Annotated in this window: 116 protein-coding genes, 2 tRNA genes and 1 pseudogene (2 of these 119 running past the window's edge); 85 read left to right on the top strand and 34 right to left on the bottom strand. The window is 53.9% G+C overall.

Going from position 1 to position 113,162, the window contains the following annotated elements; genetic code table 11:
- The 13 genes from AAE045_RS09125 to AAE045_RS09185 form a co-directional block, all read left to right on the top strand.
- Nucleotides 1-164, top strand: partial view of a DUF421 domain-containing protein gene (locus AAE045_RS09125; protein WP_455547436.1) — the 3' portion only. The gene continues 529 nt to the left of window position 1, outside the view; the window shows 164 of its 693 coding nt (coding positions 530-693); the start codon falls outside the window, past its left edge; the stop codon is at nt 162-164.
- A 160-nt stretch (nt 165-324) separates the two neighbouring features.
- On the top strand, nt 325-1,410 hold the full coding sequence (serC, locus tag AAE045_RS09130; protein WP_455547437.1) for a 3-phosphoserine/phosphohydroxythreonine transaminase: 1,086 nt from the start codon (nt 325-327) through the stop codon (nt 1,408-1,410).
- A 78-nt stretch (nt 1,411-1,488) separates the two neighbouring features.
- Nucleotides 1,489-2,772 (top strand): 3-phosphoshikimate 1-carboxyvinyltransferase, encoded by a 1,284-nt coding sequence (gene aroA, locus AAE045_RS09135; protein ID WP_455547667.1) that lies wholly within the window; start codon nt 1,489-1,491, stop codon nt 2,770-2,772.
- Nucleotides 2,773-2,965: 193 nt separating this feature from the next.
- Nucleotides 2,966-3,646, top strand: a complete 681-nt coding sequence (cmk, locus tag AAE045_RS09140) for a (d)CMP kinase (protein ID WP_455427597.1) — start codon at nt 2,966-2,968, stop codon at nt 3,644-3,646.
- Nucleotides 3,647-3,837: 191 nt separating this feature from the next.
- A complete protein-coding gene (rpsA, locus tag AAE045_RS09145) occupies nt 3,838-5,511 on the top strand; it encodes a 30S ribosomal protein S1 (protein ID WP_455547438.1) in 1,674 nt (557 codons plus the stop codon).
- A 90-nt stretch (nt 5,512-5,601) separates the two neighbouring features.
- Nucleotides 5,602-5,889 (top strand): integration host factor subunit beta, encoded by a 288-nt coding sequence (ihfB, locus tag AAE045_RS09150; RefSeq protein ID WP_121267284.1) that lies wholly within the window; start codon nt 5,602-5,604, stop codon nt 5,887-5,889.
- A 198-nt stretch (nt 5,890-6,087) separates the two neighbouring features.
- Nucleotides 6,088-8,370: a ComEC family protein gene (locus tag AAE045_RS09155; RefSeq protein ID WP_455547668.1), complete on the top strand. Its 2,283-nt coding sequence runs from the start codon at nt 6,088-6,090 to the stop codon at nt 8,368-8,370.
- Nucleotides 8,371-8,407: 37 nt separating this feature from the next.
- The gene (gene msbA, locus AAE045_RS09160; RefSeq protein ID WP_455547439.1) at nt 8,408-10,156 is read left to right on the top strand and encodes a lipid A ABC transporter ATP-binding protein/permease MsbA; all 1,749 of its coding nucleotides are present in this window, start codon (nt 8,408-8,410) and stop codon (nt 10,154-10,156) included.
- Complete coding sequence (lpxK, locus tag AAE045_RS09165; protein WP_455547440.1) at nt 10,153-11,136, top strand: tetraacyldisaccharide 4'-kinase; 984 nt, start codon at nt 10,153-10,155, stop codon at nt 11,134-11,136. The genes msbA and lpxK overlap by 4 nt, the downstream gene beginning before the upstream one ends.
- Nucleotides 11,137-11,182: 46 nt before the next feature.
- Nucleotides 11,183-12,433 carry a winged helix-turn-helix domain-containing protein gene (locus AAE045_RS09170; protein WP_455547441.1) on the top strand — a complete coding sequence of 417 codons (1,251 nt, stop codon included), beginning with the start codon at nt 11,183-11,185 and terminating at the stop codon, nt 12,431-12,433.
- A gap of 31 nt (nt 12,434-12,464) precedes the next feature.
- Entirely contained in the window at nt 12,465-12,647 is a 183-nt protein-coding gene (gene ycaR / locus AAE045_RS09175) for a protein YcaR (protein WP_202302655.1), read from the top strand.
- Nucleotides 12,644-13,390, top strand: a complete 747-nt coding sequence (gene kdsB / locus AAE045_RS09180; protein ID WP_455547442.1) for a 3-deoxy-manno-octulosonate cytidylyltransferase — start codon at nt 12,644-12,646, stop codon at nt 13,388-13,390. The genes ycaR and kdsB overlap by 4 nt, the downstream gene beginning before the upstream one ends.
- 136 nt (nt 13,391-13,526) lie before the next feature.
- Nucleotides 13,527-14,420 (top strand): YcbJ family phosphotransferase, encoded by an 894-nt coding sequence (locus AAE045_RS09185; protein WP_455547443.1) that lies wholly within the window; start codon nt 13,527-13,529, stop codon nt 14,418-14,420.
- Here AAE045_RS09185 and elyC read toward each other — a convergent pair.
- Nucleotides 14,400-15,176 (bottom strand): envelope biogenesis factor ElyC, encoded by a 777-nt coding sequence (gene elyC / locus AAE045_RS09190; protein WP_455547444.1) that lies wholly within the window; start codon nt 15,174-15,176, stop codon nt 14,400-14,402. The genes AAE045_RS09185 and elyC overlap by 21 nt on opposite strands.
- A 135-nt stretch (nt 15,177-15,311) precedes the next feature.
- On the opposite strand from elyC, the gene cmoM reads away from it, so the two are divergent.
- From cmoM to AAE045_RS09225, 7 genes are all read left to right on the top strand, one after another.
- Nucleotides 15,312-16,100: a tRNA uridine 5-oxyacetic acid(34) methyltransferase CmoM gene (cmoM, locus tag AAE045_RS09195; protein WP_455547445.1), complete on the top strand. Its 789-nt coding sequence runs from the start codon at nt 15,312-15,314 to the stop codon at nt 16,098-16,100.
- On the top strand, nt 16,093-17,415 hold the full coding sequence (gene mukF / locus AAE045_RS09200) for a chromosome partition protein MukF (RefSeq protein WP_455547446.1): 1,323 nt from the start codon (nt 16,093-16,095) through the stop codon (nt 17,413-17,415). The genes cmoM and mukF overlap by 8 nt, the downstream gene beginning before the upstream one ends.
- The gene (mukE, locus tag AAE045_RS09205; RefSeq protein ID WP_455547447.1) at nt 17,396-18,112 is read left to right on the top strand and encodes a chromosome partition protein MukE; all 717 of its coding nucleotides are present in this window, start codon (nt 17,396-17,398) and stop codon (nt 18,110-18,112) included. Before mukF ends, mukE begins: the two co-directional genes overlap by 20 nt.
- Nucleotides 18,109-22,557 carry a chromosome partition protein MukB gene (gene mukB / locus AAE045_RS09210; protein ID WP_455547448.1) on the top strand — a complete coding sequence of 1,483 codons (4,449 nt, stop codon included), beginning with the start codon at nt 18,109-18,111 and terminating at the stop codon, nt 22,555-22,557. The genes mukE and mukB overlap by 4 nt, the downstream gene beginning before the upstream one ends.
- A 180-nt stretch (nt 22,558-22,737) precedes the next feature.
- Nucleotides 22,738-24,627 (top strand): L,D-transpeptidase, encoded by a 1,890-nt coding sequence (gene ldtD, locus AAE045_RS09215; RefSeq protein ID WP_455547449.1) that lies wholly within the window; start codon nt 22,738-22,740, stop codon nt 24,625-24,627.
- 183 nt (nt 24,628-24,810) lie between these two features.
- On the top strand, nt 24,811-25,359 hold the full coding sequence (locus tag AAE045_RS09220) for a YcbK family protein (RefSeq protein WP_202302637.1): 549 nt from the start codon (nt 24,811-24,813) through the stop codon (nt 25,357-25,359).
- Nucleotides 25,360-25,399: 40 nt separating this feature from the next.
- Nucleotides 25,400-26,047 carry an MBL fold metallo-hydrolase gene (locus AAE045_RS09225; protein WP_455547450.1) on the top strand — a complete coding sequence of 216 codons (648 nt, stop codon included), beginning with the start codon at nt 25,400-25,402 and terminating at the stop codon, nt 26,045-26,047.
- 132 nt (nt 26,048-26,179) lie between these two features.
- Here AAE045_RS09225 and AAE045_RS09230 read toward each other — a convergent pair whose 3' ends face one another.
- From AAE045_RS09230 to AAE045_RS09250, 5 genes are all read right to left on the bottom strand, one after another.
- Complete coding sequence (locus AAE045_RS09230; protein ID WP_455547451.1) at nt 26,180-27,370, bottom strand: amino acid aminotransferase; 1,191 nt, start codon at nt 27,368-27,370, stop codon at nt 26,180-26,182.
- Nucleotides 27,371-27,558: 188 nt separating this feature from the next.
- The gene (ompF, locus tag AAE045_RS09235; protein WP_455547452.1) at nt 27,559-28,632 is read right to left on the bottom strand and encodes a porin OmpF; all 1,074 of its coding nucleotides are present in this window, start codon (nt 28,630-28,632) and stop codon (nt 27,559-27,561) included.
- Nucleotides 28,633-29,231: 599 nt separating this feature from the next.
- Nucleotides 29,232-30,632, bottom strand: a complete 1,401-nt coding sequence (gene asnS / locus AAE045_RS09240) for an asparagine--tRNA ligase (protein WP_455547453.1) — start codon at nt 30,630-30,632, stop codon at nt 29,232-29,234.
- Nucleotides 30,633-30,807: 175 nt separating this feature from the next.
- A complete protein-coding gene (gene pncB, locus AAE045_RS09245; protein WP_455547454.1) occupies nt 30,808-32,010 on the bottom strand; it encodes a nicotinate phosphoribosyltransferase in 1,203 nt (400 codons plus the stop codon).
- Nucleotides 32,011-32,375: 365 nt separating this feature from the next.
- Complete coding sequence (locus AAE045_RS09250; RefSeq protein ID WP_455547455.1) at nt 32,376-32,768, bottom strand: anti-adapter protein IraM; 393 nt, start codon at nt 32,766-32,768, stop codon at nt 32,376-32,378.
- Between the two features lie 489 nt (nt 32,769-33,257).
- Here AAE045_RS09250 and pepN point away from each other — a divergent pair, with 489 nt between their 5' ends.
- Nucleotides 33,258-35,870, top strand: a complete 2,613-nt coding sequence (pepN, locus tag AAE045_RS09255) for an aminopeptidase N (protein WP_455547456.1) — start codon at nt 33,258-33,260, stop codon at nt 35,868-35,870.
- Between the two features lie 85 nt (nt 35,871-35,955).
- Here the strand turns inward: pepN and ssuB are convergent, their stop codons facing one another.
- From ssuB to ssuE, 5 genes are read right to left on the bottom strand one after another with little or no spacing between them, the layout of a single operon-like run.
- Nucleotides 35,956-36,726 (bottom strand): aliphatic sulfonates ABC transporter ATP-binding protein, encoded by a 771-nt coding sequence (gene ssuB / locus AAE045_RS09260; RefSeq protein WP_455547457.1) that lies wholly within the window; start codon nt 36,724-36,726, stop codon nt 35,956-35,958.
- The gene (ssuC, locus tag AAE045_RS09265; RefSeq protein WP_455547458.1) at nt 36,723-37,514 is read right to left on the bottom strand and encodes an aliphatic sulfonate ABC transporter permease SsuC; all 792 of its coding nucleotides are present in this window, start codon (nt 37,512-37,514) and stop codon (nt 36,723-36,725) included. The genes ssuB and ssuC overlap by 4 nt, the downstream gene beginning before the upstream one ends.
- A 9-nt stretch (nt 37,515-37,523) precedes the next feature.
- A complete protein-coding gene (gene ssuD / locus AAE045_RS09270) occupies nt 37,524-38,669 on the bottom strand; it encodes an FMNH2-dependent alkanesulfonate monooxygenase (RefSeq protein WP_455547459.1) in 1,146 nt (381 codons plus the stop codon).
- Nucleotides 38,666-39,643, bottom strand: a complete 978-nt coding sequence (locus AAE045_RS09275; RefSeq protein ID WP_455547460.1) for an aliphatic sulfonate ABC transporter substrate-binding protein — start codon at nt 39,641-39,643, stop codon at nt 38,666-38,668. The genes ssuD and AAE045_RS09275 overlap by 4 nt, the downstream gene beginning before the upstream one ends.
- Entirely contained in the window at nt 39,636-40,211 is a 576-nt protein-coding gene (ssuE, locus tag AAE045_RS09280) for an NAD(P)H-dependent FMN reductase (RefSeq protein WP_455427621.1), read from the bottom strand. Before ssuE ends, AAE045_RS09275 begins: the two co-directional genes overlap by 8 nt.
- Before the next feature lie 247 nt (nt 40,212-40,458).
- On the opposite strand from ssuE, the gene pyrD reads away from it, so the two are divergent.
- Nucleotides 40,459-41,469: a quinone-dependent dihydroorotate dehydrogenase gene (pyrD, locus tag AAE045_RS09285; protein ID WP_455547461.1), complete on the top strand. Its 1,011-nt coding sequence runs from the start codon at nt 40,459-40,461 to the stop codon at nt 41,467-41,469.
- A 159-nt stretch (nt 41,470-41,628) separates the two neighbouring features.
- Complete coding sequence (locus AAE045_RS09290; protein WP_455547462.1) at nt 41,629-42,171, top strand: cell division protein ZapC; 543 nt, start codon at nt 41,629-41,631, stop codon at nt 42,169-42,171.
- Here AAE045_RS09290 and AAE045_RS09295 read toward each other — a convergent pair.
- On the bottom strand, nt 42,168-43,238 hold the full coding sequence (locus AAE045_RS09295; protein ID WP_455547669.1) for a YcbX family protein: 1,071 nt from the start codon (nt 43,236-43,238) through the stop codon (nt 42,168-42,170). The two genes, AAE045_RS09290 and AAE045_RS09295, sit on opposite strands and share 4 nt — an antisense overlap.
- A 151-nt stretch (nt 43,239-43,389) precedes the next feature.
- Between AAE045_RS09295 and rlmKL the strand changes: the two genes are divergently transcribed.
- The 6 genes from rlmKL to rmf all read left to right on the top strand — a co-directional run bounded on the left by rlmKL (nt 43,390) and on the right by rmf (nt 51,323).
- Nucleotides 43,390-45,507: a bifunctional 23S rRNA (guanine(2069)-N(7))-methyltransferase RlmK/23S rRNA (guanine(2445)-N(2))-methyltransferase RlmL gene (gene rlmKL, locus AAE045_RS09300; RefSeq protein WP_455547463.1), complete on the top strand. Its 2,118-nt coding sequence runs from the start codon at nt 43,390-43,392 to the stop codon at nt 45,505-45,507.
- Nucleotides 45,508-45,512: 5 nt separating this feature from the next.
- On the top strand, nt 45,513-47,420 hold the full coding sequence (locus tag AAE045_RS09305) for an ABC transporter ATP-binding protein (RefSeq protein ID WP_455547464.1): 1,908 nt from the start codon (nt 45,513-45,515) through the stop codon (nt 47,418-47,420).
- Nucleotides 47,421-47,436: 16 nt separating this feature from the next.
- On the top strand, nt 47,437-48,705 hold the full coding sequence (gene pqiA, locus AAE045_RS09310) for a membrane integrity-associated transporter subunit PqiA (RefSeq protein WP_455547465.1): 1,269 nt from the start codon (nt 47,437-47,439) through the stop codon (nt 48,703-48,705).
- A complete protein-coding gene (gene pqiB / locus AAE045_RS09315) occupies nt 48,695-50,335 on the top strand; it encodes an intermembrane transport protein PqiB (RefSeq protein WP_455547466.1) in 1,641 nt (546 codons plus the stop codon). Before pqiA ends, pqiB begins: the two co-directional genes overlap by 11 nt.
- Nucleotides 50,332-50,898: a membrane integrity-associated transporter subunit PqiC gene (gene pqiC / locus AAE045_RS09320; protein ID WP_455547467.1), complete on the top strand. Its 567-nt coding sequence runs from the start codon at nt 50,332-50,334 to the stop codon at nt 50,896-50,898. The genes pqiB and pqiC overlap by 4 nt, the downstream gene beginning before the upstream one ends.
- Nucleotides 50,899-51,155: 257 nt before the next feature.
- Nucleotides 51,156-51,323 (top strand): ribosome modulation factor, encoded by a 168-nt coding sequence (gene rmf / locus AAE045_RS09325; RefSeq protein ID WP_455427629.1) that lies wholly within the window; start codon nt 51,156-51,158, stop codon nt 51,321-51,323.
- Nucleotides 51,324-51,392: 69 nt separating this feature from the next.
- On the opposite strand, the gene fabA is transcribed toward rmf, so the two are convergent.
- On the bottom strand, nt 51,393-51,911 hold the full coding sequence (gene fabA, locus AAE045_RS09330) for a bifunctional 3-hydroxydecanoyl-ACP dehydratase/trans-2-decenoyl-ACP isomerase (protein WP_455547468.1): 519 nt from the start codon (nt 51,909-51,911) through the stop codon (nt 51,393-51,395).
- 68 nt (nt 51,912-51,979) lie between these two features.
- A complete protein-coding gene (locus tag AAE045_RS09335; RefSeq protein ID WP_455547469.1) occupies nt 51,980-53,734 on the bottom strand; it encodes an AAA family ATPase in 1,755 nt (584 codons plus the stop codon).
- Nucleotides 53,735-53,907: 173 nt separating this feature from the next.
- Here AAE045_RS09335 and matP point away from each other — a divergent pair, with 173 nt between their 5' ends.
- On the top strand, nt 53,908-54,360 hold the full coding sequence (matP, locus tag AAE045_RS09340) for a macrodomain Ter protein MatP (RefSeq protein ID WP_455547470.1): 453 nt from the start codon (nt 53,908-53,910) through the stop codon (nt 54,358-54,360).
- Nucleotides 54,361-54,449: 89 nt separating this feature from the next.
- On the opposite strand, the gene ompA is transcribed toward matP, so the two are convergent.
- Nucleotides 54,450-55,529, bottom strand: coding sequence for a porin OmpA (ompA, locus tag AAE045_RS09345; RefSeq protein ID WP_455547471.1), 1,080 nt, complete (start codon nt 55,527-55,529; stop codon nt 54,450-54,452).
- A gap of 355 nt (nt 55,530-55,884) precedes the next feature.
- Nucleotides 55,885-56,394 (bottom strand): SOS-induced cell division inhibitor SulA, encoded by a 510-nt coding sequence (gene sulA / locus AAE045_RS09350; RefSeq protein WP_455547472.1) that lies wholly within the window; start codon nt 56,392-56,394, stop codon nt 55,885-55,887.
- 219 nt (nt 56,395-56,613) lie between these two features.
- Between sulA and AAE045_RS09355 the strand changes: the two genes are divergently transcribed.
- Nucleotides 56,614-57,228 carry a TfoX/Sxy family DNA transformation protein gene (locus tag AAE045_RS09355; protein WP_455547670.1) on the top strand — a complete coding sequence of 205 codons (615 nt, stop codon included), beginning with the start codon at nt 56,614-56,616 and terminating at the stop codon, nt 57,226-57,228.
- Here AAE045_RS09355 and yccS read toward each other — a convergent pair.
- Together yccS and AAE045_RS09365 are read right to left on the bottom strand one after the other, a co-directional pair.
- A complete protein-coding gene (gene yccS / locus AAE045_RS09360) occupies nt 57,225-59,360 on the bottom strand; it encodes a YccS family putative transporter (protein ID WP_455547473.1) in 2,136 nt (711 codons plus the stop codon). The two genes, AAE045_RS09355 and yccS, sit on opposite strands and share 4 nt — an antisense overlap.
- Before the next feature lie 21 nt (nt 59,361-59,381).
- The gene (locus AAE045_RS09365; RefSeq protein ID WP_455547474.1) at nt 59,382-59,828 is read right to left on the bottom strand and encodes a YccF domain-containing protein; all 447 of its coding nucleotides are present in this window, start codon (nt 59,826-59,828) and stop codon (nt 59,382-59,384) included.
- Between the two features lie 129 nt (nt 59,829-59,957).
- Between AAE045_RS09365 and helD the strand changes: the two genes are divergently transcribed.
- A complete protein-coding gene (helD, locus tag AAE045_RS09370; protein ID WP_455547475.1) occupies nt 59,958-62,012 on the top strand; it encodes a DNA helicase IV in 2,055 nt (684 codons plus the stop codon).
- Here the strand turns inward: helD and mgsA are convergent, their stop codons facing one another.
- A complete protein-coding gene (gene mgsA / locus AAE045_RS09375) occupies nt 62,013-62,471 on the bottom strand; it encodes a methylglyoxal synthase (protein ID WP_455547476.1) in 459 nt (152 codons plus the stop codon).
- An 84-nt stretch (nt 62,472-62,555) separates the two neighbouring features.
- A complete protein-coding gene (csgI, locus tag AAE045_RS09380; RefSeq protein WP_455547477.1) occupies nt 62,556-63,221 on the bottom strand; it encodes a curli synthesis inhibitor in 666 nt (221 codons plus the stop codon).
- 187 nt (nt 63,222-63,408) lie between these two features.
- On the opposite strand from csgI, the gene AAE045_RS09385 reads away from it, so the two are divergent.
- On the top strand, nt 63,409-63,822 hold the full coding sequence (locus AAE045_RS09385; protein ID WP_455547478.1) for a CoA-binding protein: 414 nt from the start codon (nt 63,409-63,411) through the stop codon (nt 63,820-63,822).
- 26 nt (nt 63,823-63,848) lie between these two features.
- On the opposite strand, the gene hspQ is transcribed toward AAE045_RS09385, so the two are convergent.
- Together hspQ and rlmI are read right to left on the bottom strand one after the other, a co-directional pair.
- Entirely contained in the window at nt 63,849-64,166 is a 318-nt protein-coding gene (gene hspQ, locus AAE045_RS09390; protein ID WP_455547479.1) for a heat shock protein HspQ, read from the bottom strand.
- A 61-nt stretch (nt 64,167-64,227) separates the two neighbouring features.
- Nucleotides 64,228-65,418: a 23S rRNA (cytosine(1962)-C(5))-methyltransferase RlmI gene (gene rlmI, locus AAE045_RS09395; RefSeq protein WP_455547480.1), complete on the bottom strand. Its 1,191-nt coding sequence runs from the start codon at nt 65,416-65,418 to the stop codon at nt 64,228-64,230.
- Nucleotides 65,419-65,508: 90 nt separating this feature from the next.
- Between rlmI and yccX the strand changes: the two genes are divergently transcribed.
- Nucleotides 65,509-65,790, top strand: a complete 282-nt coding sequence (gene yccX / locus AAE045_RS09400) for an acylphosphatase (protein ID WP_455547481.1) — start codon at nt 65,509-65,511, stop codon at nt 65,788-65,790.
- Here yccX and tusE read toward each other — a convergent pair.
- Nucleotides 65,787-66,116, bottom strand: a complete 330-nt coding sequence (tusE, locus tag AAE045_RS09405; protein WP_455547482.1) for a sulfurtransferase TusE — start codon at nt 66,114-66,116, stop codon at nt 65,787-65,789. The genes yccX and tusE overlap by 4 nt on opposite strands.
- Before the next feature lie 107 nt (nt 66,117-66,223).
- Nucleotides 66,224-66,883 (bottom strand): FtsH protease modulator YccA, encoded by a 660-nt coding sequence (gene yccA, locus AAE045_RS09410; protein ID WP_455547483.1) that lies wholly within the window; start codon nt 66,881-66,883, stop codon nt 66,224-66,226.
- Nucleotides 66,884-67,411: 528 nt separating this feature from the next.
- Between yccA and AAE045_RS09415 the strand changes: the two genes are divergently transcribed.
- Nucleotides 67,412-67,499: transfer RNA gene (locus tag AAE045_RS09415), tRNA-Ser, on the top strand.
- A gap of 99 nt (nt 67,500-67,598) precedes the next feature.
- Here the strand turns inward: AAE045_RS09415 and AAE045_RS09420 are convergent.
- The 6 genes and pseudogenes from AAE045_RS09420 to AAE045_RS09445 form a co-directional block, all read right to left on the bottom strand.
- Nucleotides 67,599-68,630 carry a tyrosine-type recombinase/integrase gene (locus AAE045_RS09420; protein ID WP_455547671.1) on the bottom strand — a complete coding sequence of 344 codons (1,032 nt, stop codon included), beginning with the start codon at nt 68,628-68,630 and terminating at the stop codon, nt 67,599-67,601.
- Nucleotides 68,569-68,847 carry a DUF4224 domain-containing protein gene (locus tag AAE045_RS09425; protein ID WP_455547484.1) on the bottom strand — a complete coding sequence of 93 codons (279 nt, stop codon included), beginning with the start codon at nt 68,845-68,847 and terminating at the stop codon, nt 68,569-68,571. Before AAE045_RS09425 ends, AAE045_RS09420 begins: the two co-directional genes overlap by 62 nt.
- A 69-nt stretch (nt 68,848-68,916) precedes the next feature.
- Nucleotides 68,917-71,040 (bottom strand): 3'-5' exoribonuclease domain-containing protein, encoded by a 2,124-nt coding sequence (locus tag AAE045_RS09430; protein ID WP_455547485.1) that lies wholly within the window; start codon nt 71,038-71,040, stop codon nt 68,917-68,919.
- Nucleotides 71,041-71,182: 142 nt separating this feature from the next.
- Nucleotides 71,183-71,527: an RrF2 family transcriptional regulator gene (locus AAE045_RS09435; protein WP_455547486.1), complete on the bottom strand. Its 345-nt coding sequence runs from the start codon at nt 71,525-71,527 to the stop codon at nt 71,183-71,185.
- Nucleotides 71,528-71,571: 44 nt separating this feature from the next.
- Nucleotides 71,572-71,712 (bottom strand): annotated as a pseudogene (locus tag AAE045_RS09440) (hypothetical protein); the annotation flags it as partial.
- Nucleotides 71,713-72,225: 513 nt separating this feature from the next.
- On the bottom strand, nt 72,226-72,612 hold the full coding sequence (locus tag AAE045_RS09445; RefSeq protein WP_455547487.1) for a helix-turn-helix domain-containing protein: 387 nt from the start codon (nt 72,610-72,612) through the stop codon (nt 72,226-72,228).
- Nucleotides 72,613-72,713: 101 nt separating this feature from the next.
- Here AAE045_RS09445 and AAE045_RS09450 point away from each other — a divergent pair, with 101 nt between their 5' ends.
- Nucleotides 72,714-72,941 (top strand): Cro/CI family transcriptional regulator, encoded by a 228-nt coding sequence (locus AAE045_RS09450; protein WP_455547488.1) that lies wholly within the window; start codon nt 72,714-72,716, stop codon nt 72,939-72,941.
- A 2-nt stretch (nt 72,942-72,943) separates the two neighbouring features.
- On the top strand, nt 72,944-73,498 hold the full coding sequence (locus AAE045_RS09455) for a toxin YdaT family protein (RefSeq protein ID WP_455547489.1): 555 nt from the start codon (nt 72,944-72,946) through the stop codon (nt 73,496-73,498).
- Between the two features lie 53 nt (nt 73,499-73,551).
- Here AAE045_RS09455 and AAE045_RS09460 read toward each other — a convergent pair whose 3' ends face one another.
- Nucleotides 73,552-73,743: a hypothetical protein gene (locus AAE045_RS09460; RefSeq protein ID WP_455547490.1), complete on the bottom strand. Its 192-nt coding sequence runs from the start codon at nt 73,741-73,743 to the stop codon at nt 73,552-73,554.
- A 287-nt stretch (nt 73,744-74,030) separates the two neighbouring features.
- Here AAE045_RS09460 and AAE045_RS09465 point away from each other — a divergent pair, with 287 nt between their 5' ends.
- The 5 genes from AAE045_RS09465 to AAE045_RS09485 all read left to right on the top strand — a co-directional run bounded on the left by AAE045_RS09465 (nt 74,031) and on the right by AAE045_RS09485 (nt 76,602).
- The gene (locus AAE045_RS09465) at nt 74,031-74,942 is read left to right on the top strand and encodes a DnaT-like ssDNA-binding domain-containing protein (RefSeq protein ID WP_455547672.1); all 912 of its coding nucleotides are present in this window, start codon (nt 74,031-74,033) and stop codon (nt 74,940-74,942) included.
- Nucleotides 74,920-75,381 carry a replication protein P gene (locus AAE045_RS09470; protein WP_455547491.1) on the top strand — a complete coding sequence of 154 codons (462 nt, stop codon included), beginning with the start codon at nt 74,920-74,922 and terminating at the stop codon, nt 75,379-75,381. Before AAE045_RS09465 ends, AAE045_RS09470 begins: the two co-directional genes overlap by 23 nt.
- Before the next feature lie 36 nt (nt 75,382-75,417).
- A complete protein-coding gene (locus tag AAE045_RS09475) occupies nt 75,418-75,720 on the top strand; it encodes a hypothetical protein (protein ID WP_455547492.1) in 303 nt (100 codons plus the stop codon).
- Between the two features lie 68 nt (nt 75,721-75,788).
- Nucleotides 75,789-76,274 (top strand): class I SAM-dependent methyltransferase, encoded by a 486-nt coding sequence (locus AAE045_RS09480; RefSeq protein ID WP_455547673.1) that lies wholly within the window; start codon nt 75,789-75,791, stop codon nt 76,272-76,274.
- Nucleotides 76,267-76,602 carry a hypothetical protein gene (locus tag AAE045_RS09485; RefSeq protein ID WP_455547493.1) on the top strand — a complete coding sequence of 112 codons (336 nt, stop codon included), beginning with the start codon at nt 76,267-76,269 and terminating at the stop codon, nt 76,600-76,602. Before AAE045_RS09480 ends, AAE045_RS09485 begins: the two co-directional genes overlap by 8 nt.
- 176 nt (nt 76,603-76,778) lie before the next feature.
- On the opposite strand, the gene AAE045_RS09490 is transcribed toward AAE045_RS09485, so the two are convergent.
- Entirely contained in the window at nt 76,779-77,756 is a 978-nt protein-coding gene (locus AAE045_RS09490) for a hypothetical protein (protein ID WP_455547494.1), read from the bottom strand.
- A 506-nt stretch (nt 77,757-78,262) separates the two neighbouring features.
- On the opposite strand from AAE045_RS09490, the gene AAE045_RS09495 reads away from it, so the two are divergent.
- The 13 genes from AAE045_RS09495 (at nt 78,263) to AAE045_RS09555 (ending at nt 85,489) form a co-directional block, all read left to right on the top strand.
- Complete coding sequence (locus tag AAE045_RS09495; protein WP_455547495.1) at nt 78,263-78,502, top strand: DinI-like family protein; 240 nt, start codon at nt 78,263-78,265, stop codon at nt 78,500-78,502.
- A 52-nt stretch (nt 78,503-78,554) separates the two neighbouring features.
- Nucleotides 78,555-78,800, top strand: coding sequence for a hypothetical protein (locus tag AAE045_RS09500; RefSeq protein ID WP_455547496.1), 246 nt, complete (start codon nt 78,555-78,557; stop codon nt 78,798-78,800).
- Nucleotides 78,801-78,957: 157 nt separating this feature from the next.
- Nucleotides 78,958-79,158, top strand: coding sequence for a hypothetical protein (locus tag AAE045_RS09505; RefSeq protein WP_455547497.1), 201 nt, complete (start codon nt 78,958-78,960; stop codon nt 79,156-79,158).
- 2 nt (nt 79,159-79,160) lie between these two features.
- The gene (locus tag AAE045_RS09510) at nt 79,161-79,532 is read left to right on the top strand and encodes a RusA family crossover junction endodeoxyribonuclease (RefSeq protein ID WP_455547498.1); all 372 of its coding nucleotides are present in this window, start codon (nt 79,161-79,163) and stop codon (nt 79,530-79,532) included.
- The gene (locus tag AAE045_RS09515) at nt 79,517-80,557 is read left to right on the top strand and encodes a DUF968 domain-containing protein (RefSeq protein WP_455547499.1); all 1,041 of its coding nucleotides are present in this window, start codon (nt 79,517-79,519) and stop codon (nt 80,555-80,557) included. The genes AAE045_RS09510 and AAE045_RS09515 overlap by 16 nt, the downstream gene beginning before the upstream one ends.
- A gap of 11 nt (nt 80,558-80,568) precedes the next feature.
- Nucleotides 80,569-81,177, top strand: a complete 609-nt coding sequence (locus AAE045_RS09520; protein WP_455547500.1) for a hypothetical protein — start codon at nt 80,569-80,571, stop codon at nt 81,175-81,177.
- A gap of 205 nt (nt 81,178-81,382) precedes the next feature.
- Complete coding sequence (locus AAE045_RS09525) at nt 81,383-81,784, top strand: putative holin (protein ID WP_455547501.1); 402 nt, start codon at nt 81,383-81,385, stop codon at nt 81,782-81,784.
- Entirely contained in the window at nt 81,781-82,062 is a 282-nt protein-coding gene (locus AAE045_RS09530; RefSeq protein ID WP_455547502.1) for a phage holin family protein, read from the top strand. The genes AAE045_RS09525 and AAE045_RS09530 overlap by 4 nt, the downstream gene beginning before the upstream one ends.
- Nucleotides 82,059-82,601 carry a glycoside hydrolase family 108 protein gene (locus AAE045_RS09535; RefSeq protein ID WP_455547503.1) on the top strand — a complete coding sequence of 181 codons (543 nt, stop codon included), beginning with the start codon at nt 82,059-82,061 and terminating at the stop codon, nt 82,599-82,601. The genes AAE045_RS09530 and AAE045_RS09535 overlap by 4 nt, the downstream gene beginning before the upstream one ends.
- On the top strand, nt 82,598-82,876 hold the full coding sequence (locus AAE045_RS09540) for a hypothetical protein (protein ID WP_455547504.1): 279 nt from the start codon (nt 82,598-82,600) through the stop codon (nt 82,874-82,876). Before AAE045_RS09535 ends, AAE045_RS09540 begins: the two co-directional genes overlap by 4 nt.
- Nucleotides 82,877-83,048: 172 nt before the next feature.
- Entirely contained in the window at nt 83,049-83,336 is a 288-nt protein-coding gene (locus AAE045_RS09545) for a hypothetical protein (protein WP_455547505.1), read from the top strand.
- A gap of 67 nt (nt 83,337-83,403) precedes the next feature.
- Nucleotides 83,404-83,934 (top strand): hypothetical protein, encoded by a 531-nt coding sequence (locus tag AAE045_RS09550; protein WP_455547506.1) that lies wholly within the window; start codon nt 83,404-83,406, stop codon nt 83,932-83,934.
- Between the two features lie 97 nt (nt 83,935-84,031).
- Complete coding sequence (locus AAE045_RS09555; RefSeq protein WP_455547507.1) at nt 84,032-85,489, top strand: glycosyltransferase family 2 protein; 1,458 nt, start codon at nt 84,032-84,034, stop codon at nt 85,487-85,489.
- Nucleotides 85,490-85,637: 148 nt separating this feature from the next.
- Here AAE045_RS09555 and AAE045_RS09560 read toward each other — a convergent pair whose 3' ends face one another.
- Complete coding sequence (locus AAE045_RS09560; RefSeq protein ID WP_455547508.1) at nt 85,638-86,159, bottom strand: hypothetical protein; 522 nt, start codon at nt 86,157-86,159, stop codon at nt 85,638-85,640.
- A gap of 111 nt (nt 86,160-86,270) precedes the next feature.
- Between AAE045_RS09560 and AAE045_RS09565 the strand changes: the two genes are divergently transcribed.
- The 26 genes from AAE045_RS09565 to AAE045_RS09690 all read left to right on the top strand — a co-directional run bounded on the left by AAE045_RS09565 (nt 86,271) and on the right by AAE045_RS09690 (nt 109,412).
- Nucleotides 86,271-86,861 carry a hypothetical protein gene (locus AAE045_RS09565; protein WP_455547509.1) on the top strand — a complete coding sequence of 197 codons (591 nt, stop codon included), beginning with the start codon at nt 86,271-86,273 and terminating at the stop codon, nt 86,859-86,861.
- On the top strand, nt 86,858-87,196 hold the full coding sequence (locus tag AAE045_RS09570; protein ID WP_455547510.1) for an HNH endonuclease signature motif containing protein: 339 nt from the start codon (nt 86,858-86,860) through the stop codon (nt 87,194-87,196). Before AAE045_RS09565 ends, AAE045_RS09570 begins: the two co-directional genes overlap by 4 nt.
- 139 nt (nt 87,197-87,335) lie before the next feature.
- Entirely contained in the window at nt 87,336-87,821 is a 486-nt protein-coding gene (locus tag AAE045_RS09575; RefSeq protein ID WP_455547511.1) for a terminase, read from the top strand.
- Nucleotides 87,822-87,825: 4 nt separating this feature from the next.
- Entirely contained in the window at nt 87,826-89,343 is a 1,518-nt protein-coding gene (locus tag AAE045_RS09580) for a terminase large subunit (protein ID WP_455547512.1), read from the top strand.
- On the top strand, nt 89,343-90,617 hold the full coding sequence (locus AAE045_RS09585) for a phage portal protein (protein WP_455547513.1): 1,275 nt from the start codon (nt 89,343-89,345) through the stop codon (nt 90,615-90,617). The genes AAE045_RS09580 and AAE045_RS09585 overlap by 1 nt, the downstream gene beginning before the upstream one ends.
- Before the next feature lie 18 nt (nt 90,618-90,635).
- Complete coding sequence (locus tag AAE045_RS09590) at nt 90,636-91,319, top strand: HK97 family phage prohead protease (RefSeq protein WP_455547514.1); 684 nt, start codon at nt 90,636-90,638, stop codon at nt 91,317-91,319.
- Between the two features lies 1 nt (nt 91,320).
- Nucleotides 91,321-92,481 carry a phage major capsid protein gene (locus AAE045_RS09595; protein WP_455547515.1) on the top strand — a complete coding sequence of 387 codons (1,161 nt, stop codon included), beginning with the start codon at nt 91,321-91,323 and terminating at the stop codon, nt 92,479-92,481.
- A gap of 33 nt (nt 92,482-92,514) precedes the next feature.
- On the top strand, nt 92,515-92,838 hold the full coding sequence (locus AAE045_RS09600; RefSeq protein ID WP_455547516.1) for a head-tail connector protein: 324 nt from the start codon (nt 92,515-92,517) through the stop codon (nt 92,836-92,838).
- Complete coding sequence (locus AAE045_RS09605; RefSeq protein ID WP_455547517.1) at nt 92,838-93,179, top strand: phage head closure protein; 342 nt, start codon at nt 92,838-92,840, stop codon at nt 93,177-93,179. Before AAE045_RS09600 ends, AAE045_RS09605 begins: the two co-directional genes overlap by 1 nt.
- On the top strand, nt 93,169-93,546 hold the full coding sequence (locus AAE045_RS09610; protein WP_455547518.1) for a hypothetical protein: 378 nt from the start codon (nt 93,169-93,171) through the stop codon (nt 93,544-93,546). Before AAE045_RS09605 ends, AAE045_RS09610 begins: the two co-directional genes overlap by 11 nt.
- The gene (locus AAE045_RS09615) at nt 93,543-93,947 is read left to right on the top strand and encodes an HK97-gp10 family putative phage morphogenesis protein (protein WP_455547519.1); all 405 of its coding nucleotides are present in this window, start codon (nt 93,543-93,545) and stop codon (nt 93,945-93,947) included. Before AAE045_RS09610 ends, AAE045_RS09615 begins: the two co-directional genes overlap by 4 nt.
- Before the next feature lie 33 nt (nt 93,948-93,980).
- Nucleotides 93,981-94,433, top strand: a complete 453-nt coding sequence (locus AAE045_RS09620; protein ID WP_455547520.1) for a phage tail protein — start codon at nt 93,981-93,983, stop codon at nt 94,431-94,433.
- A 64-nt stretch (nt 94,434-94,497) separates the two neighbouring features.
- Entirely contained in the window at nt 94,498-94,860 is a 363-nt protein-coding gene (locus tag AAE045_RS09625) for a phage tail protein (RefSeq protein ID WP_455547521.1), read from the top strand.
- 238 nt (nt 94,861-95,098) lie between these two features.
- Nucleotides 95,099-98,416 (top strand): phage tail tape measure protein, encoded by a 3,318-nt coding sequence (locus tag AAE045_RS09630; RefSeq protein ID WP_455547522.1) that lies wholly within the window; start codon nt 95,099-95,101, stop codon nt 98,414-98,416.
- Nucleotides 98,416-98,754 (top strand): phage tail protein, encoded by a 339-nt coding sequence (locus AAE045_RS09635; protein WP_455547523.1) that lies wholly within the window; start codon nt 98,416-98,418, stop codon nt 98,752-98,754. The genes AAE045_RS09630 and AAE045_RS09635 overlap by 1 nt, the downstream gene beginning before the upstream one ends.
- Complete coding sequence (locus AAE045_RS09640) at nt 98,751-99,503, top strand: phage minor tail protein L (RefSeq protein ID WP_455547524.1); 753 nt, start codon at nt 98,751-98,753, stop codon at nt 99,501-99,503. The genes AAE045_RS09635 and AAE045_RS09640 overlap by 4 nt, the downstream gene beginning before the upstream one ends.
- 2 nt (nt 99,504-99,505) lie before the next feature.
- Entirely contained in the window at nt 99,506-100,216 is a 711-nt protein-coding gene (locus AAE045_RS09645) for a C40 family peptidase (RefSeq protein ID WP_455547525.1), read from the top strand.
- A gap of 32 nt (nt 100,217-100,248) precedes the next feature.
- Nucleotides 100,249-100,671: a hypothetical protein gene (locus AAE045_RS09650; RefSeq protein WP_455547526.1), complete on the top strand. Its 423-nt coding sequence runs from the start codon at nt 100,249-100,251 to the stop codon at nt 100,669-100,671.
- A gap of 67 nt (nt 100,672-100,738) precedes the next feature.
- Nucleotides 100,739-101,344, top strand: a complete 606-nt coding sequence (locus AAE045_RS09655; protein WP_455547527.1) for a tail assembly protein — start codon at nt 100,739-100,741, stop codon at nt 101,342-101,344.
- A gap of 51 nt (nt 101,345-101,395) precedes the next feature.
- Nucleotides 101,396-104,845 (top strand): host specificity protein J, encoded by a 3,450-nt coding sequence (locus tag AAE045_RS09660; RefSeq protein ID WP_455547528.1) that lies wholly within the window; start codon nt 101,396-101,398, stop codon nt 104,843-104,845.
- Nucleotides 104,845-105,156, top strand: a complete 312-nt coding sequence (locus AAE045_RS09665; RefSeq protein ID WP_455547529.1) for a hypothetical protein — start codon at nt 104,845-104,847, stop codon at nt 105,154-105,156. The genes AAE045_RS09660 and AAE045_RS09665 overlap by 1 nt, the downstream gene beginning before the upstream one ends.
- Nucleotides 105,156-105,827, top strand: a complete 672-nt coding sequence (locus AAE045_RS09670) for a hypothetical protein (protein ID WP_455547530.1) — start codon at nt 105,156-105,158, stop codon at nt 105,825-105,827. Before AAE045_RS09665 ends, AAE045_RS09670 begins: the two co-directional genes overlap by 1 nt.
- A gap of 115 nt (nt 105,828-105,942) precedes the next feature.
- Nucleotides 105,943-106,176 (top strand): phage exclusion lipoprotein Cor, encoded by a 234-nt coding sequence (cor, locus tag AAE045_RS09675; protein ID WP_455547531.1) that lies wholly within the window; start codon nt 105,943-105,945, stop codon nt 106,174-106,176.
- 56 nt (nt 106,177-106,232) lie between these two features.
- On the top strand, nt 106,233-107,441 hold the full coding sequence (locus AAE045_RS09680; protein ID WP_455547532.1) for a tail fiber domain-containing protein: 1,209 nt from the start codon (nt 106,233-106,235) through the stop codon (nt 107,439-107,441).
- 280 nt (nt 107,442-107,721) lie between these two features.
- Entirely contained in the window at nt 107,722-108,141 is a 420-nt protein-coding gene (locus AAE045_RS09685; protein WP_455547533.1) for a translesion error-prone DNA polymerase V autoproteolytic subunit, read from the top strand.
- Between the two features lie 2 nt (nt 108,142-108,143).
- Nucleotides 108,144-109,412, top strand: a complete 1,269-nt coding sequence (locus AAE045_RS09690) for a Y-family DNA polymerase (RefSeq protein ID WP_455547534.1) — start codon at nt 108,144-108,146, stop codon at nt 109,410-109,412.
- On the opposite strand, the gene AAE045_RS09695 is transcribed toward AAE045_RS09690, so the two are convergent.
- The gene (locus tag AAE045_RS09695) at nt 109,405-110,076 is read right to left on the bottom strand and encodes an SOS response-associated peptidase (RefSeq protein ID WP_455547535.1); all 672 of its coding nucleotides are present in this window, start codon (nt 110,074-110,076) and stop codon (nt 109,405-109,407) included. The genes AAE045_RS09690 and AAE045_RS09695 overlap by 8 nt on opposite strands.
- Nucleotides 110,077-110,212: 136 nt before the next feature.
- Here AAE045_RS09695 and AAE045_RS09700 point away from each other — a divergent pair.
- The 4 genes from AAE045_RS09700 to tssC all read left to right on the top strand — a co-directional run.
- Nucleotides 110,213-110,302: transfer RNA gene (locus AAE045_RS09700), tRNA-Ser, on the top strand.
- A gap of 175 nt (nt 110,303-110,477) precedes the next feature.
- On the top strand, nt 110,478-110,879 hold the full coding sequence (uraH, locus tag AAE045_RS09705; protein WP_455547536.1) for a hydroxyisourate hydrolase: 402 nt from the start codon (nt 110,478-110,480) through the stop codon (nt 110,877-110,879).
- Nucleotides 110,880-111,510: 631 nt separating this feature from the next.
- Nucleotides 111,511-112,008, top strand: coding sequence for a type VI secretion system contractile sheath small subunit (gene tssB / locus AAE045_RS09710; protein WP_455547537.1), 498 nt, complete (start codon nt 111,511-111,513; stop codon nt 112,006-112,008).
- Nucleotides 112,009-112,038: 30 nt separating this feature from the next.
- On the top strand, nt 112,039-113,162 hold the 5' portion of the coding sequence (tssC, locus tag AAE045_RS09715; protein WP_455547538.1) for a type VI secretion system contractile sheath large subunit. 424 nt of this gene lie beyond the right edge of the window; the window shows 1,124 of its 1,548 coding nt (coding positions 1-1,124); it begins with the start codon at nt 112,039-112,041; its stop codon lies beyond the right edge, outside the window.

Genomic DNA, 113,162 nt, shown 5'->3' on the forward strand with positions numbered 1-113,162 from the left:
CAGAACCCTGCAATGAACGGTTTAAACAGGTTCCAGAAGATGGCGATTACGCCTGTATCCGCTGTAGTGAAGTGGTGACATTTAATGCCGGAGAAGATTTACCGTGCCCGCGCTGTGAACATCAGCAGTGGGTAAAAGCCTCTACCGCTAAGCGTGTGACCTGACGGGGAAAATAGGGCTTTTTGTAGCCGGGATGGTGAATTGTTTTGTGTGATGTGGCGCACATTACCCCCGGCTGTCTGATTAACCGTTGCAGCCTCTGCGAGTGAATGATAAAACCGATGACGTAATAAAAACTTATTGCTAAAAGGTTGGTGAGGGGAAATGGCTCAGGTATACAATTTTAGTTCTGGCCCGGCAATGCTGCCGGTCGAAGTGCTTCGTCGTGCACAGCACGACCTCTGTGACTGGAATGGTTTAGGCACCTCCGTTATGGAGATTAGCCACCGCAGTAAAGAGTTCATTCAGGTCGCGGAAGAGGCCGAACAGGATTTTCGCGATCTGCTGCAAATCCCCTCGAACTATAAAGTATTGTTCTGCCACGGCGGCGGACGCGGCCAGTTTTCAGCCTTACCGTTAAACCTGCTGGGCGACAAAACAACGGCCGACTATATTGACGTCGGCTACTGGGCCCACAGCGCAATTAACGAAGCGCAAAAATACTGCTCGCCGGTCGTATTCGATGCCAAAACCACCGTTGATGGCCTGCGCGCTATCAAGCCGATGAGCGAATGGCAGGTTTCCGACAACAGCGCCTATCTGCACTACTGCCCGAATGAAACCATTGACGGCATAGCCATCCACGAAACGCCTGACTTTGGCGATACCGTGGTCACCGCCGACTTCTCCTCCACTATTCTGTCTCAGCCTCTGGATATCAGCCGTTTTGGCGTCATCTATTCCGGCGCGCAGAAAAATATCGGGCCTGCTGGCCTGACTATCGTTATCGTCCGCGAAGATCTGCTGGGTAAAGCCCATCAGGCCTGTCCTTCTATTATTGATTACACCGTGCTTAATGAAAACGACTCGATGTTCAATACGCCACCGACCTTCGCCTGGTATCTCTCCGGCCTGGTGTTCAAGTGGCTGAAAGAGCAGGGCGGCGTGAGCGCGATGGACAACATCAACCAGGCGAAGTCGGACCTGCTGTATGGCGTTATCGATAAGAGCGACTTCTACCGAAACGATGTGGCTCCCGCTAACCGTTCACGCATGAACGTGCCGTTCCAGCTGGCGGACAGCGCGCTGGATAAACTCTTCCTGGAAGAGTCGTTCGCAGCAGGCTTGCATGCTCTGAAAGGCCACCGGGTTGTTGGCGGCATGCGTGCGTCAATCTATAACGCAATGCCGCTGGAAGGCGTGCAGGCGCTGACTGATTTTATGGTTAACTTCGAACGTCGCCACGGTTAAGCCGGGCGCGTTGTATTTCTCCCCGCGGGCGATGCTCGCGGGGTTTATTTTGTTTGATTTGAGAGTACATTCCCCATGCTGGAATCCCTGACGTTACAACCCATCGCGCTGGTTGACGGCACCATCAATCTTCCTGGTTCAAAAAGCGTCTCTAACCGGGCTCTGCTGCTGGCAGCCCTTGCCCGTGGCACGACGGAACTGACTAACCTGCTTGATAGCGATGATGTTCGTCATATGCTTAACGCGCTTAGCGCGCTGGGCGTCAGCTATACGCTTTCTGCCGATCGCACCCGCTGTGAAGTTACCGGCATGGGTGGCGCTTTACAGGCGCCGGGCGAACTGGAACTGTTCCTGGGCAATGCCGGAACGGCGATGCGCCCGCTGGCGGCGGCGCTGTGCCTCGGCAGCAATAACATCGTCCTGACGGGCGAGCCGCGGATGAAAGAGCGCCCGATTGGTCATCTTGTGGATGCCCTGCGCCAGGGCGGCGCGCAGATTGACTATCTTGAGCAGGAAAATTATCCGCCGCTGCGCCTGCGCGGTGGTTTTGCTGGTGGGCAAGTTTCCGTTGACGGTAGCGTTTCAAGCCAGTTCCTCACCGCGCTGCTGATGACCGCGCCGCTGGCGGCTGCTGACACCGAAATCACCATTAAAGGTGAGCTGGTATCAAAACCTTATATCGACATCACGCTGCACCTGATGAAAACCTTCGGTGTGGAAGTCGAAAACCGTGATTACCGCAGCTTTGTAATTCGCGGCGGCCAGCATTACCAGTCGCCTGGTGCGTATCTGGTCGAGGGCGATGCTTCCTCTGCCTCCTACTTCCTGGCAGCTGGCGCCATCAAAGGCGGCACCGTAAAAGTGACCGGTATTGGGCGTAACAGCGTGCAGGGTGATATTCGCTTTGCGGACGTGCTGGAAAAAATGGGCGCGAAGGTAACCTGGGGTGAAGACTTCATCGCCTGCGAGCGGGGTGAGCTGAACGCCATCGATATGGACATGAACCATATCCCTGACGCGGCCATGACTATCGCGACGGCGGCGCTGTTCGCCAAAGGCACCACGACGCTGCGCAACATTTACAACTGGCGCGTCAAAGAGACCGACCGTCTGGCAGCGATGGCTACCGAGCTGCGTAAGGTTGGCGCAGAGGTGGAAGAGGGTGAAGACTACATCACCGTCACGCCTCCGGCGCAGCTGAAGTTCGCCGACATTGCCACCTATGACGATCATCGTATGGCTATGTGTTTCTCTCTGGTGGCGCTGTCTGATACTCCGGTAACCATCCTCGATCCGAAGTGCACCGCGAAAACCTTCCCGGACTATTTTGACCGGCTCGCCAGCATCAGCACTCCGGCGTAACGCTCCAGGACCGCATCATTCGATGCGGTTTTTTTATCCCTCTACGTTTCCTTACAACGTTGTTGCGCAAATCTTCTACACTCAGCGTGGATCCCGTGGATATTTCGCAGGAAAGATAACAGTCCTGGCAGGGCTGACGTATAATGCGCGGCGTTTACGACTAAGCCCGCATTTCTGCGAGAAGGAGAAATAGATGACGGCACCCGCTCCAGTAATAACCATTGATGGCCCTAGCGGTGCAGGTAAAGGCACGCTGTGTAAGGCTATGGCGGAAGCGCTGCAATGGCATCTGCTTGACTCCGGCGCAATTTATCGTGTGCTTGCTCTGGCCGCGTTACATCATCAGGTTGATGTCGCTTCCGAGGAGGCGCTGGTCCCCCTGGCCGCCCACCTTGACGTGCGCTTTGTTGCCAGCAACGGCGAACTTGAAGTGATACTTGAAGGCGAAGATGTCAGCGGTGAAATTCGTACTCAGGAAGTGGCGAATGCTGCCTCTCAGGTTGCGGCATTCCCTCGCGTTCGTGAAGCGCTGCTGCGCCGCCAGCGGGCTTTCCGCGAAGCGCCGGGCCTGATCGCTGACGGACGAGACATGGGCACCGTGGTTTTCCCGGATGCACCAGTAAAAATTTTCCTCGATGCTTCCTCCGAGGAACGCGCGCACAGACGTATGCTACAGTTGCAGGAAAAGGGCTTTAGTGTTAACTTTGAGCGACTTTTGGCCGAAATAAAAGAACGCGACGATCGCGATCGTAACCGGTCCGTAGCGCCGTTGGTGCCCGCAGCAGATGCCTTAGTGCTGGATTCAACCAGCATGTCGATTGACGAAGTCATCGAACGCGCACTGGCCTACGCACGAGAAGTGCTGGCCGCGTAAGCGGCTATTAAAGAAGAATTTTGTCAATATTGTCATGACATTGCCATGGCGATATCCCTACAGATCGGGTAAAATTTGCCCCCTGTAATCTAACCCTGTCGGCAAGGAGCCAATGGCGGGGTATGTCAAACAACCCCATTCGGCGGGACGCTAAATGGACGTTAAACTAAAGAACCTTGAAGATTAACAACATGACTGAATCTTTCGCTCAACTCTTTGAAGAATCCCTGTTAACAATCGAAACCCGTCCGGGTTCCATCGTTCGTGGCGTTGTAGTTGCTATCGACAAAGACGTAGTACTGGTTGACGCCGGTCTGAAATCTGAGTCTGCGATCCCTGCTGAGCAATTCAAAAACGCTGCTGGCGAACTGGAAATCCAGGTAGGCGACGAAGTTGATGTTGCTCTGGACGCAGTTGAAGATGGCTTCGGCGAAACTCTGCTGTCCCGTGAGAAAGCTAAGCGTCACGAAGCCTGGATCACGCTGGAAAAAGCTTACGAAGAAGCTGAAACTGTGGTCGGTGTTATCAACGGTAAAGTTAAAGGTGGCTTCACTGTTGAGCTGAACGGTATTCGCGCGTTCCTGCCAGGTTCCCTGGTTGACGTTCGTCCGGTTCGCGACACTCTGCACCTCGAAGGCAAAGAGCTTGAGTTCAAAGTAATCAAGCTTGACCAGAAACGTAACAACGTTGTTGTTTCTCGCCGTGCTGTTATTGAATCTGAAAACAGCGCAGAACGCGATCAGCTGCTGGAAAACCTGCAGGAAGGCATGGAAGTTAAAGGTATCGTTAAGAACCTTACTGACTACGGTGCATTCGTTGATCTGGGCGGCGTTGATGGCCTGCTGCACATCACTGACATGGCATGGAAACGCGTTAAGCATCCAAGCGAAATCGTGAACGTTGGCGACGAAATCACTGTTAAAGTGCTGAAGTTCGACCGCGAGCGTACTCGTGTTTCTCTGGGCCTGAAGCAGCTGGGCGAAGATCCATGGGTAGCTATCGCTAAGCGTTACCCAGAAGGTACTCGTCTGACTGGCCGCGTGACCAACCTGACCGACTACGGCTGCTTCGTTGAAATCGAAGAAGGCGTTGAAGGCCTGGTGCACGTTTCAGAAATGGACTGGACCAACAAAAACATCCACCCATCCAAAGTTGTTAACGTTGGTGACGTAGTGGAAGTTATGGTTCTGGATATCGACGAAGAACGTCGTCGTATCTCCCTGGGCCTGAAGCAGTGCAAAAACAACCCATGGCAGCAGTTTGCTGAGACCCACAACAAGGGCGACCGCGTTGAAGGTAAAATCAAGTCTATCACTGACTTCGGTATCTTCATCGGCCTGGACGGCGGCATCGACGGCCTGGTTCACCTGTCTGACATCTCCTGGAACGTTGCAGGCGAAGAAGCAGTACGTGAATACAAGAAAGGCGACGAAATCGCAGCTGTGGTTCTGCAGGTTGACGCAGAGCGCGAACGTATCTCCCTGGGCGTTAAACAGCTCGCAGAAGATCCGTTCAACAACTACGTTGCGCTGAACAAGAAAGGTACTATCGTTACTGGTAAAGTAACGGCAGTTGACGCGAAAGGTGCTACAGTTGAATTAGCAGATGGCGTAGAAGGCTACCTGCGTGCTTCTGAAGCGTCCCGTGACCGCGTTGAAGATGCAACTCTGGTTCTGAACGTAGGCGACGACGTTGAAGCTAAATTCACCGGCGTTGACCGTAAAAACCGTGTTGTAAGCCTGTCTGTTCGTGCGAAAGACGAAGCTGACGAGAAAGATGCAATTGCGACTGTTAACAACAAACAGGAAGAAGGCAACTTCTCTAACGCAATGGCTGAAGCATTCAAAGCAGCTAAAGGCGAGTAATCGTCCGAGCGCTAAATCAGGGCGGCTACGGCCGCCCTTGTTCGATTGATAGCTGTAAGCTAATTTTCCTGAAAGGAAACCGGAGGAATCATGACCAAGTCAGAATTGATCGAAAGACTTGCTACCCAGCAATCTCATATTCCCGCTAAAGCCGTGGAAGATGCAGTTAAAGAGATGTTGGAACATATGGCCTCTACTCTTGCCCTTGGCGAGCGTATTGAAATCCGGGGTTTCGGCAGTTTCTCCTTACACTATCGCGCGCCACGCACCGGACGTAACCCGAAAACTGGCGATAAAGTGGATCTGGAAGGTAAATACGTTCCGCACTTTAAACCAGGTAAAGAGCTACGTGACCGCGCCAATATTTATGGCAACTGAGTCTCTGGACTGAGCTGTTAAAAACGGTACCTTCGGGTGCCGTTTTTTTATGTCCGCAATTCGGGTTATTCGGCACGGCTCGCAAATCTCTTTGTGACGAATGTTCCCCCCTCATTTTTCTCTGAAAGCCCTGCGCAAATTCCACTTTCACCATTCGACTCTGCATATCAGTCGCTCCAGACTCCCGTTAACAGGGAGGTGAGGGAGATAAATCTGTCCGGTATATGCATAAGCATTATCGCGGGAATCGTGCCGTTGCTATGGCTACCGGCTATTCCCGGGATTAACGCTATAGCTGTGCTGCTGGCTGTAGCTTTGTGTCTGCTCGTTCCGAGGCATCCGGCGTGTCGTTACCCCGGTATTTTTGCCCTGTCATTATGCTGGGGACTGCTTGCCGGGCGAGAAAGCCTCGAGCCCTATGAAAAGCTGATCCAGAAGCCGGTTGCCGCGCAGGTCGTCATTACGCGCACGGACGGCGCTCAAAACCATGAGCTGCAAGTAATCCGCGTTGATAATCATCTTCTTTTCCCACCGGTGGGCGTGGCATTAAAAGGCGTGTACCTTCCGGCATCGGTTTGCCCGGGCCAGAAGTGGCTGATGAAACTTCGGCTGCGCCCGGTTCATGGCCAGCTCAACGAAGGAGGATTTGATAGCCAGCGCTACGCTCTGGCGCAGCATCTACCCCTGCGTGGCCGAATGACAGAAGCAACAAGGCTTAGCGAAACCTGCTCGCTCCGGGCGCAATGGATGAGGCGCGTTACGGCGGCAACACAGCAGCTGGAGTGGCAAGGGATTATTCTGGCGCTCGCGTTTGGTGAGCGGGCTGGAATCAGTGCAGAAGTAAAAGATCTCCTGCGGCAGACCGGGACGGCGCACCTGATGGCGATTTCTGGCCTGCACATATCGCTGGCTGCAGGAGCAGGGTGGCTGCTGGCCCGCGGTGCCCAGTTTAGCTTCCCTGCCTGGCGTATTGGTTTCCGTTTACCGTTACTGGCAAGCATGGTGACCGCCGGGGTCTATGCCTGGCTTGCAGGAGGTAACCCTCCGACCATGAGGGTGCTGACGGGGCTGGCAATCTGGCTGCTTCTGCGCCTGAACGGACGGCAGTGGACAGCATGGGAGGTCTGGTTGTGCTGCTTCTGCGGGATCTTGCTCGTTGACCCGCTAGCGGTGCTGTCAGACAGTTTCTGGCTGTCGGTGCTGGCGGTTGGCTGCCTGATTTTCTGGTATCAGTGGATGCCGCTGCCGCCGCGCATGGCGGGCAGGAAGTGGTACTTCCGTTATCCCGCAGGCGTCCTCCATCTGCAAACTGGCATCACGCTGTTACTGATGCCCGTGCAGCTGTTCATGTTTCATGGCGTCAGCGTCAATGCGCTGCTGGCAAATTTAATCGCCGTTCCTTATGTTTCGCTGCTGGTTGTGCCTCTTCTGCTGGCAGGTCTGGTATTGACGGGCACTCCCTGGATTGATGAAGCGCTGTGGAGAAGCGTAGAGACTTTGCTGGCGTGGCTATTTTCCATTCTGGCGCGATTACCGGGTCAATGGCTGGAGCTGGATTCCCGTTTTCTGATACTGAGCCTTGCGGGGTGGTTAGCCATTGTCGTTTATCGCCTGGCAATCCTAAAAACGTCACCGCTGTCGCTCGTGGTTCTTGGAGGTTATCTGGCTGTACTGACCTCGGGCGTCCTTAGCAAAAAAGATCGCACCTCGTGGGAAGTTACTATGCCCGACGTCGGCCACGGGCTTGCTTTAGCGGTCGTGCGCCACGGAAAAGTGATGCTCTACGATACCGGAGGTGCCTGGCCCGGAGGAGACAGCGCGCAGCAGGTAATTATTCCCTGGCTGCGCTGGAAAAACTTGTCGCCCGAGGGCGTGATACTCAGTCACGAGCATCTTGATCATCGGGGTGGGCTTAACAGTCTGCTAAAGACGTGGCCAAAGCTGGAAGTTCGAAGTTCGCTCGGGTGGGCTAATCACCGCCCCTGTTTTCGCGGGCAGCGCTGGCGCTGGCAGGGTCTGAACTTTACCGTGCACTGGCCGCCGCCCGGAAACGGAAATAAGGGGAATAACGGCTCCTGTGTGGTGATGGTCAGCGACGGGCGCTTTCGCATGTTATTCACGGGCGATGTGGAAGCTCCGGCAGAATTGGCTATGCTCAAGGAGCGGTGGCAGGCTTTAGAGGCTGATATTATTCAGGTTCCTCATCACGGGAGCCGGACATCATCAGGCGGTCCGCTGCTGCGGGCGGTATCGGGTCAGGCTGCGCTGGCCTCCGCTTCTCGTTATAACGCCTGGCGTTTACCGTCAGTAAAAGTTATCGCAAGGTACCAAAAGCAGGGCTACCGATGGTACGACACCGCCCATTCCGGGCAGATCACTATTCGTATAAACAGTGATAAATGGCAAATCAATGGCTTCAGAGAGCAATTATTGCCCCGTTGGTACCATCAGTGGTTTGGCGTAACCCGAGATAGTAGGTAGAATATGCGGCTATTTCATCACAAGCTGGTTCGACTTAATGCAGAACGATAAAGATCTCTCCACATTGCAGACCTTCCGCCGTTTGTGGCCGATGATTTCGCCTTTTAAAGCAGGTCTGATCGTGGCTGGGATTGCGTTAATCCTCAACGCAGCCAGCGATACCTTTATGCTATCGCTGCTCAAACCGCTGCTGGATGAGGGGTTTGGGAAAGCGGACAAGTCCGTATTGTTATGGATGCCGCTGGTGGTTATTGGGCTTATGGTCATGCGTGGCATTACCAGCTACATCTCAAGCTACTGTATTTCATGGGTTTCTGGTCAGGTGGTTATGAATATGCGTCGTCGCCTGTTCAGCCATATGATGGGCATGCCCGTCGCGTTCTTTGACCAACAGTCAACGGGCACGCTGCTGTCCCGCATCACCTATGATTCAGAGCAGGTTGCTTCCTCCTCCTCCAGCGCGCTCATCACCGTTGTCCGCGAAGGCGCCTCCATCATCGGCCTGTTTGCGCTGATGTTCTGGTACAGCTGGCAGCTGTCGCTGATTCTGATTGTGCTGGCGCCGGTCGTCTCCTTTGCGATTCGTTTCGTCTCCAAACGCTTCCGTAACATCAGCAAAAACATGCAGAACACCATGGGGCAGGTGACAACCAGCGCCGAGCAGATGCTGAAAGGGCATAAAGAAGTTCTGATTTTTGGTGGTCAGGAAGTTGAAACCGAACGTTTCAATAAGGTCAGTAACCGCATGCGTCACCAGGGCATGAAACTGGTGTCCGCATCGTCTATTTCTGACCCTATCATTCAGCTGATTGCCTCCCTGGCGCTGGCCTTTGTGCTGTATGCCGCAAGCTTCCCGAGCGTAATGGAAACGCTGACCGCCGGTACCATCACCGTCGTCTTCTCCTCCATGATCGCCCTGATGCGTCCGCTGAAATCACTGACCAACGTCAACGCGCAGTTCCAGCGCGGTATGGCGGCATGCCAGACGCTGTTCTCTATTCTGGATTCAGAGCAGGAGAAAGACGAAGGCACGCGTACCATTGAGCGTGCGAAAGGCGATGTAGCGTTCCGCGACGTGACCTTTACTTATCCAGGCCGTGAGATCCCGGCGCTGCATAATATCAACCTCGAGATCCCTGCCGGTAAAATGGTGGCACTGGTTGGTCGTTCCGGTTCCGGTAAATCTACTATCGCCAGCCTGATCACTCGCTTCTACGATATTCAGCAGGGCAGCATTCAGATTGATGGCGTCGACATTCGCGAGTATACGCTTTCGTCCCTGCGTAATCAGGTGGCGCTGGTTTCTCAGAATGTGCACCTGTTTAACGACACCATTGCCAACAACATCGCTTACGCCCGCACCGAGCAGTACAGCCGTGAAGATATCGAAAAAGCGGCACGTATGGCTTTTGCGATGGACTTTATCGAGAAGATGGATAACGGTCTGGATACGGTGATAGGCGAGAACGGCGTGCTGCTTTCAGGCGGCCAGCGTCAGCGTATCGCGATTGCCCGTGCGCTGCTGCGCGACAGCCCGATTCTGATTCTGGATGAAGCGACCTCTGCGCTGGATACGGAATCAGAGCGCGCCATTCAGGCGGCGTTAGATGAGCTGCAGAAGAACCGTACTTCGCTGGTTATTGCCCACCGCCTGTCAACCATTGAACAGGCCGACGAAATCGTCGTAGTGGAAGATGGTCGTATCGTCGAGCGTGGTCCTCACGCGGAGCTGATTGCCCATCGCGGCGTGTACGCCCAGCTGCACAAAATGCAGTTCGGCGAATGATCGAACGCATCTGGTCGGGAAAATCTCCCCTCTATCTGCTGCTATTACCGCTCGCCTGGCTATATGGCCTGGTGAGCGGTGCCATTCGCCTTAGCTATAAACTAGGATTACGGAAGGTGTGGCGCTCGCCGGTGCCCGTTGTGGTAGTGGGCAACCTTACCGCAGGCGGCAACGGCAAAACGCCCGTCGTTATCTGGCTCGTGGAGCAGCTGCAGGCCCGTGGTGTTCGGGTGGGCGTTGTCTCTCGTGGATACGGCGGCAAAGCAGAGAGTTATCCGCTGCTGCTTACTCAGCAGAGCACAACGGATCAGGCCGGTGACGAACCCGTTCTGATTTATCAGCGGACCGGCGCGCCGGTCGCCGTTGCGCCCGACCGCAGCGCAGCGGTTAAAGCGCTGATCCAGCATGCCCACCCGCAGATAATTATCACTGATGACGGCCTTCAGCATTACGCTTTAGCCCGCGATAAAGAGATTGTCGTTGTGGATGGCGTTCGTCGGTTTGGCAACGGCTGGTGGCTACCCGCAGGCCCGATGCGTGAAAGAGCCGGACGTTTGCAGTCCGTTGATGCCGTTATCGTCAATGGTGGGGAAGCTCGCGGCGGTGAGATAGCCATGCATTTGCAACCCGGCGAGGCGGTTAACCTCGAAACGGGTGAGCGCCGGGCCGTGCAGAGCTTTAATAACGTTGTGGCTATGGCGGGCATCGGCCATCCGCCTCGTTTCTTTGCTACCCTGCGGCACTGTGGTTTAGAGCCTGTCCGCACCGTAAGCCTGGCGGATCATCAGGCGCTGAACGAAGCCGACGTCGCGAAGCTGGTTCAGAATGGGCAAACGCTGCTGATGACCGAAAAGGACGCGGTGAAATGCCGGGCTTTTGCAGCCGGACACCAAAACTGGTGGTACCTGCCGGTTGATGCCCATCTGTCGGAACCCCAGGCAGAACAGCTGCTGCAATCGGTGAGCGCGCTGATTAAGTAAGTTTCAGCGCGGTCATGAACAGCTATGTTGATGACAGGAAGACGCTATGTCCGTACCGTACCTGACCTTACGCTCCGCCCGCAATCTTCATCTGGCAGCCCAGGGGCTGCTGCTGAAACCCCATCGCCGCGCCCGCCCGACCGATATCCTCCCGGCCATCTCCGGTATGTCCCTGCTGCAAATCGATACCATCAATATTGTCGCCCGCAGCCCTTATCTCGTCCTCTTTAGCCGTCTTGGGCACTATGCTCCGGCATGGCTCGATGAGGCATTAATGCGCGGTGAGCTTATAGAATACTGGGCGCATGAGGCCTGCTTCCTCCCAAAAGAAGATTTCGCGCTGGTGCGCCACAGAATGCTCAACCCCGAAAAAATGGGCTGGAAATACCGCGCTGAATGGATGCGGGAGAACGCCGAAGAAATAGAAAAGCTGCTTGCCTATATTCAGGACAACGGGCCCGTACGTTCAGTGGATTTTGAACATCCGCGTAAAGGCGCTGGCGGCTGGTGGGAGTGGAAGCCGCACAAAAAACATCTTGAAGGCCTGTTTACTTCGGGAAAGGTGATGGTCAGAGAGCGGCGTAACTTTCAGCGCGTGTACGACCTTACTTCCCGCGTGATGCCCGACTGGGATGACGAATTGCATTTGGTTCAGCAGCAGGACGCCGAGCGGCTGATGCTGGAAAAAAGCGCCCGCAGCCTTGGTATCTTCCGCCCGGAATGGCTGGCCGATTACTACCGGCTGAAAAATATCCCGATTAAGTCGCTCGTTGCCGGGTGGGTCGAACAAGGCAAAGCCCTTCCGGTTCAGGTTGAAAAGCTGGGCGAGATGTATGTTGACCATTCACTGTCCGGGCTGCTGCCCCGCGCAGAACAAAACAAGCTTAAAGCGACCCGCAGCGCCGTGCTGTCGCCTTTCGATCCCGTCGTCTGGGATCGCCGACGTGCAGAAGCGTTATTCGATTTCTCCTATCGGCTGGAATGCTATACCCCGGCGGAAAAGCGCAGGTACGGCTATTTCGTGCTGCCCCTGCTGCATCAGGGTGCGCTGGTGGGCCGAATGGACGCAAAAATGCATCGTAAAGAGGCAACGCTTGAGGTGATCGGTCTGTATCTTGAGGAAGGCGTTAAACCGCACCTCAACACAATTGCTGGTCTGCACGATGCCCTGAGCGAGTTTGCCTGCTGGCAAAGTGCCGAACGAATTACGCTCGGGAACATCCCGGCCCCGCTTGCTGCCGTATGGGGCAGCGGCTGGGAAATTACCCCGAAAAATTCATCAGATATGCTATCCTGACGCCACTGATGGCGCCCATTCTGGAGTAACTATGGATCACCGTTTACTTGAAATCATTGCCTGCCCGGTTTGCAACGGCAAGCTCTATTATAATCAGGAAAAGCAGGAGCTTATCTGTAAGCCTGATGGCCTGGCCTTCCCGTTCCGCGACGGTATTCCGGTGCTGCTGGAAACCGAGGCGCGTACCCTGACCCTCGACGAGACTAATCCATGAGTTTTGTGGCTATTATTCCCGCCCGCTATGCGTCCACACGCCTGCCGGGCAAGCCGTTGAAAGACATTAACGGCAAACCGATGGTGGTACACGTGCTTGAACGCGCCCGTGAGTCCGGCGCGGAACGTATTATCGTTGCCACGGATAACGAAGAGGTCGCCCGCGCAGTCGAGGCTGCGGGTGGTGAAGTCTGCATGACAAGGGCAGATCATCAGTCCGGTACCGAGCGCCTGGCCGAAGTTATCGAAAAATGTGCCTTCAGCGACGACACCATTATCGTCAACGTGCAGGGCGATGAGCCGATGATCCCGCCGGTCATTATTCGCCAGGTTGCGCAAAACGTGGCCAGCAGCCAGGCCGGCATGGCAACGCTTGCGGTGCCAATCGACTCTGCTGAAGAAGCCTTTAACCCGAATGCCGTCAAAGTGGTGATGGACGCGCAGGGTTACGCGCTCTACTTCTCCCGTGCGACCATCCCATGGGATCGCGACCGTTTCGCCAAGTCCCGCGAAAAGATTGGCGACACCTTCCTGCGGCACATTGGTATCTATGGCTACCGCGCGGGCTTTATTCGTCGCTATATCAGCTGGGAGCCAAGCCAGCTCGAGCAAATCGAAATGCTCGAGCAGCTTCGCGTGCTGTGGAACGGCGAAAAAATTCACGTGGCCGTCGCCAAAGAGATCCCGAGCATTGGCGTTGATACCCCGGAAGATCTGGAGCGCGTGCGCGTCGCAATGCGCTAGTTCCGCCTTCAGCTGCAAACAAACCGGCCACCGCGCCGGTTTTTTTTTATCTGTCGACATATTGATCTCAGAGGATGACATCTCGCAAAAGCGCGCTCAGAATGAAAAGTACCAGTGTTCATAGGGGTAACGGGTTATGGAGTTGCTGCGTAGGGAGTTAAGTCATCTGCTCGGTGAAAAGCTAAGCCGCATTGAGTGTATCAGCGAACGAACGGATACCGCGGTCTGGTCGCTGTATGACAGCGACGGGCACGCCATGCCTTTGCTGGCCAAGAGCTTTACTACGCCGGGAGTGGCCTCGCAGCAGGCCTGGAAAATGTCGATGCTCGCCCGCTCGGGCACCCTTCGTCTGCCGGTGGTGTATGGCATCGTCACCCATGATGACCATCCGGGCCCGGATGTGATCCTGATGGAGCGCCTGCGGGGCGTCTCCGTTGAGGCACCGGCCAGAACACCAGAGCGCTGGGAGCAGCTGAAGGACCAGATTGTGGAAGGCCTGCTTGCATGGCATCGAGTGGACAGCAGAGGCTGTGTCGGCTGCGTGGACAGCACCCAGGAAAATATCTGGCCCTCCTGGTACCGTCAGCGCGTTGAAGTGCTGTGGACTACCCTCAATCAGTTCAAAAATACCGGTCTGACGATGCAGGACCGGCGCATTCTGTTCCGTTCCCGGGAGTGTCTGCCCCGTATGTTCGACGGATTTAACGACAACTGCGTGCTGGTGCACGGTAATTTCACCCTGCGAAGCATGCTTAAGGACGGGCGCAGCGATCAGCTTCTGGCGATGGTTAACCCCGGCGTGGTGCTGTGGGCACCCCGTGAATACGAAATATTCCGTTTGTATGAGGAAGGGCAGGCGGAAAGCCTCTTCTGGCACTATTTGCAGCGCGCGCCGGTGGCGGAATCTTTCCTGTGGCGGCGCTGGCTGTACGTCCTGTGGGACGCGGTAGATCAGCTGATACAGACGGGCCGCGTAAACCGACCCGCCTTTGACGCCGCTTCTAAGGGATTACTGCCCTGGATCGCCTGACGAGCCCTTAAGCCACTGCCAGATGCGGCCCATGGTCTCATAGGCCACGCGATCGCTGTGCATCAGCCATAAAGGCGAGGGCGTGATTTTTTCCCAGGGATTCAGCGGGGAGTCTATCGCCGTCTGGTTAGCCGGTGCAGGTAAGGGGTTGAGTCCCGCATGCCGGAAGAAAATCACCGCCCGCGGCAAATGTGAGGCGGAGGTCACCAGCAGGAAAGGCTGTTTGCCAATCTCCTTAGCCACAGCCGCCGCTTCTTCTTCAGTATCCTTTGGCGTATCGAGCGTGATTATCGCCGAACGAGGCACGCCGAGGCTTTCCGCAACGCGAGCGCCTGCTTCTGCGGTGCTCACCGGGTTGGTCATCGCCGGAGCGCCTGTAAAGATCATTTTTGCGCCGGGGTTGGCCTGCCAGAGGCGAACGCCCTCGGTTACGCGCGGCAGGCTGTTGTTGATCAGATTAGAGCTGGGCGCCCATTCCGGGTTCCAGGTATATCCCCCTCCCAGCACCACGATGTAATTCACCCGTTCACCGCCGCGCCAGGTCGGATAAGTATCTTCTATGGGCTTAAGCATGCGGTCGGCAACCGGCTGAAGACTAATTAAGAATAAAACCAGCCAGCCCGCAGTGAGCAGCGCTTTTCCGGTTTTTTGCCAGCGGGTAAACCACAGCAATAAAATCGCCACGCCAATCACCATCAGGAGTAGAGGCAGGGGCAGCAGCAGGCCACCGATATATTTTTTCAGTACGAAAAGCATGAATTCTGGCTCCTTTTTTAACCATCCGGGCGGCAAACGCTGCTGATATTACACCAGCCAGGTTCATTCTCGTGCAAGCTGTGCCAAAATAGCGGTTTTCTCAGACTGACCCCTAAAGGCCGTGGAGTAGTACCCGTGCGTGACCGCAATTTTGATGACATTGCCGAGAAGTTCTCACGCAACATCTATGGTACGACCAAAGGCCTGCTGCGGCAGGCGATCCTCTGGCAGGATCTCGATGCTTTGCTCAGCAACATGCCTGAGAAACTGCGCGTACTGGACGCAGGCGGCGGGGAAGGGCAAACGGCCTGCCGTATGGCCGAGCTGGGTCATAGCGTTACCCACTGCGACGTTTCCGCCGGGATGATCGCCCGCGCCCAGGCTCTTGCCTGCGAAAAAGGTGTGAGCGACAACATGCATTTCGTACATTCCGCAGCCCAGGACATCGGACAACATTTGGAAAGCCCGGTTGATCTGATATTGTTTCACGCGGTGCTGGAATGGGTCGTGGATCCACAAGCCGTGCTTAAGTCTTTGTGGGACTGCCTTGCGCCCGGCGGCGCATTGTCACTGATGTTCTACAATGCTAACGGCCTGTTGATGCGCAATATGTTCGTGGGCAACTTCGAATACGTGATGCAGGGCATGAAAAAGAATAAAAGGAAAACCCTGTCGCCTGACAATCCGCTGCAGCCAGAACAGGTTTATCACTGGCTGGAGCAAATTGGCTGGCAGATTACCGGCAAAACCGGGGTGCGGGTGTTCCATGATTACCTGCGCGACAAGCACAAACAACGCGATGGTTTTGACGATTTGCTTGAACTTGAAACGCGATATTGCCGCCAGGAGCCGTTTATCAGCCTCGGTCGCTATATCCACGTGACGGCACTCAAGCCGCTTGAGCCAAGGAAAAATTATGAGTGATGTTTCCCAGACAGTGCCTGAACTGGTTGCCTGGGCCAGGAAAAATGATTTCGCCATCTCGCTGCCGACGGAACGCCTGACGTTTCTGCTGGCGGTTGCCACGCTTAACGGCGAAAGGCTTGACGGCGAGCTGAGTGAAGGGGAGCTGGTGGATGCGTTCCGCCATGTGAGCGACGGTTTCGAGCAGACCACCGAGACCATTAACGTTCGCGCCAACAACGCCATTAACGACATGGTGCGCCAGCGTCTGCTCAACCGCTTTACCAGTGAAATCCACGAAGGGAATTCAATCTACCGCCTCACGCCGCTGGGGATCGGTATCACCGACTACTACATTCGTCAGCGTGAGTTCTCTACGCTGCGTCTCTCTATGCAGCTTTCAATCGTCGCCGGTGAACTCAAGCGCGCCGCCGATGCCGCCGATGAAAACGGTGATGAGTTCCACTGGCACCGTAACGTGTTTGCGCCGCTGAAATACTCCGTGGCGGAGATCTTCGACAGTATCGATCTCACCCAGCGCATCATGGATGAGCAGCAGCAGCAGGTAAAAGACGATATCGCCCAGCTGCTGAATAAAGACTGGCGCGCGGCTATCTCCAGCTGTGAGCTGCTGCTTTCTGAAACGTCCGGAACCCTGCGTGAACTCCAGGATACGCTGGAGGCGGCAGGGGACAAACTGCAGGCGAACTTACTGCGCATTCAGGACTCTACTATGGGGCGCGACGACCTGCACTTTGTCGATCGCCTGGTCTTCGACCTGCAAAGCAAGCTCGACCGTATCACCAGCTGGGGCCAGCAGGCCATCGACCTGTGGATCGGCTACGACCGGCACGTGCACAAGTTTATTCGTACCGCTATCGACATGGATAAAAACCGCGTCTTCGCCCAGCGTCTGCGCGTTTCGGTGCAAAACTACTTCGATGCTCCGTGGGCGCTCACCTACTCCAGCGCGGATCGTCTGCTGGATATGCGTGACGAAGAGATGACGCTGCGCGACGAAGAGGTGACCGGCGAACTGCCAACCGATCTGGAATTCGAAGAGTTCAACGAGATCCGCGAACAGCTGGCGGCCATGATTGAAGCGGCGCTTCAGGTTTACAAAACCAGACAGGTGCCGCTGGATTTAGGCGTAGTGATGCGTGACTATCTCACCCAATACCCGCGCGCGCGCCATTTTGATGTGGCACGAATCGTGGTCGACCAGGCGGTACGCCTCGGTGTGGCTGAAGCAGACTTTACCGGCCTGCCGCCGCAGTGGCAGGCAATTAACGATTACGGAGCCAAGGTACAGGCGCATGTCATCAACAAATATTGAAAAAGTGATGCCGGTTAAACTGGCACAGGCGTTGGCAAATCCGTTATTCCCGGCCCTCGACAGCCAGCTGCGTGCCGGACGGCACGTCGGCCTCGACGAGCTGGATAATCATGCCTTTTTAATGGACTTCCAGGACTATCTGGAAGAGTTCTACGCCCGCTACAACGTGGAGCTTATCCGCGCGCCGGAAGGTTTCTTCTATTTGCGCCCGCGTTCCACAACGCTTATTCCGCGCTCGGTGTTGTCGGAGCTGGACATGATGGTCGGCAAAATTCTTTGCTACCTCTATCTCAGCCCGGAACGCCTGGCCAACGAAGGGATTTTTACCCAGCAGGAGCTGTACGACGAGCTGCTGACCCTGGCCGACGAAAGCAAGCTGCTGAAGCTGGTGAACAACCGCTCAACCGGCTCCGATCTCGATCGCCAGAAGCTACAGGAGAAGGTCCGCGCGTCGCTTACGCGTCTGCGCCGCCTCGGCATGATCTGGTTTATGGGCCATGACAGCAGCAAGTTCCGCATTACAGAATCGGTATTCCGCTTTGGTGCTGACGTACGCACCGGCGACGACCCGCGCGAAGCGCAGCTGCGCATGATTCGTGACGGTGAAGCAATGCCTGTTGAAAGCCGCTTACAGCTCAACGACGAAGCCGAAGAGCCACAGACAATCCAGGACAACGCGGAGGATGAACAGGAATGATCGATCGCGGAAAGTTTCGCTCACTAACGCTGATAAACTGGAACGGTTTCTTCGCGCGTACGTTTGATTTAGATGAGCTGGTCACCACGCTTTCGGGCGGTAACGGTGCCGGTAAATCCACGACCATGGCGGCGTTTGTTACCGCGCTAATCCCGGACCTGACGCTGCTTCACTTCCGTAATACCACCGAAGCTGGTGCGACTTCCGGTTCGCGTGATAAAGGCCTGCACGGTAAGCTGAAAGCGGGCGTCTGCTACTCGACGCTGGACGTGATCAACTCCCGTGGTGAGCGCGTTCTGGTTGGCGTCCGTCTGCAGCAGGTTGCCGGGCGCGACCGTAAAGTTGATATCAAACCGTTTGCTATTCAGGGGCTGCCGGAGTCACTGCAACCAACTGAACTGCTGACGGAGACCATCAACGAGCGTCAGGCCCGCGTGCTGAGCCTGCCGGAGCTGAAAGATAAAGTGGAGGCCATCGAAGGCGTCCAGTTTAAACAGTTCAACTCCATCACCGATTACCACTCGCTGATGTTCGATTTGGGCATTGTTGCGCGTCGTCTGCGCAGCGCCTCGGACCGCAGCAAGTTCTACCGCCTGATTGAAGCCTCGCTGTACGGCGGGATCTCCAGCGCCATTACCCGCTCCCTGCGCGACTATCTGTTGCCGGAGAACAGCGGCGTACGTAAGGCCTTCCAGGATATGGAAGCCGCGCTGCGTGAAAACCGCATGACGCTGGAAGCCATTCGCGTCACCCAGTCCGATCGCGATCTCTTTAAGCATCTGATCTCCGAAGCCACAAACTACGTGGCTGCGGACTATATGCGCCACGCCAACGAACGCCGTATCCATCTGGATAAAGCGCTCGAATACCGTCGTGATCTGCTGGTCAGCCGTCAGCAGCTAAGCGCTGAACAGTATAAGCACGTAGATATGGCGCGCGAGCTGGGCGAACACAGCGGTGCGGAAGGGGATCTGGAAACGGATTACCAGGCCGCCAGCGACCACCTGAACCTGGTGCAGACCGCTATCCGCCAGCAGGAAAAAATTGAACGCTACGAGACCGACCTCGAAGAGCTGCAGATGCGCCTCGAAGAGCAGAACGAAATCGTCGCGGAAGCCCACGACCAGCAGGAAGAGAACGAAGCCCGCGCCGAAGCCGCCGAGCTGGAAGTGGATGAGCTGAAAAGCCAGCTTGCGGACTACCAGCAGGCGCTGGACGTGCAGCAGACCCGTGCGATTCAGTATCAGCAGGCGTTGCAGGCGCTGGAACGTGCCCGTGCCGTTTGTCATCTGCCCGATCTTACCGCCGACAGCGCCGACGAGTGGCTGGACACCTTCCAGGCAAAAGAACAGGAAGCAACTGAAAAACTGCTGACCCTGGAACAAAAAATGAGCGTGGCACAAACGGCACACAGCCAGTTTGAGCATGCTTATCAGCTTGTTACCGCAATCAGTGGTCCGGTCAGCCGCAGCGACGCCTGGGCTGCCGCGCGCGATTTGCTTCGCGACAGCAACAGCCAGCGCCATCTGACCGAACAGGTTCAGCCGCTGCGCATGCGTCTGAACGAGCTTGAACAGCGCCTGCGTGAACAGCAGGAGGCCGAGCGTCTGCTGGCTGATTTCTGCAAGCGCCAGGGCAAGCAGTTCGACCCTGAAGATCTCGAAGCTTTCCATGAAGAGCTGGAAGAGCGCATCGCTACGCTGCAGCAGAGCGTCTCTGACGCCAGCGAAGAGCGCGTTTCTCTGCGCCAGGAGCAGGAGCAGATTCAGGCGCGCATCAAACGTCTGAGCCTGCGGGCCCCTATCTGGCTTGCCGCTCAGACCAGCCTTAACCAGCTGTGCGAGCAGAGCAACGAAGAGTTTGAAAGCAGCCAGCACGTTACCGAATACATGCAGCAGCTGCTTGAGCGCGAGCGCGACGTAACCGTTGAACGCGATGAAGTCGGTGCCCGCAAACGCGCTATCGATGAAGAGATAGAACGCCTCAGCCAGCCGGGCGGTGCAGAAGATCCGCGTCTGAATGCCCTGGCCGAGCGCTTTGGCGGCGTCCTGCTGTCGGAAATTTATGACGATATCAGCCTGGACGATGCGCCTTACTTCTCTGCGCTTTACGGCCCGTCCCGCCACGCCATCGTGGTACCGGATTTGTCGCTGGTTCGAGAGCAGCTCGAAAGCCTCGAAGATTGCCCGGAAGACCTGTATCTGATCGAAGGGGACCCGTCGTCCTTCGATGACAGCGTCTTTACCGTCGAAGAGATGGACGCCGCGGTGCTGGTGAAAACCGCCGAGCGCCAGTGGCGCTATTCCCGCCTGCCGGAGCTGCCTCTGTTTGGCCGCGCAGCGCGTGAAAATCGTCTTGAGAAGCTTCATGCCGAACGTGAAACGCTGGCAGAACGCTTCGCCACGCTGTCGTTTGACGTGCAGAAATCCCAGCGTTTACACCAGTCGTTCAGCCGCTTTATCGGGCAGCATCTGGGCGTGGCATTTGACGAAGATCCGGAAGAGGAAATCCGTCAGCTTAATACTCGCCGCGGCGAAATTGAGCGCGCCATCAGCAGCCATGAGAACGACAACCAGCAGCAGCGTCAGCAGTTCGACCAGGCAAAAGAGGGCGTAGCCCAGCTTAACCGCCTGCTGCCGCGTATCAGCCTGCTGAGCGATGAAACCCTGGCAGACCGCTGCGATGAAATTCGCGAACGCCTGATGGAGGCCGAAGAAGCTGCACGCTTTATCCATCAGCACGGCAATCAGCTGGCCAAGCTGGAAGCGGTTGCCTCCGTTCTGCAAAGTGACCCCGAGCAGTTTGAACAGTTAAAAGAAGATTACCAGTACGCCCAGCAGATCCAGCGCGATGCACGTCAGCAGGCATTTGCCTTAACGGAAGTGGTGCAGCGTCGCGCCCACTTCGGCTATTCGGATTCTGCAGCCATGCTGGACGGCAACAGCGATCTGAACGAAAAGCTGCGCGCCCGCCTGGCGCAGGCAGAAACGGAGCGTACCCGTTCTCGCGAAGCGCTGCGTAGCCACGCCCAGCAGCTCAGCCAGTTCAGCCAGCTGATGGCGTCGCTGAAAAGCTCCTTCGATACCAAGAAAGAGCTGCTTAATGACCTGCATAAAGAGCTACAGGATATCGGCGTGCGGGCGGATATCGGCGCGGAAGAACGTGCTCGCGCACGTCGTGACGAACTGCATACCGCACTGAGCAACAACCGTTCCCGCCGCAACCAGCTTGAAAAAGCGCTGACCTACTGTGAAGCGGAAATGGACAACCTGACCCGCAAACTCAAACGTCAGGAACGTGACTACGTTGAGATGCGTGAACAGGTCGTCACGGCGAAGGCTGGCTGGTGCGCGGTGATGCGGATGGTGAAAGACAACGGCGTTGAGCGTCGTCTGCACCGCCGCGAGCTTGCCTACCAGTCCGGCGACGAATTACGCTCTATGTCGGATAAGGCGCTGGGTGCGCTGCGTCTGGCCGTGGCGGACAACGAACATCTGCGCGACGTACTGCGCATGTCCGAAGATCCAAAACGCCCCGAGCGTAAAATCCAGTTCTTTGTGGCGGTTTACCAGCATCTGCGCGAGCGTATCCGTCAGGATATCATCCGCACCGACGACCCGGTCGAAGCCATCGAGCAGATGGAAATCGAGCTGGGCCGCCTGACCGAAGAGCTGACCTCCCGCGAGCAGAAGTTGGCTATCAGCACGAAGAGCGTGGCGAACATTATTCGCAAAACCATCCAGCGCGAGCAGAACCGTATCCGCATGCTGAACCAGGGGCTGCAAAGCGTCTCCTTCGGCCAGGTGAACAGCGTACGTCTGAACGTGAACGTGCGGGAAACCCACGCCACGCTGCTTAACGTGCTGTCCGAGCAGCATGAGGCGCATCAGGATCTGTTTAACAGCAACCGTCTGAGCTTCTCTGAAGCGCTGGCTAAGCTTTACCAGCGTCTGAACCCGCAGATCGACATGGGCCAGCGCACGCCGCAGACCATCGGTGAAGAGCTGCTGGACTACCGCAACTATCTTGAGATGGAAGTGGAGGTCAACCGTGGTACGGACGGCTGGCTGCGTGCGGAAAGTGGCGCGCTGTCAACGGGTGAAGCGATCGGTACCGGCATGTCGATTCTGGTGATGGTTGTGCAGAGCTGGGAAGAGGAGTCGCGGCGCCTGCGCGGTAAAGACATCTCTCCTTGCCGCCTGCTGTTCCTTGATGAAGCGGCTCGTCTGGATGCCAAGTCAATCGCCACGCTCTTTGAGCTGTGCGAGCGCCTTGAAATGCAGTTGATTATTGCCGCACCGGAGAACATTAGCCCGGAAAAAGGGACTACCTACAAGCTGGTTCGTAAAGTGTTTAACAACCATGAGCATGTTCATGTTGTTGGCCTGCGAGGTTTTGCGCCTCCGCTACCTGAGCCGGTGGCGGGAGAAGCGGAAGCTTCATAACGAGCACTCAGTAGTAAATTTGTTTAAGCGGACTGCGGTCCGCTTTTTTGTTCCCCGCAATATCTTAATCTTTAATTTTCTTTACATTTATGCGGGCAATTGAGTTTTACTGTTTATATACTGAGAAGAGAACCAGGCGAAACGCCGGTGACGATAAATCAGTAAAACAGGGGGCAAGGGATGTTGCTTAATAAATTGCACGGTTTCAGAGCGTCGGCCATTGGCTATTGCCTGGCGCTCAGTATGGCTCCGCTGTTTACAGGGCAGGCGCAGGCGGAAGAACCCGCCGTTGTGCCATCAGACAGCTCCGCTGTCACAGCAGAGCAGCCAACCGCGCTTGACGAGCCGTTAGCGCAGTCGACCGCGACCGCGACGATGGCAGGCACCATGCCGCTTAATTCCGCCTCAATGTCAGCGGCGCAAAGCCGTTCACAGCTGATCGCTCAGCTACCTTCCGGCTATACGCCCGTTTATCTCAACGCACTTTCCGCGTTCTATGCCGCTCGCGACATGAAGCCGATGTGGGAGAACCGCGACGCCGTGCATGCTTTTCAGCAGCAGCTGGCTGAGCTCGCTATCGCGGGTATTCAGCCACAGTTCACGACGTGGGTTGAGCTGCTCACCGACCCGTCTGTGACCGGTATGGCTCGCGATGTTGTGCTGTCTGACGCCATGATGGGCTACCTGCAGTTCGTGTCGGGCATTCCGACCGAAGGTAACCGTTGGTTATACAGTGCGACCCCGTACAAGATGCAGACGGCACCGCTGTCCGTCATAAACCAGTGGCAGGTCGCTATCGATCAGGGCACGCTGGTGAGCTTTATTGCTACCCTGGCCCCTCAGCATCCGCAGTATGCCCATATGCACGACTCGCTGGTTCATCTGCTTGGTGATACGCGTCCGTGGCCGCAGCTGAACGGGAAAGAGACCCTGCGTCCGGGGCAGTGGAGCAATGACGTTCCCGCTCTGCGTGAAATCCTCGCCCGTAGCGGCATGATGCAGGCCGAGCCCGCTATTCCACTGCCGGGCGACGACAGCACCAATACCCAGACATCTGCTGCGGTAAGCCCTTCCGCCATTGCGGTTGAAGGTGATGGTAATGCGCAGGGTGTACCTGCCGTCTCTGCCGGACCGAAAAAGAAATCAGCTACTGCCGTGCGCAGCGCCTACAGCCGTGAACTGGTAGAGGGCGTGAAGCGCTTCCAGAAATGGCAGGGATTAGGCGCGGATGGAGCTATCGGCCAGCTCACCCGCGACTGGCTCAACGTGACGCCGCAGCAGCGTGCGTCTCTGGTTGCTCTCAATATTCAGCGTCTGCGCCTGCTGCCGAATAAGCTTGATACCGGCATCATGGTAAACATTCCTAACTACTCGCTTGTCTACTACCTGAACGGCAGCGAAGTGCTGGCTTCCCGTGTGATTGTCGGGCGTCCGGATCGTAAAACGCCGATGATGAGCAGCGCGTTAAACAACGTGGTGGTCAACCCACCATGGAACGTGCCGAATACGCTTGCCCGCAATGACATTCTGCCGAAGGTTCGCCAGGACCCAGGCTATCTCGACCGCCACGGTTACAGCGTGCTGCGCGGCTGGAGCAATAACGCGGAGGCCATTGACCCGTACCGCGTTGACTGGCAGACCATCACACCGGGCAATCTGCCGTTCCGCTTCCAGCAGAAGCCGGGCGCCCATAACTCGTTAGGGCTTTATAAGTTCAATATGCCGAGTTCCGACGCCATCTACCTGCACGATACGCCGAACCATACGCTGTTCCAGAAAGATGCCCGCGCGCTTAGCTCCGGCTGTGTCCGCGTCAATAAGGCATCGGAACTGGCTAACATGCTGCTGCAGGATGCGGGCTGGAATGACGCAAGGATTTCCAGCCAGCTGAAAGAGGGAAATACGCGCTACGTGAACATTCGTCAGAAGATCCCGGTCAACCTCTACTATTTAACCGCTTTTGTGGGTGAAGACGGTCGTACACAGTATCGAACAGATATTTACAATTACGATCTCACCGCGCGATCTGGTGCACAAATCCTCACAAAAGCCGGTCAGCTCATCAGGTAAATGCAGTAATACTAATGAATTAGTTGTCGGAAGAGTGGTAATACTCAGTCGGGCCCTCTGCAGGGCCCGGTTTTCCTGGGTTTTGCTGTGCCTTGACTCCCCGTTCTTTGGCAGTTAAGGTGCGTGGCAGTGCGCCCAAAGTGCATATTATTCGACCGTTATTGACCTGTAGACCTGGATATCATGGACAAATTTGACGCTAATCGCCGCAAGCTGCTGGCGTTAGGCAGCGTAGCCCTCGGCGCCGCGCTGTTACCAACGCAGGCGTTTGCAACCCTCTCGACACCGCGCCCGCGCATTTTAACACTCAACAATCTCCATACCGGTGAGTCGCTAAAAGCCGAGTTCTTCGATGGCAGAGGCTATATTCAGGATGAATTAGCTCGACTTAATCACTTCTTCCGCGACTATCGCGCGAATAAAATTAAGTCCATCGATCCCAAATTATTCGACCAGCTCTATCGCCTGCAGGGCCTGCTGGGCACCAATAAGCCCGTTCAGCTTGTCTCCGGCTACCGCTCCTTAGATACCAACAATGAGCTGCGCGCCCACAGCCGCGGTGTGGCAAAAAAAAGCTATCACACCAAAGGCCAGGCCATGGATTTCCATATTGAAGGGATTTCGTTAAGCAATGTACGCAAAGCAGCATTATCTATGCGCGCAGGTGGTGTAGGATACTACCCGCGAAGCAACTTTGTGCATATTGATACCGGGCCGCTAAGGCACTGGTAAAACTACGGAATCCGGCGGTAGTAGCCGGTAATGGAGCAGCATGAATTATCACATTATTCCGGTCACCGCTTTTGCTCAGAACTGTTCTTTGCTGTGGTGTGAAGAAACCCTTCAGGCGGCGCTGGTGGATCCGGGCGGCCAGGCAGACAAAATTAAGCAGGAAGTTGCGGATAAAGGTGTGACCGTCAGCCAGATCCTGCTAACCCACGGACATCTGGATCATGTGGGCGCTGCGGCCGAACTGGCTGAGCATTATGGCGTGCCGATTGTCGGGCCGGAAAAAACCGACGAATTCTGGCTGCAGGGATTGCCCGCACAGAGCCGGATGTTTGGCCTGGACGAATGCCTGCCGCTGACGCCGGACCGCTGGCTGAACGAAGGGAATACCGTATCGGTTGGTAATATTACTCTTCAGGTATTGCATTGCCCTGGCCACACGCCGGGCCACATCGTCTTCTTTGATGATAAAGCGAGCCTGCTGATTTCAGGTGATGTGATTTTCAAAGGTGGAGTAGGGCGTAGCGACTTCCCGCAGGGGGATCATGCGGCGCTGATCGACTCGATCAAACGCAAGCTCCTGCCGCTGGGGGATGACGTAACCTTTATCCCCGGCCACGGCCCGCTTTCAACGCTCGGCTATGAGCGCCTGCATAACCCTTTTTTGCAGGATGAATTACCGGTCTGGTAAAACAAAAAGAAGTACGGTGGATAAGCGCAGGCGCCATCCACCGTTGACTATCGATGTGCCGGATGACGCTACGCTTATCCGACCTACGAGGAAATATGAGAGCCGCAAAAGCGGCTCTTTTTTATGCCCTGCTTACAGTACGGCAACGATGGCTTCGCACAGCGGCGCCATGTTGTCCGGGGTCATCCCCGCCACGTTAACGCGACCGGAAGCCACGGCGTAAACGCCAAACTCTTCACGCAGACGCAGCACCTGCTCTTTCGTCAGACCGCTGAACGAGAACATGCCGTTCTGGTTGATGATAAAGCTGAAGTCGCGGTTCGCGCCTTTCTCCTGCAGGGTATTCACAAACAGCTGGCGCATGCGGTGAATACGCTGACGCATATCGGTCAGCTCTTGTTCCCAGATGGCGCGCAGCGCGTCATTACTCAGGATTGTTGCTACTACAGAAGCACCGTGCGCCGGTGGGTTAGAGTAGTTTGCGCGAATAACAGACTTCATCTGGCTGAACGCACGGTCTACGGTGTCCGCATCAGCGGCAACCAGAGTACAGGCGCCGACGCGCTCGTTGTAGAGGCCGAAGTTCTTGGAGTAGGAGCTGGCGACAATCAGTTCTTGATGCGTTGCCGCGAAAACGCGCAGGCCTTCAGCATCTTCTTCCAGACCACGGGCAAAGCCCTGGTAGGCGAAGTCAAACAGCGGCAGCCAGCCTTTTTCCTGTGACATATTAGCGAGCGTCTGCCACTGCTCAAGCGTAGGATCGATACCGGTTGGGTTATGGCAGCAGCCATGGAACAGCACCACGTCACCTGCCTGCGCAGCTTGCAGACTGTTCACCAGTCCGTCAAAGTCCAGCGAGTGATTTTCTGCATCATAGTAAGCGTATTCGACAACTTCCAGACCGGCGGAATTAAACACGCTTTTGTGGTTTGGCCAGCTTGGGTTGCTTACCCAGACGCGTTTTGCTGAGGTGTTCTTCGCAAGGAAATCAGCCGCCACGCGCAGTGCGCCAGTGCCGCCGGGGGTTTGCGCCGTGCGGGCACGCTTAGCTTCGCTGATTGCATTACCTTTGCCAAACAGCAGTTCCTGGGTGCAGCGGCCAAACTCCGGGATACCGTCAATACCAAGGTAGTTTTTGGTATTTTCATTTTCCAGCAGATAGGCTTCGGCTTTTTTAACGCTGGTCAACACCGGCGTTTTGCCGGTTTCATCCTTATAAACCCCAATGCCGAGGTTAATTTTGGTTGGGCGGTCGTCGGCACGAAACAGGTCGGCCAAACCAAGAATTGGATCGGCTGGGGCAGCGGTAATGTTCTCAAACATGACGAGGTTCCATTGTGATTTCGAAGGGACAAACGTACTCAGGTTAACTGCTGTTTTCACAATTGCCAACCGTTTGCTACAAAAAGAAACTACCCACTTCACAACTTGGTTCTTTTCACTTAGCAGGCATAAAAAAACAGGGCCTAAGCCCTGTTTTTCTTATATTCAGCAAACAAGTTGTCGAATAATTAGAACTGGTAAACGATACCCACTGCGGTGGTGTCATCAGAACCCACGCCCAGTTTGTTGTCGCCATCGATCTGGTTGATGATGTAATCAGCATAGACCGACATGTTCTTGTTGAAGTAGTAAGTCGCGCCAACTTCAACGTAGTTGATGAAGTCTTCGCTGCCTACGCCTTCAACATCTTTCGCTTTAGATTTGTAATAAGCGATAGATGGACGCAGACCGAAATCGAACTGGTACTGCGCAACCATGGAGAAATCTTGAGTTTTGTTAGCATAGCCGCCGTCGATAACGGTAGCGTTACGGGTTTCGCCGTACAGGGCTGCCAGGTAGATGTTGTTAGCATCATATTTCAGGCCGGTTGCCCACTGCTCAGCTTTATCACCGGTACCACGAGCCAGAGCCTGCTGTGCGTTGGTACGGTCTGCTGCGCCGTAACCACCAACGATGCCGAAGCCTTCGAAGTCATAGCTTAAAGAAGTCGCCCAGCCGTCGCCGTTTGAACGAGTTGGGATACCAGCACGCTCGTTTTTACCCAGGTACTGAACGCCGAAGTTCAGGCCGTCAACCAGACCGAAGAAGTCGGTGTTACGGTAAGTCGCCAGACCGCCGGTACGGCCAGAGAAGAAGTTGTCGCTGCCGCTGGTGTCGCCACCGAATTCTGGCAGCATATCGGTTACGCCGATTGCATCGTATACCAGACCGTAGTTACGACCGTAGTCGAATGAGCCAGCGTCACCAAACTTCAGACCAGCAAATGCCAGACGAGTTTTGTTACCAGCCTGCGCGTCGGCGCCTTCAGAGTTGTTACCCTGGAAGTTGTATTCCCACTGACCGTAACCAGTCAGCTGATCGTTGATCTGAGTTTCGCCTTTAAAACCAAGACGAGCGTAAGTTTTGTCGCCGTTACCCGCGTATGCGTTATCGCCGTTATCTTTGGAGAAATAGTGCAGACCTACTGCTTTCCCGTATAAATCAACTTTGTTGCCGTCTTTGTTATAGATTTCTGCAGCGTTTGCTGCACCGGCTACCAGCAGAGCAGGGATAACCACTGCCAGAATGTTGCGCTTCATCATTATTTATTACCCTCATTGGTTTTTTTGTGACACCTGCCACTGCCGTCAATAATTCTTTACGGAACCATTGATGAGAGTTTGGTGTCTTTCTGTATCTGTCAGGCATCTTTCCATTCATGAAACCGTTTCGCTAGCCTGAAAGTGCTACAAATATCGTAACTGAGTTACAAAAAGAAAATATGTGTAACTAAATGTTTATTTTACGGAACTTTGTGAACTAACTCATATTTCCGCTTCGTTTGCTGAGTTAAATCGCTTTCCTTTGCATATATATATGAATTACTTATGTTTAATTTGCATAATCCAGAAAAAGAACGCTATTTCACATTTTTTTAGCATTTCTGAGCATGAATTTTGGATGTCCAGACATCTGTGCATCTTTTGCACAATTATGCTAAGCAAGTGGTTTCGGCGAAAATCATCACCTTTGTTACGGTTATTTTGTGAGCGAGTGTGTCATAGACACAGTTGGTAACGTTGAAGATCGCGGAGGGGGTTGAAATTGACATTTGTTTAACTTCTGTTGAAGAAAAACAAGTTTCGGGCGGCGGTTAAAAAAAAAGGCCAGCAAAGCTGGCCTTAGAAATAGAAGAAAAAAATCAGAACTGGGCGTTACGCGGCGTGCGTGGGAATGGAATAACATCGCGAACGTTTTGTACGCCGGTGACATAGGCAATCAGGCGTTCGAAACCAAGCCCGAAACCGGAGTGTGGCACGGTGCCGTAACGACGCAGATCGCGGTACCACCAGTAGTCTTCTTTATTCAGACCCATCTCAGCCATGCGGGCGTCAAGCACGTCCAGACGCTCTTCACGCTGGGAACCACCGATGATTTCACCGATGCCCGGCGCAAGCACGTCCATGGCCGCAACGGTTTTACCGTCTTCATTAAGGCGCATATAGAACGCCTTGATATCTTTTGGATAGTTTTTCACGACCACCGGAGCCTTAAAGTGCTGCTCTGCCAGGTAGCGCTCATGCTCGGAGGAGAGATCTACGCCCCAGTAAACCGGGTTTTCGAACTTCTGGCCGCACTTCTCAAGGATGGCAACTGCGTCGGTGTAATCCACCTGCGCGAAGTCGGCGCTGATGAAGCGTTGCAGACGATCGACGGCATCTTTATCCACGCGCTCGGCGAAGAATTCCATGTCGTCCATGCGCTCGTCCAGCACCGCCTTGAAGACATACTTCAGCATGGCTTCAGCCAGGCCGGCCACATCGTCAAGATTTGCGAACGCCACTTCCGGCTCCAGCATCCAGAACTCGGCCAGATGGCGGCTGGTGTTGGAGTTTTCAGCACGGAAGGTTGGGCCGAAGGTGTAAACCTTAGAAAGCGCACAGGCGTAAGTTTCGCCGTTCAGCTGACCGGACACGGTCAGGAAGGCTTCTTTGCCGAAGAAGTCTTTATCGAAATCAACTTTGCCCGCATCGGTACGCGGCAGGTTTTCCATATCGAGCGTGGAAACGCGGAACATCTCACCGGCGCCTTCGGTATCAGAAGCGGTGATCAGCGGGGTGGAAACCCAGAAATAACCGTTTTCGTGGAAGAAGCGGTGCAGCGCCTGCGCAAGAGTATGACGAACGCGGGCAACAGCGCCAATCATGTTGGTGCGCGGGCGCAGGTGGGCTACTTCACGCAGGTATTCAATGCTGTGGCGTTTGGCCGCCATTGGGTAGGTGTCCGGATCGTCAACCCAGCCGGTCACTTCAACCTGAGTAGCCTGAATTTCAAAGCTCTGGCCCTGACCAAGAGATTCAACTACTTTACCGGTGACCACTACGGAACAGCCGGTCGTCAGGCGCAGAACGTCTTCATTGTAATTAGGCAGAGAATTATTGATGACGGCCTGTACAGGAGAGAAGCAGGAACCGTCGTAGACGGCGAGGAAGGAAATACCAGCTTTTGAATCTCTTCGGGTACGCACCCACCCGCGCACGGTGACTTCACTGTCAACGGCAACGCGGCCCTGGAGTACGTCGGCTACAGGCACAACGCTCATAGTTTTCTCTCTATTAAATGGTCAATGACAAAAATAAGTTACCCACAATTGGGGGATATCTATGTTACCTGTCACGCGCCATCAGACAAGCAGAAATCGCACTGCGCATGAAGAAATAAAGGAAAGCGGGGCAACTCACGGGCCGTAATGATATGGCCCATGAGTATTATTTGAATCAGCTGGCTTTTTTGACCAGCGGTAAATCGAAGGCTTTGCGCAGGGCGCGGACGAAGGCTTTATCGTGACAGATGGTTTTTCCCGGGCTGTCAGACAGCTTGGCAACGGGTTTGCCATTGCACTCCACCAGCTTGATAACAATATTCAGCGGTTTGACCTGCGGGATATCGCAGGTCAGGCGCGTGCCAATGCCGAAGCTCAGATTCACGCGGGCGGCGAAATGCTTATAAAGTTCGACCGCTTTCGTTAAGTCCAGATTATCTGAGAAGACCAGCACTTTACTCATCGGGTCAATGCCCAGCTTTTCATAGTGGGCGATGGCTTTTTCACCCCACTCAACCGGATCCCCGGAATCGTGGCGCAGGCCCTGGTAGCGGGTGGCGAAGGCCAGGTCAAAGTCGCGCAGGAAAGCATCCATCGTGATGCAGTCGGTTAGGGCGATGCCTAATCGATCGGGATATTCTTCCAGCCAGGCCTCAAGCGCCGCGCGCTGGCTGTTTGCCAGAACCGGGCTGATCTGCTGGTGGGCCTGGAACCATTCATGCGCCTGGGTACCCATCGGGGTCAGGTTCAGGCGGCGAGCCAGATCGTAGTTGCTGGTGCCGATAAACCATGGCTCCTGCTGCAGCCGACCTGCAATCGCCTCCTGCACTTCTCGCGAGAAGCGGCGACGCGTGCCGAAATCCATCAGGCGGAATGCAGACATATCGATGTCCGCTGTCAGCTCGTTGAACTGTGCCAGTTTGTTTTCAAGATGATCGAGGGCCATCTGCGTCGTGACAACAGGAGAGCGATGCTGATGCACCACTTCGCTGATGACGGCCAGCAGGGGCACTTCCCACATGATGACCTCACGCCAGGGTCCGCTCAGACGAATGTCGAGATGACCACCGTTATTGGTGATGACAACCTGGGAAGGGTCATAGCGGAAATCACGTAGCCAGGCGAGGTAGTCTGCTTTAAAGAAGGGCAGCCCCTCAAGCCAGGTAAACTCCTCGTCGCTGAGCGCGAGGTGTTGCATGTGGTCAACCTGTTGACGGATAGCGTCTGCATAGATACCCAGCAGATCGTCACCGCGGCAGCGAAACTCGGCCGCCACGCTCACGTCATGATATCGGTGAAACACCGCCTGCTGCATATGAAGCTTGTAGGCGTCAGTATCCAGAAGCGTTTGCAAAATCGGGGAAGCGTATCGTGTCATGGCGCGTTGCAGCATCCTCTCACAGGAGCGTTTCCATCATGGGGTAAATGCAGATAAAGACGCAGGAGTATACCCTGATTATCTGTTTATTAAAGCCAGATCACAACACAAGGCTCGTTTCGGGTCGAGGGCATTTCGTGCCGCATGTTATAAAGTTGTAGCATAAAAGCTCATAACCCCTTGAAATAAAAAAGCACATATCACGCAATCAAACCTTTTGAGGCTTTGATGAAGCCCATAAAGAGAGCCGTATGTTTATGCGGCAATTACACCTTAGCCCGTATCCGGAGGGTACCTTATAGCCCTTCGGGTCCGTCCAGTAGGGCTTGTTAATGGACATGGGATAAAGGAAAAGGGAATCCGGGTTAGTTTTTAGCCGTTACTCCGTAAGGGCAGTTTTGCAATAAACAGTGCGGCCTTTTACTGCACTTCGTGATTAATGGGTCCTGATTGCCGGGACAATCCGTATTTGTTTTAAATGACTCCCAGAGTTGCATTGTGAAAGGGAAAGCGTGGATGAATTCAATTTCGGTTATCCTGTCGTTGACAATAACTCCGAAGGGGCTGGTGGCAACAATATTTCCTTCCCGCAAAAAGTAATCGCCCCGATACCATAAAATGAGCCTGAGATTACTGCTTGATATCTGAGCAAATGAAGTCCCTGTTTTTGGGCATGCAAGAGTATGATTAATCTTCCATTCCATCAAATTAACTTCTCCAAAATAATTAATAATATCAATCCCTTTACCCCATGCCATTGACAGTAACACCTGACATATATGTTTCCATGGTTATTTAAAAATATTTCTATTGCTTACTAAACTTTTGTTTTCTGAAGAAAGCTTACAAACCAGGGGCATTATTTATGCAGCGTTTTCTTGTGCCTTAAATTAAATCTAAACAGAAATTATAATAATTAAAAATTAGCGACAAAGTTGGGTGGTTTACACGCTGATTAAATATTGGGCATCAATAACGATTTATTTCATGAGCGAGAATGGATCATGGGGTTAAATATTGACTGGCGCAGCCGTTAAGATTTACCAGCGGCAATCAAAATCGGTCGCATTCGTTAACCGCTACTTTTTTGCGCTGGTTAAAACCTGGGCTGGCTGCCCATCGCGAAGATTATTGTGAAGTAAATGGGCACATCCGGAGCGAGCGTCCTGTTCAACGTTAGTCTTAGGGCTTATTCTAAGGATCTTCCCTGATAACGTATTTGCCACAGACGATGTATAAGGTTTTTTATGACACAACAGCCACAAGCCAAATACCGCCACGACTACCGTGCGCCGGATTACACGATTAGCGACATCGATTTGACCTTTGACCTGGATGCCACAAAAACCCTGGTCACCGCCATCAGCAAAGTCAGCCGCCAGGGCGCTGCGGACGCTGCCTTACGCCTCGACGGCGGCGATCTGACGCTGGTCAGTATTCACGTCAACGGCCAGGCCTGGGAAAATTATCGTCTGGAAGAGAGCACGCTGGTGCTTGAACAGCTGCCAGAGACCTTCACGCTGACTATCGTCAATGAAATCAGCCCGGCGACGAATACCGCGCTGGAAGGGCTGTATCAGTCCGGCGAAGCGCTTTGCACCCAGTGTGAGGCAGAAGGCTTCCGCCATATTACCTGGTATCTGGACCGCCCGGACGTGCTCGCGCGCTTCACTACCAAACTGATTGCAGATAAAACCAAATATCCTTTCCTGCTTTCCAACGGTAACCGCGTTGCCGAAGGCGAGCTGGAAAATGGCCGTCACTGGGTACAGTGGCAGGATCCGTTCCCGAAACCTTGCTACCTGTTCGCGCTGGTAGCCGGCGACTTCGACGTGCTGCGCGACAGCTTCAAAACCCGGTCCGGCCGTGACGTTGCGCTGGAGCTGTTTGTCGACCGTGGCAACCTGGAACGCGCCAGCTGGGCAATGACCTCGCTGAAAGCCTCCATGAAGTGGGACGAAACCCGCTTTGGCCTCGAGTATGACCTCGACATCTATATGATTGTCGCCGTCGACTTCTTCAACATGGGCGCCATGGAGAACAAAGGCCTCAACGTCTTTAACTCCAAATACGTGCTGGCCCGCGCTGAAACCGCAACGGATAAAGACTATCTCGATATCGAACGCGTTATCGGTCACGAATATTTCCACAACTGGACCGGCAACCGCGTAACCTGCCGCGACTGGTTCCAGCTGAGCCTGAAAGAGGGCCTGACCGTGTTCCGCGATCAGGAGTTCAGCTCCGATCTGGGTTCACGCGCGGTTAACCGCATCCAGAACGTCCGCACCATGCGCGCGCTGCAGTTTGCCGAAGACGCAAGCCCGATGGCGCACCCGATTCGTCCGGACAAAGTCATTGAAATGAACAACTTCTACACCCTGACGGTGTATGAGAAAGGTTCAGAAGTGATCCGTATGCTGCACACGCTGCTGGGTGAAGAAAACTTCCAGAAAGGCATGCAGCTGTACTTTGAGCGCCACGACGGCAGCGCTGCGACCTGCGATGATTTCGTACAGGCGATGGAAGATGCTTCCAACGTTGACCTGTCCCACTTCCGCCGCTGGTACAGCCAGGCGGGCACGCCGGTTGTTTCCGTGCGTGACGACTACAATCCGGAAACCGAGCAGTACACCCTGACCATCAGCCAGATGACGCCGCCAACGGCTGAGCAGCAGGAAAAACAGCCGCTGCACATTCCGTTCGACATCGAACTGTATGACAACGAAGGCAAAGTCATTCCGCTACAGAAGGGCGGGCACCCCGTTCACCACGTGCTGAACGTGACGCAGGCTGAACAAACGTTTGTCTTTGATAACGTTTACTTCCAGCCGGTACCTTCGCTGCTGCGTGAATTTTCAGCGCCGGTTAAGCTGGAATATAAATGGAGCGACCAGCAGCTGACGTTCCTGATGCGCCACGCGCGCAATGATTTCTCCCGCTGGGACGCGGCGCAAAGCCTGCTGGCAACCTATATCAAGATCAACGTCAACCGCAGCCAGCAGAAACAGCCGCTGTCGCTGCCGCTGCACGTAGCGGATGCGTTCCGCGCCATTCTGCTTGATGAGAAGATCGATCCGGCGCTGGCGGCAGAAATTCTGACGCTGCCGTCCCAGAACGAAATCGCCGAGCTGTTCCAGAAAATCGACCCAATTGCCATCGCGGAAGTGTACGAAGCCCTGACCCGCACGCTGGCGAGCGAGCTGGCGGACGAGTTCCTGGCGATTTATAACGCCAACAGGCTGGATGCGTATCGCGTTGAGCATGCTGATATTGGCAAACGCGCCCTGCGCAACACCTGCCTGCGCTTCCTGGCCTACGGTGAGACAGAGCTGGCCGAGCAGCTGGTACGCGCCCACTATGAAACGGCTGATAACATGACTGACGCCATCGCGGCGCTTTCCGCAGCGTCGGCCGCCCAGCTACCATGTCGTGAAGAGCTGATGGCGCAGTATGACGAGAAGTGGCACCAGGACGGACTGGTGATGGACAAGTGGTTCGTGCTGCAGGCGACCAGCCCGGCGGCAAATACGCTGGCGAAAGTGCGCGAGCTGCTTAATCACCGTTCATTCAGCCTCGGCAACCCGAACCGCATCCGTTCCCTGATTGGCGCGTTTGCGGCGGGCAACCCGGCGGCGTTCCATGCGGTCGATGGCAGCGGCTATCAGTTTATGGTGGAGATGCTCAGCGAGCTGAACCGCCGTAACCCACAGGTGGCTTCTCGCCTGATCGAACCGCTGATCCGTCTGAACCGTTACGATGCAAAACGTCAGGAGATGATGCGTGCGGCGCTTGAGCAGCTGAAAGGCCTGGATAATTTGTCCGGCGATCTGTTCGAGAAAATCAGCAAGGCGCTGGCGTAATAGCCACTGGAAGGGAGATGACGCTTATCCACCCTACGTTCCGAATTACGTAGGTCGGGTAAGCGTAGCGTCACCCGACAATAAGCTAACCGGTGCGCACCGCGCGCGCCGGTTCTTCTGTTTTTCGCTGCATGACCCGGTCCAGCACCTGCGACTCCAGCTCCGCCAGCCTCACCGATCCCAGACGGCGCGGCCTCGGCAAATCCACCGTTAAATCCAGGCCAATCCTGCCATCCTCAATCAACAGCACCCGGTCGGCCATTGCCACGGCTTCGCTGACGTCGTGCGTTACCAGCAGCACGGTAAAGCCGTGTTCCTGCCACAGCGAAACGATCAGCTCCTGCATCTCAATGCGCGTCAGGGCATCAAGCGCGCCAAGCGGCTCGTCCAGCAGCAGCAGGCCGGGGCGATGGATTAACGCTCGCGCCAGAGCAACCCGCTGCTTTTGACCTCCTGAAAGTGCGGCCGGCCACTCTTCAGCCCGGCTTTCCAGCCCGACAGCTTCAAGCGCGCGAAACGCCGCATCTCGCCAGTTTCCCTTCAGGCCCAGGCCGACGTTATCGATCACTGATTTCCACGGCAGCAGGCGGGCGTCCTGGAACATCATGCGAGTATCGTCCTGGCTTTCACGCAGGGGGGCGTTGCCCGCCAGCAGCGATCCGGCATTCGGGTTTTCAAGCCCCGCCAGCAGCCGCAGCAGCGTGCTTTTGCCGCCGCCGCTGCGTCCGACGACCGCAACAAACTGCCCGGCAGGAATATGCAATGCCAGCTCGTTCAGGATTGTTTTATCGCCGTAGCGTTTGGTCACGCCGTCGAGCAGCAAAGGCGTACCCTGATTAATGCGTGCGGTATTCATATGCTTTCCTCTTTGATCTGGTAGGCCGGATGCCAGCGCAGCCAGACGCGTTCCAGCAGCTGTGCGCTGACGTCAGCCAGTTTGCCGAGCAGGGCGTAAAGAATAATGGCAACCACCACCACGTCGGTTTGCAGGAATTCACGGGCGTTCATCGCCAGGTAGCCAATGCCGGAGTTCGCAGAGATCGTTTCCGCCACTATCAGCGTCAGCCACATCAGGCCGAGGGCGAAGCGCACCCCAACCATGATCGAGGGCAGGGCGCCGGGCAGGATCACCTGGGCGAACAGGCTAAACCCGGAAAGACCGTAGCTGCGGGCCATCTCCAGCAGTCCTTGATCAATATTTCTGATGCCGTGCCAGGTGTTGATGTAAATCGGGAACAGCGTGCCGAGCGCCACGAGGAAGATCTTCGCGCTTTCGTCGATCCCGAACCACAGGATCACCAGCGGGATCAGCGCCAGGTGCGGCACGTTACGCAGCATCTGAATTAACGTATCCAGCAGGCGTTCGCCCCAGCGGGACAGGCCGCTGATGAGGCCCAGGATCAGGCCTAAGGATCCGCCGATGCTGAAGCCGATGGCGGCGCGCCACGAACTTATCGCCAGGTGCTGCCACAGCTCGCCGCTCGAAGACAGGCTCCAGAACGCAATCACCACGCCCTCCGGTGAGGGCAGGATGCGTGTAGACAGCCAGCCGGTCACGGACGCCAGCTGCCAGACAGCCACAATCACCACCGGCAGCGCCCATGGGGCAAGCCGATGCAAGAGTTTACGGGTGCTGTTGGTCATGGGAGCTCCTTAGCTCTGCGCCACTTTGCGGGGAATAAAGTCGTTGGCGACGACTTCACCTTTCTCGCGGTGCTGGCGCGGCTGCGGGATCTCGGGAATAGCGACATCCAGGTGGGGGAAAAGCAGTTCGCCCACGCGATACGCCTCCTCAAGATGCGGATAGCCGGAGAAGATAAAGCTATCGATGCCCAGCGCGGCGTACTCGTTGATACGGGCGGCAACGGTGGGCCCATCGCCTACCAGCGCCGTTCCGGCACCGCCACGAACCAGGCCAACCCCCGCCCACAGATTAGGGCTGATTTCAAGTTTGTCGCGCTTGCCGCCGTGAAGGGCTGCCATACGATGCTGGCCGACCGAGTCGGTACGCGCAAACGCAGCCTGGGCTTTGGCGATGGTGGCATCATCGAGCTGGGAGATCAGGCGGTCTGCGGCCTGCCAGGCTTCTTCATTGGTTTCACGCACAATCACGTGCAGGCGGATCCCGAACCGCACCGTGCGGCCAAGCGCGGCGGCTTTGGCGCGCACCTGCTCGATTTTCTCTTTCACCAGATGCGGCGGCTCGCCCCATGTCAGGTAAAGATCAACCTGTTCTGCCGCCAGATCCTGTGCCACATCCGACGAACCGCCGAAGTAAAGCGGCGGGCGCGGCTGCTGCACCGGCGGGAAGAGCAGCTTCGCTCCTTTGACCTGAATGTGTTTACCTTCGTAATCGACCGTTTCGCCTTCCAGCACGCGACGCCAGACGTGGGTAAACTCCGCCGAGGCCTCGTAACGTTCGGTATGGTCAAGGAACACACCGTCGCCAGCAAGCTCCTCCGGATCGCTTCCCGTGACCAGGTTAAACAGCGCGCGGCCGTTGGAAAGCCTGTCCAGGGTCGCTGCCTGGCGGGCTGCAACCGTAGGGGAAACTACGCTCGGGCGCAGCGCCACAAGGAACTTCAGCCGCTGGGTGACGGGGATCATGGAGGCGGCCACGAGCCAGGCATCTTCACACGAGCGGCCCGTCGGGATCAGCACGCCGGTAAAACCAATTCTGTCCGCCGCCTGGGCTATCTGCTGTAAGTAGCCGTGGTCGGTGGCGCGGGCGGCATCGTTGCTGCCTAAATAGTGCCCGTCGCCGTGGGTAGGTAAGAACCAGAAGAGGTTGAGGCTCATGATTTATCTCCTTTTGCGGTGCCGGTCGGCTGCCAGATGCGGGTGCGAATATCGACTTTTTTCGGCACTAAGTGGTTGTCGTAGAAAAGATCGGCGGTCTTCTGCTGCTTTTCTGCGGTCTCTGCGCTGACCGGCGTGATGTCGGTCGGCGGACGATGGTCAAAATAGGTGGCGATCACCGGCTCCGGCAGGCCCATGGTTCTGGCAAGTAAGGTCACGCTTTCGGCGCGCTGCGTTCGGGTCAGATCGTCGGCGTCGCTGAACGTTTTCAGCACGCCCTGCAGAAACTCTCCGTTCTTTTCGGCGTAAGGACGCGAAGCAAGATAGAACGATCCTGTCTGATTAAGTTCGCTGCCGTCCGTCAGAACCCGCACGCCGCCGTTCAGCAGCGCAGCAGAGTAGTAGGGGTCCCAGATAGCCCAGGCATCAACATTACCCTGCTGGAACGCGGCGCGGGCGTCGGCAGGAGACAGATAAGCAGGCTGGATATCGGTAAATTTAAGCCCGGCTTTCTGCAGGGCGCGCAGGACCAGGTTGTGCGAACTGGAACCTTTCTGGAAGGCAACTTTATGCCCTTTAAGATCGCCAACGGTTTTCAGCGGGCTGTTCTCCGGAACCAGAATCACTTCGGCTTTCGGCTTGGCGGGTTCGGAACCTACGTACACTAAATCCGCCCCGGCGGCCTGGGCAAAGATCGGCGGAATATCCCCGGTGCTGCCCAAATCGACGCTGCCCACGTTCAGGGCCTCCAGCAGCTGCGGTCCCGCCGGAAACTCGATCCACGAAAATTTCGTTTGCGGGTAACGCTGCTCCAGAAACTGATGGCTTTTCGCCAGTACCATGCTGACCGACCCTTTCTGATAGCCGATACGCAGCTGGTCGGGCGCTGACGGCGCGGCGCTGACCGTTCCGCTCAGGCTGAGCAAGCCAGCGAAGGCTAACCAGGGGGCATTTCGTTTGAGCAGGTTAAACATAGGCGGCTCCTTGCTGAATAAAAGGTGAGGCGACAGAGAAGTCCCTGCGGTGCAGGGCCTGCCAGAAGGTTTCCAGCGCCGTATCCAGCCGCTGTTGCAGATTCGGGGTAAAAGCGGGCTTGTGCTGGTAGTCGGCGATCTGGCTGTCGTCGGCAAAGACGCCGTGCAGGATCTCCTGAGCCTTCAGCGCGTTGAGCACGGGTTTCAGAGCGTAATCCACCGCCAGCATATGGGCGACGGTGCCGCCGGTAGCCAGCGGCAGGACTATTTTCTTCTCCAGCGCACGTTCAGGCAGCAGGTCGAGCAGCGTTTTTAACGCTCCGGCAAAGGAAGCCTTATAGACGGGGGTAGCAATGATCAGGCCGTCCGCGCCCTCCAGCTGTTCAACCAGCGTTTTCAGGGCCGGGCTGTCAAAGCGGGCATAGAGAAGATCTTCCGGCGCAAAATTTTGCAGATGCCAGTGGCACACCTCTATATCAAGCGCGCTGAGTTTTTCACGAGCGTATTCCAGCAGCGCGCTGGAGCGGGACGGAAAGCGAGGGCTTCCGGCGAGAGTAATCACACGCATCTTAGCTCCTTATAACCTTTTGTTTGCTTACTGTTAACTTTGATAACAATTGGAAGGATAGTGGCAGAGGCGCGTTATTCATTTAAATGATTAATCTGGTTAACAATTGCTAAAAAACGCATAAGAAGAGGAGGGAAGAGAAAACGATTGCGTGGATTCGGGCTTTTTTGTTGCAGGTCAATTCCATTCACCGCCGTAATCGATAATAATACGGCCCCGGTTTGCACACCGGAATCCAGGAGAGTTCATGTACTACCCCTTCGTTCGTAAAGCCCTATTCACGCTCGACCCAGAGCGCGCTCATGAAGTGACATTTCAGCAATTACGTCGTGTAACAGGTACGCCGCTTGAATGGCTGGTGCGTCAAAACGTGCCGTCTAAGCCGGTAACCTGCATGGGGCTGACTTTCAAGAACCCGCTTGGTTTAGCCGCGGGTCTGGATAAAAACGGGGAGTGCATTGACGCCTTTGGCGCGATGGGCTTTGGTTCCATTGAGATTGGTACCGTTACGCCTCGTCCGCAGCCCGGCAATGACAAGCCGCGCATCTTTCGTCTGGTAGAAGCCGAGGGGCTTATTAACCGCATGGGCTTTAATAACCTGGGCGTTGATAACCTGGTCGAGAACGTTAAAAAGGCCCACTTCGACGGCGTGCTCGGGATCAATATCGGTAAGAATAAAGACACTCCGGTGGAGCAGGGGAAAGATGATTATTTGATCTGCATGGATAAAATTTATCCGTATGCCGGTTATATTGCGATCAATATCTCTTCTCCGAATACTCCGGGATTACGTTCGCTGCAATACGGCGAAGCGTTAGACGATCTTCTTGGCGCGATCAAAATTAAGCAGCAGGCGCTCCAGGAATTGCATCATAAATATGTTCCGATCGCCGTTAAGATCGCTCCGGATCTTTCTGAGGAAGAATTGATCCAGGTAGCCGACAGTCTGGTTCGCCATAATATCGATGGGGTCATTGCGACCAACACAACTTTAGACCGCAGCCTTGTGCTGGGCATGAAGCATTGTGACGAAACGGGAGGCCTGAGCGGTCGTCCGGTGCAGCTTAAAAGTACAGAAATTATTCGACGTCTGTCGCAAGAATTAAATGGTCGTTTACCCATTATTGGCGTCGGCGGTATTGATTCGGTGATTGCCGCGCGTGAAAAAATGGCGGCAGGTGCCTCACTTATTCAGATTTATTCCGGTTTCATATTTAAAGGCCCACCGCTGATTAAAGAAATCCTTAAGCACCTGTAAGGCATTTACGGACAACCAGGGCTTTATTTTCAGCCCTGGTTGTTTTATATTCCGTGGGTGTTGCTTAATTATACATATTAGTCTTTTATTATAGGGCTGTTAATCAGGCGGCGATAAGGATGTTTTAAGTTTGCGGAAAAGACAAAAGGGTAAGTCATTATGCGGATAAAACCGGACGATAACTGGCGTTGGTATTTCGATGAAGAGCACGATCGTATGATGCTCGATTTGGCCAATGGTATGATTTTCCGCTCTCGTTTCCCGCGCAAGATGTTAACCCCGGATGCATTTGAAAATGCAGGCTTTTGCGTTGATGACGCGGCGCTGTTTTTCTCCTTTGATGAGAAATGTCGCGACCTGGATGTCAGCAAAGAGCAGCGCGCCGAACTGGTCTTAAATGCGCTGGTGGCGATTCGCTACCTTAAACCACAGATGCCAAAAAGCTGGCACTTTGTCTCCCATGGAGAGTGCTGGCAGCCGTTACCCGGCGATGCAGCCTGCGTCTGGATGAGCGAAGATATGCAGCAGGTGAATCTGTTGGTCGTGGAAACTGGCGATAACGCCGCGCTGTGTCTGCTGGCCCAGCCAGGTCTACAGCTTGCCGGGCGTACCATGCAGCTTGGCGATGCTATAAAAGTAATGAATGACAGACTAAGACCGCTGCCGTCCGGCAACAGCCTCAGTCTCGATCAGGCCGTTTAAATCTTTTCCAGCTTCACGTCTCCAGCCGGTACGCAGCTACAGCATAGAATAGTGCCGTCTTCCCCGGTGGCCGTTTTCTTCAGCGCCTGAACTTCCCCTTCGACTAAGCGAATCCGACAGCTCCCGCAGATGCCTGCCCGGCAGGAATAGGGAATGCGAATGCCCTGTTTTTCGAGCTGCTCGAGCAAAATCTGCTGGTTATTGCCGCTGAAGCTTTGCCCCTGCCAGCCAATTGTCACCCTGCTTTCCTGCTGCTCGACCGGTTCACTCTCTTCGTCTACCGCGCCTGGCCCATAAACCCTGGCCGGCTTGCTTGCCAGCACTTCCAGCTCATCGCCGACGCGAATAACTCCGCTGCTGCGGGCGATGAGATTCAGGCCGAAATCAACGTCGCCATTGTCCTGGGCGGTGCGGAAACTTTGCAGCGTCCTGAGCGGTTCGCCGCTCGGATGCCTGCGGCCGCGCTCCGGGCTTACGGTGGTAAAAATGCAGCGGCTGCACGGCTTTGCAACGTCGAAGGTTACGCCACCGATGCGCACGATCTGCCAGCTATCTTCGGCCCACGCCTCGGCACCGGTGACGACTAAATTTGGTCGGAACTGGATCATTTTGACGCTGGCCGGGCAGCGATTCTGCAGGTCGCGCAGCGAAGCTTCACTGGTTAACAGGAAGGGGAAGCCATCGGCAAAAGAGAGCGGGACCTCTTCGAAACGTTTTACACGGCGCGTTGGCTCTTCGCCCACCCAACGCAGCTGTACCGGGCGTGAGAAAAAGCCGCTGAGCCAGCTGTTAATTTCTTCCGGGGCGATAAGCGCGGTGAAATGATTGCCCCACACTTCCGTTGCGGCAGGAGTAGGCAGGAAGTCAGCAAAGCGGATCGCCGCCGAGCTGCCGTCCGGCGCGCTGATGTACAGCCCGTCATGCTGAATTGCCGGCGTAAACAGCACCATTTGCGGATACTGACGCGCCGTAATAAAGGTGCCATCCGGTTCGGTGATCATAAAGATACGGTCAAAGGCCAGGCCGCTGGTGGCCAGCTGCGCGTGGGATAAAGCCAGCCCACGCATGGATTTAACCGGATGAATATAGAGTTGGGATAAGCTAATCACGAAAGCCTCCATGCGGGGATCTACAATAAAGAAGGGCAACTTTATGACATGCGGTGCGGATTAGCTATAATGCGCCACTATTTTCTTTTTCTGACCAATAAGTGACGATATGAATTCTCTGTTTGCCAGTACGGCGCGTGGGCTCGAAGAGCTGTTAAAAACTGAACTGGAAGGCCTCGGCGCGCAGGGCTGCCAGGTAGTTCAGGGCGGCGTACATTACCAGGGTGACGATCGTCTGGTCTACCAGAGCCTGATGTGGAGCCGCCTGGCGTCCCGCATCCTGCTGCCGCTGAGCGAATGTAAGGTCTACAGCGACCTGGATTTATACCTGGGCGTGCAGGTGATCGACTGGCCAGCTATTTTTGGCCCGGACGCGACTTTTGCCGTCCACTTCAGCGGCCTGAACGAAACTATTCGTAACAGCCAGTACGGCGCGCTAAAGGTAAAAGATGCGATCGTTGACTCCTTTACCCGTAAAAATTTGCCGCGCCCGAACGTCGACCGCGAGCAGCCGGATCTGCGAATCAACGTCTGGCTGAATAAAGACACTGCCAGCATCGCGCTGGATTTAAGCGGCGAAGGCCTGCACCAGCGCGGCTACCGTGACGCCACCGGTGCGGCGCCTATAAAAGAAACGCTGGCTTCGGCCATCGTGATGCGTTCTGGCTGGGTGCAGGGCACCCCGCTGCTGGACCCTATGTGCGGTTCCGGCACGCTGCTGATTGAAGCAGCGATGATAGCCACCGACCGTGCGCCGGGCCTGCACCGTAAACACTGGGGCTTCCTGGGCTGGGCAAAACACGACGTTGAGCTGTGGAAAGAGGTGACTACCGAAGCCCAGGTCCGCGCTCGCAAAGGTCTTGGCGACTACGCCTCTCGCTTCTTTGGATCTGATAATGATTCCCGCGTCATTGAGCGCGCTCGCGCAAACGCCCGCCGTGCCGGGCTTGCCGATCTCATTAGTTTTGAAGTCAAAGACGTTGCCAAACTGACTAATCCGCTGCCGGAAGGCCCTACGGGAACCGTAGTCAGCAACCCGCCGTACGGCGAGCGCCTGGACAGCGAACCTGCGCTGATTGCGCTGCATAGCCTGCTGGGCCGCAACATGAAGGCACACTTTGGCGGCTGGAACCTCTCTTTGTTCAGCGCATCCCCGGAGCTGCTGAGCTGCCTCCAGCTGCGAGCTGACCGCCAGTTCAAGGCGAAAAATGGCCCGCTGGACTGCGTGCAGAAAAACTATCAGCTGGCCGAGAACACCTCCGGCGCGGTTAGCAGCGGTCTGGCAGAAGACTACGCCAACCGCCTGCGCAAAAACATTAAGAAGCTCGATAAGTGGGCGCGCCAGGAAGGCATAGAATGCTATCGCGTTTATGATGCGGATTTGCCAGACTACAACGTCGCCGTAGACCGCTATGGCGACTGGGTTGTGGTTCAGGAATATGCGCCGCCTAAAACTGTAGATGCCAATAAAGCTCGCCAGCGTCTGTTTGACGTTATTGCGGCTACTCTGTCCGTGCTGGAACTGCCCTCTAACCGTCTGATCCTCAAAACTCGCGAACGCCAGAAAGGCAAGAGCCAGTATCAGAAAATGGGCGAGAAGGGCGACTTCATGGAAGTCGGTGAATACAACGCGCGTCTGTGGGTCAACCTCACGGATTACCTGGATACCGGTCTGTTCCTGGATCACCGTATTGCCCGCCATATGCTGGGCAAAATGAGCAAGGGCAAAGACTTCCTCAATCTGTTTGCCTATACCGGCAGCGCCACGGTGCATGCGGGTCTGGGCGGGGCGAAAACCACAACCACGGTGGATATGTCGCGTACGTATCTCGAGTGGGCTGAACGCAACCTGCGCCTTAACGGGCTGACCGGTCGCGATCACCGCCTGATTCAGGCCGACTGCCTGGGCTGGCTTGCTGAAACCGACGAACAGTTCGACCTGATCTTTATCGATCCGCCGACGTTCTCTAACTCAAAACGCATGGAAGAGTCTTTTGACGTGCAGCGCGATCACATCGACCTGATGCGCGATCTCAAGCGCCTGCTGCGTCGCGGGGGCACTGTCATGTTCTCCAACAATAAACGTGGCTTCAAAATGGACTTTGACGGGCTTGCAAAACTGGGTCTGGAAGCGCAGGAAATTACACAGAAAACCCTGTCGCAGGACTTCGCCCGTAATCGCCAGATTCATAACTGCTGGCTTGTTACCCATCAGGCCAAGGATTAATTTTAATGTCATTAATTAGTATGCACGGTGCCTGGCTGTCGTTCAGCGACGCGCCGCTGTTAGATAACACAGAACTGCACATCGAAGAAAACGAACGCGTTTGTCTGGTAGGCCGTAACGGCGCCGGTAAGTCGACGCTGATGAAAATTCTTAACCGTGAGGTACCGCTGGACGACGGCCGCATGGTGTACGAACAGGATCTGATTGTTGCACGTCTGCAGCAGGATCCGCCGCGTAACGTTGCGGGCACCGTTTATGACTTCGTTGCTGAAGGGGTAGAGGAGCAGGCTGAATATCTGAAGGCCTATCACGATATCTCGCACAAGGTCATGACCGATCCCAGCGACAGGAACCTTAACGAAATGGCCCGCATCCAGGAGATTCTGGATCACCAGAACCTCTGGCAGCTGGACAGCCGTATTAACGAAGTGCTCGAACAGCTTGGCCTGGATGCGGACACCGAGCTGTCTGCGCTTTCCGGCGGCTGGCTGCGTAAAGCGGCGCTGGGCCGTGCGCTGGTCAGTTCGCCTCGCGTTCTGCTGCTTGATGAGCCAACGAACCACCTGGACATCGAAACCATCGACTGGCTGGAAGGCTTCCTGAAAGAGTTCCAGGGCAGCATTATCTTCATCTCCCACGACCGTTCGTTTATCCGCAATATGGCAACGCGTATTGTCGATCTGGATCGCGGCAAGCTGGTTTCTTATCCTGGCGACTACGACCAGTACCTGCTGGCGAAGGAAGAAGCGCTGCGCGTGGAAGATCTGCAAAACGCAGAGTTCGACCGCAAGCTTGCTCAGGAAGAAGTGTGGATCCGTCAGGGCATCAAAGCGCGCCGCACGCGTAACGAAGGCCGTGTTCGCGCGCTGAAAGCCATGCGCCGTGAGCGTGGCGAGCGCCGTGAAGTGCTGGGCAGCGCCAAAATGCAGGTCGAAGAAGCGGCCCGTTCAGGCAAGATCGTCTTTGAGATGGAAGATGTCTGCTACCAGGTGGCCGGTAAGGTGCTGGTTAAAGATTTCTCCGCCCAGGTACAGCGCAGCGATAAAATCGCGCTGGTTGGCCCGAACGGCTGCGGCAAAACCACCCTGCTGAAGCTGATGCTCAGCCAGCTGGAAGCCGACAGCGGCCGCGTGCACTGCGGAACGAAGCTGGAAGTCGCGTACTTTGACCAGCACCGCGCCGAGCTTGACCCGGATCGCACCGTAATGGATAACCTGGCCGAAGGTAAACAGGAAGTGATGGTGAACGGCAAGCCGCGCCACGTTCTTGGCTATCTGCAGGACTTCCTGTTCCACCCTAAGCGCGCCATGACGCCGGTGCGTGCTTTGTCCGGCGGGGAGCGTAACCGCCTGTTATTAGCGAGATTATTCCTAAAGCCAAGCAATCTGCTGATTCTCGATGAACCGACGAACGACCTGGATGTCGAAACGCTCGAATTGCTTGAGGAGCTGATCGACGGCTACCAGGGCACCGTGATGCTGGTCAGCCACGACCGTCAGTTCGTGGATAACACCGTCACCGAATGCTGGATCTTCGAAGGGGAAGGACGCATCGGCCGCTACGTCGGTGGCTATCACGATGCGAAAGGCCAGCAGGGCTCGGCCCGTTCGTTGCGTGAGCCCGCTCAGGATAAGCAACAAAAGAGCGAGCCTGCAAAGCCAGATGCTGTAAAACGCGGCAATAGCAAACTAAGCTATAACCTGCAGCGTGAACTGGAGCAGCTACCTCAACGTCTTGAACAACTTGAGGCGGAGCTGGGCGAGCTGCAGGCGAAAGTCGGCGATCCCGAGTTCTTTAACCAACCGCATGACGCAACGCAAAAAGTTTTGAGCGAACTGGCCACGGCTGAGAAAGCACTGGAAGACGCTTTCGAACGCTGGGAGTACCTCGAGTCTCTGAAAAACGGCGCGTAAATTAAGGAGACCCAATATGTGTGCCACGCATCATCCGAGTTCGCACATATTGTGTCCACAATGTGACTTACTGGTAGCACTGCCAGCATTGCAGGATGGCCACAAGGCCGCCTGCCCACGTTGTGGCACAACGCTTGTCACCCAATGGGAATCTCCGCGTCAGCGGCCTACGGCCTATGCCATCGCCGCGCTCTTTATGCTGCTGCTGGCTAATCTGTTCCCTTTCATCAATATGAAAGTCGCGGGCATTACCAGCGAAGTCACGCTGCTGGAAATCCCCGGCGTGATGTTCTCCGAAGATTATTCCAGCCTCGGCGCCTTCTTTATGCTGTTTGTGCAGGCTGTTCCAGCCCTCTGCCTGCTCTCTATTCTGCTGCTGGTAAACCAGGTTAATTTGCCTGACCGCCTCAAGCGTGGTCTGGCTCGTCTGCTGTTCCAGCTGAAATCCTGGGGAATGGCGGAGATCTTCCTGGCCGGCGTGCTGGTCAGCTTCGTAAAGCTGATGGCCTATGGTGACATAGGCGTCGGCAGCAGCTTCCTCCCGTGGTGCCTGTTCTGCCTGCTGCAGCTACGTGCTTTTCAGTGCGTCGACAGACGCTGGCTATGGGACGATATCGCTCCAATGCCGGTCATTGACCAGACGCTGAAACCAGGCGTTGCAGGCATTAATCAGGGCCTGCGCTCGTGCCCCTGCTGTACCGCCATCGTGCCAGCAGATCAGCTGATCTGCCCCCGTTGCGAAACCAAAGGCTACATCAGAAAGCGTCATAGTCTGCAGTGGACCATCGCGCTGCTGCTCACTTCGATTATGCTGTATCTCCCGGCGAACCTGCTGCCGATTATGGTCACTGAACTGCTGGGAAGTAAGTATCCCTCGACGATCCTGGCGGGCGTTATCCTGCTGTGGAATGAAGGCTCGTTTCCGGTGGCAATGGTCATTTTTATCGCCAGCATCATGGTGCCAACCCTGAAAATGCTGGCCATTGCCTGGCTATGCTGGGACGCCAAAGGCCACGGCGACCGTGACAGCGAACGCATGCACCTGATTTATGAAGTTGTGGAATTTGTAGGCCGCTGGTCGATGATCGATGTCTTTGTCATTGCGGTGCTCTCAGCCCTCGTCAGGATGGGCGCACTGATGAATATCTATCCGGCTATCGGCGCCATTATGTTTGCGTTTGTGGTTATTTTGACAATGTTTGCTGCGATGACCTTTGACCCTCGCTTGTCCTGGGATCGCGCATCAGATTCAACCCATGAGGAGTCGTCTGAGCATGGAAAATAAAAGCGGGGAAGCAAAAGTACAAAAGGTGAAAAACTGGTCGCCGGTGTGGATCTTCCCCATTGTGACCGCGCTGATTGGCGCATGGATCCTGTTTTATCACTACAGCCATCAGGGACCGGAAGTGACGCTGATTACTACCAGCGCGGAAGGCATTGAGGCGGGTAAAACCACCATTAAAAGCCGCAGCGTGGATGTCGGCGTCGTGGAAAGCGCCGTGCTTTCTGATGACCTGCTGCACGTTCAGATCACCGCTCGTCTCAATTCCGGAATGGAAAAACTGCTGCACAAAGACTCGGTGTTCTGGGTCGTCAAGCCGCAGGTAGGGCGCGGCGGCGTATCCGGCCTGAGCACTCTGTTGTCTGGTGCGTATATAGAGCTGCAGCCTGGCACAAAAGGACCGCAGCCGGAGCGCTACGATCTGCTTGATTCGCCACCTCTGGCCTCGCCTGATGCCAAAGGCATTCGGGTTATTCTCGACAGCAACAAGGCGGGCCAGCTTTCTCCGGGCGATCCGGTGCTGTTCCGCGGCTATCGCGTGGGATCCGTTGAAACGAGCACCTTCGATCCGACCAAGCGCAGCATCCGTTATCAGCTGTTTATCAGCGCGCCGAACGACCGTCTGGTCACCAATAACGTCCGCTTCTGGAAAGACAGCGGCGTGGCGGTCGATCTCTCTTCCCAGGGGATGCGCGTTGAGATGGGCTCCCTGACCACGCTGTTCAGCGGTGGGGTGAGCTTTGACGTGCCGGACTCGCTGGAAACGGGCGAGCCGGTGCAGACGGGCAGCGAATTCAAACTCTTTGACGATCAGAAAAGCATTCAGGATTCGCTCTATACCGAGCACATCGACTATCTGATGTTCTTCAAAGATTCCGTGCGTGGCCTGCAGCCTGGCGCACCGGTTGAGTTCCGCGGTATTCGTCTGGGGACTGTCGCTCGCGTGCCGTTCTTCACGCCGGGCATGCGCCAGAAGCTTAACGATGACTTCCGTATCCCGATACTGATCCGCATCGAGCCGGAGCGCCTGCAGAACATCGTCGGCTCTGAAATGGATGTTAAAAATAGCCTGGCAAGCCTGCTGCAGCGCGGATTACGAGCCTCGCTGAAAACCGGCAACCTGCTTACGGGCGCGCTTTATGTCGATCTGGACTTCTATCCGAAAGCGGATCCGATCAAAGACATGAAGAGCTTCGGCGGCTATCCAATCATTCCTACGATGAGCGGTGGCCTTGCGCAAATTCAGCAGAGCCTGCTGCAGACGCTGGATAAGATTAACAATCTGCCGCTGAACCCGATGATCGAACAGTCCACCAAATCGCTTGCTGAAACCCAGCGGACGATGCAGCGCCTGCAGGTGACCATCGACAGCATGAACAAGCTGATGGCCAACAAGGCAACGCAGTCCCTGCCGGAAAACATGCAGGCCACGCTCCGCGAGCTGAACCGCAGCATGCAGGGCTTCCAGCCTGGCTCCGCCGCTTACAACAAGATGGTAGGGGATATGCAGCGCCTCGATCAGGTTCTGCGCGAGCTCCAGCCGGTGCTGCGAACCCTGAACGATAAGAGCAATTCGCTGATCTTTGAAGCGAAGGATAAAAAAGATCCCCAGCCGAAGAGGGCTAAAGAATGAAAAAGTGGCTAACGCTATGTGCGGTAATGGCGCTGAGCGCCTGCAGCAGCAGCGATGATGGCAAAACGTACTATCAGCTTCCTCAAAGCTCTAAGCCTGCTATGCAGGCTGTGAGCCAGCCTGGCACCCACCTGTTATGGGTGGAGCAGGTTTCCGTTCCTGATTACCTCGCCGGCAACGGCGTGGTTTATCAGACCAGCGAGGTGAAATACGTTATCGCTACCAGCAATCTGTGGGCCAGCCCGTTGGATCAGCAGCTGCGCACCACGCTGGTCAGCAATCTGGGCAGCGCGCTGCCGGGCTGGGTAGTGGCTTCGCAGCCGCTGGGTTACGATCAGGATACTCTGAATATTAACGTCACCGGCTTCCACGGGCGCTACGACGGCAAGGTGGTGGTTAGCGGCGAGTGGCTGCTCAATCATCAGGGACAGCTCATCAAAAAGCCGTTCCACATTGAGATGAAACAGCAGGATGATGGCTATGACGCGATGGTGAAAACGCTCGCTCAGGCCTGGCAGCAGGAGGCTCAGAGCATCGCCAGCGAGCTTTCACGCCTGAATTAATTCATTCGTACCGCACAAAAAAGCTGCGTACTTTATCCTTTGGGTAAAGCGCAGCTTTTCTTTTGCCTTGAATTCGTTACCTGTGCGAACTCACATTTTTTGTACAAATGATATTCCGCGTAGCTCACAAATATGACGTTGGCGTGAATTTTGCGCATTGACGGAAGAGAAGTTTGCGGGTATTCGTTAGATGTGATTGCACGTTTCGTAATCACTGTTTTCTTTCCACCAGACTAAAGTAATGAGGGAAACGAGGCATGAAGAGACAAAAACGAGATCGCCTGGAACGGGCTCATCAACGTGGTTATCAAGCAGGTATCGCAGGACGTTCCAAAGAGTTATGTCCTTACCAGACACTAAATCAGAGGTCGTACTGGATGGGAGGCTGGCGAGAAGCCATGGAAGACAGGGCGGTTACCGCGTAATCACTGTCTCTTTAGAAAAGAAACCTCCGCCATGCGGAGGTTTCACGTTTTCGGGGATGTACAGCGGGATTAGAAAGCAGTGGTGTCTTTGAACAGGCCTACTTTCATGTCGGTGGCGGTATAAATCACGCGGCCATCAACCAGCACTTCACCATCCGCCATGCCCATGATCAGGCGACGGTTAATAACGCGTTTGAAGTGAATACGGTAGGTCACTTTCTTAGCGGTCGGCAGGATCTGACCCTGAAGTTTAACTTCACCCACGCCCAGCGCACGGCCTTTACCTTCGCCGCCCAGCCAGCCGAGGTAGAATCCTACCAGCTGCCACATTGCGTCGAGGCCAAGACAGCCCGGCATGACCGGATCGCCAATAAAGTGGCAAGCAAAGAACCACAGGTCAGGGGTGATATCCAGTTCTGCTTCAACGTAACCTTTATCGAAGTTACCGCCGTCTTCGGTCATCTTGACCACGCGGTCCATCATCAGCATAGGTGGCGCAGGTAACCGTGGGCCTTCAGCACCAAACAGTTCGCCGCGACCAGAGGCAAGAAGGTCTTCTTTCGTATAGGATTCGCGTTTATCTACCATGTCTACAGTAAGCCTTTTTATAAAGAAGCACGCAGGTTAGCTAACACGTGTACGCTCAACAAGTCCGATCAGTTGTGGTTGAACCAGTTGAGCCAACGCAGTGGCCAGGGATAGCGGTGCCGAATGTCCTGAGCGGAGGCCTGAGCGATGCGCTCCTGGACCGCACGCATCAGCGTATTTTGTCCTTCACCATCCCATGGCAAATTCGTTAATAAGGGTAGCGCATCAGCGACTTCATCGATGGCCCAAATAGTGAATTGTCCTTTTTCTACCGCATCCAGAACGTCCTGATGCAGGCAGAGATGGCGCACGTTAGAGACAGGGATAATCACACCCTGCTGCCCGGTCAGCTCTCGTTGCTGGCAGATGCGGAAGAAGCCTTCAATCTTTTCGTTTAGCCCGCCAACAGGCTGCACGCGGCCAAACTGATCGACTGAACCCGTCACGGCGATATGCTGATAAATCGGCACGTTAGACAGGGCGCTGATTAGCGCGCACAGTTCCGCCATAGACGCGCTGTCACCGTCGACCTCGCTGTAGGACTGCTCGAAGGTAATAGAGGCAGAGAAGGGGATCTGCTGTTCGAGCTGAAGTTCAGACATCAGAAACGCCTGCATGATCATCATGCCCTTGGCGTGAATGTTGCCGCCTAATTCAGCTTTACGTTCTACGTCCGTAAACTCACCGTCGCCAACATGCACAACGCAGCTAATGCGCGAAGGTTCGCCGAAAGCTCGTGGATGGCCCGGGAACTCAATCACCGACAGCGCGTTGATTTGGCCGACCATTTCCCCTTCGGTTTCGATGAGGATCTGTTCAAGCAGGATTTCATCCTGCATGCGTTCCGCCAGGAAGCCTTCCCGCCACTCACGCTGAAGCAGCATCTGGGTGAGCTGCTCGCCGCTGAAGGTTTCCCCCTCGGTAAACGCTGCAACTTCACGCAGCTGGCGAGTCAGCCAAAGAGGACTTAACGGGAGCGTTTCCTGATCGCCGCTGTAGCGCACAGCTTCACGAATCAGGACTGTCCAGGCATCTTCGCCAGGGGAGGGAAGCTGCTTAGCCTGCGCGGTCGCATGGATCCACTGACGCCATAACAGGATTTCTTCCGCAGAGGTAACCTGCAGATTCTCTTCAAATTCGCTGTATATTGCCTGCTCCGCCAGCTCCGGCTCCATATCCTGGAAATCAGCCAGCGATTCTCGCTCGCCTACGAGGATAAGTTTAAGTTCCAGAGGCAGAGAAGGAATGCTCACCGGCAGCGGGCGCGTTTCGTCCGGAGAAATCCAGTCAAAACGCTTCTGGGTCACCATTTGCTTCAGGCGTAGCCAAAGCAGGGGCTGCGCCAGCACGCTACGTAAGGACAGCACCAGCACACCGCCATTGGCACGGTGGATAAGTCCTGGCGTCAGGCTGATTTCGCCGCCGAACTGGCGCACGCAGCCAAACAGCTGCTCGGCTTCAATCCAGTCGGCAACGACTACGTCGCTTCTGCCGGCGAAACTATCTTCATCCGTCTGCGCCGGGCGCAGCGTGATGCGGCTACCTTCAATCACATAGTGACCGCCGGTGAGCGTCTCAGCCGTCTGCCAGACTTCGCGGGTCGCCGCGGCAATAAGGTTAAGGTACTCGGACTCTTCAGCGGCTTTTACCAGCATCAGATCAGCCGAGGCTACCGGTTGGCTCAGCTGTTGCAGGCCGTAAAACAGGCGTGGCTGGACAGCGGAGAAGGGAGCAGAGTCGGTGTCATAAGGCTGCGCAAACAGTTCCTGATAACTCTCGGTATCGGGAACAAGGGCACGCCATTCAAGTCGATTAGTCGTCAAAGTCGCTATTTATTAATTAGATGTAAAGGCGCGATTATACAAGAATAGGGAGGGCAGCACACGGTTAATGCAGAGAACAAGTTTATACGGCTCACAGCTTTCATTTTTCAGGTGAGCGAAAGCCGAAAAAACTGTTATCCTGAAGTAAGTTACACGGTCACACTGAGATCGCGATGAAATATCAACAGTTAGAAAATCTCGAGAGCGGCTGGAAGTGGAAGTATCTGGTTAAGAAGCACCGGGAGGGGGAACTCATCACCCGCTATATCGAAGCCAGTGCGGCAAAAGAAGCCGTAGACGCGTTGCTCAGCCTGGAAAATGAACCTGTTCAGGTGCTGGGCTGGATAGAGCAGCACATGAATCCTGTGCTTCATAATCGCATGAAGCAGACGATTCGTGCCCGCCGTAAGCGTCACTTCAACGCGGAACACCAGCATACACGCAAGAAATCTATCGATCTGGAATATCTGGTCTGGCAGCGATTAGCGGGGCTTGCGCATCGGCGCGGCTGTACGCTTTCAGAAACTATTGTGCAGTTGATTGAAGATGCCGAGCGTAAAGAGAAGTACGCAAGCCAAATGTCGAATCTGAAACAGGATCTGCAGGCCTTGCTCGGTAAAGAGTAGGGCCGCATTACGGCCCCAGTCTCTTTTCAAATGGCAAATTTCAGACAATAAAAAACCCCGCCTTGGCGGGGTTTTTTTATAACGGTAACTTATGCCGCAGGCTGAGTTACAACGTCTTTGATACCTTTAACTTCGATCTCTACGCGACGATCTGGAGCCAGGCAATCAATCAGTTTAGCTTTAGGCGCTACGTTATCACAGGTGTTGCCAGTAACTGGGTTAGATTCGCCCATACCACGTGGGGAGATCTTGTTAGCTGGGATACCTTTAGAGATCAGGTAATCAACAACAGACTGTGCACGCTTGTCAGACAGCTTCTGGTTGTACTGGTCGGAACCGATACGGTCGGTGAAGCCCAGAACGACAACAGAACCATCTTTCGGATCCAGGTTGCTCAGCTGGGTATACAGCTGATCCAGTGCCTGTTGACCTTCCGGCTTCAGAGTTGATTTGTTGAAGTTGAACAGAACGTCAGACTTCAGAGTGAAGTGCTTGGTCTGTACTTCTGGCGCTGGAGCTGGAGCAGGTGCTACAACTGGTGCGTTATCTTCCTGACCGAAACGGTAAGAAACACCTACGCTCAGCATGCCGTTGTCTGGACGAGTCCCAACGGTTTCTGCATCACCAATGTTGTTAACCCACTGGTATTCCAGACGGGTAGCGATGTCACGAGTAACAGCCCACTCAACACCACCAGCGAATACTGGAGAAACACCAGTGTCGTGGTCTTTCAGACGACCGCCAGCACCGTTGTTATATGCTGCTTTGGAGTCTGCACGCCAAACCATACCACCCAGACGAGTGTACACGTCCAGATCGTCCATTACTGGGTAGCTCAGTTTAGCAGTCAGCTGAACGCCTTGTGCTTTGAAAGCGCCGTTGTTTACGTCGCCTTTGTATGGCATACGACCTAACCAGTCGTAACCCATTTCAAAACCAACGTACGGGTTAACCTGATAACCACCGAAGGCACCAGCACCCAGTTGGCTTTCGTGGGTAGGACCGTTGCCGATGCCGCCCTCGTAACCATTACCGTAGAAACCGGTGTCATGGAACTGAGACCAGCCCAGTTTACCACCAGCATACCAGGTGTTATCTTTTGGAGCGGCCTGCGCTACGGTAGCGAAGCCAGCCAGTGCCACTGCAATCGCGATAGCTGTCTTTTTCATTTTTTGCGCCTCATTATCATCCAAATAGGCCATGAGCCTTAAATCTTAAAGCCCAGGGTTTAATCCTTCGCCCGGGTTCACGCTCAATTGTTACTCTACCGATCAATCGGTGTTATGAAGAGCAACCCTGGCGAGCTAAAGTCTACAACGTAGTTGAAAACTTACAAGTGTGAACTCGGTCAGGCATATGAAAAAAAACGACTTGCGTACACATTTGCTAACAAACATGACTGTAAATTGAACGCGCATTTTAGGCGGGGATCCCGCCAGAAGCGGCTTGCGAAGGGGATTCGCGAATAAACACAGTGCGTTATCCGAATCACATAAAAAGTTCCAGGATTTATCTTAAATTTACTTAATGATACAAACTAGAATGAATTTTTAGCTCGCTTCGTGGTCTGTTTGCGGATCCACCGCTTCGGTTTGGGCGCATAATGAGCCCGATCGCGTTGCCTTTTTCTGCTGCATCAGCAAGGCGAAAATGCTCATCGTCGGTCAATTCGTCCGATAACCAACCGATAACAACGCTGTAATTTCCTGTCTCTAATGCTTTTACCATAGCATCAACGGTGAAAAGTGCATCCAGCTGGCTCACCTGCATGACTTTTGCCAGCGGCAGCCCGGAAGCCTCAACCCACTGACGGCTTAATTTCTGTTTTGGCGTGAGCCAAAGCTGCCAGCGTGACTGTTGGCTGAGCTGCTGGAGAAGCGGTAACAGCAGAAGCTGCGTCATCCATGGCTGGTCCTCGCTGTAGACCACTTCACTAATCAATCCTCTGATCTCATGGTCTGCCTGGGAAGGGGCAGGGGAGAGCGCTTTGGCCGCGCGTTGAGTAAGTTGAGTTCGGTAGTTGAATGTGTGCATAGTGAGTCCCGCCTGATGGGTTACTGTATGCATATACAGTAATGCCTGTGCGGGTAAAGATCAATCAAAATTTCGGAAGACATCTCGCAAATTCTTCACGCAGTTTGCTCATTTGTTAAATTGCTATTGCAGCCCGCTGCCAGGTTACTTATTTTCCTGTTACGGGAAGGGGTAGCGAAGCCAGTAAAAATTTAATTCATGATAATTAAGGACATATTCATGAGAGTGAAGTCATATGTGCGAATACATCAGTCCAGAGAATACCTCTCAGCGCTGGGGGAAATCGATTATCGTTCACAATTCGGCGGCTACAGTCTGGCCGTAGAAGATGTGGTTTTTGCTATGGTCTCCGAGGGCGAACTCTACCTGCGGGCTTGTGAAGAGTGCGAAAGTTACTTCGTAAAAAAAGCCTCCCCTCCCCTGATATTCAGTAAGCGTGGTCGGCCCATCGCGCTGAACTACTACCGAGTTGATGAAGAGCTCTGGAAAGATTCAAAAAAACTTTTGCACCTTTCCTCCCTTTCACTCAGAAGCGCGCGCCGCGAGCGTAAGGGTCGCAAAGTTCAGCAGCGCCTGAAAGATTTACCTAATCTGTCTGTCAATCTGGAAATCATGCTCTGGGAAGCGGGGATCACGGATATCCGTACGCTGTATGCATATGGTGCAAGACGCAGCTGGATAAAACTGCGCACCGTTAAGAAATGCGTTGGCCTGAAGATTCTGCTGGCGCTGGCCGGCGCGATATCCGGTACTCATGAAGCTGCACTCCCGGCGCGGATACGCCAGGAGCTGGCAGACTGGTACCGACAATATGAGCAGCGAAAACGCCGTTAATCAGCCTCCTGTAAAATGTGCTGCTGGAGGCGAGAAATTTCCGGTAGCAGGGCCACAAGCAGACCAATCTGTTGCAGGACCAGAGGCTCTTTCGTCTCCGCAGAGGCTTCGATATGCGCAATTCGTTCTGAAAGGCTGCTCAACGCCTGCTGAACACGCTCTTCGTCCGCAGGCAAATGATGAAGGGCGTCATCCACATAGCAAACGGCATCGTCAAGCAGCAGCAGGATTTGTGGGTTGCTGAGCTTTTCGCGATGGGCGCCCAGCGCTGATATATAGCTGTTGAAAGTATGGTTCAGACACAGCAGGCGAAACGCCGTTTCTTTCGTCTCGGACGTAACCCGGGGTTCTGAGGACATATTCGACACCACGGAGGCTAAATCCGCATCGCGATTATGAGCATCCCGGCGCGCGATTCGATACTCAAGCCGGTTATCCCGTCCCTGATGGTATTGCTCAAGAATGGCATCCAGGTAGCGACAGTTGGCGTTGAATGCCCGTTCCACTACCAGCGGCAGACGGCGGAAGCGCCAGTCTGGCCAGATAAAGCTCACCGCGGCCCAGGCGATACCGCAGCCCAAAAGCGTATCAATAACGCGAGGTAAAGCCACCTCGAAGCCTTCCCCGAGCAGGTTAAAGCACAGCAGAACCAGAAGCGTAATGAACATCGTTGCGTGCGCATACTGAACATTACGGAACGCAAAGAACAGCACGCCGGTAATCACGATAAGGATCAGCTGGCCTTCCAGCGACGGAACAAAGTACAAAATCGGCAGGCCGAGCGCTACGCCGATAAGCGTACCCACGATACGCAATGCCAGGCGTCGGCGTGTGGCGCTATAGTTAGGCTGGCAGACAAAGAGGCTGGTCAGCAGTATCCAGTAGCCATGCTGCAGCCCGGTAAACTGAATAAACGCATAGCCGACGCAAAGCACGGTGGACATGCGCACAGCATGGCGGAACAGGGCGGATTCCGGCGTCAGGTTGCGGGCCAGTCGCTGCCAGATATCTCCAAAGCCCGTCAGCCTGTCATCGGCTAGCCGCGTTTCCATTTCATTAATGGGGGCTGCCAGAGCCTGTTCAGATTCAATCGTCGCCAGCTGCGCATCGATGGCGCGCAGGTTATTCATCAGGAAACCGAGCGCCTTTCTTTCACTTCCTGTCGGGTCTGCTGCGTTGACGCGCTCGATAGCGGCTTCGAGGTGTGTAAATGCGCGTTCAAAACTTGCGTCATGCTGATAGGGCATCCGCAGCAAAATCGAGCGTGATAGCTGCTGACATGCATGTGACTGCATGGTAAGCAGTCGCTGAAAGCGGAACATGATATCGCTGTACCGAAACTTATCCCGCAATGCCTGGTATTGAATATGTGAAGAGCTCGCGCGTTCGTGAATGTCCTGGGCGACGAAATAGTAGTGTAGTGTACGCCGGGTACCTCGTTGCCCCCGATCGCCCCGCAGGCGGGTCAGCAGAGAGGCTTTTGTCTGATTAAGCGTGGTGACCAGCTGGCTGTTCGCCATCGCCAGTTTCAGCATTGGCGCCTGGCTTTCATCCTCTATATCGGGGTCGAAAAGCGTGGCCTTAACGTCCAGAAACTGGGCGAGATGGTCGTAGCAGCGGGCCAGATTGTCCTGTAACGGGCGTATCGGAAAGATCAAATGCCCGGCAAGTGTCAGGAGGTTATACCAGACGGCACCGGTGAGCAGCAGCAGCGGCTGCTGATACCAGTGGCTATATAAAGAGATGCCGAGCATGGTATAGATGGCAATCAGCAGCGCGCCAAAAGCGATAGTGGCGTAGCGCTGGCCCAGTCCGCCAAGCAGAATAAACCCGCTTGTGGAAATCATTAGCCCAAGAGCAAACAGCCACGGCCAGGGATAGAGAAGCTCTACCGATGCGGAGGCGATAAAAAAGCTCACCAGGGTGATGACCAGATTACGCAGCCGGCCGGTCAGACGATCGTCCAGATCGGCCAGGGCTGCGGCAACCACCCCGAGGGTGAGCGGGATGGTCAGCTTCACCTCTCCGAGCCACCAGGGCAGGGCGGCCGTACCGGTTAACGCAATAAATATGCGTAAGTTATACAGCCAGGCGCTGTTCCAGGTATAGCGGCGCAGTAAAGGACTAAGCATCAGCAGCCATTTCCCTCTGCATTACTGAAAGCGACGCTGGGCGTTAGCGGTGCGGGCGGCCTGTGCGACTTCCACAGGAACCACGCGGCGACCCACTGGCCACAGTGCGATGGCGGCAATCTTAAAATTGGCGATGCCCACCGGAATACCGATGATGCTCACGCACTGAACAATCCCGGTCATGATGTGCATAACGCAAAGCCACCAGCCAAAGAAAATCAGCCACAGAACGTTCAGCAGGGTGCCGCCGGTGTTCATTATCGCGCTTTTACCCTGAGGATTAAGCTCATCGACATGAACGGCTTCGTTACCATAAGGTACGAATGAGAGTTTGGTGATCTCCCAGCAGGAGCGCGTCAGCGGAAGCGTGAAAATAAAAATAATACTGACGAGAGTGGCCAGTAGCCAGGAGAGGGTTGTCAAAAATCCACCCAGCACAAAGTTCAATACATTTAGGACGGTACGCATAAGCACTCTTCGTTAGTAAATGTCATACAATGAATAACCACAGCAATTGTAACGCGTTTTTACCCTGGAGCGTGATCCCTTCGGCGGGTAAACTGAGCGGCAATAAAATTCAGGAGCAGACAAAGCGTCATGGAACTCAAAGCGACCTCCCTTGGCAAACATTTAGCACAGCATCCCTACAATCGCGTGAAGCTGCTCAGCGCGGGCGTTGAGGTTAAGGGCGATCGTCACGAATACCTTATCCCATTCAACCAGCTGGTGGCGATTAACATCAAGCGCGGCCTGGTCTGGGGGGAGCTCGAGTTCGTACTGCCGGACGATAAAGTCGTTCGCCTGCACGGCACCGAGTGGGGTGAAACCCAGCGCTTTTATCAGCATCTACATGCGCTCTGGCAAAGCTGGAGCGCAGAAATGAGCGAGGTTGCCGCTCAGGTTCTCAACGAGCAGTATGACGAAATCCTGCGCCGGACACAGCAGGAAAAATGGTTCAAACGCAGCGATATGCAGGCCCTGCAGCAGAACGTCAGGTCGGCTTTCACCGCGCTGCCTCTCCCGCAGGCACGTCTTGAAGAGTTTGATAACTGCCGGGAAGCGTGGCTGAACTGCAAAGCGTGGCTCGAGCAGGGCGAAAAGCGTCGCCATGAAAGGAATGCTGCCTACACCGACCGAATGCTTGAAAAATATGCCGCCTTCTTTGAAGGGGTGGAGAGTTCACCGCTGAACCCTTCCCAGGCGCGGGCGGTAGTCAACGGTGAGGATTCCTTACTGGTGCTTGCCGGAGCCGGGAGCGGTAAAACATCCGTGCTGGTCGCGCGAGCAGGCTGGCTACTGCAGCGCGGCGAGGCAACGGAAGATCAAATTCTGCTGCTGGCGTTTGGGCGTCAGGCCGCGCAGGAAATGGATGAGCGCATCGCTGAGCGTCTGCATACCGACGCCATAACCGCCAGAACCTTCCACGCGCTGGCTCTGCATATTATCCAGCAGGGGAGCAAGAAGGCTCCGCGCATCAGCGAGCTGGAATCTGATACCAGCGCACGCCACAGGCTCTTAATCGAAAACTGGCAGCAGCAGTGCCGCGAGAAAAAAGCCCAGGCAAAAGGATGGCGTGAATGGCTAAGCGATGAACTGGAGTGGGACGTCCCTGAAGGCGAATTCTGGCGCGATGAACGTTTAGCAAAACGCCTTGCCAGCAGGCTGGACCGCTGGCTGGGGCTGATGCGCATGCACGGCGGCTCGCAGGCAGAGATGATCGCCGCTTGTCCCGAAGAAGTGCGCGACGTCTTTACCAGACGCGTTAAGCTCATGGCGCCTTTGCTGAAGTGCTGGAAGGCCGCGTTAAAGGCAGAAGAGGCGGTGGACTTTTCAGGCCTCATTCACCAGGCGGTTAACGTGCTGGAGAAAGGGCGTTTCGTCAGCCCGTGGAAGCACATTCTGGTGGATGAATTTCAGGATATCTCACCCCAGCGCGCGGCCCTGCTGGCGGCGCTGCGCCGTCAAAATTCCCATACTTTACTTTATGCCGTTGGAGACGACTGGCAGGCCATCTATCGTTTCAGCGGGGCCGAAATGGCGCTGACGACGGCCTTTGCACATCACTTTGGGGAAGGGGACCAGTGTGCGCTGGACACGACCTACCGTTTCAACGACCGCATCGGTGAAATAGCTAACAGCTTTATTCAGCAAAACCCGAATCAGCTGGCGAAGCCGCTTAATAGCTTATCGAAAGGCGATAAAAAATCGGTGACGCTGCTGGTGGAAGACCAGCTGGAGGCGCTGCTCGATAAGCTCAGCGGCTACGCTAAGCCCGAGCAGCGGATACTGGTACTGGCCCGCTATCATCATCTGCGTCCGCCAGCGCTGGAAAAGGCGGCAACGCGCTGGCCGAAGCTGCAGATCGATTTTATGACCATCCACGCCAGCAAGGGCCAGCAGGCGGATTATGTCATCGTGCTGGGCCTTCAGCAGGGCAAGGACGGTTTCCCCGCTCCGGCAAGGGAATCGGTGATGGAACAGGCCCTGCTCCCGCAGCCGGAAGAGTATCTGGACGCCGAGGAGCGGCGCCTGCTGTATGTGGCAATGACGCGGGCACGTCATCGTGTCTGGCTGATGTTTAATAAAAAAGAGCCGTCTGATTTTGTCGACATTCTCAAACGACTCGGCGTGCCCGCGGCAGGCCGCCCTTAATTACTTCAGGCGTTCAGCCAGGTAGCGCTGATAATCAGGAATGAGGATTTCCACCTCCTGGCTGAAACCCGGTGATTGTATAATGAAATCGGCGGTGGAGAGGTTGGTGGCGACAGGAATATTCCATACGGTCGCCAGCCGCAGCAGCGCCTTCACGTCCGGGTCATGGGGCACGGCATTCAGCGGATCCCAGAAGAAAATCAACATATCAATTTTCCCTTCAGAAATCAGCGCCCCGACCTGCTGGTCACCGCCCATCGGGCCGCTTAGCATCGCATTCACATCCAGCCCGCTGGCTCGCTGAATCAGATTACCAGTAGTGCCGGTGGCATAGAGCACATGCTGGCTCAGGGACGCCTTGTGACGTTCAACCCACTTAAGAAGTGACTCTTTGCAGTGGTCATGTGCCACCAGCGCAATATGCTTGCGGGCCGCGAGGGTACGGGTCGTTGATTCCATGAGTATTTCCAGTTGATTAGCGTTGACCACAGCTTACTGGAAGTCGCTGATGCTGCAATAGAAGGGAATCAAAAATGCGCGTCATTACTGAGAAGGATGTTCCTTAACCCACTGCAGAAAGTTTTCGCGAGTCGTTTTATCCGCCTGGGTGAACCAGTATTTAAGCCTTTGCCCGGTGAGTGTCTCTGACGGGCGAACGGGAGGATCTAATTCGGACGAGCTGGAAAGCAGAGCGCTGTCGTCCGCCATCATGGTGGCAAACTGCGGCACAGAGGCGATTTTCCCTGCTTTGTTGTAGCGCTGGGTATCGTTTTCATAATCGATACCCTGCGATGTGGGCTTTAGCGCCAGCACGTCCAGATTTATGGGAATAACGGCTGAACTGCCGTCAAGAAGCTGCAGGTGGGGGGCGCTATCAAAAGCTTCGCTCTCTTTCTCGTTTTCCAGACGGGGAAGATTGAAGTTAACCTGGCCTATCTCCCTGGTATTGAAGCTGACGACCAGCGGCGGGGAGATATAGAGCCGCTGCTCCCGCAGGTTTGCCCGCACGTTTTTCTCAACGCGGAACACCAGCTGGTGAGGGCCGTTATCCAGTTCAATGCTGTCCGCACCTTTTAGTAAAAAACTTGATACTTTTTTGCCGTCCAGCACCAGCAGGTCGATATCGGGAGACAGGCGCAGGGTTGTTGCCCACCCCGCAGCAGGCAGGAGCAGGGCGCTTGAGACGAGTAATATTGGCCCGATATTCATTCTTTTCTCCACCGCCAGTGCGCCCCGAAATAACCATTCCTGAATGTATCAAAACTTTTCACAATTCTGGTTTATTAACATATAGACATATTCTGGGCTTTTGCTCTCATACATCCGTATGGGAAAGATGGTGGGTCAGTAACGTTTGGCATACACTTTTGATTACACCCTTAAGGCGGAGAGCGTCATGAAGCAGACGGATATTGAAAGTATTTTAAAAAATACAAAAACCATTGCTCTGGTCGGGGCCAGCGATAAGCCTGACCGTCCAAGCTATCGGGTGATGGCATATCTGCTGGATCAGGGCTACAGGGTTATTCCTGTCTCACCTAAAGTGGCCGGGAAAACGCTGCTAGGCCAGCAGGGTTATGGCACGCTGGCAGAGCTCCCAGAGCCGGTAGATATGGTCGACGTGTTCCGTAACTCAGAAGCGGCCTGGGAAGTAGCGAAAGATGCGATAGCGATCGGCGCCAAAACGCTGTGGATGCAGCTGGGCGTTATTAATGAACAGGCGGCCGTACTGGCGCAGGATGCGGGAATGAATGTCGTCATGGACCGCTGTCCGGCGATTGAAATTCCGAGACTCGGGCTGGCTAAATAAGAAAACCCCGCGAGCGCGGGGTCCTGTCAGTTACGCAGGCGAGGTGCCTGAAGCTGCTGCCTGATTGACGCAGCCAGCTCATCCATTGAAGGCTGCTCCGGATGCTCATCCTGTGATTCCCAGCTCAGCTGGGCCTCGGCAAGATAGGTATGCACGGCCTGGCCATCGTCATCTTCCATCACGACGTGGTACCAGGGAGCGGTGCGCAAAGCATCGTTATCAGCCAGTTCGTCCTCGGTGGGTTCATCAAGGGAATACTCTGGGTCGATATCCACGACCACCCCTAAATAACCCAGCAACGAGTGGCGCACCTGCTGACCAATACCGAATTTGCTGGCAATCATAGTCACCTCCCGGGAATATTGCTTTGCATTGGGATATGCGGCCAATTTTCCCCTTTTCAAGCTACATGATGCGACAGGCAAACCCTTTCAGATACAGACCTTCCGGATAGGTTGCGATCACCGGGTGATCGGCCGCCTGACGGAACTGCTCTATAAATTGTACATCACGCCCGGCATCTACGGCGGCGTCGGCGATGATTTTCTGGAACAGATCGGTGGTCATCAGGCCTGAACAGGAGAACGTCATCAGGATGCCGCCGGGGTTTAAGAGCTGAATTGCCAGCATATTAATATCTTTGTAACCGCGGCATGCGCCCATCAGCTGGTTTTTGTTTTCCACAAACTTTGGTGGATCCATGACGATAACGTCGAACTTCTCCCCGGCATCGCGGTACTTACGCAGCAGTTTGAATACGTCATCACGCAGGAATTCTGCTTTGCTCAGGTCGAGCTTATTGAGCTCAACGTTCTGCTTAGCCACGTCAAGCGCGTCCTGAGACGTGTCAACGCTTACGACCTGGCTGCAGCCGCCCATTAAGGCAGAAACGGCAAAGCCGCCGGTGTAGGAGAAACAGTTAAGCACGCGTTTATCTTTCACGTACTGGCGCGTCGCGAAACGGCTGTCGCGCTGATCGAGGTAGTAACCCGTTTTATGGCCGCCTTTAATATCCACCAGCAGCTTCATGCCGTGTTCTTCGATTGGCAGCAGATCGGGCGGTAACTCGCCGCTTACCGGACCCTGGGTCAGCTCCATGCCTTCTTTTTTACGCACGGCCACGTCAGAGCGGTCGTAGATGGCGCACTGAGGGAACAGCTGCTGCAGGGCCGCGACCAGAGCAGGGCGCTGATATTCAGCACCGGCAGAAAGCAATTGCAGAACAAGGAAGTTACCGAAGCGGTCGATAGTCACGCCTGGCAAACCGTCGGATTCACCAGCAATCAGGCGATAGCTGTCCAGCCCGTCACGCTTAGCGAGCCATTCGCGCCACTGCTGTGCCTGCTGCAAACGGCGGGAGAAGAAGGCGATATCGATATCTTCGCCGGCATCGAACGTCCAGACGCGTGCACGGATTTGCGAGGATGGGGAGTAAGCCGCGCGGGCTAACCACTTTCCGTTGCTGTCCACAACGTCGATGGTTTCACCGAGATTCGCTTTCCCTTCCATGCGGGCAACTGCGCCGGAAAATACCCACGGATGACGGCGTAATAAAGATTTTTCACGCCCTTTGGTTAACACTAAACGTACGGTCATATTTTGCTATGCTGTTTTGCTAAGAATTAGCCGTCATTTTCCGGGTTACACCCGCTAAATGCAACGTAAGAACCCTAAACGGAGGAAGTTATGGCATCAGTGTGTACGCTCGCCTGGGTCCACGGCATGGTTCAGGGCGTTGGATTTCGTTACAGCACGCAGCGTGAAGCGCAGAATCTGGGGTTAACAGGCTATGCACGCAACATGGATGACGGCAGCGTGGAGGTACTAGCTTGTGGAGAGGCAGAGAAGGTGGAACAGCTTATCGACTGGCTGAAAGCCGGTGGTCCACGCAGCGCCAGGGTTGATAAAGTGCTCACCGAACCGCACCAGCCCGACAGAGAATGGACCAACTTTGGCATTCGCTATTAAATGCACTTCACCGGCTTAGGCAGGCCTGCGATTTTCGTGGCCTGTTTGGCTGGCCCTTTAGGGAACAGACGGTACAGATAGCGGCTGTTTCCCTTTTCCTCGCCAAACTTATTTGCCATCGCCTTCACCAGCATGCGAATGGCCGGGGAAGTATTAAACTCCAGATAGAACTCGCGCACGAAACGCACCACTTCCCAGTGCTCAACCGCCAGCGTAATCCCTTCTTTTTCTGCGATTGCAACGGCCAGCGGTTCGCTCCACTCGGCGCTGTTTTTCAGATACCCGTCGGCATCCGTCTCGATAGTATTACCTTCGAACGTCAACATACTCATCCACGACATTATTCAAATTCGAGGCAGTGTAACAAATTTGCCCGCACGGAAAAAACAAAGCCCCGCAAAAGCGGGGCCATGAAGTTCAGGTTGCGCAGCCGTTAGTCGCGGCTGGCGAAGCCCAGAATGCTCAGCAGGCTGATGAAGATATTGTACAGTGAAACGTACAGGCTCACCGTGGCGCGGATGTAGTTTGTCTCGCCGCCGCGAATGATATTGCTGGTTTCAAACAAAATTGCGCCGGAAGAGATCAGGATAAACACTGCGCTAATCGCCAGGTGCAGAGCAGGTAACTGAAGGAAGATGTTAGCGACCATACCTACCAGCACTACCACCACGCCCGCCATCAGCATGCCACCCAGGAAGGACATGTCTTTACGGGTAGTCAGCACATAGGCCGAACAGCAGAAGAACACCAGCGCGGTTCCGCCCAGCGCCATACCGATAACGTCGCCCATGCCCGCAGACAGGTAGGCATTAAGAATTGGACCAAGGATATAGCCCAGGAAGCCGGTGAACGCGAAGGCAGCAATAATCCCCGATGGTTTATTAGCCAGGCGATAAGTCAGGAACATCAGCCCGTACATTCCGACCAGCGTCAGGATCAGCCCCGGATATGGCAGCATCAGCACAGTGCTGGCTGTCGCCACCATAGCGGAGAATGCCAGGGTCAGGCTGAGCAGAAAATAGGTGTTTCGCAGCACCTTGTGGGTGCTTAACAGTGACGAACGGTCACGCGAGGAGGTAATTATGCGATCCATTCAGAAACTCTCTCTTTGATGTATATAGTGGCGAAGAATAAGCGGCGCCCTTCGTTAACGGAAGGTGTTTTACCCATCTTTACCTGATGATGCTGCAAAAACGTACAATTTTCGTTTCATAGTACTTACTTATAGTTTGCTGAAAAATATAGCCTTTATTACGTTCGTCGCTAAGAGTTGTAGCCGTACCGTTGTGTCACGCTTAAATTAGGTGTTTTTTACGAAAGCACAAAGCCATAACTCATTCATGAAAATCGGCATAGCGGTCATTGTCATGGCCATTGCCTGCGGCACCTGGCTGCTAACGTTCCCACTTTGCTGGCTCTCTTAAACTGTGCCGGGCAATCCCAGACCTAAGAAAAGTACATAAAACGTTGAGAGCGGCGGGGGGAGCTCGCTAAAAAGTGTTGTTAAACTAGACAGTTTGTTGGCATTTCAGTCAAATAAACTAAAGTTGGCTGTTTTTCAGGCGAACGAACAAATTCGTGCTTTACATGAAGTATGGGTATGTTTATAGTTCGCCTCGTTGGAAGTGTGGCCGAGCGGTTGAAGGCACCGGTCTTGAAAACCGGCGACCCGAAAGGGTTCCAGAGTTCGAATCTCTGCGCTTCCGCCAACATTATCAAGGGGTTGCCGAAAGGCGACCCCTTTTGCTTTTGGGGTGTTGGTAAAGTGTTGGTATATTCACTTGGTATATTTTCACTCCGTCTGCCTTCTATTTTCCCTCTTTTGCCATGAAAGGTACATCCAGCGTAGGGGAGATCTTAACTTTGCGATCGTAGGTGTTCACCTGGCTTTCAGTCTTATGCCCAGAGAACAACTGCTTATCACGGGTGCTTCCTTCATAGTCAGAAATCGCCTTGGCCTTAATGTCATGAAACGTTCCTGGAACAGGACGGCCAATTTTCAAGGCAGCTGCTTTCTTGGCTTTATTCCACCAGGTGTTGAATGTTTTCTTATTCATTTTCCCGCCGGATGGCCCCGGGATCAGGTAACCAGCCGCTGACCGGTTAACCAGTTTTTGGGTGGCGAGATCTACTGCCGTCCGCAAACGCGGCGACCACTGCTTGATCTGCTTTTTGCCCGTTTTGTTTTGCTCGATAAAAAGACCTTCGTCCCGTATATCAGACAGCAGCACATCAAGCACATCCCCCTCACGCGCTGCACATAGATAAGAGATCTCCATGGCAACCTGAATTTCCACGGGGGCACATTCATAGATAGCCACATAGTCCTCATCTGGAATATAAACATCCCTATCTACGAGGGTAAATTTTCTGATCCCTTTGCAGGGATTTCCCTTCACATAACCCCGTTCATAACTCCAGCCAAAGACCCTCGACATACTCGCCACTTCCTGATTTGCCTGGTTTTTGCTGCTCAGGCCCCGCTTGTCCATGAAAATGCGTACCTGCTCAATCTTTATATCGTCTGCTCTCATTTTTCCAAATACAGCCAGCAGCTGGCGTTGATGTTGGTGGTAGTCCTTCTGCGTTCGCGGGGCCAGCTCTGTGAAAGTTGGGCTTTCGACGAACATTCCCCAAATCCTGGCAAATGTCATTACATCATGACGGTTCGCTTTTTCCTGCTCGTATCGCTGCCAAAGTTTAGCGATGCTGGTTTCGTTTATTCGTCCCAGGGTAACGCTTTTCTTTGTTCCCTTTGGTTTCCATACATAGCTGTATTTATTTTTTGTAACCCGCGGTGGAAGATGAACATCTTTCGGATCTTTTCTTGGCCTGCCCATAGATAGCGTCGAAGTCTGGTTCTGTAGCAACATAATCATCAACCTTTGGTAATTCGGAAGTTCCCGGCGCAATATTTCTGCGCAAAACGATAGGGCGATTGCGTCCGTCAGTGGTGAACGGAATGCCATGGCAGCGCAGCTGACGCTGCTGGTGCGTGTAACGTCTGTATCCGGTTATTTCCGCAATTTCCTGAGGTGACAGCGTAAGTTCATGCATGGGTCATCCCTCTGATGACCGGCCAGATAAAGATAACTGGCCGGATGGTTATTTGCTGAAATTGGAAAATCAGATTTGAGCCAGGACCTGCCAGATTTCCGATACATATTTCACCTGATGGTGCGCGTCGGCCAGGGCATTATGCTGATCCCCTTCAAATGGAATTTCATAGCGCGGCTCTATTCCCACAGCTTTGCCCAGCGCAACAATGGTGCGCACATCACGGTCATTCCAGAATTTCCACAGGCAAGGGATGCCAGTGCGTTCGAAGGACTGGCGCAGCAGAACATTATCGAACGTGGCACCGTTTCCCCAAAGCTGAACAGAGGCTGGGCCATTTGCAGAATTTTCGCTGATGAAGTCGTTGAACTGCAGAAGTGCGTCATCAAGCGGGATCACATCTTCAATAAGCAGAGCCGATCGCGCCTCGGATGATTGCTTCATCCACCAAAGAATGGTTCCGGCGTCAGGCTTGCCGCCAAATGCCATAGCTGATTCAAGGCTGATGACTTTGTAAAATTCGGCCCCCGTCGCCCCTGTTTCTGGGTTGAAGAATATAGCCCCCACAGATATGAGCGGTGCGTCAGGGTTAGAGCCCATCGATTCTGTATCCACCATCAGATGGGAGTACAGTTGATCGCTGGTGGCTTCTTCAATATGATGCCCGGAATCATTATTCAGGGGATCTGGCTGCTGATTAACACCAGCATCGCTTTCAGCTGACTCATCTGTTGTTTGGCCCACTTGCATTTCATTGTGAGCTTCGGTTTCATTACCGTGAGTTTCTTCCACCTGCACATTATCGGCGTTCTCCGTTGGCTGTTCTGCTTTGGACTGCTCATCTACAGTTGGGGAATTACTGGTGATTCCATCAATACAAAACATTCCCCCGCCCATGCTGGTGATTTCTGGTTGTCCTGCGGTGAAGCGGGGTCGGATGGCATTTTCATCACGATCAGCTTCGATTTTGCGATTAATTTCGTTCTCCCAACTTTCTTCCGGATGATGCCGTGCCGCCGATAAGGTTTCTGCTGTCGGTGTTTCGTGGTTGCTTTCCGTCAGATTGGCGTTGATATAAGTTTGCAGGCTTACAGGGAAATGGCAGACGTCATCTGCGGCACTTCGGATCAGCGCAAAAATTGCAGCGCGGGAATAATCCAGGATGCCGGGCGTAGAACGTAACGCAGCGGACCATTCCTTAAATGGGCTTTCATTCTTCTGGACGATTTCTTTTGCCCGGCGATAAACGCCTCCGGGAATATCATAAATATTGAAATCCATCGGTAGGGTGGCCAGCGCAATTTCGAGATCCAGCGTATCGAGCGTGTGAACTATGTCCGAGTTACGATCGGTCTTATTGCCACCGGCAGTAGCGCCTAATGGGGTGGATTCTTTGCGGCAACGGGTCAGCCACTTGTCTACAACGTCCGCCCGGTGTTTGCCATCTTTGTCCGATTCGTCGCTAACCGCAGTCATCCATTCTTGAGTAAAAGACAGAATGAGGTTAAGAGACGGGGCTTTACCATCCAACGGCCAGATTTTTTTTATGTTGTTCAGCAGTGATAAACGGTTGTGATTAAAGCAGTGTTTGCAAGATTCGACGGAATTCAGTGCGAGCAGTACGTTTTGCAGGTAGCTGTCATCGGTATCCATCGCTGCGGCATTGGCTGCCGCGCGTTCCTTCGGCGTGGCCGTGAACATACCGCCTAGCCAGAAGTGGGCCAGTTCGGTGTTAAAGGGCAGCTTATGACTCACGACGATCTCCTTATCATCCGGACGTTCTGAAACCTGCTCGTGGGAGGTAAGGCTAGTATCGCTACCTGTAGGGGTAGGGGGTGTTTCAGGCGACAAGTCTACTTGTCCACCGGCAGTTACGGCCGGTACGCTTTCAATTACTGCTGGCGCATCAGCAATGATTTTCTTCCATGTAAGTCCATCTTCGGCGAGTTCGTAACGATCGCACCATGCCGAATCAATTTTCCCTTCTTCAGGAAGATCATCGACAACATGCCAGTTGGTTCGAACCGGTAGATTATGGTCGGTGCCGCGGCCAACTTCGATGCCGTTATCTTCAAGGATGTTCAGGATCTCACGGTCGGCGCGAGATTCAGACTTTGCAGAAAGCCAGCAGAACAGGCTTTTAGCTTCTGTTGCTTTTGCTTTGGCTTTAACGAGATACGCGTATGTGTTCATTGCGCTTGGGTTCCTTAAGGTTGTAAGATACCCGCAGCTAGTGATTGCCGCCTTGGGTAGTGGTCATTGGTCAAAACTCGATTCCGGAAAGCTTTGGTCGGCTGACCGGAGTACTTAACCCGCCTTGCGCGGGTTTTGTGCTTTATGGGGCTGGGCTTTTCCCGCTGTGCAGCTGCGAGACAAGTACACCATTCAGCGCGTTCAGGACGGGTTCGAAAGTGCTGTTCGTGGGTATTTTGCTGACCGCCCGAATAACCTCTGATACTGAAATTTCTTTTTCACACAGGCTGTAACCGCCGCCAGGGCCTCTTTGCGAGACAACTATTTTCCCGGCGCGCAGCTTCTTGAAAATCTGCTCGAGGTAGGAAACAGACAGCTTCGTTTCTTTGCTCAGTTCTGTTAGCGGCACAGGAGTGCCGGTATACATACGATTCATGGTTGCAACGACCTGCACCGAAGCCATTACTCTTTTCATTCCAAATTCCATGACGATCCCCGTTCCGGCCAGTATGGCCATTGGTCAAAACTCGATTACTTTTTTGCTAAAGACTGCTGGTCAACAGTCGGGTCGCCCTTCTGGGCCAGTACATAGCAGAGCTTACGGAGCAGAACCTCAACGACGTTGAGCGGGACTGCCTGACAGCGTGCTGGTTTGCGTGCAAAATCAATCATGCTCTTCTCCTCACCAAACTTCAGGCCAGCCCTTGATAACGGCAGCTGTACCTATTTCCGATGGTTTTTCATCTTGGTTTAATCTCCGGTGCATCCCATCAGCGATGGAGTCCGCGTCTTTCCAGTCGTGTGCTTTGACACGGTAAGTTCTGTAACCAGAGCAACAGCTGATTACCACCGTGAATTGTTTTTTAGCCATGGTTGTCTCTCGTCTACTGCCTTTATCGCCAGGCTGGCGGAACGTTACTTAACCTGCTGCGCGTTAAACTGTGCCATCTCATCCGGTGCTTCGTATGCCGCCGGCAGCTACTCTCGTGGGCGTCCTGCCTTGATGACTGCTCGCTTCGTCGTGAAGAGATTAAAGCACTGGTTTATACGTGTGTCAATTCATAACTTATAGATGGGTAAATTTTTACTTTAGAGGATAAAGCTTGTTGGGCAACTTAAGGCAGGCGTAAAAAAACCGGCTTTCGCCGGTTCTTTCAAGTAATTGGGGTGCTTTGGAGAGTAATATTACTCGTCGGCTAACTTATACCGACCACGGAGATATTTATTAACGTAATCATCGAGTTCCTTTAATCTGATTTGGAAAAGATCAATCATTCTCTCTTGTTCAGATTCTGGTAGTTGTCGAAAAAGCTGCAACATTTTTTCTTCGTTAGTTTTCAGTCCCGAACCTTCTTCAACCTCTTCACCGAGCAGCCATGTAATGGAAACTCCTGCAGCTTCAGCAATAGCTATAGCGGATTTTTTACTAATGGCACCAGTTTTAAACCAGCCGTTAACCGCCTGCGGTGTAACGCCTGCAATCCTCGCCATGTCAGCCTTGCTTATGCCGCGTTCCGTAATCTCGGTCAGACGCGCTATAAGCAATTCACCCAGTTCTGTTTTTTGTTTCATGAGCTCATTGTAAATGTTTAGTTTATAGTCGCAATAAATTAAAGGTTTGCACTTAATGTAAACCTATGCTTTATTATCTCCATCATAACGAGGAGAAAATCATGACGGCACTTGATAATGCGATTAAAGCAGCAGGGTCGGCAAACAAGCTCGCTTACGCAATTGGGGTAAGTGGCATGGCTGTGAGCCAATGGAAAACCAAAAACAAGGGACTGGTCCCCGCTTCAAGGGTGCTGCAGGTATTTAGAGCAACAGGCATAACCCCCTACGAGTTACGACCTGACCTTTATCCTAATCCAACCGATGGGTTGCCACAGCAGGAGGACTGACAATGCATTCCTTAACTTATGACCATCATAGCCAGCGAAACAGTCTTTCGCTGAAAACACAAAATCAGTATGAACCCCGTCGCCGGGACAACGGTAAGCGCATATCTATCCAGAACGCGGTAAGGGAGTGGGAGCAGACGTTGCCCGGCCAGGCGCAGGAAAAGATCGCTCAGCTGGTGGCTGAACAGTGGGATAAGCAGGATGGTCGGGGGATCACTGTGAATAAACAGAACCTGTTCCGCTATCTGAAAAATGAGACGGCTTCAGACAAGTACAACGGATATGTGATGCAGCTTGCTCCGGCAATAGCACAAGCAATGCCGATCGAGATTGCCCGTAAGTATGGCCTGCGCAAAGGAATGACAGAGGCGGAACTGGTCGCACATGCCATCAAAGAGTGCAGCGAAGCGCACCAGGCAAAACTGATAGGTGCCCCTCTGCAAAAACTGGAGAAGGAGGTTCGCGAGGCTGCGATATCCCTTTTCAACATGTTGCCGACAGATGCAGTGGGGCCGTTACTGGCAAGCCTGAGCGCTATAACCCCGCAGTTGTTTTAATCGAGTTTTGACCAATGACCATTGTGAAATTACCCCAAAAACACCTGCTTTGGCTAACTGACTTTTTTAGCAGCCTCAACAGCAGCGTTGAGTCCAGAAATTATCCATTCGGCATCAAGATGGTGGATGCGGATCGTGCTTGGTTCATCACCCAATGCATTGACTTGGGAAAGACAGATGTAGCCATCCTCAATGGAGAACTCAATTTCATCTCTTTGAGGAATACAAAAAACGGTGTCAGTCATGAGATTTTTCTCTTTGTAAATCAATTGAATATGCGTGACAAAAATGGTGCTGAACACTATCTGGAGCAATTATGACAGATAAAGAAAGCAATGATAAGGCTAGGACCTTGGCTAGAAGCAAGGCAAGCAACGAGCCTTACCGCAAGGTGAAGATCACCATGTGGGATGACCCAAAGTTTCGCGCATTATCGCCTTTGCCACCCAGTGGTCAAAGCCTGTTTATCTATCTGCTGACCAGCCCGTTTACGGGGATTATCCCGGGGCTGTTTAAAGCTGGGCGCGCGGCGCTGGCAGAAGAACTGGGATGGGAGCAGGAAGCCTTCGACTTAGCCTTAGGCGAAGCCTTATCTCTCGGCATGGTTAAAGCCGACCTTGTAGCCAGAGTTTTTTGGCTTCCTAAGGCTGCGGCACATAACCCGCCAGCTTCAGTGAATGTCATCAAATCATGGGCTCGGGCCTTTGAATTATTACCTGAATGTGAACTGAAATGGGATGCATGGAATTCCCTGCAGGCTACGTGTTATGCGGTCTCTGAGGCTATGGGGAAGGCATACGACATGGCAATGCCTTTGCCTAAGGATAAGCCTAAGCCTTTGGCATCAGGTATCCAGAAAGCAGTAAACAGTAAACAGATATTAAACCCTAAAAACACTATGTCAGGTGCTGAGAAAACTCAGCCCCGGACACAACAGGAAACGGGAGGTGCTTACCCTGATGAGTTTGAAATTCTCTGGAGTGCGTATCCGAAGCGGGAGGGGAGTAATCCGAAGAACAAAGCCCACTCCGCCTGGAAGGCCCGCAAGCGAGAGGGGGTGTCCTGCGAAACCATGCTGGAAGGCGTCAAGCGATACCGGCTTTTCTGCGACAGTCGCGGCCAGACCGGGACAGGGTACGTGATGCAGGCTCAGCGCTTTCTGGGTACGGGGCGGGAGTTCGACAACGACTGGAAGGTAAATCATGAGGCAACAAACAATGGGCAAAATACACCAGTTTCCGGCGGCTCAGCAGCCAGCGCTGTTCGAGCTGAGCGGGAGCGCAGGGAACGTGAGCAGCACCAGCGAGGCGGAGAGCAGAGCCTGGGAGCTGTGGGAGACGCTGGCGGGCGTGTATGGGAATCGCTGGGTAACGAAGAATGGGTTGAGTCCGTCAACGCTATGGGTGACGCAGATTTCAACGATGACAGCGGGGCATCTGAGTGAAGTGTGCTCTCGCCTTGTTGAGCAGTGCAACGCAGGAGATACATGGCCGCCAGACCTGGCCGATTTTATTTCTCTGGCCGCTCAGTGCTCGGGTGGTGCGTTTGGGCTGAACGTGGCTGACGTGCTGGCGGAGTATGCGCGCTGGAAGAGCGAAGGGTGGCGGTTCGCTTCCTCGGAAGAGTTCAACTGGAGGCACGCGGTTCTGTATCACATTTGCGTAGAGATGCGCCGGGAGTGCGTTGAGCGCAGGCTTTCGCAGAGGGAAATGGACAAGCTTGCAGCGCTCAAGCTTACCCGGTGGGAGAAAAAAGTTGCGTCAGGTTATTGGGTTCCGCCCATCAGGAAAAGAATCGAGGCCAAAGCGAAATCAGGAGAGCCAACGCCAGCACAGCAGCTGCGCGAAGAGTATTTACGCCGGAAGGCGGCAGGAAAGATTTAAACAATCGAGTTTTGACCAATGACCAGGAGCCATTTCATGAAAAATGGAAATCAGCAGAAAAAATCAAAGCCGACAGGCCGCGAACTGGTGGAGGCGTACATCCGCAAGCACGAAGGGTGCACGCATTCCGAGATTACTAAAGCGCTGAAAATCAGCACCGTCACCGTAGGGTCAGCTTTATCGCTGTTGAAGCGCGCCAGGATCATCGAGAACCGCGGCGTTCTTGGCCAGATGACTTATCACATCATCCCTCCAGCAGCTGACTGCAACGAACCAGTATTTGGCCTGAGCCCGAACATGGCGCTGCTGAATCGCCTGCTTGCAGAGGTGCGCGCATGACTAACCTAAGAGCCGCATTCGCACCTCTTAACCCGAATAACGACGCTTTAGAGGTGCAGATGAATACCGTGAGTGAGCCGACGATTCTCGATATATGTTGCGGCAGCCGCATGTTCTGGTTCGATAAGCAGGACGAGCGAGCCATATTCAGCGACATACGTGCCGAAGAGCACACGCTCTGCGACGGTCGCCAGCTCGTCATTAGCCCGGATGTGATAGCAGATTTCCGCGCACTGCCGTTCGCCAGCAATAGCTTCCCGGTCGTCGTGTTCGATCCGCCGCATCTCGAGCGAGTCGGTGAAAATGCCTGGATGGGGAAAAAGTACGGACGGCTCAACAAAGAAACGTGGCGCGATGACCTGCGCGCCGGGTTCGCAGAAGCTTTTCGTGTGTTGTGGCCACACGGCGTGCTCATCTTTAAATGGAACGAAACACAGGTGCCGGTTAGTCAGGTTATCGCACTGACAGACGAAAAGCCGGCAATCTGGCAGCGCACCGGCAAGGCCGACAAAACCCACTGGATTATCTTCGTGAAAGGGGCAAGCCATGAATAAGGGAACCGACGAAATCATCAAGATGATGCGGGCGCAGAAGGGGCTGTGGGGAAGCGTTGAACTAACCTCTGAAGATGCTGATGAGCTGATAGCGGCGCTGGAGCTGAAAGAAGAGCAGCGCGCTAACTGGTTCCAGATCGCGCAAATGCTTGGCGAAGAAATGGACGCAGCAGAGAAGCGCATCGCAGAGCTGGAAGCCAACAAGCTATCCGTGAAGCTGCCTGAGGGATTCATTTGGGGGGCGGATGACACTGATGGTTGGCTTAGAAAATCAGATGTTATAGCTGTGATTCAAGCCGCTGGCGGCATCGTAGAGAGGAGTGATTAAGATGACCACTACCCCACAACTCGAGTACGCCGTCCGGCGCATCGTCGAGCTTGAAAACCTGCCGCTGGTGGGCCTTAAGAAAGTAGGGGGTATCCGCGAGCAGAACCTCTAAATGAGGTTCTGCTGTGTAAGTTGGAATCTTGATTGGTTCTGGTTTCTTAGGAAGATTGGCGCTTTTAATGAAAATGCGAGTGACCGCCGAAACCCTCTGTATGGCTGTTATCAGCGCCATAGCCGTGACCGCCGAAGGCATGTGAATGAGCATTTTCCTGTCCTCTTCCTTGATGACCGACTGAGGATGAAGTGTCTGAATTGTGATCGAAACCACCTTTAACGGCGGCAGATTCAAAGACAGCAACGTGCGGTACGGATATCTGGATATCAGGGTTAACAGCAGCCAGAGCTCCTGCTGTTGTAGCTTGAGTAACACCATTAATTGACACGCTAACAGGTGTATCAGGATGCAGAGCAGCAGCAGCGACATTTATGGAAGCTGGAGCCTTTGAAGAAGATACAAGAGTGCCTGGAGCTACGCCGATAGCTTTTTGCTGTTGCTGTGTTATGCCTTCCCTGTATGCGGTGGCATTGACTGTGATGCTCTGTGCAACAGCTGAATCTGTCGGTTGGTTTGTAGTTATTGTATTAGTCTGATCAGGAGTCGACACAGATGTGCCCGGAGCCACTCCCATGGCTTTTTGTTGTTGCTGAGTTATGCCTTCGCGGTAAGACGTGCCGTTAATGGTGTTTCCCTGTGCGACGGGTGAACCTGTCGGATCGTTCTTAACACCCATATTTGCTATTTGGTTTGCTCCAGCGTATTTAGCCGCTGTAAGGGCTGCGTTGTACGCCCTTGCCGTCTCTGCAGCATAAGTTGTATGTGCATCAGCCGCAGTATCTCGTTCAGGTTGTGGACCAGTGCCAGCAGGAACTGAACCGACATAAGTGCCACCTGTCATATTTTCGATACGTGAGATACCAGCATCAATGTTGTTTTGACCGTCTTTGATTTGGTTAGGTGCCTGCGCATTACTTATTTGGCTCAGCCCTTGATTGATTTGCTGGGTAGCGGCGGCGGCTTCGCTTGGGTTATAGGCAGCATTAGCAACAGGTGCCGAGAATGACACAACGACGAGTGCGATAACTGGGAGCTTCATGTTTTTTTAAGTTCCGAGAGGAAAAATAATGTGGTGGTGAGGATTTGTGAGTTGGGAAATTTAATAAAAAATTTTACTTAGTCTACGTCAGTTGAGTTTAACCGTCAAACAGGCTTGTGATTGCTGAAATCTCAAACTGACAAGCAAATGGATGCGAGCCAACACTCTTCAAGTAATGGCTGTATAGCTACCTTCGCCATCTATCATAAAGCGACCAAACCAACAGCCACGCCGTGCTTTATAGGTTTAGCAGTACCAACATCCTCCAGTAACGCTCTAAGCATTATGTCTTTATTTTTCGACTATTCATTTGTATCAGATGATTGTTGAGCACCGGGTTTAAAGCCACGGGTTTACAGGGCGATTAATCATTGTCTAATACTTAACCCACTGAAATTTGTGAAGAACAAAACCTAAGGTTCATAGGGTTCATTTTAATTGCATTACTTAAAAATAGCGTTAATAATGACTGTATGTTTATACAGTAATGTGATTCAGGAGGAACCATGAAGATTGAAGTTACAATAGACAGAACGAAAAAACTGCCTAACGGGGCCGTCCCCGCGCTGCATCAAGAGTTAAGCAAAAGACTGTCCCGCCGATATGAAAATTGCAGCCTCATTATCCGTCAGGCTGGCTCCGATAGCCTTTCTGTCACTGGAGTAGAAAAAGACGAAAAAAAGCTTATCGAAGAGATCCTGCAGGAAACCTGGGAGAGCGCGGACGACTGGTTTGCAATTCATTAATCACGGTCCATCCAGCGTTATCCGGGAATAGTCAGGAGTAAAGGGGGTAGGTGTGTTTTTACAAGAAGAATTACCAGAGACAGGTTACGCGGTCATTCGCTGCCACGATTACGCAGTGGTTGCAAAGTTCGGGACTTTTCCGGGCGAAGGCCGTGCCCTGATGTATCGTCGTGGTGACGAGATATCCTTTGTCCCCCTTCATCCTGAGGACATTGTTGGTACCCCGACATTGTTCACTGAAATGCTTGAAAAAGCGGGCTACAGACTTTCAAACGGCTTTGATACACTTCATTCGTAGGCCTGAACAACCTGCAATACCTGCTGCGCCCTGGAGAGAACACCATGGCGCAAATATCATCACCAATATTTAACGGCTATCTGGTCTGCTCCCATGAGCATGGCCGTCTTTTGTCACGTCTGAGCAAAAGCATTACTCTCACGCGCAGGAAACAGTCATGAAAAAAGACTGGTTCCAGCATGACAATCTTACCGAAGCCCAGGCCAATGAGCTGATAGAACGCTACAGGGCCAATCAGGTACAGACACAGAAAAGCCTGTCTGCGGATTACACCACGTGGACGGTGAGCGCTCTGTTGCCGCAGGCCGACCGGCCACCGCGCATCGACCGAACCTATCAACAGAAGTGTTGGAGGTGAGCGTGAAAACATATCCTATTGCTCCCTTGGGCAAGCCTCGTATGACACGCGCCGATCGCTGGAAGAAACGCCCCGAAGTTATGCGTTATCGCGCCTTCTGCGATGAAGTACGCCTGCATAACGTTCAGCTGCCTGAATCAGGATTCCATGTCACATTCATCATCCCCATGCCACCGAGCTGGAGCAAGAAGAAGCGCCAGCAGTATGACGGCCAGCCGCATCAGTCAAAACCGGATATGGACAACCTGATGAAAGCCCTCATGGATGCGATTTATGAGGACGATGCTCACATCTGGGATGGGCACATAACAAAGCGATGGGGCGAAACAGGGCAGATCATCATTCAGGAGGTTGCAGCGTGCGCGCATTGCTGAAACCCGATATAGCCCGTCATCTTGGCGTGGTGCTGCTTAAGCCTGGTAGCGAGTTAATGAGGCTGTTTGCATCCGGCCGCGTGCTGGTAGAAGCGGAGCCAAAACATATGGCCCGCCTGCCATCCGGCCGCGTTCCCGATGCCCGGCAGCCGCTGGCGGCTGATGAAACCCTTGCTGCGTTCTTTACGGATGAGCGTGTCATCACTGCTGCTGGTGGCATTAATTCTCTTGAGACCTGGCTTAAGCGCTACACCAAATGCTGCCAGTACCCGCATTCCGATTACCACCACAAAGAACTTGTGACGCTGCGTTATTCTCCGGGCGCGATGCTCTTATGCTGGGGTTGCGACAACAAGCTGCGTGAACAGACGACACAGCAACTCGAGAGTATTGCCCGCCAGAACGTCTTCGACTGGGTGATTGAGTCAGTTCTCCACCAGCTCGGCTACAACCTGGAGCGAGAGCTTTCACTGAGCGAGCTTTGCTGGTGGGCTGTTTATGTCGGAATCGGTGAGGCTATTACTGAGAGCATGGCAAAGCGCGCATTACGCCTCAAGGATGAGCCGATCCTGTCCGTTTACAAAGAGAGCGAGATCACCCCATCGGAACCAGCTACCAGCATTCTCTCTGAGAAAGCTAAGAAGGTTAACGTAAGGCTGCTGCAGGTGGTTGAGCCCGTCCCTATTAAGCCGGTCGTTAGACTGCGCGTTGATCCTGAATCCCCGGAAACACACTTTGCCAGGCCAAAGCGCCGACGCTGGCAGAATGCTGAATATCTGAAATGGGTAAAAACGCAACCCTGCGCAGGGTGTAACCGCCAGGCCGATGATGCTCACCATCTTATCGGCTATGGGCAAGGCGGAACAGGTACCAAAGCGCATGACAGCTTTACGATCCCGCTTTGCCGGAAATGCCACGACGAACTTCACCGTGATCCGCGCGCGTTCGAACAGAAACACGGCTCACAACTGGAAATGATGAAAAATACGCTGGACCGGGCCTATGCGCTTGGCGTTCTGGCCTGAGGAGAGAAGTTATGACGCCACGTCAAAGAAGAGCGTATCACTCTGCAATTGAGCGCGCCGCATCGGCACCACGGAAAAGCTATCTTGGACGATTTACCCCGCTAAAAACTATTCAATCAGCGTGGATCAAATCGCTGCTCACAACATGGGGAGAATGTGTCGGCGGTAAAACCAGCGCCCAGTACCGGCTGGAAAACTGCAACCGGTTCATCACTAAAGCAAAAGAAGATGAATGGTCCGACACCCAGCTTTCGCGCATTACGGCAGCACTGGCCCAGGCGAGGGAGGAGGGTTTTCGGGGGCGTGAATCTGTTCGCCGTGCGCATACAATTCTATGGTCGGTCACGCTAAGCGACATGATTGCAGAGGCGGGCTGGCGAGATGACGCTGACCTTGTAGAAAAAGCTGTGCTGCAAACGTTCAAATCAGATGATCCGGTTTACATGATAGGGGTGAAGTATTACACCACAAGAGACAAGATATCGGATATTGCCCGTGAACTTCAGCAGGCGGCCCCCTGGCTGACCCCAGATAAGGCGCGTGAGCGTGTTAAATGGTGCCTGCAGATATTCAGGGCTAAGGTGTTTTTGTCGGTGAAGAATTTGCCTGAAGGCGCTTAACTGAGAAATAAAGCTTGAAACTAACCCAGAAAAGTAAATAATTGCTTCATGCTTGGCAGAGCTGCGCCACGATGGCAGCGACGATAAGCAAACACACATTTGAAAAAGAACCCGCTACGGCGGGTTTTTTCATTTCTATGGCTGCCAATCGGCGGCCTTTTTTATTCCCCTCTTTTGAGAGGATGCACAGCAAAGAGGGGGCTAAATGTCCGAACCATTATCCACGGCCGTCGCTGGTGGAGTAGCTGCAGGATCCGCAGGAGTCACCTTCGCTTCGCTATTTCCTGAAGCTACTCCAGCGGTGATGATTTGCGCGCTGGCTGGCGCCGCGCTTTATGTGCTTAACGCCGAAGACCACAAATTATGGAAGCAGGTCGTTTTTGCGCTGATTTCGTTCGTCGGCGGCGTGTACTGCTCAGGCATGGCATCAGAGATAATTGCTGCCGTCATAAACGCCGGGCTGAGCCACTTAAGCCCGCCGGTACAGATTAAAGTCACTCCGGCGATTGGAGCCCTGGCGGCTTCCACTATTTCCGTCACTATCCTGTTACGCGTTCTCTCTCGTTCGCGCAGCGGCAGTCTACCGGGACTGAAGGAGGAAAAATGACATGGCAGACACTCCTCATCAACGTTAACGCCATTGCATGCATCCTGATTAGCGTTCGTCTGCTGTTCTTCCGCAAGCACGGCGGACGCCATAGGCCGGGCATGGCCTGGCTGGCTTACGGGTTAATTCTCGGCTCGGCATGGGTAGCCTTTCGCATCTGGCACGGTGATTACGTACAGGTGGATTACGGCGAGCTGATAATGAATGTGTTCGTCTGCGTTATCGTCTGGCGCGCACGCGGGAACGTGGCAAAAATCGCAGTGAGCACACCACAATGACAAAAGACCAAATCTTTGAATCCATCCTCGGTAAAGAGGGCGGCTATGTCGATCACCCTGACGATAAAGGTGGACCGACCCGCTGGGGTATAACGCAGGCAGTAGCCCGCGCACATGGTTACGCAGGCAGTATGAAAGAGTTACCGCGAGAAACGGCCCTGGCAATCCTGACAGCCGATTACTGGACTGGCCCGCGCTTCGATCAGGTGTCTGAGTTATCTTCATCCATTGCTGCGGAGTTGTGCGACACCGGCGTAAACATGGGACCTACGGTTCAGACCAAATGGTTTCAGCGCTGGCTTAACGTATTCAACCAACAGGGAAAGCTTTACCCGGACCTTATCTCCGATGGTCAGATTGGCCCGCGTACGATCAGCGCGTTGAAGGCGTTTCTGGCTGCACGTGGCAAAGAGGGTGAGCAGGTAATGCTGAAATCGCTCAATTGCAGCCAGGGGCAGCGTTATCTCGAGCTGGCAGAGCAGCGCCCGGCTAACGAGTCTTTTATTTACGGCTGGATGAAAGAAAGGGTGGGCTTATGAGTTTCGAAATAGTTCTGGGAGCTATCGCGCTTGTAATTGCCGCCATTGCCGGTGCTTTTGGCCTTGGGCAGTCAAAAGGCACGCACAAAGCTGAAGCAGCAGCTGATAAGCAGCGCACAGAAGAAAATGCCGCCGCGGCAACTGCCTCCGCAGAACGCCGGGTTGAAGCAACGAAGGGAGCCGCCGATGTCCAGCAAACCGTTAATGATCTTCCTGACGATGATGTTTCTCGCGAGCTGCGTGAATCGTGGCGTAAGCCCACCAGCGGTAATTGATACCGCCTGCGACTGGGTACGGCCTATTTACCTGAGTGGCCATGATATTGACGCAATGGACATGCAGACGAAGCGCGCCGTGCTGACGCATAACCAGACGTGGCAGAAGAACTGCCAGATTCCAATGGCCTCACAATAGTGGGTTTTCTATACCCAAAGAAAGGTAAAGACGATGGATGATGATTATCGTAAAGACCTCCAATTATGGTTCGGATTATCCCACTCGAGTTTTGCAGTTATACCTCGAGTGTTCATGGAGGCAATGCCGAAGGAGTGGCAGAAAAAAATGGCGGTGCTTCTGTTTGAGTATGACGAACGGATCGATACTTCGATTTACGGCATTCATAGTTGCTTTGTAACGGTAAAGGATGGCGATAACCGCTTCATGAAGATGCCAGGGGAAATCTTGAACTACCGACACCCTCGGCCTGAATTTATTCAAAGCTTCTTGAAGGGGTAGGAATTAAAAAAGACATTCACTGAGTAACCTAAGTAATGATAAGCTTTCTTTTTTATAAGGAGAGCGTATGACTACTGCCGATAAGATTGCATTGTTCTCAGCTGTAGGTGGATGGGTATCAGGATTAGGTGCGCTATTAGCCGTTATAGTTTCATTATATTTGGCAAACCGAAAGACCAAGGTTCAGATTAAATGTGATGTAGGAGAGCGCCTCATTATTTCCAAGGGTTCGTTTGGTGATAGTAGTAAGCAAAGTGGCATAGCTATAGTGGTAACGAATTTAACTTCATTACCTGTTAAAATTACAGGAATAGGCTGGTCATGCGGTAAAGGGCATTACTGGCACCAGATCCTTGGAGATAAGGATTCTGACGTGCTTCCTAAAAAAATAGAATATGGTGACCAAGGTTTTTTCTGGGTAAGTCTAGAAGGAAAAGAAGAATCATGGTTCCAGGGGATAGCGAAGCAAATGAAAGATAAAAAGGCTAATATAAGCAAACTGAAAGTTTCAATTTCAACTGCTTCTGGTGGTCTTTTCTATTTCTCCCCCGAGAAGGAGCTTAAGGCTAAATTTTCTGAATATTATAAAAAGGCGTGATTGCTTTTTTAATATGTTAAAAGATTAATATTCAATTTATAGCAGTATCATCATTAGGCCACTGGCACCCGCTGGTGGCTTTTTTATTGGAGCTTCTATGCAGGTCACTATCGACGGTGTCCCGTATGCGCCTGTCTGCAATTCAGTGGCCCGCATCGGAATAGCGATCACAACGCACAATCGCGCTGACGTACTAAGCCGCGCCATTGCTCAGCATAAGCAGTTTTTACCACCCGGCGCGCTGGTGGTCGTTATTGATGACGGTTCATCACCTTCCGCTTCCGTCCCTGATGGCGTTCAGCTGATCCGGCACGATAAATCACTGGGTATTGTGGCATCGAAAAACCGGAGCCTTGAAGCGCTGGTGGATGCCGGTTGCGAGCACATATTCCTCTGGGACGATGATGCATGGCCAACGGCGCCCGACTGGCATCTTCCTTACATTCAATCCCCTGAGCCGCACCTGGCTTACCAGTTCCTCGATCTGGCAGGCCCAAAGAAGCTGAACGACATGGCCGTTCTTTACCGGGACGATAAACACGTGGCTTATACCGGCCAGCGTGGCGTGATGCTCTATTACCATCGCAGTGCCATCGAAAAGGTCGGTGGATTTGATCCGGTATACGGTCGCGGGATGTATGAACACCCGGACTTAGCGTTACGAATTCACAATGCAGGGCTAACGACGTGGGCGTTTGCTGACGTGGTCGGTTCTGAAAAGTTGATTCACTCGCTCGATGAGCATGAGCAGGTCGCTCGTTCGGTGCCGCGCCCGGACCGGGAAGCGCTGGTGAATCGTAATGTAGGAATCTTCAACGAGCGGCGGGATAGCGGCTACACAGGGTTTGCGTCATACGGTAGAAATCCGAATGTCGTGTTTACCACATTGTTGACCAGCCAGCCCGATCCCCAGCGTGGCGTTAAAATGAAAGCCGACCCCGAGCTGCTACAGGCGTGGGCTGATTCTATATCTGGCGCGCTGCCTATCGTGCTAGCGGACGAGCTGAAAGAATCTCCCACCGGTGCTGGGCTGGGTGAGGTCCCACAGTTAGATATGAGCCCTTACTTTGCGCGCTGGCTGCACATCTACCAGTACCTACGCGATCACCCGGAATACCGGTTTGTCTGGTGTACCGACGGCACCGACGTTGAGATGCTGCGAGAGCCATGGGAAGAAATGGAGCCCGGCAAAATCTACGTTGGGTCAGAACACAAGACCTATGCCGACCAGTGGATGCACGCTAATCACCACGGCAAAGCATACAGTGAGTTTTTCGAGCAACATCGCGATGAGCCGCTACTTAATGCTGGCCTGCTGGGTGGCAGCCGCGCCGACGTGATGGAGTTCGCGCACCGGATAATCCGCTTGCACTACCGCATCGAGAGCCAGCGCTTCTGGAAGATGGAGGCGGCACCAACCACGCTGGTTGATATGGGTGCGTTCGGAATTGCGGCTAAGTCCTTTGGTGACCGTGTAGTGACCGGGCCAAAGGTGCATACGATTTTTAAAACTGACGGCATCGGCAAAGAACACGCCTGGTGGAAACACAAATAGGAGTGAAGTGTTGATATGAAAATTTTCACTGCTGTAATGCACAAGAATAGCTTCTACATTCACGCCGATACTCGCCAGTGCTTCTGGATCAGGCTAAGCATGAGGTTAGGTTGGGGCAAATTTGAATTAATTCGCCCCTCTGATGAATTTAGTGATGCTGGAGGGTTGTTTGAATTAGTCGAAGTGCGTTTGGCAGATTCAGAACCCCCTGAGTCAGTAGCTGTAGGGTCAAATGTTTTATGGCGTCTGCCGGAAGCTCTCGAAGTTTTGAAATCAGTCCCTTCTTCTGATCTTCAGGCATATTTGCAAGGCGGATTATGTCCTCAAGGGCCACAATAGTGTCGTTGTGCAGCCGAACTGTTTGTACTTTAAGAATGGCACTCAGCCCGCCATCATCAAGAAGAAAATCGATGCCCTTCTCAGTGATGCTACAGAAAGGAGCGTTAAAGATAAAATCAACTCCAGCCATGGTATCACTGCGAACGAATGGGGTAGTAACAAGGCCGTGCATTTCGAGATAAAGCATGCATGCAACAAAGTGATCATAGCTATCAAACTTCTCAATAAGCTCTCTTTCCTGAGCTTTATTGAGCGTATTAGGTGCGCAGTCGATCAGTGCGTTGAGAATTTCAAGCTGTAAACTTCTGTCGTACTTTCTTGTTTTATCCATTTCTCTAGCTCCATTGATAATATATGAAGCCTAACCTGAACTGATTACGACAAACATCCTGATAAATGATCAGTAGCCGCCATCGTGCGGCTTTTTTATTGGAGCTACCACATGGAATACCCGGTTAAGTTTGTGGTGGTCGGCCATCACTTACGGCGCGCTATGGCTGTCCGACTTGCTGACTCTCTGGGCGCTCAACTGCTCATCGATGATGGCGACCACGGCGCCAATTGGAATCACCGCCAAGCGCTTGAATGGGCTGCCGAGCAGGATTGTCGCGTGGTGGTGCTTGAAGATGATGCTCAGCCTGTCGCTGGCTTTACCGAGCAGGCGGCGGAATGGCTGGCTCGCTTCCCCGATAGCCTTTGTTCGTTGTATCTCGGCACCGGCCGCCCGCCGCAGTACCAGATGCAGATAGCTGAGCGGCTGATACTGGCCGACAAGAAGCGTTCCGACCACATCACATTGCCGCGGCTAATTCACGGCGTGTGCTACAGCGTACCGCCGCAGCATCTTACCCGTGTGCTTGAGCGATGGGACAGCAGCAAGGCGGCTGACTATGCGGTTGGAGACGCGCACGGCGGCCCGGTGGTATATCCGTGTTACTCGCTGGTGGATCATGCTGATGGTGAACCGGTGGAGATACCGCACGATGGCATGCCGCGCACCGAGCGCCGCAAGGCGTGGAGGCTGGCACGATGAGCAAAGAGCCTCGTATCTATGGCAGTCGGTGGGACAAGGCCAGGCTGTCATTCCTGCGCAGCCACCCGCTGTGCCGGATGTGTGAAGAGCAGGGAAGGACAATAGCCGCGACGGTTGTTGACCACATCGAACCGCATAAGCTGAAAGACGCAATCAGGTCTGGCAATCAGGCCGCGATAGCGAAAGCGCAGGTCTTGTTCTGGGACAAAAAGAACTGGCAGCCACTGTGCAAGCAGCACCACGATTCAACAAAGCAGAGGATAGAGAAGAGCGGCACGGTCATCGGCTGCGACGTCAACGGCTACCCGCTCGATCCAAATTCTCACTGGAAGTAAACGAGAACAACTCTCATTAATAGCGCTCCGGCAGGGGTAGGGGGGAGGGTAAAACTCCACCCCTTTCGCCCTAAATGACCGCCGCTGAAGTTTCAATTTAACGCTAACCCGATTTTTTCCGATTTATCAGGTGCTAAAAATGGCAGACAAACGAACCCGCTCCGACAGTTCGGCGGCGGCGCTTCAGGCCATGAAAAATGCAACAGAGGATACGATTCAACCTCCGGCGCATGCGGGTCTGGAGAAAAAAGCCGAACCTTTCTGGCATGACAATATCAGATCGAAAGCGCTGGACAGCTGGACGCCAGCCGACCTGCTTGCCGCCGCAGAACTGGCAAATAATCAGCTCTACATCACCGTTTTACGCAAGGATTTGCGCAAAGAAGAGCGCGCCCGCGGTGAAGCGCGCAACGAACAGCTTATTAAAGATTTGCGTAAGCAGATTGTGGAATTGCAGCGAACCATTCTGGCCCAGCGCCGCGATCTGCAGATCCACTCGCATGCCACCAACGGCGAAAGCCGCGACCAGAAAAAGCGCAACGAAAACGACCGGCACGCCCGCGGGACGGTTAACCAGAATTCGGGAGAGGATGACAATCTGATCGCCTTCCCTAAACACGGATAGGTCAATGACGCGTGGTGAAAAGGTTATCGCGTTCATAGAGCGCTACTGCATTGTGCCGGAAGGCAAGCTTATCGGGCAGCCGATGCGGCTTGATGAATTTCAGAAACTGTTTCTCCTTGCGATGTATGACAACCCGGTTGGCACGGATAAGGCCTATCTGAGCATTGCCCGCAAGAACGGCAAAACGGGCCTGATCGCCGGAATACTTCTTGCTCACCTGGTGGGGCCGGAGGCAAAGCAGAACACCCAGATCGTCAGCGGCGCGATGAGCCGTGAGCAGGCGGGGATTGTGTTCAGCCTGGCGGTTAAGATGATTAACCTGAATCCCGACCTGCAGGTCATCGTTCACATTATCCCGAGCGGTAAAAAGCTGATTGGCCTGCCGATGAACGTGGAGTTTCGCGCGCTGGCCGCCGAGGGGAAAACGACGCACGGCCTTTCGCCGGTGCTGGCCATCCTCGACGAGGTAGGGCAGGTCGTCGGGCCGCAGAGTGATTTTATCGACGCCATTATCACCGCGCAGGGCGCGCATGAATCGCCGCTGCTCATTGCCATCAGCACCCAGGCGGCAAACGACAATGATTTGCTGAGTATCTGGCTTGATGATGCCGAGCGCTCAGGCGATCCGCATATCGTCTCCCATGTTTATCAGGCGCCCAAAGAGGCAGACGTGAGCGACCGGGAAGGCTGGGCAGCCGCGAACCCGGCGCTGGGTAGCTTCCGCTCACTGAAAGATTTAGAGCGCCAGGCCGAAATGGCCGGGCGTATGCCGAGTTTTGAAAACACCTTCCGCAACCTGTGTCTGAACCAGCGCGTTTCTACCGTCTCCCCGTTTATTTCGAAAAACGTGTGGGAGACCGGGAAGGCTCCGGCGATTAACACGCCGCGTAAATGGTTTGCTGGCCTTGACCTTTCGGCCCGGAACGACCTTACGGCGCTGGTTATTGCCGGGGAAGACAGCAAGGGGGTGTGGGATGTATTTCCGTACTTCTGGACGCCAGAAAAAACGCTGGCGGACCGGGCCAAAACCGACCGCGTACCGTATGACGTTTGGGTTAAGCAGGGCTTCCTCCGAACAACCCCGGGCTCGTCCGTAGATTATGAGTTTGTGGTTAAAGACATTGCTGAAATTCTCAGCGACTTCGATTTGCTGGCATCGATGGCCTTTGACCGCTGGCGGATCGATCTCTTCCGTAAGGAGCTGGAGAACATCGGCCTGACTCTCCCGCTGGTGGAGTTCGGGCAGGGCTTTAAAGACATGGGGCCAGCGGTGGACACGATTGAATCCCTGCTGCTGAACGGCAGGATACGGCACGGTATGCATCCTGTTTTGACAATGTGCGCGCAGAACGCCGTGGTGGTGAAGGATGCCGCTGGCAACCGCAAGCTGGATAAATCGAAAGCCACAGGACGTATTGATGGAATGGTTGCCATGACAATGGCGGCCGGAGCAGCAAATGGGGAGGTCGTTATCGCTGGTGGCGACTTCGAAGATTTCTTATTTAAACCGCTGAGCATGTGATGGATGAACCTAAATACAGCATAGATTTACGCACGAACAACGGCATGTGGGCGCGCCTGCAGTCGTGGTTTGTTGGTGGTCGGCTGGTGACGCCGGATCAGGGCTCACAGACCGGGCCCGTTTCGGCCCACGGCGCGCTGGGTGATTCGCTGGTAACCGATGAGCGTATCCTTCAGATTTCGACCGTGTGGCGCTGCGTTTCTTTGATCTCCACGCTAACCGCCACGCTTCCGCTTGATGTTTTCGAGACGGACAGTCGGGACAACAGGGTAAAGGTGGGGATGGATAACCCGCTGGCGCGTCTGCTGCGTTACTCCCCTAACCAGTACATGACCGCCCAGGAATTCCGCGAATCAATGACGATGCAGCTTTGCTTCTATGGCAACGCTTACGCGCTGATTGAGCGTAACTCAATGGGCGATGTAATCAACCTTCTGCCCTTGATGTCCGCGAACATGGACGTCCGGCTGGAAGGTAAGAAAATCGTATACCGCTACAAGCGCGATAGTGAATACGCCAACTTCAGCCAGCGCGAAATATTCCATCTTAAAGGCTTCGGTTTTAATGGCCTGGTCGGGCTATCGCCTATTGCTCATGCGTGTAAATCCGCCGGTGTGGCGGTGGCGATGGAAGACCAGCAGCGCGACTTTTACGCCAATGGGGCAAAGTCACCGAAAATTCTTTCCGTTGGCGATCGCGTGATGACAAAAGAACAGCGCGACCAGGTGGAAGAGAACTTTAAAGAAATCGCCGGTGGGCCGGTGAAAAAACGCCTCTGGATCCTCGAAGCCAACTTTGCTGCCCACGATATTGGGGTCAGCCCGCAGGACGCCGAAACGATGTCCGCCCGTAAGTTTCAGGTCAGCGAACTCGCGCGCTTCTTCGGTGTGCCTCCGCACCTGGTGGGAGATGTCGAAAAATCGACGAGCTGGGGAACGGGCATTGAGCAGCAGAATCTGGGATTCCTGCAGTACACCCTACAGCCATACATTTCCCGCTGGGAAAACTGCATACAGCGCTGGCTGTTGAAACCGGCCGAGGTGGGTAAATATCATGCCGAGCATAACCTTGACGGGCTGCTGCGCGGTGATTCCGCTTCCCGGGCCGCATTCATGAAAGCGATGGGGGACGCGGGGTTACGCACAATCAATGAAATGCGCCGCCTGGACAACATGCCCCGGATTGACGGGGGAGATGTCGCCATGCGGCAAAAACAATATGTGCCCATTACCGCTCTGGGAATTGATAACAAACCTCGCTCCGGCGGGGTTTAGTTTTTTTAAGGGGGCAGCATGCCAGAAATCAAGAAAACGCTCTCTTTCGAAGAGACCGAAATCAAATTCACCGGCGACGGTACCCAGGGCATTTTCGAAGGTTATGCCTCGGTATTCGGCAACGTCGATTCAGATGGCGACATCATCCTTCCCGGCGCCTTTAAAAGCGCGCTTCAGCAGCCAGGCCGTAAGGTGGCGATGTTCTTCAATCACCGCGCCTGGGAGCTGCCGGTGGGCAAATGGGATGCCCTGGCTGAAGATACCAAAGGACTGTTTGTGCGTGGGCAGCTTACGCCAGGCCACAGCGGGGCCAGCGACCTGAAAGCCGCCATGCAGCACGGTACCGTCGAGGGGATGTCTGTCGGGTTTTCCGTCACTAAAGACGATTATTCGATTTCGAACGGCGGCGGGCGGATCTTCAAAAACATTTCCATGCTGCGCGAAATCAGCGTCTGCACCTTCCCGGCGAACGAACTGGCCGGGGTGTCAGCGATGAAGAGCCTCGACGGTATAGAAACCATTCGTGATGTTGAGAACTGGCTGAGGGATTCAGTGGGTTTAAGCAAATCACAGGCAGTGGGGCTTATTGCCCGGTTTAAATCAGCGGTCCGGAGCGAGTCCGAACCTGATGAAACCAAATCAGCAGACATTTCCGCGCTTATCGCGCGTATCAGTTCATTCCCTCAATCATTAGGAAAATAACATGTCCGAATTAGCACAAATTCAGAAAGCTATCGAAGAGTCCCAGAAGAACATGGAGCAGCTTTTCGATGCTCAGAAAACTGAGATTGAAACCACCGGTCGTGTCTCAAAGCAGCTGCAGGACGATCTGGCTAAAGTCCAGGAGGAACTTAAAACCTCCGGCGCCCGCCTGTTCGACATTGAGCAGAAGTTTGCCTCCGGCGCTGAAAACCCCGGCGAGAAGAAATCCTTCTCAGAGCGCGCCGCTGAAGAGCTGACTAAATCCTGGAACGGCAGCAAAGGCCACTTCGAGGCGCAGACGTTTAACAAATCGCTTGGCAGCGATATGGCGTCAGCCGGTAGCCTGATCCAGCCGATGCAGGTACCGGGCATCATTATGCCAGGCCTGCGCCGTCTCACCATTCGTGATCTGCTGGCGCAGGGGCGCATCTCCAGTAACTCGCTGGAATATGTCCGAGAAGAGCTGTTTACCAATAATGCTGCCAGCGTGGAGGAGAAGGCGCTTAAGCCTGAATCTGAAATCACTTTCAGCAAGCAAACGGCAAACGTGAAAACCGTGGCCCACTGGATCCAGGCCTCTCGCCAGGTTATGGACGATGCGCCAATGCTGCATTCCTACGTCAATAATCGTCTGATGTATGGCCTTGCGCTGGAAGAAGAACGCCAGCTGCTTAACGGCGACGGCAGCGGCGACGATCTGGAAGGTATTAACCACGTGGCCACTGCCTACGATACCGGGCTTAACGCTACCGGTGATACCCGCGCCGATATCATCGCCCATGCGATTTACCAGGTGACTGAATCTGAGTTCAGCGCCTCGGGTATCGTGCTCAACCCGCGCGACTGGCATTCCATTGCTCTGCTGAAAGATAACGAAGGGCGCTATATCTTCGGCGGCCCGCAGGCATTCACCCAGAACATCATGTGGGGCCTGCCAGTGGTACCAACCCGCGCACAGACTCAGGGCACCTTCACCGTTGGCGGCTTCGATATGGCCTCGCAGGTCTGGGATCGTATGGATGCAACTATCGAAGTTAGCCGCGAGGACCGCGATAACTTCGTGAAAAACATGCTGACCATCCTGTGCGAAGAGCGCCTGGCGCTGGCGCACTATCGTCCGAAAGCGCTGATCAAAGGCACCTTCGCTGAACAAACCAGCTGATGAGGGAGGGCGGGGAAGCCCGCTCTTAAGCTTATGGCAATAGACGTTCTCGACGTGGTGCCTATCGAGGAACTGCGTCAGCATATTGAGTTCGACAGTGATGACCGTGACGCGGTTATCAAACGTTACGCACAGGCTGCACTGGACTACTGCCTGCGGTGGTGTGATGAACCGCGCTGGAAGGCGGCCGGGGATATTCCATCCCCGGTAGTCTCCGCGATGCTGCTGGTATTTGGCGATCTGTTTGAGCACCGAACCAGTCAGACGGAAGTGCAGCTTTATACCAACACTGCGGCAGAGAATCTGATGTTCTCCTGTCGTAACTGGCGGGGTAGTGCTGAAGAGGAGACTTCCTGATGGAGCCTGGACGCCTTCGGCATCGAGTGCGGATAGAAGTCAAAACCGATGAGCGGGACAGCTACGGGCAGCCTATTGGGTGGGTGAGCGTAGGTATTGTCGCCGCTGATATCCGGTCTGTAACAGGAAAGGAGTTCATCAGCGGAAATGCGGAGCGCTCATCTGTGACCAGCAAAATTTTTATGCGTTATCGGGACGACGTGAGGGCGACGACAACGAGGCTTATTGAAGTCACGTCAAAAGGAAACGGTCGTGTTTATAGCGTAACGGCTCCATTACCCACGCGTGACCTGCGGAACATGGAAGTGCTTTGTACAGAGGACTTCAGCCGTGTTTCTTGATCTGAAAACTGAAATTGAATCGCTGCTTAACGTGAAGGTATTTCCGCTTATTGGTCCACAGACCGAAAGCGAATTCGTCACGCTGCAGCTGGTTAGCGATCCCCTTATTGAGTCCGGAACTATTCGCACGAAGCTGGTGGCAGGGCGCTGGCAGATTAGCTTCATCTCTTCTCTCTACAGCCGCACCGAAGAGATGGACAAATTGCTATGGAAGGTGTGGGAAAGCCTGGTACATGGGCACATCGGCGGTTACCCGGTGCAGTATGTGCAGCGCGCTGGCGTTTCTGAAAGTTTTGATTCTGATGATGGGGGCAAATACCGGCGGGCGCGCGACTACATTTTTTACTATCCAGAGGGGGCGTCATGATCCAGATGGAAGTAAAGGGCCTGCAAGAGCTTGAGCGCCAGCTGATGGCGCTGGGCGAAAAGGTGGGAACACAGGTTTTGCGAGACGCCGGGCGTGCTGCGCTCGAGCCCGTGCTGGAGGATATGAAGGAGCACGCCGGTTATGACGAGTCAGCGACGGGCGAGCATATGCGCGATTCCATCAAAATTCGGTCATCTTCTTCAAAAGCCAAAGGCAATGCCGTCGTTTATCTTCGCGTTGGCCCGAGCAAAAAACACTTCATCAAGGCGCTGGCGCAGGAGATGGGCACGGTTAAACAGGTTGCCAGTCCCTTCATCCGTCCGGCGCTCGATTACCAGAAAGCAAAAGTGCTTCGTATTCTCGCGGTGGAAATCCGCGACCGCATAGAAAACAAACGGTAGCGCTCGCTGCCATCTTCAAAGAGAGAAAATATTATGGTCGATAAGACTTCGCCAGAGTACGCGATGCTGCCAGCTGGCACCGTCGTGAAGTGGGGTGCTGCGGGCAGCGACGTGGCAACAATGAAACCGCTCATCAACTGTAAAGCGCTGGGAGCGACGGGGCAAACCGGCAGCTTTGTGGACTGCACCACGCTGATTGACAGAAATAAACAGTTTATTTCTGACCTGCCGGAGGGCCCGGAAAAATCACTGGGCTTTATCGACGATCCCGCCAACCAAGATTTTGCTGACTTCCTGAACGCCGCAGAGAATCGTGAAACCGTGCAGTTCTACGTTGAGCTGCCGAACGGGCGCACGGCAAACATGATCCTTGCGCTGTCCGGCTGGCAGATGAATGAAATTACCGCGCCAGCCAGCGAAGTTATTCAGATTACCGTTCAGGGTAAACAGAACAACATCGCATGGGGCACCGCGGCGACCAGCTGATTTTGCATCCTGTTTTACTGGCCGCCGCCTGGCGGCTTTTACTTTCTGACGCTCAGGAAAAATCATGTCCAACTTCGATATATCCGCTCTGAAATCAGCACTGCTGAAACCTAAAAATACCGTTGTCACCGCCGAGATTTTTGGCACGACCGTCTATCTGCGCCGCATGACGGCGGGTCAGCTCATCGACCATGAAGAGGCACTGCGCGACAGCCAGATCGCCGAGGATGCCCGCAAGGCTTCAGAGATCAGCGTGCAGCTGATTGTTGATTGCCTGGTTCAGCCTGACGGCAGCGAAATCCCGGCGGAAGATAAACCCTCGGCAGCCGATCTGCTGCAGGTGCATGACAACGTGGCGCTGCTCGAAGCAATTTCTACCGTGAAAAAGCATGCCCTGGGCATGCTTGAGGATGCGGAAAAAAACTAAGCAGCTCGCCCTGGCTTGAGCTGATTTTCTGGCTGGCTGACCGCTGGGGCGAGCCTGACCCCGCAATGATTGCCGCGCTGCCGGTAGAGACGCTCTACCACTGGCGCGCCTATTTCCTGCGCACTGGCGCTATTAGCCGACCCGGCGAAGAGACTGCGCCGCCTCCTGAAACCCCGCCGCCTGCTGCCGTGAGCAGTGTTAACGACCAGTGCGCGGCAGTAATGAGAGCTTTAATGTAATGGCTGACGTTGCTTCCCTTGCCGTCGGGCTGCATCTCAACGCAGCCAACTTTAAATCTCAGCTGATAGGTGCCTACGGCGACGCTGAGAATTCGTCTAAACGATTCAACCGCAGCGCGCAGGAGGATGCCAGAAAGACCGACGAAGCCTACTCGAAGATGGGTAAAACCATTACGGGTGTAGCCGGGCGCCTGGTGGGCTTCGCCGGTGCAGGTTTGTCGCTGGGCACCATCATTACCACAACGCGCGAATACGGGCAGGCGCTATCCGATCTGTCGGCCATTACCGGCGCAACGGGTGCCCAGCTCAAGACCCTCGATGAAGCCGCGCAGGAGATGGGACGCAGTACCGAGTACAGCGCCACGCAGGCCGTTGAAGCCCTGAAGCTTATGGCATCGGCCAAACCCGAATTACTCCAGACGGCGGATGGGCTCACCGCCGCAACGAAAAGCGCCCTTACGCTTGCTCAGGCGGCGGGCTCAACCCTGCCGGACGCGACCCGCACGCTGGCGCTGTCCCTGAACCAGTTCGGCGCAGGCGCGCAGGAGGCAGATCGTTACATTAACGTGCTCGCCGCCGGTGCCAAATTTGGTGCGTCTGAAATTGCCGACACGGCTGCCGCCATCAAAAATGGCGGAGTTGCTGCGGCGCAGGCGGGCGTGGGCTTTGAAACGCTGAACGCGGCTATTCAGGTTCTGGCCGAGCGAGAAATCAAAGGCAGTGAAGCCGGGACCGCGCTGCGCAACGTGATCCTTTCTCTGGAAAAGGGAACGGATAAAACCCTCAAGCCGTCGGTAGTTGGCCTGAGCGGTGCGCTGGAGAACCTGTCTAAGAAAAACCTGTCTACGGCGCAGGCCGTCAAAATGTTTGGCGTCGAGAACATCAATGCGGCCTCCGTGCTGGTGGACAACCGCAACAAGCTGGATGCGTTAACCCAGTCGCTGACCGGTACCCAGACTGCACATGAACAGGCAGCTATTCGCGTTAATAACCTGAATGGTGATGTTCTTGGGCTGACCAGCGCCTTCGAAGGGCTCATTATCAAAGTGGGGCAGAGCAGCACCGGCCCCATGCGCTCGGGTATTCAGTCCATCACCGACGGCATCAACCTGCTGACCGACAATTTCAACGCCGTCGCAAGCGTAGCGCTCTATACGCTGATCCCGGTACTTTCCACAAAACTGACCGCCGGGCTGCGCGAGAACGTGAGCGCCTGGCAGCAGAATCAGGCTGCGGTAAAAGCGGCGGCCACAGCGCAGGCGGATGGCGCCCGAAAAACGCTTGAAGCAACAGCGGCCACGCTGAAGCGTAACGATGCTGAGTTTGGCTATTACCGGCAGATGCAGCAGACCGCAAAACAGCATGGCCTTAACGTCAGCTATCAGGGCGAATTCAACCGGCTGATCCGCGAAGAAACTGAGCAAACCAGCCTGGCCACCCGCGCCAAAATGCAGCTGGCTGCAGCGAACCGTCAGGTTTCCGTAACTGCCCGCGCCGCGTCCGTGGCTGTTGGTCTGGCCCGTGGCGCGCTGGCGCTTGTGGGCGGCCCGTTCGGCGCGGCTATGCTTGCCGGTTCTGCGCTGCTGTACTTCCATCAGCAGGCGAAGGATGCCCGCCAGTCCGCCATAAATCTGAAAGATGCGGTTATCGAAACCACCGCCGCCCTGATGCAGCTTTCTGACAAGCAGCTGGCCGTTAAGCAGATCGACCTGCAGGACCAGTATCAGAATCAGGTTACCCAGCGTAACCAGCTTGTGAAGGAGATTCAGGATTCAAACAGCAGACTGGACAGCCTCGGTGGGTTCGACCCGTTCGGACAGAAAAAAGGGGTTGAAGACAGCAAGAAAAGAGCGGAAGCAGACCTTGAGTCCGTCAATAAGGGCCTTGAAACAACAAAGGCCAATCTTGAAAACGTCAGCAAATCACGCTTCCTCGTGCAGACGGGCATCGCCGATCAGGCAAACACCCTGGCTAACGATATCAAGACCATAACAGAGCAGACCGCGAAGGCTGGCGAAGGCGTAACCACACCGTGGACCGGCGACGACGCATTGTCTTCAAAGACTGCTAAAAAAACGGTTAATCAGTACGAACAGCTTCGCCGGGAAATTGAGGAGGCCCATGCCTCAAGTCTGGGCAGGATCAACCTGCAGGAGCAGGAGAGCCAGCGAAAGCTCACTGAGGCTGCACGGGCCAGCGGCGCGAGCGATATGGATTTGCAGCGGTCGCTGCTGATGAACGCTGAGAACTACCAGAAGCAGAGGCTTGAGCTTGCCGAGCAGTATTCTCCGGCCAGAGCCGCTATCAACAAAGAGAAGGAAGCCAGTCAGGAGCTTAAATCTCTTCTCGATGCGCGTCTGTTGACCGAGCTGGAATATCAGGCCGCGCGCGTCACCCTGTCGCAAAATACCTCACGGCAGATCCTTCAGGCTCAGGCAGACGCCGCCGCAGCACCTCGTCTGGATATGGCCGGGGAAGTTGATCCGCTGGCACAGCAGCGTAACCAGCTCGTTCAGCAGCAGAGCTTACTCGAGGCGTATTACCAGAGCGGGGTTGTCGGTAAGCAGCAGTACGAAATGCTGATGCAGAAGAGCAGCAGGGATTCTGCCGACGCCCAGTACCAGACGGCGCTGGAGCTGTATAAATCCCAGAGCGACTTTAACAGCCTGGCTATCGGGATGGCTGAAGCAACGCGAGAGCGCACAACGAATATTCTCACCGGCCTGCTGACCAGAACACAGACGTTTAAAGAGGGAATGACAAACCTCTTCGCAACGCTTGCTCAGTCTCTCATTCAGAATCTTGTGGACGTCGGCGCACAGGCATTGCTCACCAGCACCTTCCTTAAATCAGTGATGAGTATCGGGGGCGGTGGCGCAGCAGCCTCGACGGCGGGAACATTTGGGAGCGCGGTTTACGATGGCCTGACTCTGAACGCGAAAGGAGGTGTTTATTCGTCACCGGACCTCAGCGCATACAGCGGTGGCGTGGTCGACAGCCCGACGTTCTTTGCATTTGCAAAGGGGGCCGGTGTCATGGGTGAGGCCGGGCCGGAGGCAATTATGCCGCTCACCCGCGCGTCGGATGGTTCGCTGGGGGTCAGGTCTGTAAACGAGGGCGGCACTGCTTCTTACGCTGCGCCACAGGTTTATATCAGTATCGACAGCAACGGCGATACATCTTCACAGACTACCGGTGGCTGGGAGCAGTTTGGCAAGGAGATAGGAAACTTTGTCGACCAGCGCTACCGGCAGCTTATTCAGTCGGATGTTCGCCCTGGCGGCACTATCTGGAATGCGACAAAAGGCGGGCGCTAATGGCGATAGAAACTTTTACCTGGAGTCCCAGGGTTAACCCGGTGCAGACCGTCAGCTTTCGGACCCGTAAAGCACAGTTCGGCGACGGGTATCAGCAGGTTTCTGGCGACGGCCTGAACCCGCGTGGCCAGCAATGGGATCTGAATTTTGTCGGTATGGAGGATCATATCGCAGCGATAAAGAGCTTTCTGGACAGGCAGGGCGGTATCAGGGCGTTCCAGTGGAAGCCGCCGCTTGAGCCGCTGGGACTTTACCGCTGCGAGGAATATAAACCGACCCCGATGGGCGGGGGAAATTTCTCCCTGACCGCAACGTTTGAGCAGGCATTTAAACCATGATTAACAGTGACTATCAGAAGCTTGAACCGGGTAATGCCGTCCGGGTGTTTGAAATAGACGGCAGCGCCTTCGGGGTTAGCGATATTCTTCGCTTTCACTCTCACAATATTCCCCACACAGAGGAGGAAATCCTGGCGGCCGGTGGCGATGAGTCGAAGCTGCCGGCTAAAGCGATCTGGTGGCAGGGCGAAGAATACAAAGCGTGGCCGTGCAAGATAGAGGGAATGGAAGCATCAACAAGCGGCAGCGGCGCGCAGCCAAAGCTATCCGTCGCCAACCTGGACAGCTCGATCACCGCGCTTTGCCTTCACTACGATGACCTGCTGCAGGCGAAGGTCACTATCCATGACACGCTGGCGCAGTATCTGGACGCCCGAAACTTCACCGACGGGAACCCGTCCGCAGACCCGACGCAGGAAAAGCTGCAGGTGTACTACATCGACAGTAAAAGTGTGGAAAATAACCTGGTCGTTGAGTTTACGCTGAGTAGCCCGATGGACCTGCAGGGGCTGATGCTCCCGACGCGCCAGCTTCATTCTATGTGTACCTGGTGCATCAGGGGCAAGTTCCGGACCGGCGACGGCTGCGACTATGCCGGGACCCGTTACTTTGACGATAAAAACAATCCCGTTGACGATCCGTCGCTGGATAAATGCAGCGGCACGCTGCGGGGCTGCAAACTTCGCTTTGGTGAAAACGAAGAGCTGCCGTTCGGCGGGTTCCCGGGCACGTCCCTTATCAGGAGTTAAGCATGCGGAAGAAAACCCTTGAGGCTATCATGGCGCATGCCTCCGCAGAGTACCCGCTCGAGTGCTGCGGCGTGGTGGCGCAAAAAAGCAGGGTAGAGCGCTATTATCCCTGCCGCAATCTTGCGACCGAACCGACAGAGCATTTTCACCTGAGCCCGGAAGACTACGCCGCGGCGGAAGACTGGGGAACGGTTACGGCCATCGTGCACAGCCACCCCGACGCGACGACGCAGCCGAGCGAGCTGGATAAGGCGCAGTGTGACGCAACGCTGCTGCCCTGGCATATCGTCAGCTGGCCGGAAGGGGATTTGCGAACCATACAGCCGCGGGGTGAGCTGCCGCTGCTTGAGCGTCCGTTTGTGCTTGGTCACTTCGACTGCTGGGGGCTGGTGATGAGCTACTTCCGGCAGCAGCACGGCATCGAGTTGAAGGACTACCGCGTAGATTATCCCTGGTGGGAGGACTCATTCCCGGACAACTACTACCAGGATTGCTGGTACGAGTGCGGTTTTCGTGAGGTCGACGGCGCGCCCCAGCCGGGCGATATGATAATCATGCAGGTCCAGGCCAATAAGTGGAACCATGCTGGCATCCTGCTGGAGGGCAATATGCTGCTTCATCACCTCTATGGGCATTTAAGCAAGCGGGTGCCTTACGGCGGTTACTGGCGAGAGCGGACGATGAAGATCGTTCGTTATAAATCTCTGTGCTAATCTTCTGGAGATTTTATAACGAGGATAAGGACATGAAGAAGTTACTTCTTGCTTTGGCTATCATTGGATTGTCTGGATGTGCCACAGAAGTCGTTCCGCCTAGCAAGGCAATAAAGGCTCCCAGCGAACGTATCTATAAATATCAGTCGGAAGAGAAAGGGAATACCTCATTGACGGTTATTAGGGATAGCGGTTTTACTGGTGGTGGGTGCTTTGCTTCAATCTATATTGACGGTGATTTAGTTGCTAAACTGAATACATCAGAAAAGGCAACGTTTTATTTAAATAGTGGGGATCGAGCGGTCGGAGCGGTTCTTGATGGAAAGGGGTTGTGTGGGGCTAATGGAGAGAGGCAAGAGCGTTATATATCGCTTAACCCTCAAGAACATAAATATGTAAGGGTCTTTATAAGCTCTGGTGGAGATATGGATATAAGGCCTACAACTTTGAAGTAAATAAGATAACTTTATCAAAGCATGCAAAAAAGCCAGCCTGAGCGCTGGTTTTTTTTATGAGGTAATTATGCAAGAAATAAAAACGCGCATTGAGTTAGGCGGTGTATTAGGTAAAACATTCGGAAAATCCCATGAACGCTTGGTTTGTACAACTGCAGAAGCCGTTAGAGCGTTATGTTGCACACTTCCAGGTTTTGAAAAATATTTAACTTCAAGTAATAAGCGTGGGTTAACATATGCTGTTTTTCGTGGAAAGAAGAATATAAGTAAGGATGACCTAGAATACCCAGTCACTCATGAGGTTATTCGAATAGTTCCAGTCGTGATGGGAAGCAAGAAAGCTGGCGCTCTTCAAACAATTCTCGGAGCTGTGTTGGTTGTAGTTGGGGTATTGGTTAGCACCTTCACCAGTTGGACCGTTGCGGGCGTAGGCGTCGGAGCAGCAATCACCAGTATGGGTGCATCAATGATGCTCGGCGGGGTGGTCCAAATGCTTTCCCCGCAGGCGGGCGGCCTTGCCAGCAAGCAGAGTGCAGATAACCAGGCCTCTTATGCCTTTGGCGGCGTGACGAATACCGCTGCTCAGGGATATCCGGTCCCGCTTCTTTACGGCCAGCGCACAATCGGCGGCGCCATTATATCGGCCGGGATCTACGTCGAAGATCAGCAGTAAACCACACTATTTCAATTAACCGCCTCCGGGCGGTTTTTTTATGGGCACAATATGGCAAAGAACATCATCAAAGGGCGCAAAGGCGGCGGATCATCCTCCCGCACCCCGACTGAACAGCCGGACGATTTACAGTCAATCGCTAAAGCGAAGCTGCTTATCGCGCTGGGCGAAGGTGAATTTGCTGGTGGCCTTGACGGTCAGAGTATCTTCCTTGACGGAACTCCGCTGGAGAACGCCGACGGCTCAGCGAACTTTAGCGGCGTAGCGTGGGAATTCAGATCCGGCTCTCAGGCACAGCAGTATATTCAGGGCATGCCCGGTACCGAGAACGAAATAAACGTAGGTACCGAGGTATCCAGCGCCACGGCATGGACTCACACGTTTACCAACACCCAGTTGTCTGCCGTTCGCCTGCGCCTGAAATGGCCTTCTTTGTTTAACCAGGAGGATGACGGCGATCTGGTGGGGTATTCCATCAAGTACGCAGTAGATTTGCAGACCGACGGCGGGACCTGGACAACGGTAATCGATACGGCAGTAACCGGTAAAACCACGTCGGGATATGAGCGAAGCCATCGCATTGACCTACCGACGGCGGGTAGCACCTGGACCGTAAGGCTCCGGAAGATCACCGCTGATGCGAACAGCGCAAAGATTGGCGATGTGATGACGCTGCAAAGCTACACAGAAGTGATAGACGCCAAACTGCGATACCCAAATACCGCGCTGCTTTATATCGAATTCGACTCAAGCCAGTTCAATGGCAGCATTCCGCCTATTTCATGCAAGCCACGCGGGCGTGTGATCCGCGTGCCTGATACTTACGACCCTGAAACCCGCACTTATAGCGGTACATGGACTGGTGCGTTTAAGTGGGCATGGACGGATAACCCAGCGTGGATTTTTTACGATCTTGTGGTCACCGACCGCTTCGGCCTCGGTAACCGCCTGACCGCCGCAAACATCGATAAATGGATGCTTTACCAGATCGCGCAATATTGCGATCAGCCCGTTCCGGACGGGAAGGGCGGTAACGGGACTGAACCGCGCTATATCTGCAACGTGTACGTTCAGAATCGAAACGACGCGTACACCGTGCTGCGGGATTTTGTTGCCATCTTCAGGGGCATGACAACCTGGGGCGGTAATCAGATTGTCACCCTGGCGGATATGCCCCGCGATATCGATTACAGCTACACCCGCGCCAACGTTATCGATGGACAGTTCACCTACTCGAGCAGCACGACCAAAACTCGTTATACAACCGCCCTTGTCTCGTGGTCCGATCCTGACAATGCCTACGCAGACGCGATGGAGGCGGTATTTGAACAGGAGCTGGTAGCACGCTACGGGTTCAACCAGCTCGAGCTGACTGCAATCGGCTGCACCCGGCAGAGCGAAGCAAATCGCAAGGGGCGCTGGGGCATCCTGACCAACAACAAAGACCGTATGATCACATTCTCTGTCGGTCTGGACGGGATGATCCCGCAGCCGGGATATGTTATTGCCGTCGCCGATGAAATGCTGTCAGGCAAGGTGACCGGCGGACGCATCAGCGCGGTGAATGGACGGGTTATTACCCTCGACCGTAAACCTGACGCCGCAGCGGGCGACCGCCTTATCCTTAACCTGCCGTCCGGCGCTGCTCAGAGCAGAACAATTCAGGCAATAAACGATAACCTCGTGACGGTGACCGTGGCATACAGCGAAACGCCGCAGTCCGAAAGCGTCTGGGTGGTGGAATCTGACGAGCTCTACGCGCAGCAGTATCGTGTGTTAAGCGTGGCTGACAATAACGACGGCACATTCACAATCTCAGGAGCCTATTACGATCCCGATAAGTTTGCCCGTATCGATACCGGTGCGCTGATTGACGAACGTCCTATCAGCGTCATCCCGCCGGGCAATCAGTTCCCGCCGGATAACATCGTCATCAGTTCGTTTTCTGTCGTGCAGCAGAACATCAGCACGGAAACGATGCGCGTCAGCTGGGACCAGGCTGCGAACGCCATCGCTTATGAGGCCCAGTGGCGCAGGAACGAAGGAAACTGGGTGAATGTGCCGCGCAGCTCGACCACGTCTTTTGATGTGCCCGGGGTGTATGCCGGTCGCTATCTTGTCCGCGTACGGGCCATTAATGCCGCCGAGATTTCCAGCGGCTGGGGTTACTCGGAAGAAAAGACGCTGACGGGTAAAGTGGGCAACCCGCCGAAACCGGTAGGCTTCACCGCCTCGGATAACGTTGTGTTTGGCATTGAGCTGAACTGGGGGTTCCCTGAGAACACAGGTGATACGCTGAAAACGGAGGTTCAGTACAGCCTGACCGGAACCGATGACGATGCGATGTTGCTGGCCGATGTGCCTTACCCGCAACGAAAATATCAGCAGATGGGCCTGAAAGCCGGGCAGATTTTCTGGTATCGCGCACAGCTGGTCGATAAAACAGGCAACGAGTCCGGTTATACGGAGTGGGTGCGCGGTCAGGCCAGCATTGATGTATCAGATATCACTGACGCCATTCTGGAGGATATGAAAGGCTCTGAGGTGTTCCAGGATCTGATTGAAAACGCTGTGGACAGCAATGAAAAAATTGCTGGCATGGTCGACGACATCAAGCAGAACGCCGACGAACTGGAGCAGCAGGCGCAAGAGATTCAGCAGAATGCGGACGGTCTGGCGCAGGCGGCCGTAAAAATCGATGAAATCAGCGTGTCGATGGACGGCATGTCCGGCGGCGTTAAAAACTCCTCTATTGCCGTCATCCAGAACAGTCTCGCTCAGGTAACGAGTCGTCGCTCTCAGACGGCAACAAACTCGGGCAACAGCGCCAGCATTGACCGTATCGATACCACGATTGCCGATACCAGTCAGGCGGTAGCCCGGGCTCTGGTCACGCTGGATGCTTCTGCTGGCGGCAATATCTCAAACGCAACTGACCTGACTGAAACGCTGACTGACTTCACCCAGGCCTCGGCCACGAAAATAAACTCCCTCACAGTGACGGTAAACGGCCAGACCGCAGCTATTACTCAGACCGCGACTGCAGTGGCGGACATTAACGGCAATATCAACGCGATGTACAACATCAAGGTTGGTGTCGCCGCCAACGGTCAGTATTACGCTGCGGGCATGGGGATTGGCGTCGAGAACACTCCCGGTGGCATGCAGTCGCAGGTCATTTTCCTTGCTGACCGCTTCGCCGTTACAACTCAAGCCGGGGCTACCGTTGCATTGCCGTTTGTTATTCAGAACGGACAGACGTTTATCCGAGATACGTTTATCCAGGACGGTACAATCAGTAACGCGAAGATTGGCAATTTTATACAGTCGAACAACTATGTTGCAGGTTCTGCCGGGTGGAAACTGGATAAAGGCGGTACGTTTGAAAACTTTGGTACAGACGGTGCCGGAGCTAAAAAGGAGACAAATGTGACAACCAGTATTCGAGATGAAAACCAGACGCTCAGAGTTCAGATTGGTAAAATTACGGGGGTCTTCTGATGACATGGGGAATTCAGACGTGGGATGCGAACGGCAAGCCAAATAACTATGGGCTGGTGCCGGTGAGCGTAGTCGGTTTTTTTGCTGTAGGGCAGAATCAACAATCGGGATCTGTATCCTATCCTGTGCCAGCCGGATTCGTCATGGACGTGCTGCAGGTTTGCTCCGGCGAAACGTACACCCAGACCCGCAGGACCGTTACCGTATCTGGCGGAAATATCTCGATCGGCGCAGCGGCAGATGACAACTTCGGCACAAACACCTACCCGGCAATCGCCGGGTTTGTTATTGCATTCCTGAGGGCTGCGTAATGGCTGATTGGGGAGCATTACTGACCACAGATACCGGCGCGCCTTTTATCACACCGCAATCGATCCCCCTGGCGCTGATTGGTAAACAATCAGTGGCATTAAGGACAGGCTCAGGTGAAATTACGACAGTATCGCAGGTCATACCCGCCGGACGCCCTGTCATACCATTTGTATGCGCGACCGTTAACTGCGTGCTGAGCTATACGGTGTCCGGCAATAGCTGCATAGTGTCAGCCAGCAAACCGACCGGGGCCGGTACCGTTCACGTTTATTTCTTCACGATATTTGCACAGCCATTGCCTTCCTGGGGGATCGCTATCTGGGATGAGCAGGGAACCTGCATTCTCACGAACGAAACGCGTGTGTTGACGGATATCGAGGCCATCGGGACAAACGGCAGTGATACGGATGGGGGATTTAACATTAACGTTTCCCGTTCCGGGAAGGTTGGCATTGTGCCGTCTATGTGTGGTCTGGTCACTGGTGTTATTACTTCCGGCGGTGTCAGGCCGTACTCATCACAGTATTTTTTCTCCGCTGTGTGGAATGGCAGTAATACGATTATTCATGTAGCCACATCAAATGGACCGCCACCATCTGGGACACAAAACGTTACTTATCACAATATGCGTAATCGAGTATATGCGCTGAATCTAGATAATTACGATTAATAAATTGATCGTTTTAACCGATCAATTGCGCGCAATTGATCTATGTAACCAATTGTCATTATCTTTCTGATACTGATATGTTCATTTTAAATAATATATTCAATGCGGATGAATGATGAAAAGATATATTGCAATTGCTCTTGCAGTCTTTGTGCTGTCCGGTTGTTCAGGCATGCTTGAGCGCCAGCAACCAGTATGCACGGCCACAGCGGTAGTGGGTGGGCAGAGCTCGACGGTGCAAATTTATGACGTTAAAAAAATTAACGGACAGACAAAATATAAAGCTGGTTATCCGTTTAACTGGCAGTACATCAGCAAGAGCAATTTTACTCATTCAACATGTGAATAAATTAACCAATTAATATCAACCCGCCGAGTGCGGGTTTTTTTATGCCCGGAGATAATATGATTTATAACGCAGGAACGGTTTCTATAAGCGGAAATATGGCCACTGGCACCGGTACGAACTGGACAGCGCCAGCGAGTCAGATCCGTACCGGCCAGACGATAATCGTGCTTTCGAATCCTGTTCAGCTTTTCCAGATTACAGCGATAAACAGCGCAACATCCCTGGCCGTTACACCAGCAGCATCGCCAGCCCTGAGCGGGCAGAAATACGGGATTCTGGTAACAGACAGCTTGTCCGTTGACGGCCTTGCGCAGAGTATTTCGCAGCTCATTAACGAGTACGATGAAAATATTGGCGCATGGGAATCCTTTGCCTCAACAACGGCTAATCAGAACGTGACGGTTACGATTAACGGGGTAAGTCTTTCCATCCCTGCATTGGGTAAATTGGCGCAGAAGGGAGCTAACGGAGCTGTACCGCTATCACAGGGTGGAACTGGCGCAACAACCGCCGCGGATGCCCGCTCAAACCTCGGTTTAGGATACGGAAGTGTAGCGGGCACAGTAGCACAAGGGAATGACGGCAGGCTGGGCACCGTCCATGGTAAAACGGGAGGTGATATTAGTGGATCGGTTAATATCGAGGGGTATCTGAATTTAAGGGGCCCTAACCCAAGCGGAGGGTGGCCAACTTTTATAAATTTCCAGGCTGGCCAGGGTAACAATTTAACATACGCGCAGATTTATCAGGAAAGGGCTGGTGATGTAACGATTTCTACGGCCAGCAACCAGACACCCCGCTATTTTCAGTTTCTTCAAAACGGTAACAGTTCATTCCCTGGCACAGTCATGTGTGTCAACGTCCAACAGACATCTGATATAGATAAAAAAGAAAACGTTGAGGAAATAGAAGATCCTTTAAGCAAAATCGCCAAAATCAGAGGAGTTACGTTCCAGTGGAAGGATAGCCAGGTTCCGTCAGCCGGGGTTATTGCTCAGGAACTGATGGAGATATTACCCGAGGCAATTGGGTCGGTCTTTGATGATCAAGACCAATATGAAACTGTAGAGGAGACGAACGAAAGAGGGGAAACAATATTAACCAGAAGACTTGTCCGGGCTCGTGATGACTCCATGCGAAGCTATACAGTGGAGTATACTGGCGTCGCAGCGCTTTGCGTTGAAGCCATCAAGGAGCTGGCAGCAAAAGTCACTCAAATGGAATCCGAAATAATAAATCTAAAAACGGCTTCACCCGGTCAGTAGTATTAATCGACTGAATTAGCGGGCATATCAAGCCGAACGTCGATTCAACTGGTTGGCTGAACGTCCATCTGCGCCAAAATTACTTTTATGACTATGAGCAATAAATCGACATTCAGAAAAGAGATGAAAAATTTACATTGCAAGTAATGCCATAATTGATAATAAGATTTGAAGAACTCAGCATAAGGGAAGGCCATCACAAGCGAAGCGGGGGACTTGATCGAGAGAAGATAAAAATCTACTGTATATAAATACAGTGAATGTTTAGAGGTCTTTCATCATGGAATTTTATCAACCAGCAGAGCTTCGCCCGATCACCTTGTTGCCACTTTTCAGCGACCTGGTGCAATGCGGGTTTCCCTCGCCCGCACAAGACTATGTGGAGCAGCGGATCGACCTCAATGAGCTCCTTGTATCGCATCCGACATCTACCTATTTTGTCAAAGCGGCAGGCGACTCGATGATTGACGGCGGTATAAGCGACGGGGATCTCCTTGTTGTGGACAGTTCCCGCACCGCTGAGCATGGCAGCATAGTTATTGCGGCTGTAAGTGGCGAGTTCACAGTAAAGCAGCTGCAGCTGCGCCCAACCGTGCAGCTGAATCCCCTGAACCCGGCATATCATCCCATCATTATCGGCACTGAAGAGGATCTGGAAATCTTCGGTGTCGTGACATATATCGTCAAATCTGCAGGCTGATCATGTTCGCGCTGTGCGATGTTAACTCATTCTATGCAAGTTGCGAGACTGCGTTCAGGCCAGATCTGAAGGGGCGGCCTGTAGTCGTACTATCGAATAACGATGGCTGCGTCATTGCGCGTAGCGCGGAAGCGAAAGCCCTGGGCATCAAGATGGGAGAGGCGTTTTTCAAGCAGCGCGATTTGTTCCGTCGGCACGGTGTTGTTTGCTTCAGTTCTAATTACGAGCTGTACGCTGATATGTCGAATCGTGTAATGACGACGCTCGAGGAGATGAGCCCGCGCTGCGAGATTTATTCGATCGATGAAGCATTTTGTGACCTGACCGGCGTGCGAAATTGTCGAGACTTGAACGAGTTCGGGCGGGAGATTCGCGCCACAGTTTTGAAGAGGACACATCTTACTGTCGGCGTAGGCATAGCGCAGACGAAGACGCTGGCCAAGCTTGCAAATCACGCAGCGAAGAAGTGGCAACGGCAGACTGGCGGAGTTGTTGATCTTTCGAATCTCGATCGCCAGCGCAAACTTATGGCCGCGCTGCCGGTCGATGAAGTGTGGGGAGTGGGGCGCCGTATATCAAAAAAACTCGAGGCAATGGGCATCAAGACGGTGCTTCAGCTTGCCGACACAGATATCCGGTTTATCAGAAAGCATTTCAACGTTGTGCTCGAGCGCACCGTTCGGGAGCTGCGCGGCGAGCCCTGCCTGGGCCTTGAAGAGTTCGCTCCGACAAAGCAGGAAATTGTCTGTAGCCGCAGTTTCGGGGAGCGGGTGACTGAGTACGAACAGATGCGCCAGGCGATTTGCAGCTATGCATCCCGCGCCGCTGAAAAACTGCGGGGTGAACACCAGTACTGCCGACACATATCTGCTTTCGTCAAAACCAGCCCCTTCGCTTTAAACGAACCGTACTATGGCAATCAGGCTGCTGTGAAGCTGCTCACCCCGACACAGGACACTCGGGACATCATCACCGCGGCTACGCGCTGCCTGGATGCTGTTTGGCGAGATGGTCATCGCTATCAGAAAGCGGGGATAATGCTGGGTGACTTCTTCAGCCAGGGGGTTGCTCAGCTTAATCTCTTCGATGACAACGCGCCTAAACGAAACAGCGAGGAACTGATGAAAGTGCTGGACCATCTCAACCATAAAGACGGTCGTGGCACGCTGTATTTTGCCGGACAGGGTGTTCATCAGAACTGGCAGATGAAGCGGGAGATGCTGTCGCCTCGATACACTACCCGCTATACCGATTTGCTGGTGGTCAGGTAACTGGCTCGACGAGCTCAGGCCCCTGGTTTTTAACGTTGCCTACCGCCCGCGTTACGGGATGCCAGATAAATTTGTCTGCCGCTACCGCACCGTCCTCGATTACTTCCTCCGCCGCTTTACCACCAATATCCTGCCTCATCCATTCACGGGCTGCTTCTGGTGAAAGCACCAGTGGCCGCCGATCATGAATATCAACCAGGCCCTTGTCGGCTGCCGCAGTGACAATCAGAAAGCCCTCCGCCTCGTCTCCTCGTTCAAACGGAGAACTGCCGATTGCTGCCATGAAAATTGGTTGCCCGTCGGCACGGTGAATGAAGTAGGGCTGTTTCTTGTCGCCTTCTTTTTTCCATTCAAACCAGCCGTCAGCAAAGCAGATCGCCCGGCCATGCTGCCAGAGAGGTTTAAACATCCTGCTGGTGGCCGCAGTTTCTACGCGCGCGTTAATCAGCGGCGGCTTGTCCCACCATCCCGGCGCGTACGACCAGATCACCGGATCGAGGTGTAAAGATTCATCTCGTTCGGAGAGTAGTAAGACACGGGTGCCAGGCGCTACGTTGTAGCGACCAATCGGCGCCGGGTCGTAAGGTATGTCGCGTTCGGCTTCATCTGCGAGATAAGCAAGGTATTCCTCACGCGTCTGGGCCTGGGCAAATCGTCCGCACATGGTCACCTCCAGTTGAATGGAAAGTATAGACGGAACAAGGATGAGCGAAAAAATGTTGGTATATGAACTTGAAATAAGTGGCTAAGGTGCTGATTCTATTGCAAGTGAAAATGGTCAGATATACCATCTTTGACGAGTAAGCGTCTGATAATGAAAGGTTTAAGACCGGTCTTGAAAACCGGCGACCCGAAAGGGTTCCAGAGTTCGAATCTCTGCGCTTCCGCCAACATTCTGAAGGGGTTGCCGAAAGGCGACCCCTTTTGCTTTTGGGGCTCCTGAACGCCACAGCTTTTCCTTCCTCTTCACTCTGCTAACTCCCAGAGAAATATAACAAAAAGTTTAATTTTAATTTTTCTGACTGCCTCTATAGTTACGTTACTTCTTAACAACAGGTTAACGTCATGAAAATCCTAACGGCTACAATTATCTCGCTACTCAGCTTCAGTGCTTTTGCCGCACCCGAAGGAACGCTGAGCGTACACATCCTCAATCAGCAGACTGGCCTCCCTTCAGCGGGCGTTGTGGTTGAGCTGGATAAACAGGACAGTGCGTCCTGGCAGCATCTGGCAACCTCCAAAACGGATGCAGACGGCAGAATTAAATCCCTTTTCCCGACCAGCGGTGAAATGGAGCCAGGAGTTTATAAAGTGACGTTCAGGGTAGGGGACTACTTTAAGGCGAATGACATGAAAACCTTCTTCCCGTCCGTCCCCGTCATCTTCAACGTGACTAAGACGAACGAAAAGCTTCATATACCTTTGCTCCTGAGCCAGTATGGATATTCAACCTATCGGGGGAGCTAAAATCAGCCCCCGGTGATTGTCCCGGCGCATCAGGCCGGGTCATTTCCGCTGCTGTGGTCCCGGATATCAACAAGCCTCTTTCCAGCTAACGGGGTTTGGCATCCGGGACAGGTGTTGACCCTCTTTTCAAAACCCTGACCACAATATTCATTACTCCGTACATTAATAGACGATGCCTTCCTAATACTCCTTAAGAAAATATCCTTTTTTCTGATATAAGAATCTTAATTATTTGCTGAATACTAATAAGACCCTCTTTGTCTAATAATGGACCTGGAAACAGGTTTTTAAGAAAAAATATCATATATTTTCTGCTTTATAGGGCGATAAATCTTCTTTGCTAAGGAGAGTTATCATCATGCGCGGCAGGCTTTGTCGCAGAGTAGAAGGTATTAAAAAGGCCCCTGAATTTAAATGTTATGAAAATTATGTTTGGGAATGAATCATTCACGGTGTGAATGTATTCTTATTGTATAGCTTTGGGTAAATTATCAAATATAAAAAATTGGGAATTTTCATACGGATTTTTTTATTTACAAATTGTTTTGGACAGTGATAATAGGAATCCTCCTAATATAAAATCTCTGGCTCATCACGCAGTGGATTTGTCTATTTCACAAAGGAACTGGTTATGTCGGATTCATTTCAGAATGAAGTGCCAAAGGCACGCGTAAATATCAAACTTGACGTCCATACGGGCGGCGCCCAGAAGAAGGTCGAACTCCCGCTGAAGCTGGTGGTGATGGGGGATTACAGCAACGGTCAGGAGCAGCGTCCATTATCGGACCGTGAAAAAATTAATATCAATAAGAATAATTTCGATAGCGTTCTTTCTGAGTTGTCACCCGCCATCAATATTTCTGTAGAAAATACCCTTGCCGGCGACGGCAGCGAAGAAGCGGTCAGGCTTAATTTCAGCGGGGTAAAAGATTTTGAGCCGGAGCAGGTTGCTCGCCAAATCCCGCAGCTGCGCGCCATGCTGGCAATGCGAAATTTACTTCGCGATCTTAAATCCAATTTGCTCGATAACGTCACGTTCCGCAAAGAGCTGGAAAATATTCTTAAAGACCCCTCCCTGAGCGAAGAGCTGCGCGGTGAATTAAACGCTCTGGCTCCGAAAGAAGCTTAACCCTCCCGAATAACGGATTACTGCGAGAGAATGCTTATGTCTGTCACAACTGAAAATAATACCTCCGGCCAGACTACTATTCTGGAAAATGCCCAGGCCGGTGGTGTTTATGCCTCCCTGTTTGAAAAAATAAACTTAACGCCGGTTTCTGCGCTGGGCGACCTGAATGAATATCAGGATACCGCCGCATTAGCAGATGTAACCGCTGACCAGCGCGTTACCGCAGCGGTACAGGTTTTCCTCGAACGCCTGAAGCAATCCGGGCAGAAGGTGGAGCGCCTGGATAAAACGCTGCTCGACCATCATATTGCCGAACTGGATTTCCAGATCTCCCGTCAGCTGGATGCAGTCATGCACCATCCGGAATTCCAGAAAGTGGAGTCGGCATGGCGTGGCCTGAAGTTCCTGGTGGACCGCACGGACTTCCGCCAGAACGTGAAAATTGAACTCCTGGACGTCTCGAAAGACGACCTGCGCCAGGACTTTGAAGATTCCCCTGAAATCATCCAGAGCGGCCTGTATCACCACACCTACATTCAGGAATATGACACGCCTGGCGGCGAGCCAATCGGGTCGGTGATTTCCAACTACGAGTTTGACGCTTCGGCCCAGGACGTGGCGCTGCTGCGTAACATCTCAAAGGTAGCTGCCTCTGCACACATGCCGTTTGTGGGCGCCGTGGGCCCTAAATTCTTCCTCAAAGAGAACATGGAAGAGGTCGCGGCCATCAAAGATATCGGTAACTACTTTGATCGCGCAGAATACATCAAATGGAAATCTTTCCGTGACTCAGATGACTCGCGTTATATCGGCCTGACCATGCCACGCGTGCTGGGTCGCCTGCCGTATGGCCCGGATACCGTACCTGTGCGCAGCTTCAACTACGTCGAAGCAGTGAAGGGGCCGGATCACGAGAAATACCTGTGGACCAACGCGTCGTTTGCGTTTGCCGCCAACATGGTGAAGAGCTTCATCAAGAATGGATGGTGTGTCCAGATCCGTGGACCTCAGGCGGGAGGTGCTGTTACTGACCTGCCTATCCACCTGTACGATCTCGGCACCGGCAACCAGGTGAAAATCCCAAGTGAAGTGATGATCCCGGAAACCCGTGAATTTGAATTCGCCAACCTGGGCTTTATCCCGCTGTCGTATTA

This window comes from Dryocola clanedunensis (assembly GCF_038405435.1).
In the GTDB taxonomy this organism is placed as follows: domain Bacteria; phylum Pseudomonadota; class Gammaproteobacteria; order Enterobacterales; family Enterobacteriaceae; genus Dryocola; species Dryocola clanedunensis_A.

Bases quoted from the DNA above. Each gene is read 5' to 3' on its own strand.
- AAE045_RS09550 (WP_455547506.1), top strand. From the start codon at position 83,404: ATGACTACTGCCGATAAGATTGCATTGTTCTCAGCTGTAGGTGGATGG.
- AAE045_RS09250 (WP_455547455.1), bottom strand. From the start codon at position 32,768: ATGGCATGGGGTAAAGGGATTGATATTATTAATTATTTTGGAGAAGTT.
- AAE045_RS09695 (WP_455547535.1), bottom strand. From the start codon at position 110,076: ATGTGCGGACGATTTGCCCAGGCCCAGACGCGTGAGGAATACCTTGCT.
- uraH (WP_455547536.1), top strand. From the start codon at position 110,478: ATGAAAATCCTAACGGCTACAATTATCTCGCTACTCAGCTTCAGTGCT.
- pqiA (WP_455547465.1), top strand. From the start codon at position 47,437: ATGTGTGCCACGCATCATCCGAGTTCGCACATATTGTGTCCACAATGT.
- AAE045_RS09665 (WP_455547529.1), top strand. From the start codon at position 104,845: ATGACATGGGGAATTCAGACGTGGGATGCGAACGGCAAGCCAAATAAC.
- AAE045_RS09555 (WP_455547507.1), top strand. From the start codon at position 84,032: ATGCAGGTCACTATCGACGGTGTCCCGTATGCGCCTGTCTGCAATTCA.
- AAE045_RS09230 (WP_455547451.1), bottom strand. From the start codon at position 27,370: ATGTTTGAGAACATTACCGCTGCCCCAGCCGATCCAATTCTTGGTTTG.
- AAE045_RS09385 (WP_455547478.1), top strand. From the start codon at position 63,409: ATGAAGCAGACGGATATTGAAAGTATTTTAAAAAATACAAAAACCATT.
- yccS (WP_455547473.1), bottom strand. From the start codon at position 59,360: ATGCTTAGTCCTTTACTGCGCCGCTATACCTGGAACAGCGCCTGGCTG.
- yccA (WP_455547483.1), bottom strand. From the start codon at position 66,883: ATGGATCGCATAATTACCTCCTCGCGTGACCGTTCGTCACTGTTAAGC.
- AAE045_RS09560 (WP_455547508.1), bottom strand. From the start codon at position 86,159: ATGGATAAAACAAGAAAGTACGACAGAAGTTTACAGCTTGAAATTCTC.
- lpxK (WP_455547440.1), top strand. From the start codon at position 10,153: ATGATCGAACGCATCTGGTCGGGAAAATCTCCCCTCTATCTGCTGCTA.
- kdsB (WP_455547442.1), top strand. From the start codon at position 12,644: ATGAGTTTTGTGGCTATTATTCCCGCCCGCTATGCGTCCACACGCCTG.
- AAE045_RS09570 (WP_455547510.1), top strand. From the start codon at position 86,858: ATGAGCAAAGAGCCTCGTATCTATGGCAGTCGGTGGGACAAGGCCAGG.
- AAE045_RS09670 (WP_455547530.1), top strand. From the start codon at position 105,156: ATGGCTGATTGGGGAGCATTACTGACCACAGATACCGGCGCGCCTTTT.
- AAE045_RS09170 (WP_455547441.1), top strand. From the start codon at position 11,183: ATGTCCGTACCGTACCTGACCTTACGCTCCGCCCGCAATCTTCATCTG.
- AAE045_RS09625 (WP_455547521.1), top strand. From the start codon at position 94,498: ATGTCCAACTTCGATATATCCGCTCTGAAATCAGCACTGCTGAAACCT.
- AAE045_RS09690 (WP_455547534.1), top strand. From the start codon at position 108,144: ATGTTCGCGCTGTGCGATGTTAACTCATTCTATGCAAGTTGCGAGACT.
- AAE045_RS09575 (WP_455547511.1), top strand. From the start codon at position 87,336: ATGGCAGACAAACGAACCCGCTCCGACAGTTCGGCGGCGGCGCTTCAG.
- ompA (WP_455547471.1), bottom strand. From the start codon at position 55,529: ATGAAAAAGACAGCTATCGCGATTGCAGTGGCACTGGCTGGCTTCGCT.
- AAE045_RS09525 (WP_455547501.1), top strand. From the start codon at position 81,383: ATGTCCGAACCATTATCCACGGCCGTCGCTGGTGGAGTAGCTGCAGGA.
- AAE045_RS09295 (WP_455547669.1), bottom strand. From the start codon at position 43,238: ATGCGTGGGCTGGCTTTATCCCACGCGCAGCTGGCCACCAGCGGCCTG.
- AAE045_RS09430 (WP_455547485.1), bottom strand. From the start codon at position 71,040: ATGAACACATACGCGTATCTCGTTAAAGCCAAAGCAAAAGCAACAGAA.
- ssuD (WP_455547459.1), bottom strand. From the start codon at position 38,669: ATGAGCCTCAACCTCTTCTGGTTCTTACCTACCCACGGCGACGGGCAC.
- AAE045_RS09475 (WP_455547492.1), top strand. From the start codon at position 75,418: ATGAAAAATGGAAATCAGCAGAAAAAATCAAAGCCGACAGGCCGCGAA.
- AAE045_RS09485 (WP_455547493.1), top strand. From the start codon at position 76,267: ATGAATAAGGGAACCGACGAAATCATCAAGATGATGCGGGCGCAGAAG.
- AAE045_RS09565 (WP_455547509.1), top strand. From the start codon at position 86,271: ATGGAATACCCGGTTAAGTTTGTGGTGGTCGGCCATCACTTACGGCGC.
- AAE045_RS09365 (WP_455547474.1), bottom strand. From the start codon at position 59,828: ATGCGTACCGTCCTAAATGTATTGAACTTTGTGCTGGGTGGATTTTTG.
- AAE045_RS09600 (WP_455547516.1), top strand. From the start codon at position 92,515: ATGGCAATAGACGTTCTCGACGTGGTGCCTATCGAGGAACTGCGTCAG.
- AAE045_RS09580 (WP_455547512.1), top strand. From the start codon at position 87,826: ATGACGCGTGGTGAAAAGGTTATCGCGTTCATAGAGCGCTACTGCATT.
- AAE045_RS09650 (WP_455547526.1), top strand. From the start codon at position 100,249: ATGAAGAAGTTACTTCTTGCTTTGGCTATCATTGGATTGTCTGGATGT.
- AAE045_RS09655 (WP_455547527.1), top strand. From the start codon at position 100,739: ATGCAAGAAATAAAAACGCGCATTGAGTTAGGCGGTGTATTAGGTAAA.
- cor (WP_455547531.1), top strand. From the start codon at position 105,943: ATGAAAAGATATATTGCAATTGCTCTTGCAGTCTTTGTGCTGTCCGGT.
- AAE045_RS09445 (WP_455547487.1), bottom strand. From the start codon at position 72,612: ATGAAACAAAAAACAGAACTGGGTGAATTGCTTATAGCGCGTCTGACC.
- serC (WP_455547437.1), top strand. From the start codon at position 325: ATGGCTCAGGTATACAATTTTAGTTCTGGCCCGGCAATGCTGCCGGTC.
- AAE045_RS09535 (WP_455547503.1), top strand. From the start codon at position 82,059: ATGACAAAAGACCAAATCTTTGAATCCATCCTCGGTAAAGAGGGCGGC.
- AAE045_RS09615 (WP_455547519.1), top strand. From the start codon at position 93,543: ATGATCCAGATGGAAGTAAAGGGCCTGCAAGAGCTTGAGCGCCAGCTG.
- AAE045_RS09420 (WP_455547671.1), bottom strand. From the start codon at position 68,630: ATGGGCAGGCCAAGAAAAGATCCGAAAGATGTTCATCTTCCACCGCGG.
- AAE045_RS09660 (WP_455547528.1), top strand. From the start codon at position 101,396: ATGGCAAAGAACATCATCAAAGGGCGCAAAGGCGGCGGATCATCCTCC.
- AAE045_RS09605 (WP_455547517.1), top strand. From the start codon at position 92,838: ATGGAGCCTGGACGCCTTCGGCATCGAGTGCGGATAGAAGTCAAAACC.
- ihfB (WP_121267284.1), top strand. From the start codon at position 5,602: ATGACCAAGTCAGAATTGATCGAAAGACTTGCTACCCAGCAATCTCAT.
- cmk (WP_455427597.1), top strand. From the start codon at position 2,966: ATGACGGCACCCGCTCCAGTAATAACCATTGATGGCCCTAGCGGTGCA.
- pncB (WP_455547454.1), bottom strand. From the start codon at position 32,010: ATGACACGATACGCTTCCCCGATTTTGCAAACGCTTCTGGATACTGAC.
- pqiC (WP_455547467.1), top strand. From the start codon at position 50,332: ATGAAAAAGTGGCTAACGCTATGTGCGGTAATGGCGCTGAGCGCCTGC.
- asnS (WP_455547453.1), bottom strand. From the start codon at position 30,632: ATGAGCGTTGTGCCTGTAGCCGACGTACTCCAGGGCCGCGTTGCCGTT.
- AAE045_RS09425 (WP_455547484.1), bottom strand. From the start codon at position 68,847: ATGCATGAACTTACGCTGTCACCTCAGGAAATTGCGGAAATAACCGGA.
- ssuE (WP_455427621.1), bottom strand. From the start codon at position 40,211: ATGCGTGTGATTACTCTCGCCGGAAGCCCTCGCTTTCCGTCCCGCTCC.
- mukF (WP_455547446.1), top strand. From the start codon at position 16,093: ATGAGTGATGTTTCCCAGACAGTGCCTGAACTGGTTGCCTGGGCCAGG.
- csgI (WP_455547477.1), bottom strand. From the start codon at position 63,221: ATGAATATCGGGCCAATATTACTCGTCTCAAGCGCCCTGCTCCTGCCT.
- AAE045_RS09490 (WP_455547494.1), bottom strand. From the start codon at position 77,756: ATGAAGCTCCCAGTTATCGCACTCGTCGTTGTGTCATTCTCGGCACCT.
- AAE045_RS09590 (WP_455547514.1), top strand. From the start codon at position 90,636: ATGCCAGAAATCAAGAAAACGCTCTCTTTCGAAGAGACCGAAATCAAA.
- mukB (WP_455547448.1), top strand. From the start codon at position 18,109: ATGATCGATCGCGGAAAGTTTCGCTCACTAACGCTGATAAACTGGAAC.
- AAE045_RS09685 (WP_455547533.1), top strand. From the start codon at position 107,722: ATGGAATTTTATCAACCAGCAGAGCTTCGCCCGATCACCTTGTTGCCA.
- AAE045_RS09620 (WP_455547520.1), top strand. From the start codon at position 93,981: ATGGTCGATAAGACTTCGCCAGAGTACGCGATGCTGCCAGCTGGCACC.
- AAE045_RS09640 (WP_455547524.1), top strand. From the start codon at position 98,751: ATGATTAACAGTGACTATCAGAAGCTTGAACCGGGTAATGCCGTCCGG.
- rmf (WP_455427629.1), top strand. From the start codon at position 51,156: ATGAAGAGACAAAAACGAGATCGCCTGGAACGGGCTCATCAACGTGGT.
- AAE045_RS09630 (WP_455547522.1), top strand. From the start codon at position 95,099: ATGGCTGACGTTGCTTCCCTTGCCGTCGGGCTGCATCTCAACGCAGCC.
- AAE045_RS09545 (WP_455547505.1), top strand. From the start codon at position 83,049: ATGGATGATGATTATCGTAAAGACCTCCAATTATGGTTCGGATTATCC.
- AAE045_RS09355 (WP_455547670.1), top strand. From the start codon at position 56,614: ATGAGAGTGAAGTCATATGTGCGAATACATCAGTCCAGAGAATACCTC.
- AAE045_RS09220 (WP_202302637.1), top strand. From the start codon at position 24,811: ATGGACAAATTTGACGCTAATCGCCGCAAGCTGCTGGCGTTAGGCAGC.
- yccX (WP_455547481.1), top strand. From the start codon at position 65,509: ATGGCATCAGTGTGTACGCTCGCCTGGGTCCACGGCATGGTTCAGGGC.
- rpsA (WP_455547438.1), top strand. From the start codon at position 3,838: ATGACTGAATCTTTCGCTCAACTCTTTGAAGAATCCCTGTTAACAATC.
- tssB (WP_455547537.1), top strand. From the start codon at position 111,511: ATGTCGGATTCATTTCAGAATGAAGTGCCAAAGGCACGCGTAAATATC.
- tusE (WP_455547482.1), bottom strand. From the start codon at position 66,116: ATGTTGACGTTCGAAGGTAATACTATCGAGACGGATGCCGACGGGTAT.
- pyrD (WP_455547461.1), top strand. From the start codon at position 40,459: ATGTACTACCCCTTCGTTCGTAAAGCCCTATTCACGCTCGACCCAGAG.
- AAE045_RS09225 (WP_455547450.1), top strand. From the start codon at position 25,400: ATGAATTATCACATTATTCCGGTCACCGCTTTTGCTCAGAACTGTTCT.
- pepN (WP_455547456.1), top strand. From the start codon at position 33,258: ATGACACAACAGCCACAAGCCAAATACCGCCACGACTACCGTGCGCCG.
- AAE045_RS09275 (WP_455547460.1), bottom strand. From the start codon at position 39,643: ATGTTTAACCTGCTCAAACGAAATGCCCCCTGGTTAGCCTTCGCTGGC.
- AAE045_RS09460 (WP_455547490.1), bottom strand. From the start codon at position 73,743: ATGACTGACACCGTTTTTTGTATTCCTCAAAGAGATGAAATTGAGTTC.
- AAE045_RS09530 (WP_455547502.1), top strand. From the start codon at position 81,781: ATGACATGGCAGACACTCCTCATCAACGTTAACGCCATTGCATGCATC.
- rlmKL (WP_455547463.1), top strand. From the start codon at position 43,390: ATGAATTCTCTGTTTGCCAGTACGGCGCGTGGGCTCGAAGAGCTGTTA.
- ldtD (WP_455547449.1), top strand. From the start codon at position 22,738: ATGTTGCTTAATAAATTGCACGGTTTCAGAGCGTCGGCCATTGGCTAT.
- AAE045_RS09680 (WP_455547532.1), top strand. From the start codon at position 106,233: ATGATTTATAACGCAGGAACGGTTTCTATAAGCGGAAATATGGCCACT.
- AAE045_RS09540 (WP_455547504.1), top strand. From the start codon at position 82,598: ATGAGTTTCGAAATAGTTCTGGGAGCTATCGCGCTTGTAATTGCCGCC.
- AAE045_RS09455 (WP_455547489.1), top strand. From the start codon at position 72,944: ATGCATTCCTTAACTTATGACCATCATAGCCAGCGAAACAGTCTTTCG.
- AAE045_RS09435 (WP_455547486.1), bottom strand. From the start codon at position 71,527: ATGGAATTTGGAATGAAAAGAGTAATGGCTTCGGTGCAGGTCGTTGCA.
- AAE045_RS09470 (WP_455547491.1), top strand. From the start codon at position 74,920: ATGACAGCGGGGCATCTGAGTGAAGTGTGCTCTCGCCTTGTTGAGCAG.
- pqiB (WP_455547466.1), top strand. From the start codon at position 48,695: ATGGAAAATAAAAGCGGGGAAGCAAAAGTACAAAAGGTGAAAAACTGG.
- fabA (WP_455547468.1), bottom strand. From the start codon at position 51,911: ATGGTAGATAAACGCGAATCCTATACGAAAGAAGACCTTCTTGCCTCT.
- AAE045_RS09495 (WP_455547495.1), top strand. From the start codon at position 78,263: ATGAAGATTGAAGTTACAATAGACAGAACGAAAAAACTGCCTAACGGG.
- AAE045_RS09595 (WP_455547515.1), top strand. From the start codon at position 91,321: ATGTCCGAATTAGCACAAATTCAGAAAGCTATCGAAGAGTCCCAGAAG.
- helD (WP_455547475.1), top strand. From the start codon at position 59,958: ATGGAACTCAAAGCGACCTCCCTTGGCAAACATTTAGCACAGCATCCC.
- ycaR (WP_202302655.1), top strand. From the start codon at position 12,465: ATGGATCACCGTTTACTTGAAATCATTGCCTGCCCGGTTTGCAACGGC.
- AAE045_RS09185 (WP_455547443.1), top strand. From the start codon at position 13,527: ATGGAGTTGCTGCGTAGGGAGTTAAGTCATCTGCTCGGTGAAAAGCTA.
- rlmI (WP_455547480.1), bottom strand. From the start codon at position 65,418: ATGACCGTACGTTTAGTGTTAACCAAAGGGCGTGAAAAATCTTTATTA.
- elyC (WP_455547444.1), bottom strand. From the start codon at position 15,176: ATGCTTTTCGTACTGAAAAAATATATCGGTGGCCTGCTGCTGCCCCTG.
- AAE045_RS09305 (WP_455547464.1), top strand. From the start codon at position 45,513: ATGTCATTAATTAGTATGCACGGTGCCTGGCTGTCGTTCAGCGACGCG.
- msbA (WP_455547439.1), top strand. From the start codon at position 8,408: ATGCAGAACGATAAAGATCTCTCCACATTGCAGACCTTCCGCCGTTTG.
- AAE045_RS09635 (WP_455547523.1), top strand. From the start codon at position 98,416: ATGGCGATAGAAACTTTTACCTGGAGTCCCAGGGTTAACCCGGTGCAG.
- matP (WP_455547470.1), top strand. From the start codon at position 53,908: ATGAAATATCAACAGTTAGAAAATCTCGAGAGCGGCTGGAAGTGGAAG.
- AAE045_RS09450 (WP_455547488.1), top strand. From the start codon at position 72,714: ATGACGGCACTTGATAATGCGATTAAAGCAGCAGGGTCGGCAAACAAG.
- hspQ (WP_455547479.1), bottom strand. From the start codon at position 64,166: ATGATTGCCAGCAAATTCGGTATTGGTCAGCAGGTGCGCCACTCGTTG.
- ssuC (WP_455547458.1), bottom strand. From the start codon at position 37,514: ATGACCAACAGCACCCGTAAACTCTTGCATCGGCTTGCCCCATGGGCG.
- mukE (WP_455547447.1), top strand. From the start codon at position 17,396: ATGTCATCAACAAATATTGAAAAAGTGATGCCGGTTAAACTGGCACAG.
- mgsA (WP_455547476.1), bottom strand. From the start codon at position 62,471: ATGGAATCAACGACCCGTACCCTCGCGGCCCGCAAGCATATTGCGCTG.
- AAE045_RS09520 (WP_455547500.1), top strand. From the start codon at position 80,569: ATGACGCCACGTCAAAGAAGAGCGTATCACTCTGCAATTGAGCGCGCC.
- ompF (WP_455547452.1), bottom strand. From the start codon at position 28,632: ATGATGAAGCGCAACATTCTGGCAGTGGTTATCCCTGCTCTGCTGGTA.
- sulA (WP_455547472.1), bottom strand. From the start codon at position 56,394: ATGCACACATTCAACTACCGAACTCAACTTACTCAACGCGCGGCCAAA.
- AAE045_RS09290 (WP_455547462.1), top strand. From the start codon at position 41,629: ATGCGGATAAAACCGGACGATAACTGGCGTTGGTATTTCGATGAAGAG.
- AAE045_RS09505 (WP_455547497.1), top strand. From the start codon at position 78,958: ATGAAAAAAGACTGGTTCCAGCATGACAATCTTACCGAAGCCCAGGCC.
- AAE045_RS09585 (WP_455547513.1), top strand. From the start codon at position 89,343: ATGGATGAACCTAAATACAGCATAGATTTACGCACGAACAACGGCATG.
- AAE045_RS09645 (WP_455547525.1), top strand. From the start codon at position 99,506: ATGCGGAAGAAAACCCTTGAGGCTATCATGGCGCATGCCTCCGCAGAG.
- ssuB (WP_455547457.1), bottom strand. From the start codon at position 36,726: ATGAATACCGCACGCATTAATCAGGGTACGCCTTTGCTGCTCGACGGC.